Annotated in this window: 88 protein-coding genes and 2 pseudogenes (2 of these 90 cut by a window edge); 80 read left to right on the plus strand and 10 right to left on the minus strand. The window is 47.0% G+C overall.

The annotated features are described in order from the left end of the window. From AC0LWT_RS14885 to AC0LWT_RS14920, 8 genes are all read left to right on the plus strand, one after another. Nucleotides 1–267, plus strand: partial view of an ABC transporter ATP-binding protein gene (locus AC0LWT_RS14885; RefSeq protein ID WP_474682046.1) — the 3' end only. The gene continues 639 nt to the left of window position 1, outside the view; 267 of the gene's 906 nt are visible here — the last part of the coding sequence; its start codon lies off the left edge, out of view; its stop codon occupies nucleotides 265–267. Continuing rightward, a complete protein-coding gene (locus AC0LWT_RS14890) occupies nucleotides 260–1,546 on the plus strand; it encodes an ABC transporter permease (RefSeq protein ID WP_474682047.1) in 1,287 nt (428 codons plus the stop codon). Before AC0LWT_RS14885 ends, AC0LWT_RS14890 begins: the two co-directional genes overlap by 8 nt. A 345-nt stretch (nucleotides 1,547–1,891) precedes the next feature. Next, complete coding sequence (gene xynC / locus AC0LWT_RS14895) at nucleotides 1,892–3,217, plus strand: glucuronoarabinoxylan endo-1,4-beta-xylanase XynC (RefSeq protein ID WP_474682048.1); 1,326 nt, start codon at nucleotides 1,892–1,894, stop codon at nucleotides 3,215–3,217. Nucleotides 3,218–3,451: 234 nt separating this feature from the next. Continuing rightward, nucleotides 3,452–5,011, plus strand: a complete 1,560-nt coding sequence (locus tag AC0LWT_RS14900) for a response regulator transcription factor (RefSeq protein ID WP_474682049.1) — start codon at nucleotides 3,452–3,454, stop codon at nucleotides 5,009–5,011. Between the two features lie 15 nt (nucleotides 5,012–5,026). Beyond that, nucleotides 5,027–6,760: a sensor histidine kinase gene (locus tag AC0LWT_RS14905; protein WP_474682050.1), complete on the plus strand. Its 1,734-nt coding sequence runs from the start codon at nucleotides 5,027–5,029 to the stop codon at nucleotides 6,758–6,760. 128 nt (nucleotides 6,761–6,888) lie between these two features. Further along, nucleotides 6,889–8,580: an ABC transporter substrate-binding protein gene (locus AC0LWT_RS14910; RefSeq protein WP_474682051.1), complete on the plus strand. Its 1,692-nt coding sequence runs from the start codon at nucleotides 6,889–6,891 to the stop codon at nucleotides 8,578–8,580. 51 nt (nucleotides 8,581–8,631) lie between these two features. Then, nucleotides 8,632–9,591, plus strand: a complete 960-nt coding sequence (locus tag AC0LWT_RS14915; RefSeq protein ID WP_474682269.1) for an ABC transporter permease — start codon at nucleotides 8,632–8,634, stop codon at nucleotides 9,589–9,591. A 15-nt stretch (nucleotides 9,592–9,606) separates the two neighbouring features. Beyond that, complete coding sequence (locus AC0LWT_RS14920; RefSeq protein ID WP_474682052.1) at nucleotides 9,607–10,524, plus strand: carbohydrate ABC transporter permease; 918 nt, start codon at nucleotides 9,607–9,609, stop codon at nucleotides 10,522–10,524. 470 nt (nucleotides 10,525–10,994) lie between these two features. On the opposite strand, the gene AC0LWT_RS14925 is transcribed toward AC0LWT_RS14920, so the two are convergent. Beyond that, complete coding sequence (locus tag AC0LWT_RS14925) at nucleotides 10,995–11,174, minus strand: hypothetical protein (RefSeq protein ID WP_474682053.1); 180 nt, start codon at nucleotides 11,172–11,174, stop codon at nucleotides 10,995–10,997. A 131-nt stretch (nucleotides 11,175–11,305) separates the two neighbouring features. On the opposite strand from AC0LWT_RS14925, the gene AC0LWT_RS14930 reads away from it, so the two are divergent. The 10 genes and pseudogenes from AC0LWT_RS14930 (at nucleotide 11,306) to AC0LWT_RS14975 (ending at nucleotide 23,853) form a co-directional block, all read left to right on the plus strand. Continuing rightward, entirely contained in the window at nucleotides 11,306–12,136 is an 831-nt protein-coding gene (locus tag AC0LWT_RS14930) for an amidohydrolase family protein (protein WP_474682054.1), read from the plus strand. Nucleotides 12,137–12,223: 87 nt separating this feature from the next. After that, nucleotides 12,224–12,571 (plus strand): annotated as a pseudogene (locus AC0LWT_RS14935) (aldo/keto reductase); the annotation flags it as partial. Nucleotides 12,572–12,943: 372 nt separating this feature from the next. Next, a complete protein-coding gene (locus AC0LWT_RS14940; RefSeq protein ID WP_474682055.1) occupies nucleotides 12,944–13,921 on the plus strand; it encodes a glycoside hydrolase family 43 protein in 978 nt (325 codons plus the stop codon). Between the two features lie 26 nt (nucleotides 13,922–13,947). Next, on the plus strand, nucleotides 13,948–15,033 hold the full coding sequence (locus tag AC0LWT_RS14945) for an alpha/beta hydrolase (RefSeq protein WP_474682056.1): 1,086 nt from the start codon (nucleotides 13,948–13,950) through the stop codon (nucleotides 15,031–15,033). 109 nt (nucleotides 15,034–15,142) lie between these two features. Next, complete coding sequence (locus tag AC0LWT_RS14950; protein ID WP_474682057.1) at nucleotides 15,143–16,825, plus strand: type 2 periplasmic-binding domain-containing protein; 1,683 nt, start codon at nucleotides 15,143–15,145, stop codon at nucleotides 16,823–16,825. 97 nt (nucleotides 16,826–16,922) lie between these two features. Continuing rightward, nucleotides 16,923–17,912 (plus strand): ABC transporter permease, encoded by a 990-nt coding sequence (locus AC0LWT_RS14955; RefSeq protein ID WP_474682058.1) that lies wholly within the window; start codon nucleotides 16,923–16,925, stop codon nucleotides 17,910–17,912. 10 nt (nucleotides 17,913–17,922) lie between these two features. After that, nucleotides 17,923–18,834, plus strand: coding sequence for a carbohydrate ABC transporter permease (locus AC0LWT_RS14960; protein ID WP_474682059.1), 912 nt, complete (start codon nucleotides 17,923–17,925; stop codon nucleotides 18,832–18,834). A gap of 122 nt (nucleotides 18,835–18,956) precedes the next feature. Continuing rightward, nucleotides 18,957–20,495, plus strand: coding sequence for a response regulator transcription factor (locus AC0LWT_RS14965; RefSeq protein ID WP_474682060.1), 1,539 nt, complete (start codon nucleotides 18,957–18,959; stop codon nucleotides 20,493–20,495). 24 nt (nucleotides 20,496–20,519) lie between these two features. Next, nucleotides 20,520–22,346: a sensor histidine kinase gene (locus AC0LWT_RS14970; protein ID WP_474682061.1), complete on the plus strand. Its 1,827-nt coding sequence runs from the start codon at nucleotides 20,520–20,522 to the stop codon at nucleotides 22,344–22,346. Then, the gene (locus tag AC0LWT_RS14975; protein WP_474682062.1) at nucleotides 22,339–23,853 is read left to right on the plus strand and encodes a response regulator transcription factor; all 1,515 of its coding nucleotides are present in this window, start codon (nucleotides 22,339–22,341) and stop codon (nucleotides 23,851–23,853) included. Before AC0LWT_RS14970 ends, AC0LWT_RS14975 begins: the two co-directional genes overlap by 8 nt. Nucleotides 23,854–24,423: 570 nt before the next feature. On the opposite strand, the gene AC0LWT_RS14980 is transcribed toward AC0LWT_RS14975, so the two are convergent. Beyond that, on the minus strand, nucleotides 24,424–25,920 hold the full coding sequence (locus AC0LWT_RS14980) for an alpha-L-fucosidase (protein WP_474682063.1): 1,497 nt from the start codon (nucleotides 25,918–25,920) through the stop codon (nucleotides 24,424–24,426). A 126-nt stretch (nucleotides 25,921–26,046) separates the two neighbouring features. Between AC0LWT_RS14980 and AC0LWT_RS14985 the strand changes: the two genes are divergently transcribed. From AC0LWT_RS14985 to AC0LWT_RS15015, 7 genes and pseudogenes are all read left to right on the plus strand, one after another. Continuing rightward, on the plus strand, nucleotides 26,047–26,898 hold the full coding sequence (locus AC0LWT_RS14985) for an AraC family transcriptional regulator (RefSeq protein WP_474682064.1): 852 nt from the start codon (nucleotides 26,047–26,049) through the stop codon (nucleotides 26,896–26,898). 302 nt (nucleotides 26,899–27,200) lie between these two features. Continuing rightward, nucleotides 27,201–28,955 (plus strand): cache domain-containing sensor histidine kinase, encoded by a 1,755-nt coding sequence (locus AC0LWT_RS14990; protein ID WP_474682270.1) that lies wholly within the window; start codon nucleotides 27,201–27,203, stop codon nucleotides 28,953–28,955. Next, nucleotides 28,952–30,118 (plus strand): response regulator, encoded by a 1,167-nt coding sequence (locus AC0LWT_RS14995; protein WP_474682065.1) that lies wholly within the window; start codon nucleotides 28,952–28,954, stop codon nucleotides 30,116–30,118. The genes AC0LWT_RS14990 and AC0LWT_RS14995 overlap by 4 nt, the downstream gene beginning before the upstream one ends. Before the next feature lie 151 nt (nucleotides 30,119–30,269). After that, nucleotides 30,270–31,592, plus strand: coding sequence for an ABC transporter substrate-binding protein (locus AC0LWT_RS15000; protein WP_474682066.1), 1,323 nt, complete (start codon nucleotides 30,270–30,272; stop codon nucleotides 31,590–31,592). Between the two features lie 56 nt (nucleotides 31,593–31,648). Next, nucleotides 31,649–32,524 carry a carbohydrate ABC transporter permease gene (locus AC0LWT_RS15005; protein WP_474682067.1) on the plus strand — a complete coding sequence of 292 codons (876 nt, stop codon included), beginning with the start codon at nucleotides 31,649–31,651 and terminating at the stop codon, nucleotides 32,522–32,524. 14 nt (nucleotides 32,525–32,538) lie between these two features. After that, a complete protein-coding gene (locus tag AC0LWT_RS15010) occupies nucleotides 32,539–33,360 on the plus strand; it encodes a carbohydrate ABC transporter permease (protein ID WP_474682068.1) in 822 nt (273 codons plus the stop codon). 776 nt (nucleotides 33,361–34,136) lie between these two features. Then, nucleotides 34,137–34,462 (plus strand): annotated as a pseudogene (locus tag AC0LWT_RS15015) (AraC family transcriptional regulator); the annotation flags it as partial. 145 nt (nucleotides 34,463–34,607) lie between these two features. On the opposite strand, the gene AC0LWT_RS15020 reads toward AC0LWT_RS15015, so the two are convergent. After that, nucleotides 34,608–34,922 (minus strand): hypothetical protein, encoded by a 315-nt coding sequence (locus AC0LWT_RS15020; protein ID WP_474682069.1) that lies wholly within the window; start codon nucleotides 34,920–34,922, stop codon nucleotides 34,608–34,610. A gap of 258 nt (nucleotides 34,923–35,180) precedes the next feature. Here AC0LWT_RS15020 and AC0LWT_RS15025 point away from each other — a divergent pair, with 258 nt between their 5' ends. The 7 genes from AC0LWT_RS15025 (at nucleotide 35,181) to AC0LWT_RS15055 (ending at nucleotide 46,218) form a co-directional block, all read left to right on the plus strand. After that, a complete protein-coding gene (locus AC0LWT_RS15025) occupies nucleotides 35,181–36,920 on the plus strand; it encodes an ABC transporter ATP-binding protein (RefSeq protein WP_474682070.1) in 1,740 nt (579 codons plus the stop codon). Then, entirely contained in the window at nucleotides 36,907–38,727 is a 1,821-nt protein-coding gene (locus AC0LWT_RS15030) for an ABC transporter ATP-binding protein (RefSeq protein ID WP_474682071.1), read from the plus strand. The genes AC0LWT_RS15025 and AC0LWT_RS15030 overlap by 14 nt, the downstream gene beginning before the upstream one ends. A gap of 389 nt (nucleotides 38,728–39,116) precedes the next feature. Beyond that, nucleotides 39,117–40,850 carry an extracellular solute-binding protein gene (locus AC0LWT_RS15035; RefSeq protein ID WP_474682072.1) on the plus strand — a complete coding sequence of 578 codons (1,734 nt, stop codon included), beginning with the start codon at nucleotides 39,117–39,119 and terminating at the stop codon, nucleotides 40,848–40,850. 67 nt (nucleotides 40,851–40,917) lie between these two features. Then, nucleotides 40,918–41,820 carry an ABC transporter permease gene (locus AC0LWT_RS15040; protein WP_474682073.1) on the plus strand — a complete coding sequence of 301 codons (903 nt, stop codon included), beginning with the start codon at nucleotides 40,918–40,920 and terminating at the stop codon, nucleotides 41,818–41,820. Nucleotides 41,821–41,834: 14 nt separating this feature from the next. Beyond that, on the plus strand, nucleotides 41,835–42,755 hold the full coding sequence (locus AC0LWT_RS15045) for a carbohydrate ABC transporter permease (protein ID WP_474682074.1): 921 nt from the start codon (nucleotides 41,835–41,837) through the stop codon (nucleotides 42,753–42,755). A 93-nt stretch (nucleotides 42,756–42,848) separates the two neighbouring features. Continuing rightward, nucleotides 42,849–44,606, plus strand: a complete 1,758-nt coding sequence (locus tag AC0LWT_RS15050; protein WP_474682075.1) for a sensor histidine kinase — start codon at nucleotides 42,849–42,851, stop codon at nucleotides 44,604–44,606. Next, the gene (locus tag AC0LWT_RS15055; protein WP_474682076.1) at nucleotides 44,599–46,218 is read left to right on the plus strand and encodes a response regulator transcription factor; all 1,620 of its coding nucleotides are present in this window, start codon (nucleotides 44,599–44,601) and stop codon (nucleotides 46,216–46,218) included. The genes AC0LWT_RS15050 and AC0LWT_RS15055 overlap by 8 nt, the downstream gene beginning before the upstream one ends. Before the next feature lie 104 nt (nucleotides 46,219–46,322). Here AC0LWT_RS15055 and AC0LWT_RS15060 read toward each other — a convergent pair whose 3' ends face one another. Continuing rightward, entirely contained in the window at nucleotides 46,323–47,216 is an 894-nt protein-coding gene (locus AC0LWT_RS15060) for an alpha/beta hydrolase (protein WP_474682077.1), read from the minus strand. 455 nt (nucleotides 47,217–47,671) lie between these two features. Between AC0LWT_RS15060 and AC0LWT_RS15065 the strand changes: the two genes are divergently transcribed. From AC0LWT_RS15065 to AC0LWT_RS15090, 6 genes are all read left to right on the plus strand, one after another. Next, on the plus strand, nucleotides 47,672–52,072 hold the full coding sequence (locus AC0LWT_RS15065; protein WP_474682078.1) for a carbohydrate binding domain-containing protein: 4,401 nt from the start codon (nucleotides 47,672–47,674) through the stop codon (nucleotides 52,070–52,072). A 365-nt stretch (nucleotides 52,073–52,437) separates the two neighbouring features. Further along, nucleotides 52,438–53,643: an ABC transporter substrate-binding protein gene (locus tag AC0LWT_RS15070; protein WP_474682079.1), complete on the plus strand. Its 1,206-nt coding sequence runs from the start codon at nucleotides 52,438–52,440 to the stop codon at nucleotides 53,641–53,643. A 14-nt stretch (nucleotides 53,644–53,657) separates the two neighbouring features. Next, entirely contained in the window at nucleotides 53,658–54,623 is a 966-nt protein-coding gene (locus AC0LWT_RS15075; RefSeq protein WP_474682080.1) for a carbohydrate ABC transporter permease, read from the plus strand. Continuing rightward, nucleotides 54,623–55,438, plus strand: coding sequence for a carbohydrate ABC transporter permease (locus tag AC0LWT_RS15080; RefSeq protein WP_474682081.1), 816 nt, complete (start codon nucleotides 54,623–54,625; stop codon nucleotides 55,436–55,438). The genes AC0LWT_RS15075 and AC0LWT_RS15080 overlap by 1 nt, the downstream gene beginning before the upstream one ends. Before the next feature lie 36 nt (nucleotides 55,439–55,474). Then, on the plus strand, nucleotides 55,475–55,828 hold the full coding sequence (locus tag AC0LWT_RS15085) for a hypothetical protein (RefSeq protein ID WP_474682082.1): 354 nt from the start codon (nucleotides 55,475–55,477) through the stop codon (nucleotides 55,826–55,828). 26 nt (nucleotides 55,829–55,854) lie between these two features. Further along, nucleotides 55,855–57,198 carry a GH1 family beta-glucosidase gene (locus AC0LWT_RS15090; RefSeq protein WP_474682083.1) on the plus strand — a complete coding sequence of 448 codons (1,344 nt, stop codon included), beginning with the start codon at nucleotides 55,855–55,857 and terminating at the stop codon, nucleotides 57,196–57,198. A gap of 94 nt (nucleotides 57,199–57,292) precedes the next feature. Here AC0LWT_RS15090 and AC0LWT_RS15095 read toward each other — a convergent pair whose 3' ends face one another. Together AC0LWT_RS15095 and AC0LWT_RS15100 are read right to left on the minus strand one after the other, a co-directional pair. Continuing rightward, nucleotides 57,293–58,936, minus strand: a complete 1,644-nt coding sequence (locus AC0LWT_RS15095; RefSeq protein ID WP_474682084.1) for a response regulator — start codon at nucleotides 58,934–58,936, stop codon at nucleotides 57,293–57,295. Then, nucleotides 58,866–60,608, minus strand: coding sequence for a sensor histidine kinase (locus AC0LWT_RS15100; RefSeq protein ID WP_474682085.1), 1,743 nt, complete (start codon nucleotides 60,606–60,608; stop codon nucleotides 58,866–58,868). The genes AC0LWT_RS15095 and AC0LWT_RS15100 overlap by 71 nt, the downstream gene beginning before the upstream one ends. Nucleotides 60,609–60,715: 107 nt before the next feature. Here AC0LWT_RS15100 and AC0LWT_RS15105 point away from each other — a divergent pair, with 107 nt between their 5' ends. From AC0LWT_RS15105 to gtfA, 16 genes are all read left to right on the plus strand, one after another. Then, nucleotides 60,716–62,311 carry an extracellular solute-binding protein gene (locus AC0LWT_RS15105; protein ID WP_474682086.1) on the plus strand — a complete coding sequence of 532 codons (1,596 nt, stop codon included), beginning with the start codon at nucleotides 60,716–60,718 and terminating at the stop codon, nucleotides 62,309–62,311. A gap of 269 nt (nucleotides 62,312–62,580) precedes the next feature. Next, nucleotides 62,581–63,309, plus strand: a complete 729-nt coding sequence (bglS, locus tag AC0LWT_RS15110; RefSeq protein WP_474682087.1) for a beta-glucanase — start codon at nucleotides 62,581–62,583, stop codon at nucleotides 63,307–63,309. A 280-nt stretch (nucleotides 63,310–63,589) separates the two neighbouring features. Then, nucleotides 63,590–64,918: an ABC transporter substrate-binding protein gene (locus AC0LWT_RS15115; protein WP_474682271.1), complete on the plus strand. Its 1,329-nt coding sequence runs from the start codon at nucleotides 63,590–63,592 to the stop codon at nucleotides 64,916–64,918. Nucleotides 64,919–64,931: 13 nt separating this feature from the next. Continuing rightward, nucleotides 64,932–65,813 (plus strand): carbohydrate ABC transporter permease, encoded by an 882-nt coding sequence (locus AC0LWT_RS15120; protein ID WP_474682088.1) that lies wholly within the window; start codon nucleotides 64,932–64,934, stop codon nucleotides 65,811–65,813. Next, the gene (locus tag AC0LWT_RS15125) at nucleotides 65,813–66,637 is read left to right on the plus strand and encodes a carbohydrate ABC transporter permease (protein WP_474682089.1); all 825 of its coding nucleotides are present in this window, start codon (nucleotides 65,813–65,815) and stop codon (nucleotides 66,635–66,637) included. The genes AC0LWT_RS15120 and AC0LWT_RS15125 overlap by 1 nt, the downstream gene beginning before the upstream one ends. A gap of 92 nt (nucleotides 66,638–66,729) precedes the next feature. Beyond that, nucleotides 66,730–67,719 (plus strand): LacI family DNA-binding transcriptional regulator, encoded by a 990-nt coding sequence (locus tag AC0LWT_RS15130; protein ID WP_474682090.1) that lies wholly within the window; start codon nucleotides 66,730–66,732, stop codon nucleotides 67,717–67,719. Nucleotides 67,720–67,756: 37 nt separating this feature from the next. Beyond that, the gene (locus tag AC0LWT_RS15135; RefSeq protein ID WP_474682091.1) at nucleotides 67,757–68,689 is read left to right on the plus strand and encodes an alpha/beta hydrolase; all 933 of its coding nucleotides are present in this window, start codon (nucleotides 67,757–67,759) and stop codon (nucleotides 68,687–68,689) included. 81 nt (nucleotides 68,690–68,770) lie between these two features. Further along, nucleotides 68,771–70,504: a sensor histidine kinase gene (locus AC0LWT_RS15140; protein WP_474682092.1), complete on the plus strand. Its 1,734-nt coding sequence runs from the start codon at nucleotides 68,771–68,773 to the stop codon at nucleotides 70,502–70,504. After that, nucleotides 70,501–72,090: a response regulator transcription factor gene (locus tag AC0LWT_RS15145; RefSeq protein WP_474682093.1), complete on the plus strand. Its 1,590-nt coding sequence runs from the start codon at nucleotides 70,501–70,503 to the stop codon at nucleotides 72,088–72,090. Before AC0LWT_RS15140 ends, AC0LWT_RS15145 begins: the two co-directional genes overlap by 4 nt. Nucleotides 72,091–72,232: 142 nt before the next feature. After that, on the plus strand, nucleotides 72,233–73,786 hold the full coding sequence (locus AC0LWT_RS15150) for an ABC transporter substrate-binding protein (protein WP_474682094.1): 1,554 nt from the start codon (nucleotides 72,233–72,235) through the stop codon (nucleotides 73,784–73,786). Between the two features lies 1 nt (nucleotide 73,787). Next, entirely contained in the window at nucleotides 73,788–74,717 is a 930-nt protein-coding gene (locus tag AC0LWT_RS15155) for an ABC transporter permease (RefSeq protein ID WP_474682095.1), read from the plus strand. A 13-nt stretch (nucleotides 74,718–74,730) separates the two neighbouring features. Next, complete coding sequence (locus AC0LWT_RS15160; RefSeq protein WP_474682096.1) at nucleotides 74,731–75,630, plus strand: carbohydrate ABC transporter permease; 900 nt, start codon at nucleotides 74,731–74,733, stop codon at nucleotides 75,628–75,630. Nucleotides 75,631–75,658: 28 nt separating this feature from the next. Then, nucleotides 75,659–76,465 carry a Nif3-like dinuclear metal center hexameric protein gene (locus AC0LWT_RS15165; protein WP_474682097.1) on the plus strand — a complete coding sequence of 269 codons (807 nt, stop codon included), beginning with the start codon at nucleotides 75,659–75,661 and terminating at the stop codon, nucleotides 76,463–76,465. Between the two features lie 23 nt (nucleotides 76,466–76,488). Then, the gene (locus AC0LWT_RS15170) at nucleotides 76,489–77,190 is read left to right on the plus strand and encodes an alpha/beta hydrolase (RefSeq protein WP_474682098.1); all 702 of its coding nucleotides are present in this window, start codon (nucleotides 76,489–76,491) and stop codon (nucleotides 77,188–77,190) included. 107 nt (nucleotides 77,191–77,297) lie between these two features. Further along, nucleotides 77,298–78,254, plus strand: a complete 957-nt coding sequence (locus AC0LWT_RS15175) for a carbohydrate kinase family protein (RefSeq protein WP_474682272.1) — start codon at nucleotides 77,298–77,300, stop codon at nucleotides 78,252–78,254. Between the two features lie 11 nt (nucleotides 78,255–78,265). After that, nucleotides 78,266–79,735 (plus strand): sucrose phosphorylase, encoded by a 1,470-nt coding sequence (gtfA, locus tag AC0LWT_RS15180; RefSeq protein WP_474682099.1) that lies wholly within the window; start codon nucleotides 78,266–78,268, stop codon nucleotides 79,733–79,735. 153 nt (nucleotides 79,736–79,888) lie between these two features. Here gtfA and AC0LWT_RS15185 read toward each other — a convergent pair whose 3' ends face one another. Beyond that, complete coding sequence (locus AC0LWT_RS15185) at nucleotides 79,889–81,472, minus strand: nucleotidyltransferase family protein (RefSeq protein WP_474682100.1); 1,584 nt, start codon at nucleotides 81,470–81,472, stop codon at nucleotides 79,889–79,891. A 356-nt stretch (nucleotides 81,473–81,828) separates the two neighbouring features. On the opposite strand from AC0LWT_RS15185, the gene AC0LWT_RS15190 reads away from it, so the two are divergent. The 11 genes from AC0LWT_RS15190 to AC0LWT_RS15240 all read left to right on the plus strand — a co-directional run bounded on the left by AC0LWT_RS15190 (nucleotide 81,829) and on the right by AC0LWT_RS15240 (nucleotide 93,648). Continuing rightward, complete coding sequence (locus tag AC0LWT_RS15190; RefSeq protein WP_474682101.1) at nucleotides 81,829–82,620, plus strand: ABC transporter permease; 792 nt, start codon at nucleotides 81,829–81,831, stop codon at nucleotides 82,618–82,620. A 3-nt stretch (nucleotides 82,621–82,623) separates the two neighbouring features. Then, complete coding sequence (locus AC0LWT_RS15195) at nucleotides 82,624–83,427, plus strand: ABC transporter permease (protein WP_474682102.1); 804 nt, start codon at nucleotides 82,624–82,626, stop codon at nucleotides 83,425–83,427. Nucleotides 83,428–83,437: 10 nt separating this feature from the next. After that, nucleotides 83,438–84,421: an ABC transporter ATP-binding protein gene (locus tag AC0LWT_RS15200; RefSeq protein ID WP_474682103.1), complete on the plus strand. Its 984-nt coding sequence runs from the start codon at nucleotides 83,438–83,440 to the stop codon at nucleotides 84,419–84,421. Between the two features lie 200 nt (nucleotides 84,422–84,621). Then, nucleotides 84,622–85,836 carry an aspartate aminotransferase family protein gene (locus AC0LWT_RS15205; protein ID WP_474682273.1) on the plus strand — a complete coding sequence of 405 codons (1,215 nt, stop codon included), beginning with the start codon at nucleotides 84,622–84,624 and terminating at the stop codon, nucleotides 85,834–85,836. A 20-nt stretch (nucleotides 85,837–85,856) separates the two neighbouring features. Beyond that, nucleotides 85,857–87,089: an FAD/NAD(P)-binding protein gene (locus AC0LWT_RS15210; protein WP_474682104.1), complete on the plus strand. Its 1,233-nt coding sequence runs from the start codon at nucleotides 85,857–85,859 to the stop codon at nucleotides 87,087–87,089. Continuing rightward, a complete protein-coding gene (locus AC0LWT_RS15215) occupies nucleotides 87,086–87,766 on the plus strand; it encodes a nucleoside/nucleotide kinase family protein (RefSeq protein WP_474682105.1) in 681 nt (226 codons plus the stop codon). Before AC0LWT_RS15210 ends, AC0LWT_RS15215 begins: the two co-directional genes overlap by 4 nt. Before the next feature lie 9 nt (nucleotides 87,767–87,775). After that, entirely contained in the window at nucleotides 87,776–88,453 is a 678-nt protein-coding gene (locus tag AC0LWT_RS15220) for an HAD family hydrolase (RefSeq protein ID WP_474682106.1), read from the plus strand. A 22-nt stretch (nucleotides 88,454–88,475) separates the two neighbouring features. Continuing rightward, complete coding sequence (locus AC0LWT_RS15225; RefSeq protein ID WP_474682107.1) at nucleotides 88,476–89,705, plus strand: ATP-grasp domain-containing protein; 1,230 nt, start codon at nucleotides 88,476–88,478, stop codon at nucleotides 89,703–89,705. Between the two features lie 34 nt (nucleotides 89,706–89,739). Next, a complete protein-coding gene (locus tag AC0LWT_RS15230) occupies nucleotides 89,740–91,305 on the plus strand; it encodes a class I tRNA ligase family protein (protein WP_474682108.1) in 1,566 nt (521 codons plus the stop codon). Between the two features lie 61 nt (nucleotides 91,306–91,366). After that, nucleotides 91,367–92,242: an ATP-dependent Clp protease adaptor ClpS gene (locus AC0LWT_RS15235; protein ID WP_474682109.1), complete on the plus strand. Its 876-nt coding sequence runs from the start codon at nucleotides 91,367–91,369 to the stop codon at nucleotides 92,240–92,242. A gap of 173 nt (nucleotides 92,243–92,415) precedes the next feature. Then, nucleotides 92,416–93,648, plus strand: coding sequence for an aminopeptidase (locus tag AC0LWT_RS15240; protein WP_474682110.1), 1,233 nt, complete (start codon nucleotides 92,416–92,418; stop codon nucleotides 93,646–93,648). 227 nt (nucleotides 93,649–93,875) lie between these two features. Here the strand turns inward: AC0LWT_RS15240 and AC0LWT_RS15245 are convergent, their stop codons facing one another. Next, nucleotides 93,876–94,184 carry a hypothetical protein gene (locus AC0LWT_RS15245; protein WP_474682111.1) on the minus strand — a complete coding sequence of 103 codons (309 nt, stop codon included), beginning with the start codon at nucleotides 94,182–94,184 and terminating at the stop codon, nucleotides 93,876–93,878. A gap of 159 nt (nucleotides 94,185–94,343) precedes the next feature. On the opposite strand from AC0LWT_RS15245, the gene AC0LWT_RS15250 reads away from it, so the two are divergent. The 6 genes from AC0LWT_RS15250 (at nucleotide 94,344) to AC0LWT_RS15275 (ending at nucleotide 100,765) form a co-directional block, all read left to right on the plus strand. Then, entirely contained in the window at nucleotides 94,344–94,952 is a 609-nt protein-coding gene (locus tag AC0LWT_RS15250; protein ID WP_474682112.1) for a DedA family protein, read from the plus strand. 89 nt (nucleotides 94,953–95,041) lie between these two features. Further along, the gene (locus AC0LWT_RS15255; protein WP_474682113.1) at nucleotides 95,042–96,268 is read left to right on the plus strand and encodes a sensor histidine kinase; all 1,227 of its coding nucleotides are present in this window, start codon (nucleotides 95,042–95,044) and stop codon (nucleotides 96,266–96,268) included. Beyond that, nucleotides 96,265–96,912 carry a response regulator gene (locus AC0LWT_RS15260; RefSeq protein ID WP_474682114.1) on the plus strand — a complete coding sequence of 216 codons (648 nt, stop codon included), beginning with the start codon at nucleotides 96,265–96,267 and terminating at the stop codon, nucleotides 96,910–96,912. Before AC0LWT_RS15255 ends, AC0LWT_RS15260 begins: the two co-directional genes overlap by 4 nt. A 147-nt stretch (nucleotides 96,913–97,059) precedes the next feature. Beyond that, the gene (locus AC0LWT_RS15265) at nucleotides 97,060–100,164 is read left to right on the plus strand and encodes an efflux RND transporter permease subunit (RefSeq protein WP_474682115.1); all 3,105 of its coding nucleotides are present in this window, start codon (nucleotides 97,060–97,062) and stop codon (nucleotides 100,162–100,164) included. Between the two features lie 24 nt (nucleotides 100,165–100,188). Further along, nucleotides 100,189–100,458, plus strand: coding sequence for a hypothetical protein (locus tag AC0LWT_RS15270; RefSeq protein WP_474682116.1), 270 nt, complete (start codon nucleotides 100,189–100,191; stop codon nucleotides 100,456–100,458). Nucleotides 100,459–100,519: 61 nt separating this feature from the next. Further along, complete coding sequence (locus AC0LWT_RS15275; RefSeq protein WP_474682117.1) at nucleotides 100,520–100,765, plus strand: hypothetical protein; 246 nt, start codon at nucleotides 100,520–100,522, stop codon at nucleotides 100,763–100,765. Nucleotides 100,766–100,835: 70 nt separating this feature from the next. Here the strand turns inward: AC0LWT_RS15275 and AC0LWT_RS15280 are convergent, their stop codons facing one another. Then, nucleotides 100,836–102,443 carry a response regulator transcription factor gene (locus AC0LWT_RS15280; protein WP_474682118.1) on the minus strand — a complete coding sequence of 536 codons (1,608 nt, stop codon included), beginning with the start codon at nucleotides 102,441–102,443 and terminating at the stop codon, nucleotides 100,836–100,838. 3 nt (nucleotides 102,444–102,446) lie between these two features. Beyond that, nucleotides 102,447–104,123 (minus strand): sensor histidine kinase, encoded by a 1,677-nt coding sequence (locus AC0LWT_RS15285; RefSeq protein WP_474682119.1) that lies wholly within the window; start codon nucleotides 104,121–104,123, stop codon nucleotides 102,447–102,449. Between the two features lie 189 nt (nucleotides 104,124–104,312). On the opposite strand from AC0LWT_RS15285, the gene AC0LWT_RS15290 reads away from it, so the two are divergent. The 9 genes from AC0LWT_RS15290 to AC0LWT_RS15330 form a co-directional block, all read left to right on the plus strand. Next, nucleotides 104,313–105,959 (plus strand): extracellular solute-binding protein, encoded by a 1,647-nt coding sequence (locus AC0LWT_RS15290; RefSeq protein WP_474682120.1) that lies wholly within the window; start codon nucleotides 104,313–104,315, stop codon nucleotides 105,957–105,959. A gap of 16 nt (nucleotides 105,960–105,975) precedes the next feature. Further along, entirely contained in the window at nucleotides 105,976–107,076 is a 1,101-nt protein-coding gene (locus tag AC0LWT_RS15295; RefSeq protein WP_474682121.1) for a glycoside hydrolase family 5 protein, read from the plus strand. A gap of 79 nt (nucleotides 107,077–107,155) precedes the next feature. Further along, nucleotides 107,156–108,070, plus strand: a complete 915-nt coding sequence (locus AC0LWT_RS15300; protein ID WP_474682122.1) for an ABC transporter permease — start codon at nucleotides 107,156–107,158, stop codon at nucleotides 108,068–108,070. Nucleotides 108,071–108,088: 18 nt separating this feature from the next. Beyond that, nucleotides 108,089–108,964 carry a carbohydrate ABC transporter permease gene (locus tag AC0LWT_RS15305; protein ID WP_474682123.1) on the plus strand — a complete coding sequence of 292 codons (876 nt, stop codon included), beginning with the start codon at nucleotides 108,089–108,091 and terminating at the stop codon, nucleotides 108,962–108,964. 110 nt (nucleotides 108,965–109,074) lie between these two features. Continuing rightward, nucleotides 109,075–110,433, plus strand: a complete 1,359-nt coding sequence (locus tag AC0LWT_RS15310) for an MFS transporter (protein WP_474682124.1) — start codon at nucleotides 109,075–109,077, stop codon at nucleotides 110,431–110,433. A 48-nt stretch (nucleotides 110,434–110,481) separates the two neighbouring features. Beyond that, the gene (locus tag AC0LWT_RS15315) at nucleotides 110,482–111,309 is read left to right on the plus strand and encodes a helix-turn-helix transcriptional regulator (protein WP_474682125.1); all 828 of its coding nucleotides are present in this window, start codon (nucleotides 110,482–110,484) and stop codon (nucleotides 111,307–111,309) included. Between the two features lie 88 nt (nucleotides 111,310–111,397). Beyond that, the gene (locus AC0LWT_RS15320; RefSeq protein WP_474682126.1) at nucleotides 111,398–114,232 is read left to right on the plus strand and encodes an alpha-L-rhamnosidase; all 2,835 of its coding nucleotides are present in this window, start codon (nucleotides 111,398–111,400) and stop codon (nucleotides 114,230–114,232) included. Between the two features lie 30 nt (nucleotides 114,233–114,262). Beyond that, nucleotides 114,263–115,264, plus strand: coding sequence for an alpha/beta hydrolase (locus AC0LWT_RS15325; RefSeq protein WP_474682127.1), 1,002 nt, complete (start codon nucleotides 114,263–114,265; stop codon nucleotides 115,262–115,264). 12 nt (nucleotides 115,265–115,276) lie between these two features. Continuing rightward, nucleotides 115,277–115,343, plus strand: partial view of a glycoside hydrolase family 3 C-terminal domain-containing protein gene (locus AC0LWT_RS15330; protein WP_474682128.1) — the 5' end (the start) only. It continues 2,210 nt past the right edge of the window; 67 of the gene's 2,277 nt are visible here — the first part of the coding sequence; it begins with the start codon at nucleotides 115,277–115,279; the stop codon falls past the right edge of the window.

The following is a 115,343-nucleotide window of genomic DNA, read 5'->3' on the forward strand; positions in this document are numbered from 1 at the left end:
GGCAGCCTGAAACAGATTAAGGCGACCTTTCCGAAAGAAAGGGTGATTCTGGAAACGGAGCGGCCGGTCAAAGGGCTGGAACACATTCCGGGCGTCGTCTCCGTCACGGAACATGTGAACGGCTGCGAGCTGCGCATGATCGATCCTTCGGCAGGTCAGCAAATCCTCCAGCTTGCCCTCAGCCAATCGCCCGTGAACCGCTTCCAGATCATGGAGCCGACGCTGAACGAAATTTTCATCAAAAAGGTGGGGAAAACGCATGAATAGCATGTGGACAGTCGTCAAATTTACGTTCATGTCGCGGTTTCGTTCCAAGTCGTTTCGAGTGATGTGTTTGATTATCGTGCTGCTATTGTCCGTCATGATTCATCTTCCGACGATGATCGATAAGCTGTCCTCGCATGAAGCCGATAAAATCGGCGTGTTCGCCGGGAAGCAAAGCGAAATAGCCGGCAAACTGGCGGACTACTACAGCAAGCAGGGCAGCTCGGATATCGCTATCGTCATGCTGCAAGATACAGGGAGTGCGGCGGGGAACGAAGCTCTGGGCATGCAGCAAATCGCCGACAAGAAGATTAAAGGCTATCTGGAGTTCACGGATGCGATGGAGGCGGGATTTCCGAAAGCCGTCTATAAATCGGAAGGCACGATGGAGTTCAGCCTCAAAAGCAAGCTGCTATCGGCGCTGCAGCTGATCAAGACGGATGTCGTTCTCCGGAACGCCGGTTTGAGCGCAGCGCAAATGAGCAGCATGCAAGCGCCGGTAAGTCTGGAAACGGTGCAAATTTCAGCATCGGATCAGGCGGCGGCAGGCAAAACGGAATCGCAAATGGTCATGGCCTATGCGCTCGTCTATGTGCTCCTGTTTATGCTGTATATGGGCGTCATCGGCTTCGGCAACATGGTAGCTATGGAAATCACGTCGGAAAAAAGCTCGCGCGTGATGGAGGTGCTGATCACCAGCGTTTCGCCGCTTAAGCAAATGTTCGGCAAAATCATCGGCATCTGCCTGCTGGCGCTGCTGCAAATTGCGCTGACCCTGGCGGCCGCGGCGGTCAATCTGGGATTGTCCGGCAACAGCAAGCTGATCCGGGAACTGCATCTCAACTGGTCGGACATTCAAATTTCCATGCTCGTCTATTTCTTGATTTTTTACCTGCTCGGGTTCTTTATTTACGCGACCGTATTCGCTGCCATAGGTTCGCTCGTCAGCCGCACCGAAGAGGTCGGGCAGGCGATCATGCCGGTCACTTTTCTCATCGTCGCCGCATTTATGATCGCCATGTTCGGGCTGAGCAATCCGAACGCCGGTTTTGTCGTGGCGATGTCCTACGTGCCGTTCTTCTCGCCGTTGATTATGTTCCTGCGCATTGGCATGAGCAGCCCGGCCGTCTGGGAAATATGGCTGTCCATCGCCATCCAGCTTGCCGCGATTCTCGGCCTCGCCTGGCTGGCCGCCAAAATTTACCGCACCGGCGTGCTGATGTACGGCAAGCGCCCTTCGTGGAAAGAGCTCCGCAAAGCGATGCGGGCTTACAGGGTGTAGAAGCTGCCTGCGCAATTGCGACATCTTTGTGTTCTATTGTGTCGCTCTTAACGATTCATGAACCTTCTCCTGCCCGATATAATAAATACCAAAACGAGCAGATTCTGGCCAGTTTGATGGCGATCTGCTCGATTATATTTTGAACCGTCAGGTAGTAGCCGATATAATGATTTATATACTTTTTATACTACGAACTAAACTTTCTTGTCTAATCATGAAATTAGTTTACTGATATAATGAATGAAAGCGCCTACAAGGCAAGGTATTGGAGGTGGTCAGAACAGGTTATCTAACAGATGTAAAACGGAAGTTATCAAAATATCAGTTTGTGAGGAGATGAAAGTAATGCTTTCAGGTGTTAAAAAATCAATTCATGTATTATTGGCATGTGCAATTACGCTGCCGCTCATGTTAACCGTGCCGGCGCCTACCAAAGTCTCGGCGGCAAGTGATGTACAAGTTAATTTATCGGCGGAAAAACAAGTGATTCGCGGTTTTGGAGGAATCAATCATCCGGCTTGGATTGGAGATTTGACAGCAGCTCAAAGAGAAACAGCTTTTGGCAATGGAGCTAATCAGTTAGGCTTTTCCGTTTTAAGAATTTATGTCGACGATAATCGAAACAATTGGTACCGGGAATTGCCAACTGCCAAACGTGCAATTGAACAGGGAGCCATCGTTTTTGCTTCGCCATGGAATCCTCCCAGTGACATGGTCGAAACCTTCAATCGTAATGGGGATACAAATGCAAAGCGGCTAAAATACGACAAGTACGCTGCGTATGCTCAGCATCTTAATGATTTCGTTACATATATGAAGAATAATGGTGTGGATCTGTATGCTATTTCTGTCCAAAATGAGCCTGATTATGCACATGATTGGACGTGGTGGACTCCACAAGAAATGCTTCGCTTTATGAAAGAAAATGCCGGATCCATTAATTGCAAGGTAATCGCACCGGAGTCATTTTCTTACCTGAAAAATATGTCAGACCCTATTTTGAACGATCCGCAGGCTCTTGCTAATATGGATATTCTTGGCGCTCACACTTATGGTACCAAGTTCAGTGATTTCGCTTATCCTCTTTTCAAACAAAAAGGAGCGGGAAGAGATCTCTGGATGACGGAAGTATATTATCCAAATAGTGATGCTAACTCGGCGGATCGCTGGCCCGAGGCGTTGGATGTTTCCTATCATATGCACAATGCGATGGTAGAGGGAGATTTTCAGGCATACGTATGGTGGTACATCCGCAGGCAATACGGGCCTATGAAAGAGGACGGTACGATAAGCAAGCGTGGTTATAATATGGCTCATTTCTCGAAGTTTGTTCGTCCCGGATATGTAAGGGTTGATGCAACGAAGAATCCAAATACAGACATTTACACATCTGCATACAAAGGTAAAAACAAGGTGGTTATTGTTGCAATTAACAGAGGCACTTCAGCAGTAAGCCAAAACTTTGTCCTGCAAAATGGGACAACCTCGAAGATATCTTCATGGGTAACGGACAGCAGCAGAAATATGGCAGCCGGATCGGCCATCAATGTGTCGGGCGGTTCCTTTACAGCCCAGCTTCCTGCCCAAAGTGTTACAACTTTTGTAGGTGAATTGGGTGGCAGCACCGTCAGCGGTACCGCTTATGAAGCGGAAACGGGTACAACGCCGTAGTAAAAACCATCAATTCGGCCTAATAGCCACGTAATAGCATGAATATCAAAATTTTTTTAAGAGGCCTCGGCGGATTCTATCTTAACGATGAATCCCTGGGCCTCTATTTTTTACCCAATTTATACGGTCCCCAAAGAATTTCCATTTCTCGTTGGTATTGGCTTCTTTTTGGAATCAATTATATATGATAGAATAATTTTCAATCTGAACAGGATTTCAGAAGGAGGCAAGCTCATGTTCAAGGTGTTGTTAGTGGACGATGAAGTATTTGTTCGTAAAGGGCTGCAAAAGTTGATCCGATGGGAACAATACAAGTTTACCCTCGTTGGCGAGGCGAAAAACGGCGGGGAAGCTCTGGACATGATCAACCGCCTGGAGCCTGATCTGGTCATTACCGACATTATGATGCCGGTGTTGGACGGGCTGGATCTAATCCGCAGCGTAAAGGAAGCAGGGCGAATTGACCCTGAATTCATTATTATCAGCGGCTACAATGATTTTAATTATGCCCAGCAGGCGATCCGTTATGGGGTTCAGGATTATATCCTAAAGCCCATTGATGTGAAGGAACTGGGGGCCTCACTTCAGAAACTGGCAGCAGCGATCGACAGAAAAAGATTGGCGGCGCTTACAGAAGAGAAATATTCGGTCGCTGCTATACTAGAGGCTTTGGTGCAGGAGAATGTTCAAGAGGAAGATGCGGCGCGGTACGCTAAGGTGTTGGGACTGGAGGGAGTATCCGGATTCCTGTATGTACTGGCGGAGATCTCGGTTGCCCCGGGACAACCGCAGATTGGTCTGAAAACGTTCCGGGAAATGATGTGTTCTTGTGGCAAAGCCGGGGGCAGTATCCACGTACTTGAGCAGCAGCCCGGCCTATTCGGAATACTATTTAGCACAGAGCTTCTGAATCGTTGGGGCAGTGTGGTTACGCAGGCTCTGAAGACGATCCGTACTGAGATTTCCACTCTTCTAAACAATAATGTGACCATCTATGCAGGCGACACCGTACATAGCATCGCTCACGTGCGGCAGTCTTTTCTCGGCGCTAATGAAGCACTCAGGCACAAGTATGCCGAGGGCGACAACTATGTTGTTATTTACGGGCAAGTGAAGGACAAGCCTCTTCACATTATCGAGATGGACCCAAGCATGTTCAATCAGTTCATGGTGGAGTTAGAAGAAAACAATAAAGAAGCCTTTGAAGAAATGGTAGACAGCATGTTTCAGATTTTTCATGACCAGCGATTTTCCCCATCGGCTGTTGTCGGCTCGCTTTCCCGTTTCATTACCAGAGTTATGAGGATAATAAAGCAAATGGATGGTAATGATGAAGGGCAGCGGCGGTTGCTGGAAACGGTGGAAAGGGAGTACCACACATGGAGTTTACGGCGGCTGAAGGAGTACTTTATGCTAATGATTACAGAAGCGGCCGAGCATATCGACCAATTGCGCAAAGAGAAGTCCAAAGGGGATATCGCGAGGATTAAGAAATATATCGACACCCATTATAGAGAAAGTATTAACCTGAAAAGCATTGCCGCTCAATTCTATCTGAATTCCGTCTATCTAGGGCAGCTCTTTCGCAAGCACTACGGCGTCTATTTCAATGATTACCTCCTTGAACTGCGAGTGGAGGAAGCCAAAAAATTGCTTCGTCAAACAGACCTGCGGATGTATGAGATTGCGGCAATGGTGGGCATCCAGAATGCAAACTATTTCGTAACCCAGTTTGAAAAGTTGGAAAAATTATCACCAATGGAGTATCGAAACAAACTGGTAAAAAAAGAATAGACAGGTGGTGTTTACGTGAGAAAAATTCATTTGAATAATATGAAGCTGCGTGACAAATTGCTGCTCATGTATGTGCTGTCTGTATTCATTCCCATTGTGATGACAAATGTCGTATTCTATAATGCGACCACTACGAATATCCGCAACCAGAAAATCCGCGATGCCAATTTGGCCTTGGAAAATATCAAAGGATCGCTGAAAGCAGTCGTTGACCAAGCAGCGGGTTTATCCTATTCATTTTATGCCGACCGTACCTTTAACGAAAATCTTGCCCACCGCTATCCACGCGCGATTGACTATGTGGAAGCTTATAATTCTTATCTTAAGGGGACATTTTCCAATTCCGACAAAAATCTTCAAAGTGCCATGCAGTATAAAGTATACACGGATAATCCCACCATCCTGTCCGGCTATATAGAGCCGTTGACCGACGAGATGAAGAGCTCCGATTGGTATACCCAGTTTAAGTCTTTTTCCGCGCCTTTCCCTACCCTCATATGCTCGGATCGGTCTTTCAGCCTGATTCAGAGGCTGGACAACTACTACACGAACGGCTTCAATCAAATTCTCAAGATCGATCTGAACATGAAGACCATCAGCCAATATTTTCACAACAACGGCTTTGACGGTAAGGTGTATCTCGTCGACCCCCAGGGGCGGGTACGGTTCAGCAATGATTCAGATGTCGATTGGGCCCTGCAGACGGTTCTGTACCAAGATATTCCTCTGCCGTCAAAGTCCGAGAGCTTCGAGGCCTCGTATACGGGGATCAATTATTTGGAAGGTTGGGCGCTGCACGGTGTAATGAACAAAGAGATCGTCTTAAATGAAGTCCGGAAGTCGCGTTCTTTCGTCATTTTGCTCGCGTGCATTAATTTCGTCGTTCCCTCCATGATCATTGCCGCCATGTCCCGGTCTTTGCATGTCCGTCTTGTGCGGATTCTAAAGCATATGAAGAAGGTAAAAAACCAAAACTTCCAGACCATCCCGCACGAGGAGGGGAGGGACGAAATCGGCCAGCTAACGAACGAATTCAACCGGATGACAGAACGAATCGACAGTTTAATTACCGACGTTTACCTTGCGGATATCCAGAAGAAGGATCTGGAACTAAAGCAGCAGCAGGCCCAACTCCATGCCTTGCACAGTCAGATTAATCCCCACTTCCTGTTTAACGCCCTGGAATCCATACGTATGAGAAGCGTGATCAAAGGTGAAGACGAGACGGCGGATATTATCCATAACATGGCCAAAATGTTCCGCAAATCGATATCCTGGAGTCGGGATTGGATCACCGTAGGCGAGGAGCTGGAGGTAATTAAAAGCTTCCTTGAAATTCAGAAATACCGATTCGATGACGAGTTGGAATACGACGTTCAGATAGATGAACATGCAGTCGATTGTATGGTTCCGAATATGATTTTCCTGCCCTTCGTGGAGAATGCCAGTATTCATGGGGTCGAATCCGTTCCAGAGAAGGGGATCATTCATATCCGTATCGGCGTTCAGTCCAACGAATTAAAATTTACACTGGAGGATAACGGAATCGGCATGTCCCCGTCCAAGCTGGAAGAAATCCACCGATATCTGGCTAAGGACGATGTCATGGGAGAACGGGTCGGAATCAAAAACACATTCTACCGACTTAGGCTCATCTATCAAGAGCGAATTGCTTTCAACATCCACAGCAAGGAAGGGAAAGGTACGCGCATTGAGATTGTACTGCCTCTGCTCACGGAGAAACTATAGGGATGCGGCATTTCCATATACTTTTCATACTATGAACTAAACTTTCTTGTCTAATTATCAATTGGGTTTGCTGATATAATGAAAGCGTCTACAAGGCATCATCCAATTCGAAAGGGGCAATAAGTCAAATGGTTGTAAAAAAAGTGTTGACTTCGGGGCTGGCGGCTATGCTGATAACGTCTGCAGTGGCAGGGTGCAGCGGTAGCAAGGATAGCGCCTCATCCGCTCCGGCAGGGGGAGCATCAGCAACAGCGGAATCCGAGAATAAAACCTCTGTTACATACTCGTATTATCTCTTTTCGCAGGGCAAAAAGGATGTACTGGCAAGTGAAACAACGATCGGCAAGGAATTGCAAAAGCAAACCGGTGTGGATTTCAAGCTGCAATACCTTGTCGGTGACAGCGCTACCAAAGCGGGGGTCATGATCGCAAGCGGAGATTATCCAGATGTCATCAGTTCCAGCGGCGAGATGGCCAAGTTGATGGATGCGGGAGCTTACATTCCGCTGGATGATCTGATTGAGAAGTACGGACCGAATATCAAGCGCGTGTACGGTCCTTATTTCAATAAAATGAAGGCAAAGGATGGCAAAGTTTATACGCTTCCCTTCACGGCTGACCAAGGATATATGGCAGGGCCGGATATCGGCGGAGGCGCTTTCTGGATTCAGCGTTCTGTACTGAAAGAATTCGGTTATCCGAAAATCACGACCCTTGACGAATACTTTGATCTGATCAAAAAGTACAAGGAAAAATATCCGAAAGTGGATGGCAAGGATACTGTTGGCTTTACTGTGTCGGCAGGTGTAAACAACAATTTCTTCACCCTGCAAAACCCGGCCATGCACTTGGCAGGTTACCCTAACGACGGCGGCGTCATCGTGGATATGAAAACGAATGAAGCAAAGATCGTAGCGGGAACCGAATATCAGAAGCGATGGATCAAGAAGCTGAATGAAATGAGTGCCGTTGGTCTGTTCGATCCGGAGTCTTTCACCATGAACAAGGACCAATATTTGGCGAAGCTGACCTCCGGTCGGGTGCTCGGTTACTTTAACTATGCCTGGCAGGTAGGGGACGCGAACAAAAACCTGAAGGCGGCAGGCATTGACGAGAAGCGCTATGCGCCGCTTCCGATCGTATTCGATAAGGGAATTAAAGATCAATACATCGATCCGCCCGGATTTGTCGGCAACTATGCCATCGGTATTACGGTGAAGGCCAAAGATCCGGTTCGCATTATCAAGTACTTCGATAATATGCTAAAAGAAGAAAATCAGATTCTGCTTTCATGGGGAATTAAGGATCAAACGTACAGTGTGGATGAAAAGGGCCGCTTTTACTACAAGGATGACCAGAGCAAATACCATGAAGATCCGGAGCTGAGCCGCACCTTCGGGTTCACCTATTTCGCCAGCGACTGGCCCAAATACGGCAGCAACTCCGTTCTGAAGGACGGCAACGCTTTTTCGCCGGGCAACCAGCCGGAAGTAGCAACTAAATTGTACACCGATGGAGACAAGAAGATTCTTGAAGCGTACGGTGCAAAGACCTTCAGCGATTATTTCAATAAGCCTGATGAGCGCAAATGGTTCCCTGCCTGGTCCATCAGCATTCCTCAAGGCTCGCCGGAACAAATCTTCACAACCAAATCCGATGATCTTCAAAAGAAATATATGTCGAGGCTGATTCTGGAATCTCCCGATAAATTCGAATCGACATGGAACGAATATATCAACGAGCTGAACAAGCTGGACAAGAAGGTCTATGAGGATACCATCACCAAGGCCGTGAAGGATCGGATAGCCGGCAAGTGGTAAGATCGAATTTTTCTGGATTGCGGAAAGGAGTTTTGCCAGGTGGAGAAACCGATAGAACCTGCGATTTCGTCAGCAGGCGCTGCTTTGGGTAAACAATTAAATCAGTCTTCGTTTTTTAAACGCCTGATTTATCAGCGGTCCCTTGTATTTATGTCCATCCCTTTTGTGATTTGGGCTTTTGTTTTTAAATACGTCCCCCTGTGGGGCTGGACAATGGCCTTCCAAAAATACCGGCCGGCAAAGGGGTTGTTTGCTCAGGAATGGATCGGTTGGAACAATTTTAACTTTCTCTTCCAGGACAATACCTTCTACCGGGTACTAAGGAACACCTTGGTCATGAGCTCCATTAAGCTGGTGTTAGGGTTCGTGACCGCCATTACGCTTGCCATTCTTTTGAATGAATTGAAACATATTTTGTTCAAGCGGGTCGTTCAAACCGTAAGCTATCTGCCCCATTTTATCTCCTGGGTGGTAGCGTCAAGCATTGTATTGACGGTTTTATCGACAGAGGGGATTGTCAATCAGATTTTGACCCAATTTAATCTCATTGACCATCCGGTGCTGTGGCTGGCTAAAGGGGAATATTTCTGGGGCATTCTCGGAGTCTCCGAGGTGTGGAAGGACGTGGGCTGGAATACCATCGTCTACTTGGCGGCCATTACCACCATCGACCCGGCCCAATATGAGGCAGCCGAAATCGATGGCGCAAGCCGGTTCCAGCGGATTCGGCACATTACGCTTCCGGGTCTGAAGCCGGTTATCATTATTTTGTTGATTATGAGTCTGGGGAATATTCTTGAATCGGGATTTGAGCCGCAGTATCTGCTAGGCAACGGAATGAATGCGGACTATTCCGAAAACCTTGATATATTCGTGCTGAAGTACGGTATGGCGATGAGCAATTTTTCGCTGGGAACGGCTGCAGGCATGTTCAAGACCGTCGTCAGCTTCATCTTCCTCTTTTCCGCCAACTTTATCGCCAAGAAAATGGGCGAAAGCAGATTGTTCTAAAGGAGGCTCGCCATCATGCGAAATATGAAATCGTCCCGTTTACGTAATTCCAACTTAAGCGATAAAATATTTGATACCTGCAACATCGTCTTCATGATCTGTCTGATGATCGTCACCTTATATCCTTTCGTCAATATGCTTGCCGTTTCTTTCAATGACGCAAACGATGCCATCAAGGGCGGCGTCTACGTGTGGCCAAGACTGTGGACGCTGGAGAACTACACATATATATTCGGAGAATCCTCTATCTACCATTCCACGTTCATTTCCGTGCTGCGGACCGTCATCGGAACAGCGGTTTCCGTGTTGAGTACGGCTATGCTGGCTTATACCATCAGCCGTCAGGATTACGTGCTGCGCAAGTTCGTAACCATGTTCTTCGTATTTACGATGTATTTTAGCGGTGGCCTGATTCCCGGCTATTTGCTCATCAAAAATCTTGGTCTGATCGATTCGTTTTGGGTGTATATTGTTCCCGGCGTTATCGGCGTGTTCAATATGATTGTGATTCGCTCCTTCATAGAGGGGCTGCCCGAAGGGATTTTGGAATCAGCCCGTATCGACGGTGCGGGCGAATTTACTACCTTTATGCGGGTCGTACTACCGCTGACCATTCCGGCGCTGGCTACCGTATCTCTGTTTGTGGCGGTGGGACAGTGGAACTCCTGGTTCGATGTGTTCCTTTACAATTCATCCAATTTGAAGCTGAGCACGCTGCAGTATGAGCTTATGAAGATTTTGCAAACTTCCAATACTGCAACTTCTCAATCGTCCGGCGACGTCTATGCGCAAAGCGGAAACGTGACCACGGTTACTCCGACCTCCATCCGGGCTACAATGACCATCATCGCCAGCGTTCCGATTCTGCTCGTCTATCCTTTCCTGCAGAAGCACTTCGTACAAGGGATGACCGTGGGCGGAGTGAAGGGTTGATCGGTTCAGCTCGAAGGAGACCGGCGTGATTAAAGCGGTTGTAGAACTGTAAACGAAGCTTTCCACGGTAATTCATAGCAGAATGAAGATGGAGCGGATCGGCAGGGATTGCAGAGGCGCTGCTGCAAAGCCGCCTACTCCAACTATGAAAACAAAATGGGAGCTTCTTCAAAAACTTGAACAGCGGACTTTCCAAGAAATCATGTTGTTTATTTGTGAACAAGTGGTTTGCTTACGGGGGAGATAAGATTTCTCAAGAAGTTAACGATTGGTATCGCAGTCAAAGAGCAAAATAAGTGGAATAAAAAGGGCCGCTCACGCAGCGGTCTCCTTATTTTATATTTTGGAATAATTAATATGAATAGGGATTATTTGTAAAATGTGAGTTAAGCAAGGTGGCTGGCGCTGACACACGCTTTTTCGGACAATCTCAAAGCACGCAAGTGATTCATATCCATCACCAAGCGAGTCTACTTGCAAACAATAGGTTCGATGGCGGAGGGAAATGCGCGGTGGATGGTGTTGCCGGGGATGAGGAATAAATCACCCTGTTCTTTTTCGCAGATGGCATCATCGATAAAAAGACCTTTATAAACCATTTCGAATGGAAAGATCGGATCCAGAAAAAATGGTTTGCGAATCGGTTGCACCCAGATGACCTCCAGTAAGTTATGTTTGGTTCAAATATATCAAAATCGGATATAAATTTGCAATTAACTGATATTTTAAATTCTTATTAATATCGTAAAATAAAATCATGACGAGAGGAGAGGACTTTCCCATGCGTATTGATGCTCACCAACATTATTGGTCGATGTCTCGAACAGATTATGGATGGATTACACCTGAACTACCGGTGTTGTACAGAGACTATCTGCCTGAAGATCTCAAAATTCATTTGAAGAAACATAGCATAGACGGCACCATCACCGTTCAGGCAGCCCCTACGTATCAGGAAACAGAGTATTTGTTTACACTTGCTGATCGTTCGGACTCGATTCTAGGCGTTGTCGGATGGCTGGATTTATTTGATCCATCTCACCGGGAGTATTTCGAACGTTGGCGGAAACATCCGAAATTCGTTGGTTTTCGCATTATGATCCAAGAAATGTCCGATGCAAGCAAGCTGCTCGAGCCCATGTTTGTGGAAGCGCTTCAAGTTTATGCGGAAATGCGCTTTCCCGTGGATCTGCTCGTGACATCGAATCAGTTAAACGAGCTTAATGAATTGCTCGACGCTGTTCCAGGATTGAGAGGTGTAATTGACCACATCGGCAAACCGCGTATCGCGGAGCAGGTGTTTGAGTCATGGGCTGTGCAAATCGAACGTGCGTCTAGACATCAGAATATATTTTGCAAAGTTTCCGGCATGGTGACGGAAGCCGATCATCAAGCATGGGAACCGCAGCATTTTAAACGATATATCGAACATGTTTTGGAAGTTTTCGGACCTGAACGGGTCATTTTCGGAACGGATTGGCCGGTTTGCTTGCTTGCAGCTACCTATGACGAAGTTCTGGAAATTATCGAAAGTGCCATACCGAAGTCGTGGGGAAAACAAGAAAGAGCAAGATTATTTGGAGAAAATGCAAGAGAATTTTACAAGCTATGATGAAGGAGCGATTAAGCTCGAAACACAAACTTTTAGTATCCGAAAAACGAGTAAGGAAATTGCTATTTTCAAGGACGGAGTGATTTTATGAAGTATCGCCCATTAGGAAAAACAGGATTGGAAGTCTCAAAGCTTAGCTTTGGCGCTTCCTCCCTTGGTTCCGTATTTCGCCAAACGGATGACGCGGAAGCCATTCGAATAGTACATGCGGCTATTGACGCCGGTATTAATTATATTGATGTTTCGCCTTATTATGGCGCCACTAAAGTCGAAACGGTATTAGGCAAAGCGATCAGTCAAGCATCTCGCGAGAACTTCTATTTATCTTCAAAAGCCGGCAGATATGGTGTGGATACGTTCGACTTTTCAAGCTAGAGAATTGAATCCAGTTTGGAAGAAAGTCTGCGCAGGCTGAAGACGGATTATGTCGATATTTAGGGAGCGAATTCATCAACATATCGCGCAAAGCACTCATTCCGATCGATTTGGTTCCCGTACTACGGCCTCATGGTCCTGCTTGTCTGGAAATGCAAACGCATGCCAAATTAAGGTGCTATTTTATGCAAGTGTTCTAAAAACGTTATCCCGTATCTTTATTAAAGGGGGGATAGATCTTTAATCTGTTTATTTTGTAATCGCATACAAAGTCTCATAATAAAGGAGCAAGATAAAATCAAATCCATAAGGAGAAGCAAAATGGGGGGGGGAGGCTTACGAAAAAGAAGTTATAGGTATCCATGCCGATTGCATTAGCCGCAATGAAAAGTAAATGAATAACCATAATAAATAAAATAGAGGAGAGCAAGTATGTACAATCTACCGAAACCTCATCACCCGCTTGTCACCCATATCTTCACTGCCGATCCTTCGGCGCACGTATTTGAGGGGAAAATTTTCATCTACCCGTCACACGATCTCGATCATGACGGCGCTGATAATGACAATGGGGATCAATATGCAATGGAAGACTATCATGTTCTATCCATGGATGGCTTCGAGTCCCCCGTTATCGATCATGGCCAAGTCCTTCATTTGAAAGATATTCCCTGGGCTTCCAAACAACTCTGGGCTCCTGATGCTGCTTTTAAGGCCGGCACCTATTACTTGTACTTTCCTGCCCGGGATCTTAATGGAGTTTTTCGAATCGGTGCAGCGACCAGCAAGTCACCGGCCGGTCCTTTTCTTCCTCAACCGTCTTATATCGAGGGAAGCTTTAGTATCGACCCAGCCGTGCTTGTTGATGACGACAATAGGGCATACATATATTTCGGCGGTCTTTGGGGCGGTCAATTGGAAAAATGGCAGACCGGTACTTTCGAGCCGGAAGCGGTGGGGCCGGCGGCGGAGGAGCCTGCGATTGGTCCTCGGGTCGCTCTGCTGAGCGAGGACATGCTTTCATTTCAAACCGCTCCACTAGAAATTTCGATCGTTGACGAAAACGGCGGCCCGATTCTCGCTGGAGACGAGGATAGGCGCTATTTTGAAGGACCATGGGTACACAAATATAACGGCTGGTACTACTTGTCCTACTCCACGGGCACCACCCATAAATTAGTATACGCCGTCAGCCGGAATCCGTTGGGACCGTATACCTTCAAGGGCACGATCTTAACTCCGGTTATCGGCTGGACAACTCATCACTCCATTGTCCAGTTCGAAGACAAATGGTACTTATTTTACCATGACAGTTCTTTGTCCGAAGGCGTTAACCACAAGCGTTGCGTCAAATACACGGAGTTACACTATAACGAAGATGGAACGATTCGGACGATCGATCCTTATTGATTGAAACGAAAGGGTTTGGATGAACCATGAAAAACATGGATGTGACGGCTGTGCCTGCCGGATATAAACGGGCAGTTAAAAAGGAACTTCAAGGTACCGTTCATGAGGTTTCATACACGGTCAGGAACTATATTAACCAGTCGCGGCAGCTTGTTACAGATCAGAACATCGACGCCAGAGAAGCGGGAAGAGAAACCGTTAAGGGAAGCGAAATCATTAAAAAATGCAACATCTATTTGCCTGCAGGTTATAATGAACAGGATACGGATACCAAATACAAAGTATTGTATCTGCTCCACGGAGTAGGCGGAGATCATTACGAATGGTTACGTAGCAACGGCAAAGCTGACGGGAATTATATCATATGCAATATCTTTGATAATCTCATCGCTAACGGCGATATCCATCCGCTTATCGTCGTTTTTCCCAACGGCAGAAGCGCGTTCGACTGGACGGACTGTACGTTCAATTCCTTAGGAACCAATATGCTTGGGTTCTATTATTTCGATTATGAGCTGAGATATGATCTGATCCCCTTTATTGAATCTGAATTCCATACATTCGCCGTTATAAAAAACGCGTCTCCAGAGAGAATCGAATATAATCGCATGCACAGGGCAATTGCAGGCCTTTCGATGGGTGGTATGCAATCCTTGAATATGGTCCTCGGCGGTTACAGATGCGATGCGGTAGCATATACCGGAACAAAGAGCAGTTGGAAAAATGGGCTTGATACGACTGTGCTCGCGCCAGGTATGGAGGATCTATTCGCTTATATCGGTGCCTTTTCAAATGCTCCCACGTCGAGCGACGGCAAGGTTCTGGGCGCCAGTATCGCTTCATGCAGCCACAGGCTTCATTTGCTTTATATGACCTGCGGCGACATGGATGGAGTTGCAGTAGACAACTATTCCAAATCGGTTGAAGGGCTCACGGACACCGCGGGAGAGTTTCTCGGTGATTATTACCAGGTCCTTCTAAAAAATGGTGTTCATGATTTTAATGTATGGAACAACGGTGCATATAATTTTATCCGGTTGTCTTTCCGGGCAGAAAGGACGAATACGCAGAAGCGGACAATCACAAGCAAATTGCTCACCATTAATTTATAGGGGTAAGACCTTTATTTTGTGAATTGGAAGCGCATTCTTGATGGGTATAATTAGAGATATCACCAAGTAAGCGCTAACAGCAGGATACAAAAAGGGAGGAAAAGAAAAAATGGCATTGCAAACTAAACGATCCGCTTTTCGAGTGATCATCCCTGTATTGACACTCGGTGTCTTACTGGCAGGCTGCAGCGGCTCGAGCGGCGGTTCGGCCACATCCAGCGCGGCACCAAGCGATGCTTCAGGAAGCCCTGCGGCTTCCCAAGGAGCGGAAGCGATCAAGCCCATGACGATTTCCATGTTCATCGGAGGTTCCTACCAGCAGCCTACTGCGGACAACCGAATCTACAAGATGATCAAGGATAAAACCGGCGTCAGCCTGAAGATGGAATTTCTGGTCGGCGACCTTCTCCAGAAGATGGGCGTCATGATTGCCGGCGGCGATTATCCGGACGTCATGACAGGCGATGACAAGCTGATCGCCGCAGGCGCATTCATACCTCTGGAGGACTTGATTGAGAAGTATGCGCCGAACCTGAAGAAGCATTACGCGAATGTCTGGAACCAAATCAAGGATCCGGCAAGCGGCCATCTCTATGCATTACCGGCTTTCGGCGTGTTCTCCGGCACGTTCAACGAGACGGATTACAGGGGTCCTGGCTTCTGGCTGCAGAAGGATATTCTGAAGGAGCAGGGCTACCCGACTCCCAAGACCTTGGACGATTACTTCGCTATTATAGAGAAGGCCAAGCAGCAGCATCCGGACAGGATCGGCTTCGAGACGCTGAACTTCGACTGGAGAGTGTTCCCGCTGCAGAACCCGCCGGAGCACTTGGCGGGATATGCGAACGACGGCGGCGTTATCGTGGAGAACGCCAAGGCTTCTATCTTCGCTGACAAGGATATCGCCAAGAACTATTACAAGAAGCTGAACGAAATCAACGATAAGGGACTGATGGATAAAGAGGCTCTTGTACAGAACTATGACCAATATCTGGCCAAGATCGCCAGCGGCCGCGTTATCGGCATGTTCGATCAGCAATGGAATTTCCTGGACGGTGAAAATTCCCTGATCTCCCAAGGTAAGTTCGGCAACACCTACGTACCTTTCCCGCTAGTCTATCCTGGTGCGACGGAGCACTATCGGGATCGTCCTGCTCTGAACATCAACCGCGGTTATGGCATTTCCGTCAAGGCCAAGGATCCGGTTGCCATCATCAAGTTCCTGGATACCCTGATGTCCGAAGAATGGCAGAAGACGCTGCAATGGGGGGAAGAAGGCAAGGACTATCTTGTCAAGGATGGTAAATTTTATCGTACGCCTGAACAGCGGACCCAGCAGGACGACAACACCTGGAAGCTGGCTAACAGGGCGGAGGCCTTTTTACAGAACCTGCCGAAGATGCAGGGTTCATACAGCGACGGTAACGCGACCGATCCGCGTACGCAGCCGCAGGAATTTTACGACAGTCTGAAGCCTGAGGATAAGGAAGTGATGAAAGCTTACAATCACAAGACATGGGCGGAGTTCCTCAAGTCGCCTCCAGAAAATCCGGTCTACTATCCAGCCTGGACTATCGACCTGATTGACGGTTCCCCGGCGAAAGTGGCCCAAACCAAGCTGAACGATTTGCAAGTGAAATATTTGCCGAAGGCGATTTTGGCTAAACCGGCTGACTTCGATAATGTCTGGAAAGAATACACGGACCAAATTGCCAAAGCTAATGTTAAAGCCTACGAAGATCGCATCAACGATCAGATTCAGTGGCGGATCAAGAACTGGAGCAGCAAATAATTCATAGTTCACTTGCCGTGGAGCGGAGGAGTCTCAGGTCTTCTCCGTTTTCCAATGCCGCTACAAACGACAAATTCCGGTTCGGGAGGGACGGACAATGGCCGAAACCATACTGAAACAAGAAGGGAAAGCAGCAGTTGTTAAGAAAAAGAAATGGATCGATCCGGAAATCGGCGTGGAATTCAGCTGGAAAACGATAAAAAGTCAGAAGCAGTTGATCTTCATGTCGGTACCGATTCTGATCTACCTGGTTATTTTCAATTACGTCCCGATTTGGGGCTGGTTAACGGCTTTCCAAAATTATCGCCCGGCTCTGCCGTTTCTCAAGCAGAAATGGGTGGGCTTTGATCAGTTCAAATTTCTGCTGGGTGACGACGTCTTCCTTCAGGTACTCCGCAATACATTAGGCATGAGCCTGATCAATTTGGTACTGGGTTTTGTGACGGCGATCGTGCTGGCGCTGCTTCTTAATGAAATCAGAGTGAAATTTTTCAAACGCACGGTTCAGACCATTTCGTACTTGCCTCACTTCCTGTCCTGGGTCATTGCGGCTGGAATTGTGGCTACCTCACTGTCCGTGGAGGACGGCATCGTCAACGTCATATTAATGAAGCTTCATCTCATCAAGGAGCCCATTATGTGGCTCAGCATCGGCAAATATTTCTGGGGTATAGTCGGCGCCGCGAACGTGTGGAAGGAAGTCGGTTGGAACACCATCATCTACCTGGCCGCGATTACCTCCATCGATCCATCGCTATATGAAGCCGCTTCCATGGATGGAGCCAACCGATACCAGAAGATGCGCTATGTTACCTTGCCGGGCATTAAAGCGACGTTCATTATCCTCTTGATCATGAATGTCGGCCACATTCTGGATGCAGGATTTGAAGTGCAGTATCTGTTGGGGAACGGCTTGGTTGTAGACTGGTCGCAAACGATTGATATTTTCGTGCTGAAATACGGGATCACCCTTGGCAACTATTCACTGGCGACAGCGGCGGGCATCTTCAAGACGGTCGTCAGCATTGCCCTGGTTCTGAGTGCAAATCATATCGCGAAGCGCCTAGGCGAAGAGCGGCTGTTATAAGGGGTTGAATATGAAAATGACTACTATCCAGAAAAATCGTTTGGAACCGATCTTATTCAACACGCTGAACGGGTTCTTCATGCTCTTCCTGGTCATCGTCACCCTGTACCCTTTTCTTCACACGCTGACGGTATCTTTTAACGAAGGCAATGATACGCTGCGGGGAGGCCTCTACTTATGGCCAAGGATTTGGAGCATGCAAAATTACCGGGCCATATTTATCTCGGGAACGATCTATCATGCTGCCTGGATCTCGGTTGCCAGAACCGTAACACTGACAGTGCTAGGCGTGTTTCTCACTACGATGCTGGCCTATACCTTGGCTCAACCTCACTATTTGTTTCGTAAAATCATCGGCGTGTTCTTCGTGTTGACCATGTATTTCAACGCTGGCCTGATCCCGAATTATTTCCTGATCAAGCAACTTGGCTTGCTGAACAGCTTCTGGGTGTACATTCTTCCGGCGATGGTCAGCGCGTTCAATCTGATTGTGATCCGGACCTATATCAAGTCTCTCCCAGGCAGTTTGGTCGAATCCGCCAAGATCGACGGAGCAGGCGATTTCACAATTTTCCTGCGGATCATCTTCCCGCTCTGCATGCCCGCCCTCGCAACCATTGCGTTGTTCATCGCGGTCGGCGCATGGAACTCCTGGTTTGATACCTTCTTGTACGCTTCTTCCGATATCAAGCTGAGTACGCTGCAATATGAAATGATGAAGCTCTTGGGCTCTACCATGAACTCTAATACCGACCCGGCTCTCTTAAACGGGGTTGATACGGGTCAGTCTAAGGCTATGGTTACCCCTGCTTCGATTCGGGCGGCCATCACGATTGTAACTGCTGTGCCGATCCTGTTCGTTTATCCGTTCCTGCAGCGCTACTTTGTGGCAGGTTTGAATCTGGGCAGCGTAAAAGAATAAGGGACTGCAAGTTTCCGGAGATGACCGTTTCAGCATCCGGCTGAGACGGTTTTTCCATTGCTGGGAGCGCGGGCTGCATCTTATAATATCTATTAGGAATAAAGGAAATCAGGTGAAATCGTATGCTAAAAGTGCTATTTGCCGATGATGAGCCGATCATGTTAGAGGGGCTGCGTTTTCTGATGGACTGGAACAAACTGGGATTCGAAGTGTGCGGAGAAGCCCTGGACGGGGAGGATGCCCTGCAGCTCATGGAAGAGTGCCGCCCCCACCTGGTGATTACCGATATCCGGATGCCTGTCATTGACGGTCTGGAACTGATAGAAAGGGCTTACGCTAGCTTCCCCCGTACAAGATTCATCGTATTAAGCGGCTATGCGGATTTCGAGTACGCCAAGAAGGCAATGAAATTCGGCGTTTCCAATTATTTAACGAAGCCCTTGAACGAGACGGAGCTGGAAAACGCTGTGCTTGAAGCAGCGGAGAACATCCGGATGGAGGATGCTCGATATCAATTGCGCCGATCCGCTATGGAACGCATCCGGTCGGAAACGGTTTCGCAGCTTCTCTTAGGAGATGGCAGGCAGGAGTGGTTAGAACAAGCCAGGAGCCTCCTTAGGCTTCATGACGAATCGAGAATCCGGTGCATCCAACTGATCGGCATCGAAGATGAAGCCGGAGAGCAGAAACGGCTCAACCTGTTCCAGCATCTGCTTGAAGCGGCGGAATTGGCGGCCATTGAAGAGATTGCCGTGCATCCATTTAAACTGGGCAAAGACCGGTTCGGCTTTGTTCTGGCGGCGGACCGGAAGGGACCGGCCCTGCTGCCCTCGCTGGTGAACCGGTTCATCCGGTACATCCGTCATACATGCGGGGAGCAGTATTCCTTTTCTGTCAGCAGTGAGGTCCGGGGGGCCGCATCCCTGAATAAGGCGTACAGGGAGACGCTTGTAGCGGAGCTGTGCAAATTTTCCTCCGATCTGACGGGCGTTTATTATTATCAGGATAGAACGCAGGAGGAGAGTTTCCGGATCCCGGAGGAAATCAAGGATTCGTTGCTTCAGGCCATTGTTTGCGGCAACCCGGATGCCGTGCGGGCTCACGCTCGTGATCTTTTTTCAAGCTTAACGGCGCGGAAAGCATTGGAAGCTTGGGTGGAGGCAAGCCTGTCGGCGATCAAGCTGGACATTCTTCAAGCGCTGATCCAACAGGGAGCCGATTCGGAGAGTTGGACCCGGAGATGGTTCGCGGCCCCGCTGCGGCTGGACCCGGGAGGAATGGAAATCCGGGTACTGAAGGATTTCCTGGATGCGGCCGAATGGGTGGCAAGTGAGAAGGGCCCGCGCGTCGATGGTGTCGTATCCACAGCTGCGGGATTCATCAAGCAGCATTATCACGAGAAGCTGCAGCTCCAATATGTAGCCGAGCAACTTCATATGAATCCGGCTTACCTGGGCCAGCGGTTCAAGAAGCAGTTTGGTATGGCGTTCAACGAATACCTGCACACGGTCCGCATCGAAGAGGCAAAAAAGCTGCTTCGCCGGGCTGAATTCAAAATAGCCGATATCGCCTTGAGGGTGGGGTATTCGGATTCGGACCAGTTTGTTGCGAAATTCAAAGCCTTGACCGGTATGATACCTTCCTCATACAAGAAAGGCTAAGACATACCCGACAGGAGACCGACTATGAAGCGGAAATGGAAGCCTTTCAGCCATATCGTCAACGACATTCCGTTAAGATACAAGTTTCTGTTCATCTATCTTTTGTGCGTCCTGCTTCCCATCATGTGTATCAATTCGCTGTTTTACATTCAGAACAGCCGGAACACGGAAGCCCGTGAGCGGGAGAATCTGCAAATATCTTTGGACCGGGCAGGCTACGAGCTGGTGCAGATGGTGAACGAATGCATCTCGATAAGCAACACTGTAGCGGCTGACCGGGCCTTCAACGAACCATTGGAAACCTCCTATGCCGACTTGTCGGCATATTACGAAAAATATGACAGCTACCTGCGCGATAGGCTCCGCCAATATACGAACCAGTACCCGTACATCTCCCGGCTGGGCGTGTACACCTCGAACCCGACGATTGATAGCGGAGGGAGCTATTTTATCCTGAAGGACAGCGATAAACAAAGTGAGTGGTACCGGAAGCTGACCGCTACGAAGGATAAGGTGATCGTTACCTCGTATCTGGATATCAACCCGATGAATCCGCAACAGAAGATGGTGTATGTCAGCGTCATCCGCAAATTGAATAATTTCCCGGATCTAATGAATTACACCAAGTATATGCGGATTGACCTGCAGCTCGACAAGTTGCAGGAGCTATTCAACAAGGAGCGGAGCTACTTGCAGTTCAAGCTGTTGGATGCAGATAAACGGATCGTTCTCGATTCGAACCGTTCCTACATTGCCGAGGATAACCTTCTGTCTCCCATCTCGGCAGACCATCTTGATTCGTCGGGCGGCAATGCGGCAGGTAACTTCATCAGTCCATTGGGAACGGCCAGCTATTTGAGCGGCTGGGAATTGATAGGGATTCCGGAAAGATCCCGAGTGCTCAAGGAACAGAATGCGGTATTGAAGTTCGGCATCGCGTTGGCCTTGATCAGCACGGTGATTCCGACGGTACTCGTCTTTATTATTCTGCATTCCTACAACCTGCGGGTCAGACGGCTCTCCAAACATATGCAGATGGTTAAAAACGAGCGCTTCGAACCCATCAACATGTACGAAGGCCGGGACGAGATTGGAGGTCTTCTTCGAAGCTTCAATCTTATGACGGAAAAAATCCGGAATCTGATCAACGACGTCTACAAGCTAGAACTCCAGAAGAAGGACTTGGAGCTGGAACGGGTGCGGGCGGAGCTTAATATGCTGCAAAGCCAAGTGGATCCGCACTTCCTGTTCAACACGCTCAACGCCATTCTGGTCGTATGCAAGAAGCACCGGTATGAGCATGTGACGGAAACTATCCGCAACCTGTCCCAAATATTAAGAAGGCTGCTTAGCTGGAAGGATGACCTAGTGACGATTGAAGAGGAAATCACCTTTATCGAGATGTATCTGCAGATTGAAAAGTTTCGGTTTCAAGACCGTTTTGAATATGAAATGGACATCGATCCGGGGGTCCTCTCCTGCCGGATTCCCAAGATGAGTATCCAATTCTTGGTGGAGAACTCCTGCAAGCACGGGCTTCAATCGGTGAAAGGGGACCGGAGAATCTGCATCTCGGCCGGGTTGGATGAGCGCCATCTGGTCATGAAGGTCAAGGATAACGGAATCGGTATGGACACCGCCAAGCTGAATGGGATATTCCAAAATTTATATATAGAGGAAACAACAGAGAAAAACATTGGACTGCGGAACGTATACAAACGGCTGAATCTTTATTACAACGACAGATCCTTGTTTACAATAGACAGTAAGGAAAATGAACAGACAACCGTTACGATCCGTGTTCCTCTGAATCTGATTCTGCCTCAGGAGGAGCTGGAAGAGAATGTATAAAGTGCTGTTTGCCGATGACGAGCCGATCGCATTGGAAGGCATCCGGCTAATGGCCGAATGGGAGGAGCTGGGGTTCGAGATATGCGGCATGTGCGCCAACGGGGAAGAAGCTTTGGCGGTTGCAGAGGACTGTAAGCCCGATCTGATCATTACGGATATCCGGATGCCGGTGATCGACGGCTTGGAACTGATCGACCGGATTCGGGGGCTGTCGGAAAACTACTACCCGATCTTCATCATCATGAGCGGGTACGGCGACTTCGAATATGCCAGATCCGCATTGCGGTACGGAGTGCGCCATTATTTGCTCAAGCCGGTCATGGATAAAGAATGGGAAATGATCTTGAAAGATATCATGCAGGAGCTTGCGGTTCGTGCACAGGAGCATAGCAGGCAGGAGCTGGAGTCGTACAGACTCCTGCCGGCGGTGCTTGCCCCCATTCTCCGAGGAGAGATGCAGGAGCCGGATGAGAGCGTATCCGGACAAATCGGAGAGCTGGACCGACAAGCCAAAGCATGGAGATACATTCTGATCGAGGGGTTGAAGGGAGAGAATCTGGAATGCTGCGCGGCATACTCCAGCCCGCCCCGAGTGATGTTTATCGACCTTATGCCCGGCCAGGCCGGTTTGGTGGCAGACGATGCCCTGGATGTCATTGCTTTGGCCCGAAAGGTCTCTGACGGGCTACGGCAGCAAGGAATGGAAATCTGCGTTTCGGTCGGGCCGTCCGTGCCTTCACTTCTAGATTTGACGGTATCCTATTCGGGGGCGAAGGAGGTGTCTGTCCACCACTTTTTCCATGATGATGAAGGTCTCGTCGTTTATGAATCCGCAGCCCGTTTCGAGGTCAGCTACGATCTTCAGGCCATGGCGACAGCGGAGGAGCTGTTTGCCGCAGCGGAGCGGCTTCAGGAGCAGGAGGCGGCAGACATCATGAAGCGTTTATTCGCCTCATTCCAACAGCATAAGACTGCGCCGGAAGTGGTGCGGATGCTTAGCATGGATGTGGTTTTGAAGAGCACGGAGGTGCTGCGGGAGCTGGGGGCGTCGACAGCTGACATGTGGCCGAGGTTCCTCGATCTGCTCCAAAATGGGCCGAAATCGCTGACGGGCTTGGAACACTCCATGCGGGGTTATCTGGACGAATATATGAACCGGTTGAGGAAGCAGAAGGAATTCAACTCTGGACACCCCCTTCATGGGATTGAACGTTACATTCAGGAGAATTACAAGAAGCCGCTTACGATCAAGGAGATCGGGGAACGGTTTTATATGAATCCTGTGTACCTGGGTCAGGCATTCATGAAGAAAAACGGCGTGGGCATCACTGAATATATACATGACCTGCGTATTGAAGAGTCCAAGAAAATGCTTACGGAATCAGACGCTACGATCCGTTCCATCGCGGAGGAGGTCGGATACGTGCATTATCATCATTTTCTGAGAGAGTTCGAGAAGCGGGTTTCCGAGAAGCCGATCGTGTACAGGCAGACGGGTAAATCCTAAAGAATGGGGGGGGAGAACCTTATCATAATGAGGGAGACGGCCTGTAAGAACGGGACATCTAAAGGAGGCTTGCCAAACTATGAACAAGGAAATACCGGCCTTGCACGGGGCTTTCAAAGGATTATTCAGAATCGGCGCCGCCGTTAGTACGCTGATGCCGAAGCCAGCGTTTTGGAGCCTCATCGGGGCTTAATCACGTTTGTGCCTGAGCTGCTGGAGCAGAGCTGCGAGCTCGTGACTGTTAGCCGGCTTTTGGAATTAAGTAAGACGGAGCAGTAAACGTCACGCCGATGGATCAAAGGGGGATCCAATCTACCTTTGAAGAACTCGGCTATTTATTGCTTTTCCTGAGTTTTTACCAGAATCTAACTTGAATTGCATAGGTCATGAATGAAAGCCGAGAAAAATAAACCGCTCCGAAGAGCGGTTTATTTTTCTCGGAGTGAGGGTTGCCCTCTTTTGTCATCTAAGTTTGAAGAAGCAAAATCACAGGTGATATGAAGTGAGTGGTCTTTCTACCCGGAGTTGGCTACCCGATTAATGGGCAGCCTCTTACCGATTGTCGAATACTTACGGCTTGAGTTCGATCGCCAGGCAGTTGACGTACGGCGTCGGCTGCCGGTCCGGCAGCGAAACGATGAGCGCTCCGTACGGCTGTTCGAACGGTACTTCGCCCACGCCAAGCAGCCGAACGGATGCCACTTTGTCTGCCGGCGTCAACGCACGAATGACGGCACGATGATCTTCCGGCCACCGCATCTGGAATGCGTAAAGCGTATTTCCCTTTTGGGTGAAACGGAAGTCGCCGGAGTTCCATTCCACCCTGTCCTCCTTGAAATGATCAATGACCACGCGGGAATGTCCTTCGCCCGATACGCGGAACGGCCGGGTGCCGTACACGCCTTCCCCGCATATCCGGATCCATTTGGCCATCTCCTGCAGGATATACGTGCACTCGTCATCAATCGTACCGTCCGGCTTCTGCGGAATATTGAGGAGCAGATTGCCGTTCTTGGCGATGATGTCGACCAGAATTTCAATGACATGCCCTGGTTTCTTATAGACCGTTTTCACATTATAGAACCAATCCCCGACACACGTATCGGTCTGCCACGGGTCAGGCCTGATGTCCGGCGACTGGCTGCGTTCAATGTCGAGGATGCCGATGCGGTAAACGTCCTGCCTGCGGTCCTTCTGGTTATAGACTGCGCGATTCACGCCGCCATAGGCCGCAGCGCTCGTATTGTACAGATGCGCGACCGCATTCAGTCCGGCTGCGAACGACGGGTCATCCAAGGAGGCGTCCCTTTGATCCCAGGCGCTAGCGAACGGCAGTCCGCCATCGGAGTACAGCAGATCCGGCTGGTACAGATCGATGACTTCCTTGATGATGTCGAACCAGCGCTGATGCCACCAAGGATTGATTGTATACCATGGCGTCGGTTCCATTTGCAGGTTGTCCGGTTGATAATGCTCGCGGTTCGGCAAATACAAATCCTCGTACTCGGGATCGTTTCCGTCATAAGGGATGCCCGCATAAGGGCCCTCCTTATCCTGTCCTTTATTGAAATGAAACCAGCTGAACGTCGCTCCCAGATGCTCGGTCAGCCCGAAAGGCAGTCCCCGGCGGGAAGCGGCGGCTTTCCACAGCGCAACGATATCTTTCTTCGGTCCCATGTTGACCGAATTAAAGCGGTGGATTTTCGAGTCGTAGTTGAAAAAGTTGTCGTGGTGCATCGCCTGTGCGACGAAATATTTGGCACCGGCAGCTACGTACAAGTCCATCAGCGATTCCGGATCGAATTTCTCCGCTTTCCACAGCTGTACGATATCTTTGTAGCCGAATGTTGACGGATGTCCGTAATGGCGGATATGGTACCGGTATTGCTCGGAACCTTCGTAATACATGTTCCTGGCGTACCAGTCCCCGTACATTGGCACCGATTGTGCGCCCCAGTGCGACCATATGCCGAGCTTAGCATCCCGGAACCATTCCGGGCACTCGAATTTCCTGAGCGATTCAAATGTGGGTTCGAAAGGACCCTTGGCGATGTGCGCCTTAACCATGCGGATCAGGCCTCCTATTTTTTTGTTACAGCCTTATCCTAGCAGTATTGTGGTATACTCATGAATATAGAATCCTAACTTCTTGTTGTATAAAATTATCTATCTTTCCATAATCGGTGATTACCCATGGACAATGCCCAACAACAACTGATCCGGCTTTATCTCGATAACCTTCAGGTTCACGTAACCGCAATGGGACATAACCAGGTTTGGTCCGACTGGCGGGATCTCGATTACACGCCGGACTATAACAAATTTTATTTGATTTGCGATGGCGAAGGCTGGTTGAAAATCGGCGATACGGAGTATACGCCTAAACCGGGGCAGTGGTACCTGATGCCGCAAGGAGTGAAGCAATCTTACTCCTATACGGACGGCCCGCGCTTTACGAAATATTGGTGCCATTTTACGGCCAAGGTCGGGGAAAACAACCTGTTCAATCTGCTAAAAATACCCGTATTTCTCGAACCGGGGATGGACGGCGAACCGAAGCAGCTGTTCCGAGAGCTGCTTTCCTGCGAATCCCGTACGTCCCTATCCGCTCCCCTGCTGATTAAAGCGGCCATGCTGAAGTTGATTGCATATTATGTTGAGCATGCAGCTTCCGACGTGGCAGGCGTCGAACTCGCTGCAGTGTCCGAACCCCTTCAAGGTGTCATCGAGCATATCCAACTAAACTATCATCGAAACTTGACGATCGACGAGTTGGCGGAACGCGCCCATCTGCATCCCAACTATTTTATCCGCGTGTTCAAAAGGCGTTTCGGCACATCTCCGATTCAATACGTTAACAGAAAAAGGATAGAAGAAGCGAAGTGGCTATTGACCTCCACGGACCTCATGCTGGCGGAAATCGGCGCTAAAGTTGGCATTCCCGACATCTCCTATCTATCCAAATTATTCAAATCATCCACAGGTTTATCTCCGACTGCGTATCGATTGACTCATCATCCGAATCCGTCTAATTCGACAATATGAACGAAGATATGGAAGGGCAAAAGCCCTTTCTTTTTTTGTGCTCCGAATCGGTATGATCGCGAAAAAAGTCGGCTCCCCGCAAGACGAATATCCTCTTTCAACCGCTCGCGAAGTTTTTGGGGGTAAGGGCGCCTTTTTACGCTCCAACGAACAATTTCTTCAAACATTTCCCCCCCCATGGTACAATAGTGTTGAGATGAGGGCAGCAAGCCGCCTATAATCGCATAGAAATCGTAGAATGTTCTGACATCGTTCAAGCAGGAGTGATTATATCGGTTCGGGAGTGGCGCAGCTTGAAAAACATGTCCATTTTGACGCAATTAATTTTCGCATTCAGTGTGATTATGCTCGCTTTAACCTTGGTTGTCAGCTTTTTTTCCTATCAAAAGTCTTCGGAAATTCTCTATCAGAAATCCACCCAGTTTTTGCTATATTCCATCAATCAAATGAAAGAGCGTATGGACAATACATTAGAAGAATACGATGAATTTTCCAAACAACTTGCTTATAGTCCGGCGGTTTTGGACTACTTGACCCAGATCCACATGAAAATACCCCCCAAGATTCCGAAATACGAGTTGGAGAAAGAGATCGCGCGGCAGAGCCAGACATTTGCCCGTGGCATCATCGTTCAAATTTTGGATGAGAACGAGAATGCTTATACGGCTTTCAATGGGTTCGACTTGGCGTGGAAGAATATAAACGAACTGAAAAGTATGGCCTGGTATCCCCACGTCGCTCAAGCGGAGGGAAGCGTGGTTTGGGCGGGAGGCGAGATGAAAAATACGATTCTTGTTCCGGCCGTAATTGGCAGTCGTATCGTTAATAGTTGGACCGATTTGAAGCCTATTGGGCAAATTCTCGTTACTATCCCTGCTACCGTCATTGAAAACATCAGTCAGGACAAGCAACTGGCGGAGATTGAAAATATTCGGATTGTCGATCGCTACCATCGTATCGTTTATTCCAAACAGAAGTCGGAGATAGGTCAAACGATAGCCGCCGGGGAACAGAGACTTCTCCGACTTCAAGACGCGTCGATCATGACGGAAACGATTGAGGAAGAAGACCGATTTATTATCAAAGCCAACTCGTCGTACAGCCAGTTTACCATACTATCCTACGTCAACAAGCATACGTTGGAACGTGAAATGAAGCAGATGCAATACCGCATCATTACGATTGGATTGATCGCTTTGGCGGGGGCGATACTTTTTGTATTGCTTTTCTCCTGGTCTTTATCCCGGCCACTAAGATTATTAACGCAGAGCTTTCAGAAAATCAGACGAGGTATCCTGCTACCGATTCACGGTCAGTATGCAAATCGGGAAGTAATCACACTGATTCATGGTTTTAACAAAATGGTCGGCGACTTAAACAAGGCGGTAAAAGATTTGGCCGACAAACAGATCAGCGAGGAACAGGCGCAGTTAATTGCACTGAGGGCGCAGTTTCAGCCGCATTTTATGTACAACACGCTGAATACGATCTTCTGGATGCTGTATAACAAGGGCGAGGAACAGACGGCGGAGATGGTGCATTCGTTAAGCGAAATGCTACGATATACGATACAACCCGGTTCGGATTTAGTTCCGTTAAAGGAAGATTTGAAGCAGCTGCAGCGTTATATTACCCTGCAGACTTATCGTTTCGAAGATAAGCTTCAAGTCGATTTGCAAGTGGAAGATGAGATTTTGGATGTCCGCGTCATACGTCTGCTCTTTCAGCCTCTGGTAGAAAATGCGATTATCCATGGGCTGGAACCAATGGATCGAAGTCCAGGACTGATTCGTATCCTGGTGTTTCGCGATGGCGGAGATCTTGTGTTATCTGTCGAGGATAACGGGGTCGGTGTGAGCGAGAACCAATACAGAGACTTGCTGGGGCATCGGGGTTCCCCCAATGATTCCCACACACGTTTGGGCTTGATCAATTTAAATCAAAGAATAAAGCTGATTTATAGGTTGGACAGGGGTATTGAACTGTCCAAAAGCGAATTGGGCGGGTTAAAAGTCACTGTGCGAATTCCTGTTATGGAAGCGGGCGAACGAAGATGATGATTTTGGTGGTTGACGACGAGCGGTTACCCAGAACCTCACTGGCCGGGATGATCAGATCCATCGATCCGAAGCATGTTGTAATGGAAGCCGAGAACACGAACGAAGCTTTGGAATTGTTCACCCTTCATCCCATTGATCTCGTGATCTCGGACATTCGGATGCCGGGCAGAGGCGGATTGGATTTGGTCAAAGAGATCAGGGAGATGAACGAAGAGGCGAATGTCGTGCTGCTATCCGGGTATGCCGATTTTGAATACGCTATAACCGGTATCCGCTTGCGCATATTTGAATACGTTACGAAGCCTGTAAGCAAGCAGCAAGTGACGGAGTTGCTCCGCAAGGTGGAGGATAGGCTCGTGGAGAGGAAATCGAAAAACATGCTGAACCGGTTGCGCGACAAAAATATGCTCGAGAAGCGGATACGCGATTGGTGCCACAACATCCCTATCCCCTATTACGACGAAATGCTCCTGCCGGATTACAGCGAGATCGCTTTGTTTCATATATATGCTTCAAACCTTGTAGAAATGGACCACCGGATACGGTTTTTCTTGAAAAATATTTTCGAAGAAATGTTGTCGGAGATTGGTATTCCGGTGTTTGTTGACGAAATTCGTCAAGTCACGTTAGTGTTCTTCTCCCAAAATGTCCCCGAAGAGTCGTTACTGTTCAAAATCAGGGAAAGTCAGCAGACGGTCGAGCGGCTCATCCGGCAAAATCTGTCCATGGGTTGGGGAGGCATCATCGCCGATTTGGCTGCAATCCCCCGGCTGTATCAGCAAAGTATGGTGACTTTAGGAGCCGAATCGTTGTCCGATTGTCCGATTGTGGAGGCGAGCCATTATTTGGTCAAGAAAGCGATTGAACTCATCCAGCAGCATTATGCAGAGGACATTTCGCTTCTGACGCTTGGAGAGCAGCTTCACGTCAATCCGAATTATTTGGGCCGGTTGTTCAAGAAAGAAATCGACATGAATTTCACCGATTATTTGGTGCGCATCAGAATGGACCAAGCGAAGCGACTGCTTAAGCAAACTACGCTGAAAATATACGAGATCGCGCATGAGGTCGGATACGAAGACAACGCGTATTTCAGCAGATTATTCAAAGCATTGCATGCAATGACGCCGAATGAATACCGCAACTTCGACAAGTCATAACGGCGTAAGGCCCTTTTTCGAGAAACGGAGAAGGGTCGTTTTTTGTCGTTTTAATCCAAGAAAAGTATGTTTGTTCACGTTTCGGAAAAGGTTCAGTCCATTTTATAATTTAGGAGTAATCTATCCAAATACAGAAGGGTTGGTACAGAAGATGAGAACGTTGGCAAATGTGCTGATATCGGTCATTCTCGCAGGATCCATGGTAGCGCTTTCCGCTTGCAGCAACAGCACTGGCGGTAACAAATCGGATCAACAAGACGGCAAACCGGACAAGGTATCCATTCGCATTATGACCAGATGGGCGGATAATACGCCGGGTCCCGTCGCATTCAGAGACCGCATCAAGCAGTTTCAGAAGGAAAACCCGAATATCGAAGTCCTGGATGAGTCGATAACCGACGAATCCGCTTATATGACTAAATTCAAAACGGGTATCGCTTCCGGGGATCTTCCGGCCATCAGCCAGACATGGGGCGGTGAAGCCTTCAAGATTTATGCGGATAACGGAACATTTCTCGACTTATCCGGTGCAATGAATGATGACAAGGGATGGTCGGATCAGCTTCTGCCATTGTTCGAGAACTGGCAGTTTAAGGGCAAAGAAGGCGTCTATGGCATTCCGGCTGAATTTTTCGCTGTAGGCATCTTCTATAACAAAGAGATTTTTAAGAAACTCAATTTACAGCCGCCGCAGACGCTGGAGGAGCTGTTGGAACAGGCGCCAAAGCTGCAAGCGGCTGGATACATCCCAATGGCGTTGGGAGCCAAAGATACATGGCGGGGAGGACACTTCTTTAACAACTTGGTGATGAAGCAGTTCGGTCCGCAAAAAATCGATGATTTGGCCACACGCAAAGCACATTATGATGACCCTGACATGGTTTCCTTATTCAAACTCATCTCGGACTTTAATCAGGCAGGGGTTTTCGGCGACAACGCGGTGAGCGTGGATATGAATCAGGAGAAAGCGTTGTTCCTAAGCGGCCGTTCGGCGATGCATATGGACGGCAGTTGGTTCATCGGCGAGGCTTCTAGCAGTGAAATCAAGGATAAGATCGGCTTTGTTCCGTTTCCTTATTTTAAGGATAAGCCGGAGAATAAAGACAATTGGATGGGCGGCGCCGGCGGCGGTTTCTCCGTTTACGGCAAGCTTAAGGACAAAGAGAAGGGAGCGGCCATCAAACTGTTGAAGTACCTGACATCCGTCGACTATTTCCGGAAACAGGAGGAAGTAAATCAAGGCGGCGTTTACCCAGTTAAAATGTCGCCGAATCCGAATGTGAACAATCCGATCTCCTCGGATTTCGTGAACGCAATCAAGAACGCAAAGGTTTACAAAAATGACGTTCCTTCCTATGATAAACTGCCGCAGTTGCTCGATCGCGTGAGAAATTCAATTCAAGGCTTGTTCGTTAAGAATCCGCCGGAGAAAGTGGCCAAAGAAATTGCCGATGAAATTAAGAAAAGCAATTAACGAAGGGAGTTCAACCGGCAACCTTGTCGGTTGAACCCCTCAATGGAGGACTTCACATGTTTGCACATCGAGCAAAATGGATCGGAATCGGCTTCGTTTTCCCGGCATTGATTCTGTATACCTTACTCCTAATTTATCCCGCCTTCTTTGCTGTTTACATGTCGTTTTTCAATTGGAATCTCATTGCAGAATCAACCATGGAGTTTGTCGGGTTCCATCACTATATGCAGATGCTGGAAGATGCCACATTCTGGAGATCATTGACAAACGCTTGCTGGTTCATTCTAGGCTCATTTCTAGTCCTCATGCCAATCGCGTTCGCTCTGGCCTTGGTTGTGACGGGTGATCGGAAATTCAAGCGGTTTTTCAAGACGGCATTTTTTATGCCGGTCGTTCTTCCGATTACTGCAGTTGGGTTGATGTGGACTTTTATTTTGAACCCTAACTTTGGTGCATTGAACGCTTTGCTCGAAAGCATGGGCTTGGGCTGGTTGGCACACGATTGGCTTGGCGATCCGGATCGTTCCATTTTTACAGTTGTCCTCGTAAACGCGTGGGTGTTCGCCGGGTTAAATATGGTTATCTTTGCAGCAGGTCTCGTTTCCATCCCCAAGGACATTTACCAAGCGGCCGAAATCGATGGTGCAAGCCGTTCTCAACAGATTGCGCTGATCACAATTCCGATGATGAAGGAAACGTTTAAAATTTTTTCGATTCTTGCGATTACCGGCTCTCTCAAGGTGTTCGACATCGTCTATGTCATGACGGGCGGGGGCCCGAATCAGAAGACCGAAGTGCCTGCATCGCTTCTCTTCAACGAAGCCTTCAGATACAACAATTTTGGCTTAGGAAACAGCATCGGGACGTTTATTCTGGTAGCTGGTCTGACGATCAGCCTTATCCTGAATCGCTTCGCCAAACAAGATGCGTAGGAAACGAGGAAACGATGAGAACGAAAAATATCGCAATTTATCTATTCGCAGTTGTATGGGCCGCAATTACGCTATATCCCTTATATTTTACGCTGATTTCCTCTGTGAAGACGAATAATGAAATCTTCGGCATGTCCGCTTTCAAGCTGCCGACCGAATACCATTTCGAGTATTACGTCCGTGTTTTTGTCGAAGCAGGTTTAGGCAAAGCGCTCTTCAATTCATTCTTTATTTCATCTATGAGCACCTTTTTGGTCGTCCTGCTGGCATCGATGGCATCCTTTTACTTGGCCAAAGGGAATGGAAAGCTGCCCGGCTTACTTTACATGTATTTGATCGTAGGCATTATGGTGCCCTTCCATTCGACACTAATACCTTTGGTTAAATTGGTGGCGTTGGTGAACGGGTACAACAGTTACTTGACGATTATTGTCATATATTCGACATTTCATATCCCGTTTGCGGTTTTTCTGATTACCGGGTATATCAGAGGCTTGAACAAGGAAATCGATGAATCCGCTTTGGTGGACGGATGTGGTCCGGTGCGTTATCTATTTTCTTTCGTAATCCCGATTTGCATGCCGATTATTTCCACCACTGCGATTCTGACGTTTTTATTCACTTACAATGAATTGATTTTCGCTGTCTTGTTCTTAACCAAAAAAGAAATGTATACCATCTCGCTCTCCATGCTTTCTTTTGTGGGTGAGAGAAGTGTCGAAATGGGCCCGATTTTTGCCGCCATTGTCATTGCCATCTTGCCGATGATCGCAGTCTACTTGCTGATGCAGGAAAAAGTGATAGGCGGGCTAAGCAGCGGGGCTGTAAAGGGATGAATACGATCGGTTATACGTCGTCTTAGTTCATGAAAAAACGCAGAAAAGTCAGCGGCACAGATAATTAATAGTCCCTCCCCCTCGCGAACCTTTTTTCGCCGTCATGGATCTAGGTGTATAGATATCCGCATGCAGAGGAGCTCGCCGTCCGGCGGATCTGGTTCCCGAGTTCATTGGGGCAGATGTGCTAAGGGGGAGGTCTGATAACCGAGGTACCAGACTTAAACTAGGCCCTTCCTACAGTTCATCGGAAAGCGGAAAGCGTTACGTCCTATCGACCGTTTGAAGGAAATGATTATGCGGGATGGGAATCTGGTCATAAGTACATGTAACAGAGCGGATTTCCGGATACCAACATATAATCAATACGGGGCAGTCCCAAAAGTCATCGATGACAGAGGGAATGCCTCTTTTTTGTGTAATATCATTGTGCCAGAATGCATCCCGATTCATCACATGTCATCATTCGAAAAATTCTATTGATCGACATATAGATTGTACAAATGCGCAGGCCATAATGCTGTTGATTGACGCCGCTTACAGCAACAACGGAGTTGTTCCGTCCGCGACAAGATGTATAATGAATAAATCGAAAGTCTAATGAAGAGCCGGTGAATCGTCATGAGCATCATTCAGCGAATCAGTTTGTCGCGATGGTTCCGCAACCAGCGCATTCGAACGAAAATATTCGCGGTATACATTCCCTTGATTCTAGTCCCTCTCCTCATTCTGGGCTACACCTCCAAGGTTATCTACTCGGAGGCGATCATCGAGAAGACTCGCCGGAAGCGTTTGCACGGGCGTTTAAGAATCTTCATGGGATAATGCCGATATCTGCGCGTGATAAAGGCGTTTCTCTAAAAGCCTATCCACGAATGTCCTTTCATATTTCAATAAAAGGAGATATCGAAATGAATTACCGAATTGAACAAAAAAGGTCTGAGATGTTTGGAGTTTTTGGTCTTGTAAATTCGGGCAGGAAAACAGCATTTTCTGAAGTTCCTGAATTCCGTAAAAAAATGTGATGATGATGGCAGTGTTGTTCTTATGAACGAATTGCTGGGACGCTTTAGCAACACCGTATTGCACGTATGATCAAGCCTGAGAATCCTTCAAATACATGATATGTTATCATTTACCAAAGGGGCTTGAAGTTATTTGACCGAGCAAAATCTCGACAACTTTGTCATTCGAATTGCGGTAGGCATCGCCAAGAACGGTTAGCGCTGCCGTTTGATTCAGTTTCTTCAATCAAGGCTGATGCCTTGTTCCGGCTCCTGAATTTGGATCTGAACCCGAACCAGATAATGCTCGGGTTCAGATAACACCACCTCGTCAAGGATACAATCCTCGTAAGCGTTCCCTTCTATAATCAGCTGATTGCTCTCGATATACTCAAATATTTGCGGGTAAATTTTGTCCGTTTCCCCATAATTCGCTCTGGCATAGCACACCAATTCCATAGTCTGGTATTTGATTTCCTCCTTCTTCTGGCGAAGCAATTCGAGCGTGCTGGAGGCAGTTCGATTTTCTAGATGTGTTTTGATTTTATCCAGAGGCATGCCAAGCTCTTTAAGCGCTTGTCGGCAACAAGAGCAGGCTTAAATAGACCGATGCGATCATAAAAAATGAGCGTTTTCCGAGCAACTTCGGATAGGCTCGCAAATGAGCTGATCGAAAGAAATTCTGATGGATGCATATTTCCCACCGGACCGGATTGACTGTATAGTTACTATACAGTATATAATACCATTTGTTACTCCGAGTATTCAACGAATATGCGCGCTAATTAGCCCCAAATCTATAAAAGGAGATCACTTATGTTAAAACGATTGTTGAAAAGCGTCAGAGAATATAAAAAAGAGACGCTGCTTACCCCGTTGTTTTTGCTGGGAGAGGTGGTGATGGAAGTATTGATTCCGTTATTCATGGCTCGGCTGATCGATCAAGGAATTAGCGGCGGGAACATGAGCATGATCGGGAAATTTGGCCTGATCCTAGTGCTGTTTGCTCTTACATCCCTTTTGTTCGGGGCGCTTGCAGGCAGATATTCTGCAATTGCAATGGCCGGGTTTGGCAAAAACCTGCGTTTTGATCTGTTTCGGAATGTTCAGCGATTGTCCTACTCCAGCCTCGATAAATTTTCCACCGCCAGCATTGTGACACGTCTTACAACGGATATTACGCATGTTCAGAATGCGTTTATGATGATTATTCGGATGGCTTTCCACAGCCCGGTCATGATGATTTTTGCAACGGTGATGACCTTCCAGATCAGCCCTTCCATTGCGATGCTGTTTTTGGTTGCAGTACCACTCTTGGCTATTGGCATGTATCTGATTATGAGATATTCATTTCCTGTTTTTGAACGGGCGTTTGATCAATATGATGAAATGAACAAGGTGGTACAGGAAAACGTAAGAGGCATTCGTGTCGTCAAGTCGTATGTTCGAGAAGAGAAGGAAGTTTCCAAATTCAGAAAGGTTTCAGAACGAATTTTCACGGAAATGGTTAAAGCGGAACGGATACTGGCTCTTGAAATGCCCTTGATGCAAATCGTTCTCTACAGCGTTATGCTTCTGGTTTCATGGATTGGCGCCAAGCTGGTGGTAGGCGGAACAATGACGACGGGCGAATTGACGAGCGTTTTGGCCTACTCGCTGCAAATTTTGATGAGTCTTATGACCTTGGGCATTATATTGGTTGTCATTGCCATTGCTCGCGCTTCAGCGGTGAGAATTGATGCATTGCTGCAGGAGGAACCGGAAATTAAAAGCCCGGCCTCCCCAGTTATGGATGTTGCTTCCGGAGAAGTTGAATTCCGCAATGTTTCCTTCCGCTATTCCAGCAATGCCGAGAAATTTGCCTTATCTGGCGTCAATCTTCATATTCGTTCCGGACAGACCATAGGCATCATTGGCGGGACTGGCAGCGCCAAAACATCGCTTGTGCAACTAATTCCACGCCTTTACGATGTAAGCGAGGGAGAAGTGCTCGTAGGAGGAACCAACGTCAAAAGCTTTGATATTTATGCTTTGCGCAATCAGGTGGCGATGGTTCTGCAAAAAAATGTTCTGTTTGAAGGCACCATTAAAGAAAATTTGCGCTGGGGCAATGAAAACGCCAGTGATGAGGAGCTTATAGAAGCTTGTAAAGCAGCACAGGCCCATGACTTTATCTCCGCTTTCCCCGACGGATACGATACCCGGATCGATCAGGGGGGAACCAATGTTTCCGGCGGTCAAAAGCAGCGCTTGTGTATAGCAAGAGCATTGCTCAAGAAGCCCCAAATTCTGATTCTGGATGATTCAACAAGCGCTGTGGATACCAAAACGGATGCATTAATCCGCAGAATGTTTAAGGAAAACATCCCGAATACGACAAAAATCATTATTGCACAGCGTATATCTTCCGTGGAGGAAGCAGACCAGATTATTGTCATGGACGGCGGTAAAATTACAGACATTGGCTCACATGATGATCTGCTGGTCAGAAGCACCATTTATCAGGAAGTCTGGCACTTGCAAACGAAAGGAGGAAAGCAGCATGCCGAGTACTAACAACTATTGGAAAACCAGTATACGCCTGCTGGCTTACTTTAAACATTACAAACTATTGTCCGGGCTGATCTTGCTCTTTGTGCTGCTGGGCTCTGCCGTATCTGTCGTAACTGCTGTTTTTTTGCGCGTGCTGATTGATGATTTTATTGTGCCGCTGCTCGCAGACCAAAATCCGCTCTTTAACAGCCTGCTGCACGCATTAATCTTGCTCGGCGTCATCTACATGGTCGGCGTAATAAGCACCTTTGTCTATAAGCGGATAATGATAACAATCTCGCAAAAAATAATGAGGAATATTCGGGACGATCTGTTTAGCCAAATGCAGAAGCTTCCGTTGAAATATTTTGATCGGAAAGCGCATGGCGATATTATGAGTCATTATTCCAACGATGTCGATACGCTGAGCATGATGCTTGCAGACGCATTGCCGCAGCTGCTATCTTCAACGGTTACAATTATAGTCGTGTTCTTCTCCATGCTCTATATGGATATTCCGCTTACGCTTCTCGTTTTACTTGGCGTTGCGCTCATGCTATGGATAACGAAGATCGTAGGCAAGAAAGCGACCGGATATTTCTTCCAGCAGCAGGAATCGATAGGAAAAGTAGAAGGCTATATTGAGGAGATTATTAATGGTCAGAAGGTGGTTCAAGTATTTTGCCGCGAAGAAAAGGCCATTGAGCACTTCTCAAAAATAAATAATGAGCTGTTCAATCACGCTTCAACCGCCAACACATATTCCAATATTTTGATGCCGATCACGGCCAATATTGCCACCTTGATTTATGTACTCGTTGCAATTTTAGGCGGGGCTTTGGCCATTTCTGGCTGGGATCCCGGCCTGACTTTAGGCAGCATTGCGGCATTTCTTGGTCTTTCCAGAAACTTTACCATGCCCATTTCAGAAATGTCCTCTCAAATCAGTATGTTTGTCGTCTCACTGGCAGGAGCCCAGCGGATTTTCAACTTGATGGATGAAATGCCTGAAGTCGACGAAGGCAGCGTTACGTTGGAAAAGCATAAGGATGAAAGCGGCTGGTATTGGAAGCTGGAGGATGGCTCACACCTGCCTTTAAAAGGAAAGGTTGAATTAAAACAGGTGTCCTTTTCCTACGATGGCAAGAAGCAGGTTTTGCATGACGTTACACTTTACGCCAATCCGGGACAGAAGCTTGCGTTCGTCGGAGCCACAGGAGCAGGGAAAACAACGATAGCCAACCTGCTGAACCGCTTTTATGATATTGAAGAGGGAGAAATTATTTATGACGGCATTAATATCAAGCGGATTCGCAAGGCTGATCTACGCCGTTCGTTAGGTATTGTTCTGCAGGATACACATCTGTTCACAGGAACAGTTGCTGACAATATCCGATACGGACGTCTCGACGCCACCGATGAAGAAGTCAGGGAGGCGGCCAGACTGTCTTATGCAGACAGCTTTATTGAGCGTTTGCCAGACGGCTATAACACCTGGATCGAAGGAAATGGAGGCGATCTTTCGCAGGGACAGACCCAGTTGCTTGCCATTGCCCGCGCTGCAATTGCCAATCCTCCGGTTATGATTCTAGATGAAGCAACCTCCTCCATAGATACGAGAACAGAAGGAATTGTCCAGATGGGTATGGATAATCTGATGAAAGGACGAACTGTGTTTATAATAGCTCACCGCCTATCCACAGTGCGACATTCAAATGCGATTATGGTGTTGGATAAAGGGCAAATTTTTGAACGCGGAGATCATGAGCAGCTTATCATGCACGGAGGAATCTATTATCAATTATATACCGGGGCTTTTGAACTGGAATAAACAAAGGATACTTCAGGAAATTGTTCGGCTTCTTTTCGATGAGACGCAGGCTTATACATTTCTCGCTATTCTTCAGGCATATGCCGCCGTAACGGTAGAGAATTGAGTAGCAGTTGAGGATGGATGGTGCGATTCTGCGAGTCGCCGCGACAGTACTTTAATCAAATACGCTTTAAGACGGAAGCACAGTCCATTCGCATATGTGAATGAACTGTGTTTTTTGTCTTAAGGATTTCGAAAAAGGATAACGCTTTCATTTTGTCAACGATGGGTAAGCAAAGTAAAGAGATGTACATTGTTTGCCTGCTGGTCCAATCCTATAATAAATGCATACACAACGTCATTGTGTAGAGGTCAAAATAAATAAATTCAATGAATGGGGGAAGGACATGGAAGCGAAAAAACACAAATCGAAGGCATTACTAGTATCCATCATATCGATTGCTGCTTTATTAACGGCGTGCAGCGGGCAGAACAATTCAACAGGTACCGGGCAGGGCAAGGGTTCTAACGTTGAGTCGGGGAATGCAGCGGGTAATGAGGCGAAGGGAGCAAATGAAGATCCGTTAGGGAAATACGATCCGCCGATTGAATTGTCTTTCATCCGGAATCTCAGTGACGTTGTAGAAAACAACGTGCTGGGCGTGCTGAAGGGCGAAACGTTCGAAGACAACCGCTGGACCCGCTTATACAACGATCAACTGGGCATCAAAATCAAAAATAAATGGATTGTCAAAGGAAGCGATACTTCAGAGCAATATTTGCAGAAATTGAATGTAACTCTGGCTTCAGGCGATTTGCCTGACGTTATTGCAGTGAATGCGACTCAATTGAAGCAATTGGCCGACTCCGGCCAGATTGAAGATATGACGGCCTTATATCAGAAATACGCCTCTCCGTTACTCAAAGAGGTCTCGTCACAGGAGGGTTCAAGTCCGTTCGACGCCGCTACGATTGACGGCAAACTGATGGCGGTCCCGCAGGTTGAATCTTCGATCGAACGCGCCATGTTTATCTGGATTCGTACGGACTGGTTAAAGAAGCTGGAACTTCAGCCTCCGAAAACGCTGGCTGATGTGCGGGCGATTTCCAAAGCATTCGCAGAAAAGGATCCGGACGGCAACGGTAAAAAGGATACATACGGCCTTGGCTTGACCAAAGATTTGTGGGGAGGGGCCATGGGGTTGGAAGGGTTTATGGCCGGCTATAAAGCTTATCCGAATTTGTGGAAGACAGACGCTTCCGGCAAATTAGTTTTTGGCGGTATTCAGCCCGAAGTAAAGAAAGCGCTTCAAGATTTGCAGAGTATGTTTAAGAACGGGGAACTGGATCAGGAATTCGGCATTAAAGACGGGGGCAAGGTATCCGAGCAGATCACTGCCGGAAAGATCGGAATGGAATATGGCGAACAATGGAATTCCATCTGGCCGCTTCAGTTGAACCGGAACAATGACCCGAATGCGCAGTGGCGTGCATTTCCAATTGTTTCGGAATCCGGCGAAACGCCTAAAGTGCCTTTAAAATTCAGTACGACAAGGTTTTTTGCAGTTAAAAAGGGAGTTAAGCATCCCGAAGCGGTTATCAAAATGTTCAATCTCCATCTGGAGAAGAACTTTGGCAAGACAGGGGAGTTTGACAAATATTATGCACCGCCTGAAGCGGAAAGCGTATGGCAGTTATCCCCTGTGACGCCTTCGCCGCTAAAGAAAAACGTGGAGGCGTTTAGAGCCATTGACGCAGCCCGCAAAGCCGGCGACTTCTCGACGTTGAAGGGGGAGCCCAAAACGATACAGGGGAAATTAGATGCTTATAATTCAGGGTCTAAGGACGGGTTTGCGCTGTGGGGCTGGGAGCGAATTTACGGTCCGGAAGGTTCCGAGGGAGTTGTTGACCAGTACGATAAAAACGACCAGTTCCTCATGGATAAGTTCGTTGGCGCGCCTACTCCTACTATGGTGGAGCGCAAATCTACTCTGGAAAAGTTGCAGAATGAGACGTATACGAAAATCATTATGGGCGCATCCGTTGATGAATTCGATAAGTTCGTGCAAGATTGGACCAAGCTGGGCGGAGAACAAATAACAAAAGAAGTAAACGATTGGTATGCTTCAAAGAAGAAGTAGTAACAGGCAGGGGTTGGAAGTGCCTTCCTTCCTCTGCTTATTTTGCTTCATATGACGGAGGATGGATATGATAACAAGGAAACGGTTAAATGAGCTTCCCCTGCATCTGATGATATTGCCGGGATTGCTGCTTATTGTCTTATTCTCATATGTCCCCATGGGCGGGATTATCATTGCCTTTCAAAAGTTTATCCCGGCGAAGGGCCTCTTTGGCGATCAGCGGTGGATTGGGTTGGACAATTTCAGGTACGTATGGAATTTGCCGAGTTTTAAACAGGTTCTTTGGAATACCCTCTTTATTTCGGGTCTTAAGCTTATTCTCGGTCTGATCGTACCGATTGTCTGCGCTGTTCTTCTCAATGAATTGAAGAATGAAGTCATAAAAAGAAGCGTTCAGACAACGATCTATTTGCCCTATTTTCTCTCTTGGGTCGTTCTTAGCGGGATCCTGATCGATATTCTGTCTCCGTCGAACGGTATCGTGAACGGGATGCTGGGCGCTCTAGGCATGAAAAAAATATTTTTTCTTGGGGACAATCATTGGTTCCCGTTTACGCTGATATTTTCCGATGTATGGAAGAATTTTGGATACGGGACAATCGTTTATTTGGCGGCCATTACCGGCATTGATCCGGGACTCTATGAATCTGCAACCATAGACGGCGCCAATCGCTGGAACAAAATATGGCATATCACCCTTCCAGGCATGCGCATGGTTATCGTTCTCTTATGCGTTCTAAGCCTGGGACAACTGTTCAATGCGGGGTTTGATCAAGTATTCAATTTGTATAGTCCTCAAGTATATCAAAGCGGCGATATTCTGGATACGTTCGTTTATCGGATCGGTTTGTTAGATGCTCAATACGGCGTGGCAACTGCTGTCGGACTTTTCAAATCGGTCGTATCGCTCATACTGATATCCGGCTCGTACTTTGCCGCCTATCGATTTGCGAATTATAGAATTTTCTAGAAGGAGGGAAACCTGTGGCACATCTATCGGCCAAACTTGTTTCGGATAAGGGGATCAGGGTATCCCGCAAGCGTATCGATTGGTTTTCTGTTGTGAATACTTCCTTTCTCATCTTGATATCCTTCATATGTGTGCTTCCGTTAATCCATATTATCGCCGTTTCGTTCAGCTCAAGCACTGCGGCGTCGGCAGGCTATGTGAAGCTGTGGCCGGTTGATTTCACCTTGGCTTCCTATGCATATACGGCGAGCCGGGAAGCATTCTGGCAATCCATGCTGGTTTCGTTGGAACGTATTGCGATCGGAACGCCGTTAAACCTATTATTAACTATACTGGTCGCTTACCCTTTAGCCAAAGAATCGGGCTCGTTTCGTTTTCGCAACATCTATGCATGGATCTTTTTTATTCCCATGCTTTTTTACGGCGGCTTGATCCCTTGGTATACGACAATCAAGCAGTACAATCTGCTTGACACGATCTGGGCGCTTGTTCTGCCGGGCGCGGTTCCTGTATTCAGTATCGTGCTGCTGCTTAATTTTTTTCGCGAAGTGCCCAAAGAGCTTGCGGAGGCTGCTACCATTGACGGAGCAGGCCACTGGATAACGCTATGGAAAATTTATGTGCCGATATCCATGCCCGCGCTCGCAACACTCGCCTTGTTTTCGATGGTGGAGCATTGGAACAGTTGGTTTGACGGCCTGCTGCTGATGGGGGACCCGCACCATTACCCGCTGCAAAGCTACATCCAGACGATTGTTATCCAACAAAATTTATCGAATATGTCCCGCGACGAAGCGTTGAATTTGGCTCTGATATCGGACAGGACGCTGAAATCTTCGCAAATTTTCCTGGGTTCACTTCCGATTATTATGGCGTACCCATTTCTGCAAAAGTACTTTGTAAAAGGGATTGTTTTGGGAAGCGTGAAGGGTTGACAGCCGAAAGGTACCCCGAGGGCGATTTGTAATCCTTTATGCAAACATGGTTTCAAGTTATAATGAAGGAAAACGTTTGGAGGTTCCCTCTCCTTGCTCAACCGTCAACCGTTCTCTCTGAGAAATACGATTTTCCTGCGGCTGCTCGCTACATTTTTACTGATCATGCTGCCAATTCTTTCGCTTGGCGTCTATTTGTATCACTGGATTGTACAGACGGCAAGCGAAGACATCTCAAAGACTGCTGTCTCCCAGATTACTTTCTATTTGACCGATCTTGAGAACGAGCTGGAACGAATGAAATTGCAGCAGTTCAGTATCCTGGAAGACGAGGACCTCAATGAATTGACGCTAACCTGGAATTCCATGGACGCCTTCAAGCGCACGGAAAAAATCAACACGTTGTGGAAACGGCTTAATGCCATTCAAAACAGCAGTATGTACATCAAAAATGTGAGTGCTGACATCTTTCCGATTTCAAAATCCGTTTCATCCGCAAATGGGACTCGGGATTTGGACCCGCTATCCTACTACGAGAATCGCTCGAAATTTGACGTCAGGAACAACCAGGTCATCGAGTGGAAAGGGAGCTTATACTTAAGAGCAGCCAAACAGAGCGCCACCAAAGGGGATCAGCCCCTATTTATTATCGAAATCGAACTTGACACCGCGAAGCTTCGGGAGGCGCTAAGTCAACTCAATACATACGCCGGCAGCGGCACACTGCTGTTCTCCAAGAAAACCGGGAACATCCTTGTAAGCGTTTCTGAAAATCAATTGCAACAAGATATGGATGCTCTCGTTTCCCAAATCGACATATCGACATTTGCTCAAAAGGGAACCTATAATATGTTAGGCAGCCGTTATTACACTGCGTTTGCAAGTTCCGATTATCTGAATATGTCCATCATCCGATTCATTCCTGAACAAATCATCAAGAAGCCGCTGGGTAAGTTCTATGCATGGGCATGGCTGTTTATTTTCGTTGCCATTGTGATTATTGCCGTGTATGCGTTCTCCACCTATAAATTTATACATAAACCGCTGCTATCGCTTGTTAAGAGCTTTCGGCGCGTGGAAAGCGGCGATCTTCAGTTTGTTATCGCACATGAATCCAAGGACGAGTTCGGATATTTGTACGGCCGATTCAACCAAATGATCGCGAATCTGCGTTCGCTGATAGATCAGGTCTACAAACAAAAAATTATGACTCAGCGTGCCGAACTGAAACAACTTCAATCTCAAATTAATCCGCATTTCCTATACAACAGCTTTTTTATCCTGAATACGATGGCAAAGACGGGCGACGTCGAGCGAATCGAGCAGTTCACGACTCAGCTTGGGGAGTACTTCCAATTTGTGACCCGTAATGCTTCGGATGAAGTATCGTTGAAACAAGAAATTCACCATGCCAGAATGTACACGGAGATCCAGGAGCTTCGCTTTTCACGGCGCATTCGGGTGCAATTCGACTCGCTCCCGCGGGAAGCCGAACAGGTGCCGGTTCCCCGGTTGATTATCCAGCCTATCATTGAAAACGCATTCGAACATAGTTTGGAACGAATGAGGCATAGCGGATTGATTGTCATCCGGTTCGAAGTGGAAGAAAGGGAAATCCGCATCAAAGTCGAAGATAACGGCCAAAGCTTGTCGGACCATGCGTTAGAACGCATTGCAAATTCTTTGGCTGACGATAATGAACATACGGAGACGACAGGTCTTGTGAATATTCACCGCCGTGTAAAGATTACGTTTGGTGATGCGTATGGTTTGCAGGTAAGCAGAAGCGAGCTCGGGGGACTGAAAGTCATCATTTGTTTTTCCTTTAGAGGGGATGAAGCTCATGATTAGATTGCTTATCGTCGATGATGAAGAAATTATTACGGATGGACTATTTGAGGTACTTAAGCAATTGAATCTTGGGCTTGATATGTACAAAGCTTATGCCGGAGAAGAAGCGCTGGATTTGATGAATAGAACGAGAGTGGATATTGTGTTATCCGATATTCGGATGCCCGGCATGGATGGCCTGGAGCTCATGAAAAACATACGGAGTCAATGGCCGCATTGCAAAATCATTTTTTTGACCGGATATAATGACTTTGATTATATATACCAGGCGATCCAAACATCGGGGGTGAGCTATCTCCTTAAAAGCGAAGGATATGACAAGATCATCAAGGCGGTAACCGATGCCATTAAGGAATTGGAGAACAGTCTGAAGTTCCATAATCTGATCAAGCAGTCAAGCGAGAAGCTAACTATGCTTGAAACGCTTGCCCAAGGCAATTATTTCAGGTATCTGCTTCAGGGGGCGAGAGCTGCGGAGGAGCTGGAGGTTGATTTCCGCAAATTGGGCATTGTCCTCGATCCCTACCTCCCGGTTCTCGTGGTGCTTGGCGACCTGCAGCGTACGAACCTGCGCCAGTCGTTTGCCGAAAGCCAGGAGGCTGCATTAGCCGTTAAATTTTTGGCTGAAACCTTCCTTGCGGAGCGGACCGACAGTCTTGGAATCATTGACCGATACGGCGACCTCGTATGGCTTATCCAGCCGGAGCGCGGCAAGCGAATGGAGCCAGGCGAAGCCTATGTCCGCACGGTCAGGTTTTTAGAAGGCCAATTTGAGCTGCTGCAGCAAGCCTGTATGGATTCGCTGGGACTCACTTTTGCCATTACGCTCTGTGCTGAACCGTGTGAATGGAAGCAGCTTTCCATGGCGTATGAACGGGTCAGAAACCAACAGCATAGGAGAGCTGGCGACGGCGCCCAGATGATACAAACCATTTACATGGAAACGATCGAGACTGCGGCTTCTTCGCGATCTTTGAGGGAAAAGGAGGAAGCGTTGGCGATTCATCTCGAAGGGGGCAGCAGAGAGGGGTTTCTGCTACTGCTGCAAGAGTTGACCGAAACGGCTTTCGTTGAGGGCAGAATCGGGGGACCCTTTGTCTTGGAGCTCTATTACACGATAGCACTGCTTCTATTATCCTACATCAATCGTTGGGAGCTGCATGACAAGGTTGAAGCAAGCAGTCTAATGCAGAGAGAAATGCATGCATCCTGGCAGGACAGTTTCGTTTATTTGAAAAAGATTGCGGAGTCTTTGTTCGATCTTCGATTGAGCGGAGAACGCAGCAGGGCGGCTGCAGCGATCGAAAAGGTCCGTTTGTACATTGATGAACATATTGGCGAGGACTTGTCGCTTGCGCGTTTAGCCAGTGTGATTCATTTCAATCCATCTTATTTGTCGCGGCTTTTTAAACAGGAAAGCGGAATCAATCTATCTGAGTACATAGATGAAGTTAGAATAGAAAAAGCGAAAGAATTGCTGAAACAGGACGAGATAAAAATAGCCGAGGTGGGTGTTCGGATAGGGTATGAAACCCCTCATTCATTTACTCGATTTTTCAAAAAGTCATTCGGCTTTACACCGCTGGAATATCGGGAAGGCTTGAGGAAATAAGCGGATCTGCAAAGTTTAAAAGCGGCCAATTGCAGGTCAGCAGATGCGCAAAAAAAAAGCTGGACGGAGAACATCGCGTTTTTTCGTCCAGCTTTCATTATTATTTACTTAAAGATGCGCTGCGAGAATTGGTACAGCCCGCTGCTCCAGACTTTCCCTTCGTGTCCGCCCACATCCAGATACCACATGTGCGGGATGTTCATGCTGTTCAAGCTATTATGGAAATTTTGGCTGACCCACAGCAGACCGTCCGAAGATCCGACGGACAGCCACAGCAGTTTCAGTTGGCTGGCAACCTGAGACGGGTTGGTGATGAGCTGCGATGCCGACTTCGTATTCGGAGCGGACGAGAACGCGCCGATCCAAGAGAACTTGTCCAGATGGGTCAATCCGAAGTTCAGCGTTTGTCCGCCGCCCATCGACAAGCCGGCGAGCGCGCGATGCTGCTTATCCTTGTACACCGGAAAATTAGAGTCGATGTAAGGAACGAGGTCATTGATCAGATCGAACTCAAACTTTTCAAAGGCGGCTACCTTGTCCGGAGCATAAATATCGCCTACCGGACGATCATCCCACATAGCGCGGCCGTTCGGGAATACCACAATCATCGGCTCCAGTTTGTTCTCGGAGTACAGGTTGTCGAGAATATTCCGCGGATTCATATTATTGAGCCATTCATACTGATCCCCGCCAATACCGTGCAGCAAGTAGAGGACGTTATAGGTTTTCGAAGGCGTATAGCCCGGAGGCGTATACACCATTGCGTTCCGCGACTTGCCTACTGTTTTGGAATAATAGCTAATCTGCTGAACGTTCCCGTGCGGAATATTATTGCGGTAAGCATCATACCCCTTCGGAGCCGGGATAACGGGGCCGCTTGCAGCCGCGACTGCAGAGCTGCTCTGCTCCTGTGTCTGGGACGCGGCAGTGGACATCGTCGGCACCAGCAGCGCAGTGGCCAATGCCAGACTTAAAATACGAGTTAAACCTTTCTTCATTTCATCTTCTCCTCCTTGGATTTGTGAATTTTGTTGGCTTTGCCAGCTTGGAGTGAACCCTGATTCACTCTGTTCTGTTACTCGCTCAGAAGCGATCCTCCTTGATGCCGAATTGAAACCCCTTTCAACGCTGAGTAGCATCCCCCCCTCCCGGCTTGCAGCACCCTCGCTCGCGAAGCAAAGCAGTGTGCAGTCATTATTGTAAGCGCATACAAATGGATAATACCATATTTGATATATTTTGTAAATGAATACCTTTCGGAATTTATTGAAAAATTCACGCTGAGACAGAAGAATTCGTCTTCATGTCTTTTCCATGATATTTTGCGGCTCCACATTGAATATTTGTTATTCAGATTAATGATTTGGTATTTCTGGCATCAAGGGGCAAGCCTATAATGGAAACAGTCCGCCGCAGCCAGTTTTACCAACTATCGTTATTAGGAGGAGTCAACGTGTATCGGAAAGTATACTCTACACTTTTAAGCATCAGTCTTGTTGTCCCTTTCTTCTCGCCAACAGCGCCGGCTTTGGCCGCTTCTGCAGAAGCAAAGCCATCGTCTGCGGATGTTAGCTTCGTGGACATGAATGGTCACTGGGCGAATCTTGCTGTTGCGAAATTTGCAAAGGCAGGTGTTGTAACCGGTTACGACAACCAGGAGTTTCATCCGGATGAGCCGGTAACACGCGCTGAATTCGTCACATTCCTTAACCGTGTGTTCCGGTATGAGGGTAATGGACCGTCATCGTTTACGGATGTTAAACCTTCCGATTGGTATATGGATTCCGTGTCCAAAGCTGCACAGGCCGGATTAATCGAAGGGTACCCGGATGGGAGATTTCTTCCGAATGAGCGAATTTTGCGTCAAGATGCCGCACTTTTGCTAGCTCGGGCTTTTCAAATCGGCAGCCATGCCAATGATTCGACATCCCGGTTCCACGATGCTGCGAAAATTGATGATTATGCAAAATCAGCAATGGCCAGTCTAATCTCGGCGGGATATCTGGCAGGGGATGACGGGCAAAATTTGCAGCCCAAACGTGCCGTTACACGTGCTGAAACCGTAGAACTGCTGGGTCGCATAATTGGCTGGATGAGCCCGGATTTTGGCGATGCCAAGACGGGGGAAATTGGCGGAAATGCAATTGTCAATAGGCCCGGAACGACGCTGCAGGATGTGAAAATTGGCGGCAATCTTTATGTTACGGAAGGAGTAGGCGAAGGAGAGGCTGCATTCAGCGGCATTACGGTTGCCGGCGACACCGTTATTAAGGGGGGCGGAACGCATTCCGTCATTTTTAATAAGTCACAGCTGTCCCGAATGGTACTGAGCAAGAAGAATAACCTTGTCAGGGTGGCTTTAAACGACAGTTCTTCGGCTAACATCATCGAGGTCAATCATCCAGCTATTGTGGAATTGTCTTCAGGTTCCAAGGTGAAGGAAGTGCGAATCGGGGAAGCGGCGCGCGGCTCCAAGATCGTGAACAAAGGTACGATTGAGCATCTGAAAGTAGGTGCTGACGGCGTTACGGTTAACGGTCAACCGGTGAGCAAGGGCGATGAGCTTAAATTGCCCGAACACCCTGGAGCGATGCCTGGTTCGTCATCTGGCGCATCCGGTGCATCCAGCACATCCGGCTCTTCCAGCTCTTCCAGCTCTGGCAATTCTTCGCAAGACGATCCTTGGCAATTAGTATGGAACGACGATTTTAACGGCAGTACGGTCGATACGAGCAAATGGAACGTTCAGGACACAGGCACAGTTTACAATAATGAGTTGGAATATTACAGTCCTAACAACGTAAGTATCGGGAAAGACGGCGACAAAAACGTACTTGTTCTAGAGGCAAAAAAAGAATCTCACTCGGGTCGCAACTACACGTCGGGTAAGCTGACATCTCAAATGAAAGGCGATTGGACGTATGGAAAGTTCGAAGTGCGTGCCAAATTACCTGTTCAGCAAGGCATGTGGCCGGCCATCTGGATGATGCCTACGGACGAACATAATCAATATGGACCATGGCCAGGCTCCGGCGAAATGGACATCATGGAGCTCACCGGTCCGGTTGCGACTGATCCCGCTAATGCGGATGTGTACCCGAGGAGGGTCCAAGGCACCATTCACTACGATATTCCGCATGCGCAGCAAGCGGATCACTACGTGCTGCCGCAAGGACAGACGTTTGCCGACGATTATCATGTGTTTTCATTGGAATGGCTGCCCGGGAAAATAAGTTACTTTGTCGATGGTCATAAGTATTTTGAAACGAACGATTGGGGTACAAAAGGGGACGGGCAGGCGGAATATTATACGTATCCTGCGCCGTTTGACAGGCCTTTTTATATGATTTTGAATCTGGCCGTCGGCGGCGATATGCCGGGAAATCCGAAGGACGATTTTGCATCTGATAAAATGTATGTCGATTACGTCCGCGTTTATAAATACAAAGATTTGGACAAATTGCCCGACGTGACCGGCAAGCGTCCTGATTCCTCCGGTAACCATACGCCTCAGCGCGCTCCTATGCCGGACGGAAATCAAATTTGGAACAATAAATTCGATGGGGGTGCCGACAGCAGCGGCGTTCCGCTTATGTGGCAGCTGCTTAAGAACGTCAATGGAGATGGAAATGTCAGTATCGTCGAAGATCCTGTAAAGGGGAAAGCAGCAAAAGTCGAAGTCACGAATGCAGGCGACCAGTTGTATTCGATTCAACTTACGCAAATGCCCCTCATGCTGGAAAAAGGGAAAGCATATGAGGTGACTTTTGATGCCAAGGCAGATGCGCCTCGTTCGATCATGTCCAAGCTGACGCAATATCAGGGAAGTTGGACGGCTTATTCGGGAGAGGTTACCAAACAACTCACCGATCAATGGGATACCTACCGTTACTCCTTCAATATGAAGGGTAAGACCGATAATAACGCCCGTTTTGAATTCAATCTCGGCAAGACATCTACAGCGAGCGTTTATTTTACAAACGTAAAGGTGGTCGAGATTCCGTGGATACCGGAACCGCAAGAGGAAAGGAAGCCTCTTAACGACGGCAATCTGATATTTAACGGCGGATTCGATCAAGGCATGGGCAGAATGGCGTTCTGGAATCTTGCAAACTCTTCGGGAGCAAGTGCAGCGGCTTCAGTCAGCAACGATATTGTGGCTTCAACCTACATGATGGATCGCAAGCTATCGGTCATTACGGCAAATGGCGGCACTTCTCCGGATAGTGTAGTACTGTCGCAAGCGGGACTTGTGCTGTCCAAAGGAGCTGCGTATACGTTAACGTTTGATGCTAAGGCAGATCACAACCGTTCGATTGGGATCGGACTCGATACGGGAGCGAGCGGCGGTGTAACCTTCACGGGCGAGCCGGCCGTGAATCTGACGAATACCATGACTACTTATATCAAGCATTTTACAGTCAATGATACAAACGCTGATTCTACCTTGAAATTTCTGTTAGGCGGCGACAAGGGAACATTTGTATTGGATAATGTACGTTTGATTAAACGTAACAATCCTTCTACAGTGAATGATTATGCTCATATCCCGGCAGACCAGTATTGGGAAATGCAAGGGACAACGTTGATTGCAAGCGGGGAGGGCGGCAAAGAAGTTACAGGAATGTCCCCGGGCAATTATGCGGATTACAAAATCAGCATCGCGCAGCCAGGACGTTACGTGCCTTCGGTGAGGGTCTCAAGCGCCAAAGACAACTCCGTATTGAATTTTACGGTTCTGGACGAGTCCCTGCAAGCAGTAAAAACAGCCACGGTTGCCGTTGGCCATGCTGAAGGCGGACAAGCGTATAAAACGATTTATATCGAACCGTTTGATCTGCAAGCAGGAACCTATTACTTGCGTTTGACCGGGCAGGATTATGACACCGTATGGATCGACTTATCCCGGGAAATGATCCAAAACGGGGATTTCGGCAGTAAGGATACAACTGGATGGGCGCTGCTGAAAAACTCCCCAGACCCGGGCGTGCAAGCTTCCACAATGTCCGCGGCCACCGGGGAATTAAGCGTGAACATCGGAGGACCGGGCGCGAACGATTGGGATGTCCAGGTCAAACAAGCCGTTAACAAAGCGCTTATGAACGGAAAAACATATCGCTTAAGCTTCGACGCTTCAGCCTCAGTTCCGCGGGATATTAAGGGAGTGGCGCAGCTTAACGGAGCGCCGTATACGAATTATATGGAACAAACCGTTAATCTGGCCACCTATAAACAGCATTTCGAGAAAGTATTCACAATGACAGCCGATGATCCGGATTCTGTGTTTCAGTTCAGTTTAGGCAAGCTCGGCGATATTTCTGTCTCTCATTCCGTGTACCTGGACAATATTTCTCTAGTACAGATTATGTCTCAAAAAGCAAATTTGATCCCGAATGGCGATTTCTCCTCCGGTATACCGGGTTGGACAATATTCTCGCAAGATAGCGGTCAGCTTGCCATCTCGAATGACAATGGGGCGCTTAAGGTAGATGTCGGTACTGCCGGAACAGAATCATGGCATCGCCAGGTTTACTACGAGGGAATCGGTTACAAGAATGGCAACCAATACACGCTGACGTTCAAGGCGCATTCGACAATTCCGCGCAAGATGAACATTAGTATCGGTTGGTCTGATGCTGCACACAACTACGAATGGCATGGTTATGGCAGTAAAATTATTGATTTGGGCACGGCCGATCAGACCTATACGTTTACTTTTGTTGATGACAAGGATACTACGGACAAAGGACGGGTAAGCTTCGAGCTTGGCGATATTGCCGGAGGCAATGCCGGTAACTTGAGCGTATTTATCGACGACATTTTCTTAGCCAACGATGGTACGATTGCCCCTTAATTTCGAAGGAAACGCGAGAGAGTCGGAAGGTTGCGCAAATGCTTGTTCATTGCCAATCCGGAGGCTCTCTCCGTTTTTGTTAGAAAATAGTCGGATGTTGTTTTTTTGTTATCGATGCTGTCGATTTGTTATTTAAGGCCTGTTCTTTCAAATCTATAATAAAGATGTAACAACGGTACCGGTTACTTACTACTCACTTATTTAGGGGGATTTCCATGCGTCTGCTTGGTAAAAAAGGATTAACAGTATTGACTGCCTGTTCTATGGCACTTGTTTTCACAGCTTGCGGTGGTAATACGGCAACAACTGACAGTAAATCAAATCAAAGTTCCACCTCTGAAGGAAAAGGGGAAAAACCGATCACGTTGAAACTGGCTACGTGGGAACAGCCGACAAACATTGCGGCTTTGACGAAAGTCAACGAAAAGTTTCATGCGAAATATCCGAATATTACGATCACTTTAGATACATCCAAACCGGACGCCGCCTATCAGACATTACTGCAAACCCGCTTAAATGCCAATGATGCGGATATCATTACGAGCTTCGCGATCAACCCGAAAAAAGATTGGCATAAAGGCGCAGCCGTTCCTCCGCTGCAGCAATACATCGATGCCGGTTTGATTGAGGATTTGACGGGCAAACCGTATTTGAATAATTACTTCCCGGAAGCGCTAAAGAATGCAACCACTTATAAGGATAAAGTTTGGGGCATTGATATTGGGACCGTTACTTACACAGGCGTATTTTACAACAAGGAATTGTTTGAGAAAAACGGTTTGAAAGTACCGACGACTTGGCCGGAGATGATGGACGTCTCTAAGAAGCTGAAAGACAGCGGAGTTGCTCCGTTTACCCTTGCCGGCAAAGATGTATGGCCGCTCGGAATGGTGGCAAACGGATTCATTCAGGCTATTGAGCCTAATGTCGAGCAATTGGACAAGAAGTTATGGTCTGGGGAAGCTAAGTTTACCGATCCGGTATTCTCGGAAGTATTCACCAAATATCAACAAATGTTGAACAACACCGAGAAAGACTTTATGGGCATCGATTATGCTTCGGTCGTCGGACGGTTTGCAACCGGTAAAGCGGCTATGATGCCTGATGGGATCTGGAATTCGGGTGCCATCGAGAAAGCGAATCCGAATCTGAAATTTGGATACTTCCCGATGCCTGCCAGCGATAAAGCGGAGAATAATAAAAATTTCTTCGGTAAATATGACATGTCTCTATTAGTCGCTGCAAAATCGGCCAATAAAGAAGCCGCATTAAAGTATCTCGAATTTATCTCTCAACCGGATATCTATAACGAATTTATTAATACAGTTGGTTTCTTGCCTACTCAGCCAAATGTCAAATTCACGAATTCGTTTATGCAGGAAGTTGCTCCGCTTGCAAGCGGTTTGAAGCTGGCCATGGATGTTATCTGGCAAGCGCCGCAAGGAGCCGGCGATTACACGGGCAGCCCGACGCCTGTTCAGTTTCTGAAGCCGGCAGGCAAGGAAACTCCTGAAGAAGTTATGCAGAAGATGCAAAAAGAGTGGGAAGTCGAAATGAAAAACGCTAAATAATTGAAGACAAAGACTTGGGGGTAGTCCTGCTTATGCGCCTACCCCCATTTTTCACTGGACAGGAGTTGCTGGAGATGTATCCATTCGGTAAAAAGTGGCATAGATGGGCTCCTTACGGATTCCTGTTGCCGGCATTAATCATTTACATTGCATTTTCTTTCGGACCCTCAATGGTTAGCATTTTATATTCATTTACCGATATTTCAGGGGTTGCAGGAGTGAAGTGGCACTTTATCGGTTTTGATAATTATAAGGAGTTTTTTCATTCAGGCAGAACGGCGGCTTATTTGGCTTCGGTCAAGAGAACGATCATTTTTTCTTTGGCTGTCACGATCGTGCAGACAGCTATCGGGCTTCTTCTCGCTAACATTATTAATTCGAAATTGAAAGGCCATTTGTTTTACAGATCGCTGATTTTTATGCCGGTCGTGTTGGGCGTAACCGTCTTCGGATTGATTTGGTCGCTCATGTTTAATCCGATGGATGGCCCGGTTCAGAAGCTGTTGGGGATATTCGGCGGCTCTTCAACTTTTTTGGGCTCCTACGATTTGGCGTTCTACATCGTTATCTTTATACAAATTTGGGGCTCGTTGGGATATACGGTGGTCATCTTTCTTGCCGGCTTGCAGGCAATCCCGGGCGATCTTTATGAAGCGGGTCATATTGATGGCGCCAGAGCATGGCAATCGTTTGTTCATATCACTTGGCCAATGCTGGCTTCGACGGCCACAGTCAATTTACTTTTGGCCATTATTGGATCGCTGCAAACATATGACGTAGTTTTTGTTCTGACTCAAGGCAACTTCAACACAAGTGTACTTGGTTATGAAATATATCGTGCCGCATTCGGAGGTACGCCGGGTGCTTTAGGACTTCGACAAGGATTTGCTTCGGCGGTTGCTGTTATTCAATTCGGCATTGTCCTGGTCATAGCAGTAATTGCTCAATATTATTTACGGCGAAGAGAGGTGCAGTTGTAATGAAGATGCATTTGGTGCCCAGACCTCTCGGCTATCTTATCATGCTGATCATGGTGATACTTTACCTGTATCCCCTTTTATATCTGTTTAATGTTTCCTTTAAGCCGGACGTCGAATTTATTGTGGACCCGGTAGGCATCGTCAAGCAATTTCAACCTGAGAACTATGTGAATGCATGGAAACAGGGCAATTTTAGCACGTACATTTGGAACAGTTTACTTTACACCGGGGTATCGGTCGGGGCGTCGGTTCTGATTTCCGCTCTGGCTGCTTTTCCCGTATCCCGTGGTTATATCAAATGGAGCAGCTTTGTGTACGTATTTTTTATGATCGCGATTTTTTTGCCGAACAATATGATTCCGCAGTGGAACTTGATCCATTGGCTAGGCTTGTATAATACCAGAATCGGGTATATGTTGGTGAACACGGGAATCGGTCTTGGATTTATGCTCATGACGGGCTACATAAAAGCAGTCCCAAGAGAGTTGGATGAAGCGGCCAGCATCGATGGCTGCAGCTACTCCAGATATGTGATGACGATAATTATGCCTCTAATAAAACCCGTATTGGCGACAAGCGCGATTTTGCAGGCAATAGGGGTCTGGAACAACGTGATTGGGGCGACCATATATCTTTCCGATAAGAAGCTATTTCCAATTGTACTGGGCTTATTCAAGTTCTACGGCCAATTCAGCAACCAATGGACTTTATTGGCCGCGGCCCTCGTCATCGTGGCAAGTCCGATGATCATCCTGTATATTTTCTTGCAGCGGTACATTATTGAAGGCGCCATGACGGGAGCAGTTAAATCTTGACGGTCAAACCTTGATTGAAGAAGGACGGTAGTCCCGATGAAAAAGCGCTTCGTTGTACCCTTCGTTCACTTGATTCCCGGATTTATCAAGAAACGTGTCGGCTGGAAATTGGCAGCTATCATTTTTTTTAGTATCGTCATTTTGGTCAGTGTGCTTGGAACGCTTTCCTACAAAGTTTCTGAAAATATTATCAAAGACAAAGTGGCCACGGCTGCCCATCAAACGGTTATTCAAGCGGCTCAAAAGCTTGATTTGCAGGTAACATATCTTTCACGCGAGCAATTCCAGATAAGTGAAAAATTAGTTGTTTATTCGTGCCAAATGGAATTGCTGTCCGGAACGCTGAAAGATGTATTGCAACAATTTAGAATTTCAACTAATAAATCATGATCGATAGAAAGAAAGGAGAATGATCAATGGCACAAATACGATTCCCGCAAAATTTCCATTGGGGAGCGGCGACTGCCGCTTATCAAATAGAAGGAGCCTGGAAGGATGACGGGCGAGGGGCTTCTATATGGGACACATTTTCACATACGGCCGGAAATGTAAAGAATGGCGATAATGGCGATGTCGCATGCGATAGCTACAATCGTTACAAAGAAGATATCGCAATTATGAAAGACTTGGGAACTACGATGTATCGCTTCTCTATTGCGTGGCCCAGGATATTGCCTGATGGCACCGGAGAGCTCAATTTGAAAGGTCTCGAATATTATTCAAATCTGGTTGATGAACTTTTAGCGGCCGGAATCGAGCCCGTTTGTACGTTATATCATTGGGATTTGCCGCAAACGTTGCAGGATCGTGGCGGATGGGAGAACAGAGGTACAATTGATGCGTTTGTTGCCTATTCGGAAATCATTTTCCGCAAATTTGCAGGGAGAATCAAGTACTGGATAACTGTAAACGAACCATGGTGCATTTCATTCCTCTCCAACTATGTGGGTATTCACGCGCCGGGGAATCGGGACTTGCAGCTCGCCGTTACGATTTCACATCATCTCCTGATCGCTCATGGCCGAACCGTGAAACGTTTCAGAGAACTGGGAATCGAAGGCCAAATAGGTTATGCCCCTAATGTGACGTGGTTGGAGCCATATTCCAACCGCAAGGAAGATGCGGATGCATGCCGAAGAGGCGTTGGCTACTTTCTGGAATGGTTTATGGACCCTGTTTTATTAGGAACGTATCCGCAGTTTATGCTCGATTGGTTTGCGGCAAAGGGAGTCAAATTGGAGATCGAGGATGGCGATATGCAGATTATCCGCTATCCGATAGATTTTATAGGCATTAATTATTATACGGGGAACGTAGGCAGATATAAGCAGGACGAAGGTTTATTCGACTATGAGGGTATCGATACCGGGTATGCCAAGACGGATTTTGACTGGTTTATTTATCCCGATGGGTTTTACAATGTGCTGTGTTATATTACGCAAAGGTATGGGGATATCCCGCTACTAATTACAGAAAATGGCGCTTGCTATAACGATGAGGTAGAGGAAGGGCACGTAAACGATACGAGGAGAATTGAATATTTAAAGCAGCATTTGATCCAGGTAAATCGTTGTTTGGAGAGCGGCGTGAATCTGATCGGTTATCTTACCTGGTCATTGCTGGATAATTTTGAATGGGCGGAAGGATACGGCAAACGATTTGGACTCGTACATGTCGATTTTCAAACGTTAACCCGCACGCCAAAGAACAGTTTCTACTGGTATAAGGAAGTTATTCGTCAAAACGGTTTTGATTTGTAGATTAAAGGTTTTCTAGCAAATGCTGGAGTTTATCGTTACAAAAAAAACGCGGAGCGTCTTAACGATGCTCCGTTCTTTGAATTTCCAAAATCGCTCAGTTTGACCGGTCCCTGAACTCCTGGGGAGTCATTTGACTGTATTCTTTGAACAGCTTTATAAAATAGTGTGCAGTCGAGTAACCGAGCATGGATGAAATCTCATAAATTTTAAGCTGGCTATTGGTTAATAAATGTGCTGCTTTTTCCATTTTAACCTGAAACAAATAATCACTGATGCTTTTTCCGGTTTCGGATTTATAAATTTTAGAGAGATAGACAGGATGTAAGTGTACATGGTCTGCAATGGACTGAAGGGAAACATAACCGATATTCTGATCTACAAAGTCATGTACTCCGTTAATAAGAATGGCACGCTGATCCTGATGCTCCAGATCAAAATAGGCTCTTAATTGTCCTACGGCATTCATAGCCCAATTCTTCAGCATATCGGGCGAGTGGAACTTTCTGGCCTCATCCATGATGGAGCCGATGATATCCCCCAGCAACTTGTTATTTTTATGGGCAATATAATAAAATGCCGTTTTCAGATAATGTCTGGTCTCTTCGATATGCTCCTGAGACTGCGTTCCGCTGTTTTTTAACTCATGAAAAACAGTGTGAAGCTTTTCTTCAATGGCATCCCAGCGGTTCGCTTCGAACAAATGAAAGAAGGTCGGAGGTTCATATAGCGATTGCATAATTTGGATGTCCCTATTGCCGGATTGCTGATCCACGGTCAGGAAAACCCCGGTATCTTGTCCGATTCTCCGCCTGATTAAGGAGACCGCAGATTGGTAAAGCCCGCGCATTTCGTATGGAAATTTCCCCCAGTCCGTTGTCGTGATGGAAACGGCGCCTTTAAGATATAAATTAATGTTCTTTTGCAATTGAAAGGCGGTTTGAGTGATGGAATGGGTATGGACATCCGGTAATTTCGGCTTGAGCAAAAAGACCAAATACTCATGTACATCTTTACATGACCAGATGTCGAACTGTTCATGGAACAATTCATTTGCAATGTTGACAATGGCATACTCGAACAGATGGATGCTATTCATGTCCTGCTTTTGAAAATAATCTTCAAGCCGCACGATCATAAGCGCGACGCGTTCATCGATCAGTGGGGGGAGCTGATACTTCTGAATTTGTTCGGCAAGTTGGTCATTCGAGAACCGTCGTCCTTGTAGAAGTTCATTAAGCAGCCGGTCTCGCAGCAAAGGAAGATGCTCTCGAAACGTCTGCATCGTATTCTGGAAGGAAGCTAATGTCTCCCATTCACGTTGAATCTCAAGATGCAATTGCCGAAGCACTTCGATCAATTGCTCATCCCCGATCGGCTTTAGCAAATAAGCGCTTGCTTGGTGCTGGATAGCTTTCTTGGCATATTCAAATTCCGCATAACCGGTAAGCAGCACGCATTTGATATGTTTCCACCCGCTGCGAATTTCTTCGATCAGCTGCAGGCCGGACATCTCGGGCATGCTGATATCCGTGATAACGATATCGATAGGATTGTGTCTAAGGATTTCTAACGCTTCTTGTCCTGAGTAGGCTTTGTGGACTTGTTCAAACTGCAACTCCGCCCAAGGGATTGTGACAGACAAGTCATCTACAACATAAGGTTCATCGTCAACGAGTAGTATTTGTAACATGATTGAGTCCTTTCTTCTGGATGCGAAGTGTGACCTTGACTCCCCCAAGCTGGGAAGGTTCAATGTGCAAACCGGACAAGTCGCCATACTGGTGTTTCAAACGCTGCTGAACGTTCCAAAGCCCGCATCCGCCATCCTCGCGGATTGGCGTGTCTAGTACGGCGTAGAGCTCATCCATTTGGCGGGGATCCATTCCCGCTCCATTGTCTTCGACTGAAATGATCAGTGTGTCATCTTTCGTTTCTCCATAGATGATGATCCGGCCGCCACCCAATTTCTTTTCGATCCCATGGATAATGCTGTTCTCAACGATGGGCTGGATTAACAATTTGGGAATGGGCTCCGCAAGCAAAACGTCCGTGATGCTTATGGAATAATCGATACGTTGTTTGCGCAGATTTTGAATCGATAAATAGTTTTCCACCAGCTTCATTTCTTGTCCGATCGTTGTCAATGAATGATCCATTCGCGTTATGTAGCGATAATACTCGCCAAGGTTAAGCGCCATCGCTTCAACGGAGTCCGTATCGCCTACTCTTGCCTTGCTTTTCATGAAAAAAAGGCAGTTATAAAGAAAATGCGGATTAATTTGTGCTTGCAATTGCTTCAGATAAGCATCCTTGGCCCGTAGTTGTTCGAGATAGACACGTTCGATCAGTTCCTGAACCTTCTGAGCCATTTCGTTAAACCCTTGATTCAACATGGAGAATTCGTTATTTGCCTTCGTCCGGATTCGCGTGGACCAATAACCTTCCTTCATCTTGTTTACCGCTCTGAGCAGAATGCCAATTGGGCGCTGTACCTGACGGAACAAGTTTAGAGAGAACAAAGTGCTGAGGGCAAGCAATACGAAAGAAGCGGTAATAAATGAAAGCCTACTGGTTCTAATTGGATGTAAAATTTGTTCAAGCGGCGAATAATGAACCATATACCATCCTAACGATGATGAACGAATCATACTGACCAGATATTGCTTGCCTTCCAGATAGACGATGGTTGAAAACTGCTGCTCAGCATAAATGTTCTGCAGATTGTCAATAATCCCGGTTGCCAGCTTTGTGTCCAAATTCTGATTTCGTATAAGCCCGAATTTTGGATGGTACAGGAAAGTATCGCCGAAATACTGATATTCCCCGATCATTTTTTGCAAATTGGATACTGGAAAACGGACTTCAATGATCATATTCGACAATTCCGGCGTTTCTGCAAAGTCGACAGGATCCGCGAGCAGCAAGTGAAATCCGCCATCCGCATTTTTCATCTCATAATTCCAGCCTTTGAGCAGTGGCTTCTTAAGCAGAGACTCTTCGAAAACAGCCGAAGCATCTGAAGACAGGGCCTCGCGTTTTTGTATATTGTAAATTGTAATCTGATTCTCCCACGTGCTTGAACTGGTTTGCAGAGCCAACTTTTCCAGAACTGTCAGCGTGGTTTTGTTAGGGTCAATAAGATGATTGAGATCTTGGATATGTTCATATTCGCGAATGGTCGGATCGCGTTGCAAGGTATAAACCAAACCGGCTAACTGATTGATGTTATTGTCCATTTGTTTGGTGAAAAAGTCTAAATGATTCAAATCCGAAGTTTTGATTTGTTCGGTGATGACGTCAACATCCTTTTGGTAGGATAATCCATATAGCAATAATGTTACCGATATGATCGCGAATAGGAATCCAGTTATTTTGACGAAAAGATTAGCGCGCACTCGCAACGGACCCATCCTTTACTTCCCAATTGTTTTTCTTAGTGAAATTATACCATAGTTGACTTTAAAATTTGTGATAAGATACATTTAGTACGAAGCTGTTCGGAAAGGCAGGCCTCCTGATGGGAAAGATATGGGGAAAAATACTGATGGTAATGGTGCTGATCATTTGCTCCGGATGCATGGAAACAAACCATAAAGAACACGCCGGTTCCTCTCTTACGCAAGAGACGGCACATTACGACGCGATACTGGGAAAATATGTCCCCCCGGTAACCATGTACACGGTTGGTTCGATAAACCCCGACATGAAATTTAAAAATGGCGAGAATTTGGAGAAAAATGTACATACCAAATGGGCTGAAGAACGTTTGGGTATCCGAATCCGGTATCTCTGGACGATTCCCGATTCCAACGGGGCTTACGCCAACAAACTGCGAATAGAGCTGGCTAAAGGCAATATGCCGGATATTGTTGCCACAAGGGATCGAGATGTGATACAAGAATTAATCGACTCGGGACAATTCATGGAAACCGGTGATTTATTCGACAAATACGCCTCACCCGTCTGGAAAAGCGCCATGCAGGAGGACCCTTCGGTATGGGATTTCTTTATGCGCGATGGGAAAAAATATGCGATTCCAATCCTTGACTATCGGTATACGACAGATCCGGTACTCTGGATTCGTCAGGATTGGTTAGATAAGCTGCACCTGCCGGTTCCTGGAACGATAGAAGAGCTTGAAAGTGTGATGGGAGCGTTCACGTATAAGGACCCCGACGGAAACGGCAAGGATGATACATTCGGCCTATCGATTGGATTAAGAAACGGCCCCAGCACGTGGATGGCTGATTCCAGCTGGATTTTCGGCGCATTTGGGACAATACCCAAGCAATGGAATCGGGCGGAAGACGGTAATCTAAAGTATGGATCAGTCCAGCCCGGCGCCAAGGATGCATTGCAGTTGTTGAAAAGATGGATCCAACAAGGTTATGTTTCAAAAGAAAGCGAATGGTACAACGAGACGAAAGCGGCGGATTTATTCATTGCCGGCAAGGCGGGCATTATCGCAGGTCCTTATTGGATGTCGGGATGGCCGTTATCCGATCTGCTGAAGAACGACTCCAAAGCTGTGATTAAAGCGATACCCATTCCCAGCGGTCCGAAAGGTTTTGTTGGGAGAAGAGGGACGCTGCCCGTTAACGGGGCCGTGCTTATTAATAAAAAGATGAAAGATCCCGAAATTTTCTTCAAGTACCAAAACTACTTGTTTGATTATTATGCCACTTCAACAGGCGAATTTGCACATGGACTTGCGCAGGACTACGATTGGACGATAGTTGATGGAGTCCCTTCGGCAATGGAGCACGCATTAATCCCGGGAGGAGCCGTTAGAGTGGCATCCTATACGTTGACCTTTGATGGAGCGCGTATTCCGTCCAAAGTCATGGATGCCATTCCAAAGGAAATCGCGCCCGTATTGTTCTCTCCGGCAGAAGCTTCCAAGAAAGAAGCGTTTACAGGGCCGCCTACTCCAACTATGAAAACAAAATGGGAACTTCTTCAAAAGCTTGAACAGCGGACTTTCCAAGAAATTCTGTTCAACGATGCTCCTGAAAGCGACTTTGATTTATTTGTAAACAAGTGGTTCGCTTACGGGGGAGATAAGATTTCTCAAGAAGTTAACGATTGGTATCGCGGTCAAAGAGCAAAATAAATGGAATAAGAAGGGCCGCTTACGCAGCGGTCTCCTTATTTTTGCATTTTGGAATAATTAATTCAATAAGGAAATGTTTTACATATATAGGTTAATATATTGGTATGAATATTGGTTTAATGTTATTTCGGGGCAATTTCATTCATGCTATAGTAACAATAAAGTTGAATGTAAGCGCTTTTATTGGAGTGTCTTACTACTAGAAGGGGGAATGAAGCTCTTAGTGTTCCCGATTCATATTAAATCTAAATTAAGGTGGTGTTTTTTGTATGTGGAAAAAGTTTCTAACCCGATTTGCACTTTCAGTTGTTCCGGTCTTAATCCTCATTCCGGCTGTAAAGGCTGATGCCGGTCAAGTCTTATGGGAACCTCTTGACGGTTATAACCAGTCTATTTGGACGAAGTCGAACGGATACAAAAATGGAGATTCTGTTTTCAATTGCAATTGGCGGGCAGGCAATGTGAATTTTTCCGCTGGTAAGATGGAACTATCGATCACAAATGACGTTCAGGGGGCAAATCCTCCATATGCATGCGGGGAGTACAAGTCGAATAGCTATTATGGCTATGGCCTGTATGAAGTTTCGATGAAACCGGCTGCAGTCTCCGGTGTGATTTCTTCTTTCTTCACTTATACCGGACCGTCTTTCAATGCGCCGTGGGATGAGATTGATATTGAATTTTTGGGGAATAAAACCAATAAAGTGCAGTTTAACTATTATACGAATGGTGTCGGTCATCATGAGATCTTGGCAGACTTGGGATTCGATGCCTCCCAAGGTTTCCACACATACGCTTTCGACTGGCAACCAGGCTATATTAAGTGGTATGTGGACGGTGTCCTTAAAGCAACTGCGACGAACAATATTCCATCCCATCCGGGCAAGATCATGACAAACCTCTGGAATACGAATGGGGTTGACGAATGGGCAGGTCACTACAACGGAAATAGGGCAAAAGCAGTCTATGATTGGATCAAATTTACTCCGTCACAGTAAGAACGATCCCTTCAATCTTCAAGCAGCTCAACAAGTCTTCTAGGATAAAAATGTTATAAAAATAAGCCCTGCGGCTAAAATGAGCGTAGGGTTTATTTATATTTATACCAACATTTTTGATTTTTGTAATTAGATTCAAATAAAAAATGGTCATTATCTCCCCAAGATACATAGATCGGAAAAGTTTGTGACAACCGGTTGACACACGATATGTCAACCGATTATCATAAAAATGATAGCGCATTCAATTACACTTGAGGGGGAAACGGATTTGAAAATTATGAAGAGTGTTGCTGCGGGAATGGGTTCGATCTTGTTGCTTTCCACATTAGCGGCATGTTCCCAGAACAATGCCTCAAGCTCCTCGCCGGGAGCCGGTCAACAGGCAAAAGGCGTCAAGCTTACTTTTTTTAATACTTCAGCAGAAGTAAACAACGTGTTCGAGGACCTTTTTAAAATTTATCACGAGCAGAACCCTAATGTAACCGTTGAATTGATTCCAACGCCAATTGGAGGCGCGCAGTTGGAGAAATTCCAATCCCTGCTGGCATCCGGCAATCCGGCCACAATAGCCAATCTTGACCCGGGAACGATTCTCCAGTATAAGGACAAGTTCATGGATCTAGAGACGGAGAAAGCGAAATATGAGAAACTGACGAAGCCCGGGGCGGTTGACGGCGCTTTGCTGGACGGCAAATTCTTGGGCATTCCATGGACAGCTCAAGGCTATGGCTTATTGTATAACAAACGGGTCGTTGAGGAATCAATCGGGGGGGCCTTCGATCCGGCATCCATCAAAACCCGTAACGATCTGGAGGCGCTGTTCAGGAAAATTGAAGCTGCCGGCAAAGCGCCTGTGATGATTCACGGGGCGGATTGGTCCTTAGGCGCGCATTATTTGGGACTGGCCTATTCTTTGCAATCGCCGAAAGTGGAGGAGAATCGCAAGTTTGTAGAAGATTTGAAAAATGGCAAAGCCAATTTGGCGGACAATCAGCAATTCACCGGCCTGATGGACACATTCGACTTATTAAAGAAATACAATGCCAGAAAAAATGACCCGCTTGTCGCAGATTACAGTAAAGACAGCACAGATTTCGCCAAAGGCAACGCGGCATTTTATTTTATGGGAGATTGGACTTGGGCTGTAATTGGCACTCTTGAAGGAAGGGATAAAGAATTCGGCATCCTTCCGGTACCGGTTAGCAACAATCCGGCCGACTACGGCAACACTCAGGTAGCATATACGGAACCGAAGCTGTTCGCCATTGATAAATCCGGATCCACTCCGGAGCAGCAGGCAGCGGCCAAAGCATTTATCGAATGGATGCTTACAAGTGAGCAGGGACAAAGTGCGATTGTGGCCAAAATGGGCTTATCCATGCCTTATAAGGATGTAAAGGTGAAAAGCACAAACGTAATTTCCGATGCCGTAGCCAAATACGTCGATCAAGGGAAAGTGCTTAATATCGGAGTCATCAATTATTTGCCGCAAGACTGGTGGTCCAAAACCGGGGCTTCCATGCAAAAATATTTGGCAGGAAAGATAGACCGAAAAGGTCTCGCATCAGAGGTTCAGGATTATTGGAAGTCCAATGCAGGGAAGTAAAGGGTGCGGCGATATGAGAAGCAAAATTTATATTAGGAATGCGGGGACTTTTATGCTGTTCGGGGCCCCCGCCGTATTGGCATTTGCTGCAGTTGTCTTGATCCCGTTCCTGGTTGGAGTATACCTGACGTTTACGAATTGGGATGTTCGAACGGCTAACATTTCATTCGTTGGCTTGTCTAATTACTCAAAAGTTGTTCATGATAAAGTTTTTCTCGCCCAATTGTGGTTTACCATTAAATATGTATTGCTTACGGTACTCATCTCCAATGTGGCAGCTTTCTTTATAGCATTGATGTTGACCAGCGGGGCGAAAGGTGAGCAATGGCTTCGAACGGGCTTTTTCACTCCGAACTTAATTGGCGGAATCGTACTGGGATATTTATGGCAGACTCTATTCTCGCAGATCATGCCATATATAGGGAATAAGTACGGATGGGCATTGTTTAAATCGTCGTGGTTAACGGATACGGATACCGCATTTTGGGCGCTCGTCATCGCAACGGCTTGGCAATTAATCGGCTATCTCATGATCATTTATATTGCCGGATTCTCGGGCGTGCCCAACGATGTGTTGGAAGCTGCCAGCATAGACGGGGCGAACGGTTATTCAAGACTTCGCAGAATCATACTGCCGCTTTCCATCCCGGCTATCGTCATATGTATTTTTATTTCCATCTCCCGCTCATTTTTAACTTACGATATCAACCTTGCCTTAACGAAAGGCGGGCCGTTTAATTCGACCGAATTAGCCTCTTATCATATCGTGCAAAAAGCTTTCTTGTCCAATCAATACGGAATCGGACAGGCGGAAGCGGTTGTCTTGTTTGCCGTCGTAGCCCTGGTTGCGCTTACTCAATCTTACCTGCTCAAGAAATTGGAGGTCGAATCGTAATGGCTGTTCGACAGTCCGCAACAATGATCAAATCCGTCATTCTGTATGTGTGTTTATTTGTATTTTTAATTCCCTTTTTGCTGGTCGTCATGAACTCTTTCAAAAAAACGCAGCAGTTTATCGAAGATCCGTTATCGTTTCCCGGCAGTATTCATTTTGAGAACTACACCCATGCATTTAACAACATGAAATTCATGCAAGGGCTCTCTAACTCGCTGTTCATTACGATCGTTGCTGTTTTCATTATTGTTATTTTCTCGTCCATGACCGGATATTTGTTTGTTCGTTATAAGTGGAAACTGAATGCCGTCCTATTTTTCATTATGCTCGGCTCCATGGCGCTTCCGTTCCAGGTGATCATGATTCCTCTGGTCATGCTGTACGGAAAGCTGGATCTGCTGAATATGAAGGCAACGCTGCTGTTTTTGTATTTGGGGTTCGGGGTTCCCTTCGGTGTATTTACCTTTCATGGATTTATCAAAGGGATTCCTTACGAATTGGAAGAATCGGCTTTTATCGAGGGGAGCTCGAGGCTGCGAACTTTTTTCCAGATTGTGCTGCCTTTGTTGAAGCCGGTTTTCGTGACGCTCATTGTCCTGGATGTGCTCTGGATTTGGAATGATTATTTGCTGCCCAGCCTGGTTTTGCTATCGCCGGATCAAAGGACGCTGCCTCTTTCTACGTTTACGTTTTTCTCTTCCTATTCGGTTGATTACGCGCCTTTAATGGCAGGATTAATGATGACGATTATTCCTGTGCTTGTCTTGTATCTTTTTGTGCAAAATCAAATCATCAAAGGGATTACGGAAGGAGCCTTGAAATAAAGGCTGCAGTGCAGGGGACGGTGCGTGCTGCGGCTGAAAAAATTGTAGATTAAGCGTATAATGGTCTTTAAAAAGTCAGGTGGTCACAAGCTATGCCCAAAATCGATGATGTAGCGGAAAAAGCGGGGGTTTCCGTGACTACGGTTTCCCGTGTGCTTAATAACCGGGGATATATCAGTCAGGCGACGTTGGATAAAGTACATGAGGCGATGAAGGAGCTGAATTATCATCCGAATGAAATGGCTCGTTCTTTGTTCAGAAAAAAGTCGAATATGATTGGCCTCATTATTCCTACGGTTGCTCATCCTTTTTTTGGTGAATTGGCTCATTACCTTGAATCTTATGCCGACCAACGCGGGTATAAAATGATTCTGTGCAATTCGAATCGCGATGTGTCGAAAGAACGCAAGTATATCGACATGCTGAAAAAAAATCAAGTGGATGCAATTGTTATGGGCAGCATGGTTTTGGATGTCGAACATTATCGTAATCTGAACCTTCCTATCGTAGCTTTCGATCGGGTTGTCGACGACAATATTCCTGTTGTGACCTCCGATAATTTGCTGGGCGGAAAGCTTGCATCGCGGCTGCTCATCGGCAAAGGCTGCCGAAAGCCGGCTTATATGCAAGGCGGAATTGGCGGCCAGCATCATAATGATTTACTTGCCGGAGGGAGATATCAAGGATTTATCGACGAACTGCACAATACCGGGATCGAACACTTTGCTTTGAATTTGGAAGGACACGACTTGGACAATAGGCCAAGCGAGGAGCGAATTGTCCGTTTTCTGCAGGAGCACCCGGAAGTAGACGGGGTTTTCGCCAGCAGCGATATGATCGCATCCATAGTTATTCAAGCATGTCGCCGATTAGATAAAAGAATTCCGGAAGAGATGAAAATTATCGGATATGACGACGTGAGGGTCGCTTCTTTATTGGCGCCGCGCCTTACAACCATCAGGCAGCCTATTCAAGAGATGAGCGAATTGACGATCGACTTGATTGTCAAACAAATCGAAGGCGAGAAGGTGCCGATGGTAAATTCTTTACCCGTCACATTAATTGAACGAAGCACTACGTAAGTTTTATGGAATAGAGAAATCATGGAGGTTTGCAAGAATGGATTTCAAAAGCAAAGTGCTGCCGGAAATCAGGCAGTCTTTAACGTCACTCCCTCATTTTCAGCTTCCCGATGATTTGGCGGAGGTAAGGCAAAGCCCATTGCCGCAATCATTGAAGTCCGAATATGTTCGAATCGCCGACCGTATGATTTCCGGCGCAGCCGGGCAAGAGATGCTGATCAAAATTTTCGAACCCGTTCAGAGAGATGGGAAGAAGCTGCCCGCTTTACTATGGATTCATGGCGGAGGATATGTGTTAGGCCACCCTAACGGTGAACAAAGTCTCTGCGAATGTTTCGCAACAACCGCCAACTGTGTTGTCGTTTCCCCTGATTATCGGCTTGCTCCCGAACACCCGTTTCCGGCAGCGATTGAAGACTGCTACGCTGCTTTGACGTGGATGACGAACGCCGCGGCTGAGCTCAATATCGATTTGTCGCGGATTGCGATTGGCGGAGGAAGCGCGGGCGGAGGGCTGACCGCTGCATTGGCCCTGCTGGCCCGTGATGAAGGAGGACCTTCGATCTGTTTCCAAATGCCGTTATACCCGATGATCGACGATCGGAATATAACGCCTTCCAGCTACGAGATTACAGATCCTGCTGTTTGGAACAGAGCTAACAATCAGGTGGCTTGGAAGATGTATCTTGGCGAGCATGCCGATGGCGATATTTCCCCGTATGCGGCGCCCAGCCGCGCGACGAACCTGGCCGGTCTTCCTCCGGCGTATACTTGCGTAGGCCAGCTTGATTCGTTTCGCGACGAGACGATCGAGTATGTCACGCGGCTTGCCCAAGCCGGCGTCGACGTGGAATTTCAGCTTTATCCAGGGTGTTATCATGCCTTTGAGCACGTCGTTCCGGAGGCGGAAATCAGTCAACGCGCCCGGCACGGATATGTGAATGCTCTGGCAAGAGCTTTTAAACGTTAAGTTTTATCGGCGGAGGGAGGCTTAAGCCTCTCTTCACTTATTTGTAGAATTGAAAATGTTCTTTTAAAAAGGAAGGTTGCCATGTTTAAGAGGACAAAGCCGATTTCGTTAGTTTACAAATTTTCACTCCAAATTACGTTGATATTGGCGATACTTGTAGCGGTTCTGATCATCAGCAACATATATTCCTTCAATGTAGTGGAAACGAATATAGTGAACAGCTCCAAATATACGATGGGGATTCACATGAACAATATCCAAAATCGCTTGGACAGCGTTTCCAAAGATGTAAACGAAGTGTTCGAAAATCATATAGACGACGTCATGCTCTACTCGAAAAAAGATGAGAGCGGCAAATACTTCGACGCCTTGCGATTAAAAAATATATTGGTCTCGAAAGTGTCAAATAACGAAAGCATCGATGCTTTATTTATTTTGGAGCCTAGTGAGCGCCTCTTTTTGGTGCAGTTCGGTAAAAGCATACTTTCCAATGAAAATCAAACTGTATCCGATTACTTAAAAAGTGAAACCTTCGCGGGAAATACGGCGATCGGGAGAGAGTGGTCCCCGGTTCAGCTGAACGGAATCAGTTATGAAATCATCAGCTTCAAGGTATCGGGCATTATGATCGGCGCGGCGGTAAAAGCCGACTCTCTCATGAATGTCGTGAGAAAGACTTCAGATTCCCAAAACCATTATGTATTAACCGGTAAAAACGGAAGCATGCTTGCCGTATCCGATCCATTCCTTTCTCATGTGAGCTCGCTGCCGGATGTCCGTGAAACTTCGTACAAGCTTGACGGCAAATATTTCGTCATTTCAGAGGATGTGCCGGAGATCGGAAAGCTTTCGAATATGATAGAACGCAAGAGCGTATTGTCCGGTTTGGATTTTATCCAATGGGTGATTGTTTCTCTTGGGGTTGTTGCCTTAGTTATCGTTCCCGCTGTATTATTTTCACTTTCGCGCGAGATTATTAAGCCCGTTCTTGAGCTTGTCAAAGCAACGAAGGAACTGGAAAAGGGAAACTGGGATTACCGGCTGCCGCTGCATCAAACGTCCGTCGAGTTCGCCAAATTGTTTCATTCATTCACATCGATGATCCAAGAAATAAAGCAGTTAAAGATCCATTCATATGAAGAGAAGCTGGAACGGAACAAAGCCGAACTTAAGTATCTTCAAATGCAAATAAAACCCCATTTTTTCTTGAATGTCATCACGACCGTTTCCAGCCTTACGTATCAAAATAAAAGCGAAGAAATTCGCAGGCTGATCGACTATTTGTCGGACTATTTAAGATATATGTTCAAAGGAGGCTTGGTGAACGTAACCATAAGGGAAGAAATCGATCACGTGACCAATTACATTCGCATGCAAGAGATCAAGGTTCCCAATCACATCTTCCACATGATCGATATCGAACCAAACTTGGAGCAGCATGTGCTGCCGCAATTTCTTATACAAACCTTTATTGAGAATACGTTTAAGCATGCGTTAGTTTACGGGGATATTTTGTCGATATTTATTAAAGTGGAAACATATTCTTATCACCAAGAGGATTTTATTAAAATTACGATAGAAGATAACGGGGAAGGGTTTCCTGCGGAGATCATAGATGAAGTGAATGCCGCCGGTACGAGCGACAATGATACGGGGCAGAGAATCGGCATTTCCAATATTAAAAGAACGCTGCGTTTGCTGTATAAAAGGGATGGATTATTAAAACTTTCCAATAACGAACCGTCGGGAGCGAGGGTGGAAATATGGCTTCCTTCTCAGGCATCCGCGGTTCAGGTCCAGGAGGGAAAACATTGAAGTGTCTTTTGATTGATGATGATATTCCGACCGTAGAGGTCATGCGCGACTTTATTGATTGGAGTTCATTTGGAATTGCTGCCATATTTGCTGCGCATAATATTACGGATGCCAAAGTTCTCATTGAAGCCAATAAACCGGATATCATTATTTGCGATATCGAAATGCCAAAGGGTTCGGGACTTGACATGATTAAATGGGTAAGGGAGAGCCGTCATGACTGTGCCTTTATTTTCTTCACTTGTCATGAAAATTTTGAATTCGCATCGACGGCAATTGCCTACAATACGGATGCTTATTTAATCAAGCCTTTTGACAAAAACAAGGTTGAATCGGCTCTCGCCAAAACTGTAAACACGCTGAGGGCGAAGAATCGGCTGCAAGAATACAGCCAATTCGGCGCCAGTTGGCTAAAAAATAAATCAATTGTCGAGCAAAGCTTTTGGAGGGATGTTGTTTTTGCCCAAATTTCCCCTCGCTTGGATTTGATTCAAGGTGAAATTCGGAAGAGAGACCTGTCTCCGGAATTGGAATACGGTTACTTTCTGGTGCTGACGAGCATCGGCAAATCGGATATTGAGGAAAGCTGGGATGAAAGCACCTTCATCTATGCGTTCGCCAATCTGACCTCGGAAACGATGCTGGACAATTTGCATGTTAGCCAAGTGATCAATTATCAGCAAGAGGGCCGTTACTATATGGCGACAATCATTAGCGGAAGCACTGCGCCGGAAGAAATTGCTGCGAGATGCCGCCGGCAAATCCGATATTGCCGGGAATATTTTCATTGCACAGCGACCTGTTATATCAGCAAGAAAGCATCGATTGACTTCCTGCATGCAACGAGAGCCGCATTGGAGGTCTTGGACAGAAATAACATCATTTATAAAGGCGATGTCCATTACCAGGAAGACCGCTTCGACTATGAAACGAATGAGTCTTACACGCTGGATGTGAACGTATTCGAGCAATTATTTATCGAAGGCGAAAAGGTACAAATCGTCAACAAGCTAAAAAAAGATCTCGAAACGTTGGCGGAGGGCAATAAGCTTGATGCCGGCATCCTGCATTCCATCAAACAGGATTTTATGCAGCTTGTATACTCGCTATTGTATAAAAATAAAATACTTGCGCATAAGCTGTTTTCCGATAACGTCTCCGGAATATTGCTGCAGAAATCCGAACATAGTGTCATGGACATGATGAAATGGGCTGCATTCGCAACGAATAAAACAATCGATTATATAAGAGAAGTGAAACAGTCCGAAAGTGTTGTGGAGAAGGCGAAAGCTTTTATACACAATCATTATCATCAGGAACTGAATCGCGAGGATGTCGCTGCCAGCGTCTTTTTGTCGCCCGATTATCTCGCGAAAATTTTTAAAAACGAGACAGGATTATCGATCAAAGAATACCTGAATGAACATCGTATCCTTGTTGCAAAAGAACGGCTTATTCAAGGCGGCGAGAGCATCGGAACGATTGCCGTCGAAATTGGTTTTGACAGTATCTCTTATTTCTCCACGGTTTTCAAAAAAATAACCGGCGAAACTCCGAATGCTTTTAGAGCCAAGTATAAACCGTAATGCAAAGAAGGCCGAAAGGGTCTTCTTCTTTTTGTGAAACCACTGATTTTCGCAAAAACAGCGCTGATTTTTGAAAGATAAACCTACGGATAAGGATTAAACTGTAATCGTATTCACAAATTACTTCTGGAGGCTGCAAAATATGATAAAGACAAAAAGTATCTTAGCATCAGCGATGTCTGTAGCGCTTCTCGGTACCGTGTTGACTGCATGCTCCGGCGGAACCGGCCAATCCTCCGAATCCACCGGCGCGCCGGCGGATGGGAGCAGCGGCAAGGTTGACAAGGTTGTTATAGCCCTGCCGTCATTTAATAAAATTCCCGACGATATGAGCAGTATTAACGACGCGATCAACAAGATTACAACCAAGAAGATTCATGTGCAAGTAGATTTTAAAGTGTACGGACCGGCAGACTACGCGCAAAAAGTAAATTTGGCGCTTCAAAGCGGAGAGCAGTTGGATTTATTCACCAGCCCGGGCCAATTCCCTACCTATGCCGCCAAAAAGCAGCTCTACCCTCTGGACGATTTAATCAATAAATACGGCCAGGAAACAAAGGCAATTCTGGACAAAGACTTCGGCGAAGGATTGCTGAAAGCGACAACGATGAACGGGCATGTGTATGGAATTCCCGCCAATAAAGGGATGTCGGTCCCGCTGAACTTTGTATATAACGCCGATCTGCTGAAAGAGACCGGTTTTACAGCGGACGATATCAAGTCAGTAGGCGATTTGCCGAAAATATTCGACGCTGTTATGAAAAAGCATCCCGATGTCGTTCCTTTTGCTCCCATTAATGTAAATCCAAGCGATACCAATCTGGTCAGACTGTTAAGAGGAATGAATGATATCGATCTTCTAACCGATGAGTCCGGGGTTGGCGTCGTTGTCGGAAATAGCGGCAAAGTGGTCAATCTTTATGAAACGGATGCGTTTAAAACCGGCGTTGCCATGATGAGGGATTGGTACAATAAAGGTTATTTGCAAAAAGATGCGGCTACGACCTCGACCAATTATGCCGATTTAGTTTCGTCGGGACGCGGCTTCTCCACTCTGGGCGGTTACAGCGGCATGGAGGCCGGCAAAGCATTAAGCGCGCAGACCGGCAAGAATGTCGCCATGAAACGAATTGCTCCTTTTTATTTCGATACGCAAGCTGTTGACTTTGTTGTGTGGATGATGTCAAGCACGACGAAAGTGCCTGAGGCTGCCATGAAGCTCTTGAACTTGACTTTTACGGATAAGGACCTGTTAAATACGATGCTTTATGGAATCGAAGGCCGGGATTATGTAAAAGTGGACGATCATCATGTGAAATATCCGGATGGAAAAGATGCGGCAACCGTACCTTATACCGCCCAACTATCCTCCGGCATTCTCGGCTCCGAATCGCTCCAATATCAACTTGAAGGTACGGATTGGAAGGATATCGATCTTAAACTTAAAGAGAACAAAGAAACAAAGAGGTCGCCGTACTTCGGATTCATCTTCGATCCGTCTTCCGTAAAAACCGAGCTGAGCGCGGTAAATAATGTGGTCAACCAATACATTCCCGGATTGATTTGCGGGGCATTGGATCCGGAAACGACCCTGCCCAAGTTTGTGAAAGCACTTAAAGATGCCGGAGCGCAAACCATCGTTCAGAAGAAGCAGGAGCAATTGGACAAATGGCTTGCTGAGCAAAAGGTGAAGTAATATGGAAAAGCCGGTAAAGAAAAACAGGAAGAAAGCCAGCAATACTGTGCCGCTGCTGCTGATTGCGGCTCCCGGTTTGTTATACTTGCTGATCAACAACTACATTCCGATGTTCGGGGTATTTATCGCCTTTAAGGAAATGGATTTTACAAAAGGAATATTCGGAAGCGATTGGGTAGGGCTCAAAAACTTCGAGTTTTTATTCCGGACCTCCGATGCGTGGATGATGACCAGGAATACACTTCTTTACAATGTTGCGTTTATTATTCTGGGTACGATCGCTTCCATATTTATCGCAATTCTGATGTCGGAGCTGTTAAACAAGTTTTACTCAAAGTTTTTTCAATCAGGCCTAGTTCTTCCTAACCTGGTATCTATGGTAATCGTATCTTTTCTTGTATTTGCTTACTTGAACGCCGATAGCGGGTTCATCAACCATTCGATACTGCAGCCGCTCGGCATATCGGCCGTAAACTGGTATTCGGAGCCTAAATACTGGCCTTACATCCTGGTTATCATCCAGCTATGGAAAACGGCGGGATACGGTTCTATCGTCTACTTCGGTTTTATCGCGGGAATCGATAGAAGCATTTATGAAGCCGCCAAGATTGACGGCGCAGGCAAACTCAAACAAATAAGCATGATCACGCTTCCATTGCTGACGCCAACTATAATCATACTTGGATTAATGTCGGTCGGCCGCATATTCAATTCCGATTTCGGACTCTTTTATCAAGTGCCGTTGAATGCGGGAGCCTTGTACAGTACGACGCAAACCATCGATACCTATGTATATCGGGCCCTCATGCAGGTTAACGATATCGGCATGTCGGCGGCGGCCGGTCTATATCAGTCACTCGTAGGCTTTATTCTTGTTATCCTGGCAAATGCCATTGTGAGGAGAATAAATTCCGACAACGCGCTTTTCTAGGAGGAAATGTATAATGACGAGCTTGCAATCCAGAGGAGAACGGGCATTTGCCATATTCTCCGCAGCAGCCATGACCTTGATCACCGTATGCGCTTTTCTGCCTTTTATCTTGATGCTGGTGGCATCGTTCACCGACGAAAAGACGCTGATTAGAGACGGATACAGCTATTTTCCGGCTAAAATGAGCATGGAAGCGTACGTATATTTATTCGGCAATATGTCGACCTTTGTGAGGGCGTATGGGGTTTCCATTTGTGTGACTGTCATCGGAACCGTCGTCAGCCTCGCGATCACGGCAATGCTTGCGTACCCGATGTCAAGGAAGGACTTCAAATATCATAATGCCCTTGCATTTATCGTATTTTTCACCTTGCTGTTTAATGGCGGTATCGTACCTTCTTATATGATGTGGACTAAAGTTTTTTCGATCAAAGATACGTTAGCCGCACTGATTATACCGAATTTGCTGATGAATGGCTTTAACGTTCTGCTGGTAAGGAATTTCTACAAGCATAACGTGCCTGCCGCGCTTATCGAATCGGCCCAAATCGACGGAGCCAGCGAAATACGGACGTTCTACAGCATTATGCTGCCGCTTTCGGTTCCGGTCATGGCGACGGTCGGATTGTTTACGGGACTTGCCTACTGGAACGATTGGATTAATGCGCTTTACTTTGTTACCAAGCCGCAATATTACGGGATTCAAAATTTGTTGATCCGTCTGATGAATAACATCCAATTCTTAAAATCCAGCCAGGCAAGCAGCATGCTGGGGGCCGGCGCGGCCGATCTTCCGACCACGGCGGTACGGATGGCCATGGGCATTATCGGAATTTTGCCGATCTTGGTCATACTGCCATTCCTGCAAAAATATTTGACGAAGGGCGTCGTTGTCGGCGCTGTAAAAGGATAGCACTCTACCATTGAAAGAAGGTCATGAAATGAATGTTGGGCAAGTCATTGAAGCGATTATAACGGATTCTTGCGGCACCTTCAGGCTGGAGAACACGGGCGATAGATTGGTTAGCGGCGGTCCCGATATGGAAGTAACGGGTATTGTAACGACGTTTATGGCAACTATCGATGTGATTCATCAGGCGATTGTTTGCGGAGCCAATATGATTATTACACACGAACCTACCTTTTATACCGGAATTGACGAAACGGTCTGGCTGCAGGACGACCCTGTCTATCAAGCCAAACGAGCATTATTGGAGGATCACCGGATTGCTGTCTGGCGGTACCATGATTACATGCACATGGCAAAGACAGACCGAATTTACGACGGGCTTCTCAAGGAGATCGGCTGGGAAGACCATTTGTTGGACAAGGATTCACCCCATGCATACCGGTTCGAAGAGGTCACTTTGGCGGAACTGGCCGGCTTCTTTAAAGAAAAATTGGGCATGAATGTCATACAAATCGTAGGCGATCCCGGGATGAGGTGTTCCAGGGCGGGAATTTTGGTAGGCGGAGGCAGCTTAGGTCTGGGCCGGGAACAAATGCCGATGGAACTAATGCGCGATAAGAACCTGGATGTGATCGTATGCGGCGAAATCGTGGAATGGACACTTTGCGCTTATGTCAATGATGCCCGTATGCTCGGACTGAACAAAGCGATGATCGTCGTAGGCCATGAACGCAGCGAGGAATGGGGCATGAAATATATGGCCGAATGGCTGAAGCCTTTGGTGAACGGCATACCGGTTTCGTTCGTCGATGCGAAGGAGCCGTTCGTGTACTTGTAATTTCAAAAAAGGAGAATAGAACGATGGCAATGCTGCAAGTGAATTATTATTCCAAAGCTTTACGGAGAGAAGTCACGTTCAATGCACTGATCCCGTTGGACATGATCGAATTCCCCGGGCAAGCCAAATCGGAAAAGAAACCGATGAGAACCTTGTATCTATTGAACGGATACACAGGCAGCTATACGGATTGGATCAGCTTCACAAGAATACGGGAGTTATCCGACAAGCACCGTATCGCGGTTTTTATGCCGGCCGGGGAAAACCATTTTTATGTGGATGATGTCGACAAAGGAGCATTGTACGGGGAATACGTCGGAAATGAACTGGTTGCTTACACCCGCGAAATGTTCCCGATATCCCATCGAAGAGAAGATACCTTCATCGGTGGTTTATCGATGGGGGGTTATGGAGCCATTCGAAACGGCTTCAAATATGCCGAGCATTTTAGCCGGATCATCGCCTTGTCTTCAGCCCTCATTACTTACAAGATTGCCGGCGTGGGCAGCGATTATACCGACGGTGTGGCGGATTATAAATATTTTACGAGGGTATTCGGTGACTTGGATCAGCTTCAAGGGAGCGATAAAGATCCGGAAGCCTTGGTCCTAAGCTTGAAGGGGAAAGGAGCGGCGGTTCCGGAGATCTATATGGCTGGGTTCCGAAGATTTTTTGTTGGACGTCAATCGGCAATTTCGAGATTTTTTAGTTTTGGCACAGGTTGAGAACACGTATATCGAAAGTCCTGGGGGGCATACCTGGGATTTTTGGAATGAATATATCGAAAAAGCTTTTTTATGGGCGATGGAATAAAGTACAGGGGATGACAGATGTGTTTGAATTCGGGGATAGCATACCGTTAAGAGATAAAAAGCATGATATTTTGACTGTTGGCGAGCTTCTTATCGATATGATGACAACGGAATATGACGATAGCGATGAATGTGACACGTACCGCAAGTTGTTTGGAGGCTCTCCTTCCAATATAGCATTGAATGTGAAAAAATTGGGAATCCGCCCGCTTGTAGCTTCTGCAGTCGGAGATGACGGATTGGGCAGGTTTCTCGTTAAACAGCTGCAGCAAGCGGATATCGATACGGATCTGATCCAGCGGGTCGATGATTCAACGAGTATGGTCGTCTTAACTAAGAGTGTATCTACGCCGATTCCGATATTTTATCGAGGTGCGGATTATCAATTAGCTTATACATCAGGGCTGGAGGATATCGTGATCAACTCCAAAATCGTCCACTTCTCCTGTTGGCCCTTATCGAGAGTGCCGTCCCGTTATACGATCGAAAGCGTGATGGATACGGTAAGAAAGCACGGTATTTTGATCGGTTTCGACCCTAACTATCATCCGATGATATGGCAAAAGGGCGAGAATGGAATCGACTATGTAAAATCAATGATCGGTAAAGTTGATATTGTCAAGCCTTCGGAGGATGATGCAGAGAGATTGTTTGGGAAAGCGTCTCCTGAGCGTTATCTCGAACATTTCTTAGAGCTGGGTGCTAAGCTGGTTATTTTGACATTAGGGAAGGAAGGCGCCATCGTTTCTAACGGAAAAGAGACGATTGCATTCGACTCTTTGGCTACTCAGGTTGTGGATACTACGGGAGCTGGCGATGCATTCTGGTCAGGATTTTATGCGGCGCTCGTCAAAGGTTATCCGTTGAAACAAGCTCTTTTCCTGGGATTTGCCGTCAGTGCCTATAAATTGGAGTATACCGGAGCCATCGTGGATTTACCGCATCTCGAGGTTATCAAAGAAAAATACGGATTATAGGGGACTATTGTATGCCAGTAAAAAACCAAGTGCAGCTAATCACGTATCCCGATTCTTTGGGGGGCGATCTAAATGCGCTGAAACAGGTGCTCTTTCAACATTTTTCCGATGTATTTAAGGGGGGCGTTCATATTTTGCCTCCTTTCCCATCTTCCGGAGACAGAGGATTTGCCCCGCTTACCTATCTGGAAATTGAACCGAGCTTCGGCACATGGGATGATATTAGAGCTATTGGAGAACACTTTGATATATTGGTCGATGTGATGGTCAACCATATTTCGAGGCAGTCCGAATATTTCCGGGATTTCCTCAAAAAGGGTCGTCAATCGGCATATGCCGACTTCTTTCTAACTTTGGATAAAATATGGGCGGACGGCAAGCCGGTTCAAGAAGACATTGCCGGCATGTTTCTGCGCAGACCGGTTCCTTATTCGACTTTTACTATTGAAGAAACCGGCGAGGAAGAGAAGGTATGGACGACGTTCGGCAAACAGGACCCATCCGAACAGATTGATCTGGATATCCGTTCGGATCAAGTAAAGCAATTGCTGAGCGATATTTTTAATAATTTCAAGCAGCAGAATGTCAAGATCGTACGTTTGGATGCAGTCGGATACATCATAAAGAAACTGGGAACAAGCTGTTTTTTTGTCGAGCCGGACATCTACGAATTCCTGGATTGGATTATGGATGTTGCGAGATCGTTGGATATCGAATTGCTGCCTGAGGTTCACGCACATTATTCCATTCAGTACAAGCTTGCAGAGCATGGCTGCTGGATTTACGATTTTATACTGCCGTACACCGTACTTGATGCTTTGATCAATAAATCAAATGTGCATCTTTACAGCTATTTGAAGACTCGGCCTGAGAAGCAGTTTACTATGCTGGATTGTCATGATGGTATACCTGTTAAGCCTGACCTGGACGATTTGATCGATACGAAAGAAGCTAGAAAATTGGTTGAGCTGTGCGTGGAAAGAGGCTCGAATCTTAGTCTCATCGTATCTGAAAAACATAAGGCCGCGGACGGCTTCGATGTCCATCAAATCAGATGCTCTTATTATTCTGTGCTCGGTTGTAACGACGATGCCTATTTAGCGGCAAGAGCTATTCAATTTTTCGTGCCGGGAATCCCCCAAGTCTACTATGTCGGCCTGCTGGCGGGAGAAAACGATTTGGAGAGTGTAAACAGAACCGGTGAAGGCAGGGAAATCAACCGCCATAACTTCAGCCTGGAGGAAATCGAGCAGTCTCTTCAAAAAGATGTAGTTCAAAGACTGATCAAACTCATTAGATTTAGAAACGAATATGCTGCTTTCAATGGACAATTCACCGTGTTACCCTCGGCGATAAACGAAATTCGGCTTGCCTGGGAAAAGGATAATCAAAATTGCCGGCTTTCGATCGATCTGAAGACCTATAGGACTATTATTGAATTCACTGGGGAAAGCGGCGAGGCAGTTCAATATGTCGTATAAAAACCAAGGGCCGTGCTCGCGCAGAAATGCCGAGGCCGTTTATCAAAATCGCGACTGACTAAATGAAGCAGCCTGGATAAATCAAAGTCTTGATTTGTCCAGGTTTTTCGCTGTCCACGTATGGTTTAGCGCGGTACCATGGATATATGCCTTTTAAACGATTTCGAGGATCGGAGGATGATTCCAAAACTCTTTTTCGTACGGATTTAATGTGACCCAATGATATACAGAATCGAGAATCTCATGTTTAATAGCAATGCCGTAGCCAACCATACGTGTCCCGTTACTGCAAACCTCAGTTGGCAGCATGTGGAACGGAAAAGCTACTTCGACTTCGTTCGTTTTATGAAATACCCTGATGGACATCCCGCTGTCTTCCTGGACGGCTAAGATCCCGTCAATGCTTTTAAATGCAACATAATATTTAACTAATTGCTCATTGTTGTTAGCATCATTATCTACTAAGAATAATGCAACCTCATGATTGTCGAGTTGAGAATACAAATCTTCTCCGATACGGATTTTAAAAATTAACTGATCTGAAGCGTGTGCAATATTGTAGCTTAAATCATAGTTCTTATTGTTGGGTACAGGCGATGGCGAACCAAATTGTCCGTATTTTACTCGATACGGATCGGTAAAGTTTATGTTCTTAGTGCTGAAACAGCGGCTCCGCGTTATAGAAACAAGTTCTTTCGCTCGTGAATTGTAATCGAGGAAAAGTCTCGTTTTGAAGTCGGTTAGCCAATCAATTCTATATCTCTTGGCGGAGGCAAATTCATCCGAAAATAAGCCGGCAACCTGAGCAAGTGTTTTGCTTTCAAAGATGGCAGACAGGTATTTTAATATAGTTTGAACTTCAACAAACATGTCGTAATGGATTGCCGATTGTTTAACATGTTCCCAGTCGAGTTGAGGATACTTCTCTATAAACAAGAACACGTCGACGCAATTTTTTAAAGACGGTTTATCGGAATACCACTCTTCGGCATCGTCGTAGAGATTTTCACAAAGGCCAAGAAAAGTATGTTCCAGATCAAAGGTTGCACACTCAAAATTATCAAGAACTATGTTTCGAGAGCTTTCAATAAAACTCATTATATGAGGGGAACGCACGGTTTTGTGGAGATACCTTCCTAATTCAACTTCAAGTGTTTTCGTCAGATTACCTGAAGAGATGTTCTTAAAATAACCGTAAAATTCGTGATGGTTATCGTCCTTTAATAAAGGAAAAGGTAAATAGCGGTAGTCGTTATCGTCAACTATTTCCCAGTAATTTTTCAGTCCGCATGCAGGCAGATAACCTAAATTTCTTAAGAGTGCGTCTGCTTTTTCAACATCGGTTTCACGAATAATGAAATCTAAATCTCCAACCTGCCTAGCGTATAGATCATTATAAACCAACTTCGATACTGCAAACCCTTTCTGGAGCACTATTGTTAAGTTCTCTGCTTTAGCCACTTGCGTGATCAAAGATAACTCTTTAAGATAAATGTCTATCTCCTCTTGATGTTTACTGTATTCTACCTGCCACTCTTCAGGAGCTACTTGGCACACAAGATTGTAAACTAGCGGGAATACCTTCTGGTCCTTAGATTCTTGTAAAAGAAGCGCCCAATCAATTCCGCTGAAAGGATCCGCTTTTTTTAAAAAAGCCTCGTTCCGAACATTACAAATGATGTCCAAAAGTAAGACATGTTCTTTCTTTGCAAGGAACTTACGCCCAAATTCTAACATGTTAATTCTCCTCCTATCTATTTATGAAATTCGTAAAAGTGCTTAGTTGTTGACTCCTTATTTAAATGGATTTATTACGTTTTACAATACAATTACCCTGAATGAAATGTCAATATTTGATTTACATGGATTTAAATGCGATTTCATTTAAGTAAGAATATATAATTTTTAGGGATAATTCTATAGTATTGTGGGTTTTAATTGATAACCATTTTTAATACAATTAAAGCGTTTCCAAATGATGGTAATACTTCAAGGGTGAATAATGATTATTTATGATACCGCTTCATTTGGGTTTTAACTGGATTGGGGAAAGTTAAAACTCGGTTTTGAAATTTATAGAGTGAGGTATTGAGATGGCACTGTATATTGAATTTTTCAAGAAGGCTTTTCAAGAACGGTATGCTTTTCGTTTTAATTTTTACATCACAATTTTCGCAAGCATTTTGCTAATGGTGATTCAAATTAACGTATGGACTGCATTGTATGACGATAAGGAAAATATAAACAATATAAACTTTGGTGAAATGGTTAGTTACATCATTATTGCAGCAATCGTTGTAACATTAACGAGATCGGGCGCAGGGAAGAAAATAGCGGAGAGAGTCGAGAACGGTAGCATAATACTGGATTTAATGAAACCTGTTAACTTCAAGAGATACTTATTCTCTGAGGATTTGGGGACGAATGTTTTCCAGACAGTTTTCGTTACAATACCGGCTATAGTGGTTACATGGTTGTTTTTTGATATTTCTCTAACCGGGAGTATCGAGAATACGATATTGTTCCTCGTCAGCCTCATTCTAGGGATAGTTATAGCATTTCATATTCATTACATCTTTGGTCTGTTTGCTTTTTGGCTTGAAACTTCTTGGTATATTCCATTTTTTATAGGCGCTTTGTTCGAGTTGTTCTCAGGATCGGTTGTACCGTTGTGGTTTTATCCGGAGTGGTTATTCAACATTTGCCAGGTGCTGCCGTTTCGGTTCATTTTTTTTGAACCAATATCAATTTTTTTAGGGAAGTATGGGATACATCAAACGTTTACTATTCTTCTTATGCAATTGGGGGTGATAGCGGTCATTACTCTCATCGAGAAATATGTGTGGTTCAAGGTGCAAAAAAAATTAGTAATTCACGGGGGATGACACATGCATTATGCCCAATTATATCTTGAATACATCAAATTAAGGATAATGGGGGTAGCCGAATACCGAAAGGCATTTATTATGGGGGGACTTGCCCAATTTGCATCATATGGGGCGGAATTTCTGATCATTTGGATCTTGGTCGACAAATTCCAATCCATCAATGGTTGGGGGGCATACGAAGTTTTGTTATTGTTTTCCTTAAATTTATGTTCATACTCGCTAGCCGGTTTTTTCTTCTTCAATCCTACAACCCAGTTAAGCAATATGGTAAAAAACGGTTCGTTCGATGAAGTGTTAACAAAGCCGCTGAATAGTTTCGTATATCTGGTGTGTCGGGAGTTCAATAGTGCATATGTTAGTCACTTTATACTCTCCGTCGGTGTGATCATCATCTGTTTCAATAATATGGAGCGTACATTAACGGGAGGAGATTTACTCTTCTTAACCGTTGTTATTTTGAGCGGTGCTTTGATTCAAGGAGCCGGGTTAATTGTAACTTCGGTGCCATCGTTTTGGATTGTCGAGACGCAAGGTTTGCGAGAAGTTCTTTTCTTTCAATTAAAGAATTTTATTCGCTATCCTATCACCATTTACAACAAGACAGTTCAGGTGATTTTAACCTTTATCCTGCCTTACGCATTTATTAATTTTTATCCGGCGCAATACTTTATTTCTAAAGGCGATTATCTTTTTTTTAATCCATACATCCAATATTTATCTCCTATAGTAGGGATTGTATGTTTCGTGCTGGCTTATAAATTTTGGTTTATTGGGGTCAATCATTATAAAAGTACAGGTTCTTAGGGGGAAAATCATGATAGAAGTCAGCAATGTGACAAGGGAATTCAGAGTATTCAAACGTGATAAGGGGTTTGTTTCATCCATAAGATCTATCATATCCAGGAATTATGAAGTGAAGAAGGCTGTAAACAATATTAGCTTTAATATCCAAGAGGGCGAGCTGGTTGGATATATCGGAGCAAACGGTGCGGGAAAATCGACTACGATTAAAATGCTTGCTGGAATTCTCGTTCCTACTTCGGGTTTGGTCAAAGTCAATGGCAAGGAGCCACACCAGAACCGGAAGGAAAACGCAATGAATATCGGGGTCGTTTTTGGCCAACGATCGCAATTATACTGGAATCTCCCAATGGAAGAAACATTCGATCTGTTTGCGAAAATATACAAAATCAATCCGAAAGTGTTCCGGAACAATATTGCGTATTATGTGGATTTACTGGAGATGGAAGAATTCTTAAGAACGCCGGTGCGACAATTGAGTCTTGGTCAAAGAATGCGTGCCGAGCTAGCGGTGGCCTTATTGCACGAACCAAAAGTACTTTATTTAGATGAACCTACGATCGGTTTGGATGTAGCTGTTAAGGCTAAAATTAGAACCTTTATTAGGCAAATCAACAAAACAAAGAAAACGACGGTTATTCTAACCACACACGATATGAAGGATATCGAAGAAGTATGCAACCGAATCATTACGATCAATAAAGGCGAAGTCATATTCGACGGGACTGTCACCGGATTCAAGAATAATTTTAACCCGGGCCATGTGCTTACGGTCGACCTGGACGATCAACGCAATAAGTTGAACGACGATAGACTAAAGCTGCTCCAAGATGAGGGATTAAGGAAAAGTTTCTTGTTCAGTAAAAATGAATTGTCGGTTGCCCAGGCGATCTCGATTATCTCGAGCAGTTACGAAATTAAGGATATGCAACTGAAAGAACCGGACATTGAGGAGGCGGTAAAATTCCTCTATGCTGCAGCAGCCAAAGAAAACTAATTATAAAATCGAATCTTGCTCTCATTAGCGGAAAGAGGTGTGCTTTGTGAGCGAGCGGCACCATATCCAATTCATGCAAAGGGAGGAAACCAATAATGGATACCCATACAATGGAGCTGTTGGAATCTAACGGAGAAGCGGCAGAGAATGGTTTGTTGGAGTTAAACGAGTATTTCTTTACTCCAACCGATGATGTAATTATGGTGGAAGGTCGTGGAATTTATTTAACGGACAATAACGGTAAATCGTATATCGACTGCGCGTCCGCGACATTTAACTTAAGCCTCGGGTACAGCCACCCTGAAGTCATTGAAGCGGTAAAGAATCAGGCTGATAAGTTGATTCATGTGACATCCAGTTACATGACGAAACCTGTCGGTGAGTTAGTAAAAAAATTAATCGATGTTAGTCCGGAGGGATTGACGAAGGTACATTTAAAGGTGTCGGGAGGGTCCACCGCCAATGAGGGCGCGATCAAGATGGCTCAACACTATTCTGGAAAAACAGATGTGATCTCCTTGTTTCGCTCTCATGTAGGGCAAACCATTTATACCATGTATGCATCTGGGAACTCATTCCGGAAAGAGCCTTTTAGGCTGGGTCAACCCGGTATCGTACATGTTCCGCCGGCCTATTGTTATCGTTGCTTTTATAACCAAAGACCGGAAACTTGTGGAATGTTGTGCGTTGAGAGAATTAATGACTTTATTGATTATGCGAGTTCAGGGCAGGTATCTTCCATCATCGTTGAACCGATTTTAGGGAATGGAGACAATATTACACCGCCGCCGGAATATTTCCCAGCGTTGCGCAAGCTGTGCGATGAAAGAGGAATTACTTTAATCTTTGACGAGATTCAAACGGGAATCGGGAGAACGGGGTATATGTTTGCAGCCCAATACTATGGTGTAGTCCCGGATATTATTACTGTAGCGAAAGGTCTTGGCGGGACAGGCTTTCAGGTAGCAGCGATTATCTCGAAACCAGAGTACTCTACAATGGAAGGACACCATCATTCCTTTACTTATGGTTCAAACTTGATATCGGCGACTGCTGCGCTAAAAACTTTAGAAATTATCGATAATGCCGAGTTCCTCCGGAACGTCACCAAGACCGGTGAATATATTATGGGACGCCTCATGAGGTTAAAAGAGAGATATTCCGCTATAGGCGATGTTCGTGGTGTCGGGCTCATGATCGGGATCGAAATCGTCGGCGACGATGGCATTCCTGATGAGAAGCTTACAAATTACCTTAAGAAAAAAGCTTTTCATCATGGATTAATCATGAGAACGTCTAGGTATGGTTTCGGAAACGTATTGAAAATTCGCCCGCCGTTAACAATTACCATGCAAGAAGCGGAAGAGTTGTGCGATCGATTTGAAAGCTGCTTATACGAGGTTCTGGGCACTTAGTAGCCGAAAAGGAGAAGAATATGAATTCGACAATTCCAAATTTCGATCTAGCCATCGTTGGAGGGGGATTTCGGACATCGACATTTCTCGCATCCGCCCCAGAATTATTGAATTACCGTATTTCTATAGTAGAGAAGGAGCGCTCCCTTGGACCAGGTGCATTCGGTAATTATATGGTTACAACTTCTTCAATTGGCGCAAGCCTTTTTAAAGAATTAAGTTACCGGGGACCCTTTAAAGTACTCTCCGATAATTTACAAGTCAGGTCTGTTGCTCAAGCTACGAAACCCGTCAATACGGATGTGTTGGCTGCTGCACTTCATGAGATCGGACGAGTGATTAACGATAGCTTAGGAGGTTCACCCGCTGTTCGACTAGGGACGCTTGTGAAAAAAATCGAAATGGATCAGCTCGATGGCCCCGTAAGATTACACACAGACAGTGGGGAAATACTTGAAGCCTCGCATGTGCTATTGGCGACGGGTAGAACGGAGCGGCCCCATGCAGAACTAGAAACGTGGCGTCATAAAGTTTGGTCCTCAAGCATAGTGATTAGCGCTGCATATCAAGAGAACCTAAGTAAGGTACTGCTGCGTCTGCGCGACGAACCGATTGTTATTGCGGGAAGTTCTCACAGCGCAATGTCTGCGACACGGGTGTTACTAGATCTCGCCATGAAGCTGGAAAATGAGCACAAGGAGTATCGCCGCCCTCCGATTGTTGTCCTGCAACGGAGTTTAGCTCGACTTATGTACCAATCCGTGGAAGAAGCGATCAAAGAACAGGTGTCAGGGCGCGAATACCTTTTTAATTCGTCCAGTGATGTGTGTCCAGTTACCGGAATCGTCTTCAGGGACTCCGGATTACGTCACGGGTCGAAGGAACTGTATTGCGATTTGTGGAACGGCAATATTCCGGGGGCAAGAATCCAGCAAATCAATAAATTAAGCGATGCATCCGACGTACTGGACGGAGCTGGGATCATTGTTCAAGCGCTTGGTTATCATGGTACGGCACCTGATATTTATGTTTCAAACGAATTGGTACGTTCTACGGATTCAGTCAAACGGCTGGAAGCCGATGAAGAGGGGGCAGCCGTAATTGGAGAAAGGAAGTTTGGCAACCTATCTGTGTTGAGAGTTGAACCCACGCCCCGCAACCGTCGCGACAATGCCGCATACGGCAACGGATTGTACAGTCGATTGGCCAATCGTTTAGAGCTAGCCATTCATGACGGGGGGAGTCTTGGGTGATTACCGACAGCCGAAGGAGATTCCTTGGAGAGCTGAGTGATATCATTCGTAAGAATCGGATGCCTGGGAAACCATTGATTGTTGGAATTACGGGCGTTGATACAGCTGGGAAAACTCAACTAGTGAAAGAACTGGCGGAGGTATTGGGGAAGGGACATAAAGTACAAGTTGTACACGTAGACAATTTCCATAATGAAAAGTCCGTTCGTTACAACCCCACTTTATCGGAACCGGAACAATATTTTAGAAACAGTATTGACTTTAAACGTTTGGCTCAAGAAGTGTTAGATCCAATCCGTAGGTTAGGAAGGTTGGAAACGACTTTAATCCATTTGGATCTCCCCACGGATACATGGACGTTGCAATGTAAGTACTCGGTGTCCCCTGATACCATCGTACTCTTGGAAGGGGTATTCCTCTTCCGTCCGGAAACCAGATCGTATATTGATTTTTTTGTATACCTGGACATCCCTGAGGATGTCGTAATGAAGAGGGCACGGTTACGGGATGTACCGGTACAGGGAGAGGAAGTTCTTCGGAAGTATGACAGTAAATACTTTCCGGCTCAACGTTGCTATATAAATAAATATCGTCCTTACGAAAATGCTGATGTGGTTGTCGATAATTCGGATTGGAGAAATCCACGATTCAAGCTCCGGTTAAGAATTGACGATTAGGGGGCTAATATGCAAAACAGACGTATTCATGCCGTTGTGTTTGACTTATGGAAAACCTTAATTCCGCTCCCCGAACCAATTAAAACCTATGCTTTCTTAGAGACTTCGCGAGTTCTTGGCATCGCTCCCGATGTATTCAGCAAAAATTGGGAGGAAACCCGAAATCGGCGCGAGACGGGGGATCTGCTCGAGTATCTTCATTGGCTCAATGAACAAATGGGGGCAAAGTGGAGTAAAGATAAGATCATGGAGGCCATTCGCGTACGAAAACAAGTCCACGGTTTATCGTTTCAAACACCGGATGTCGACGCGTTCACGGTTCTAAGCACATTGCGTTCGCAGGGCGTAAAAACGGCTGTTGTGTCCAACTGCAGCAGTGATGTCAAAGAATTATTAGCCGATTCGAAGTTGGCCCCGTTACTTCATCAAGTGGTATTGTCCGCTGAAATCGGGATTATGAAGCCTGATGTTAAAATTTTCTCGTATGCAGCCAACCGGCTCGGAGTAGAAAATGCCCATTGCATATATATAGGCGATGGGCACGATAAAGAGCTTGAAGGAGCTGCTCGGGCAGGGATGCATCCAATATTGCTGGACAGGAACGACGGGAATCAATGGGACGGTGATCGAATTACATCTTTATTATCGGTACTTGAGATTGTTGATGGAGTCAGAACGAACAACTAAGAAAATTATGAGGTGATGTCCAATGAAATCGATTTTGGTTACTAACACCAGTAATAAAGTCCAATCGGAGGTACTTCTTGCTCGACCGGACCTACAAGTGACATTCGTGACGGAAGGGCGCTTTGTTGATATGTACCCTTCGGGTATTGATGTTGTTGTTGTAGAGGATCTAAACAACCCCTCCGGAACCATGGAAGCTCTCATGAAGCAGAGGGAGTGTTCTCCATATTCTGCCGTAGTTTCTCTTTCTGAACGTGCAGCGCCCGCCGGAGCATATATGCGAACTTATCTTGGGTTGGCAGGACCATCATTTGAAACGGTTCTCAACTGTACGAACAAATATACAATGAAGCGCCGATTTGCTGCGGCCGGATTGCCTACGGCGGATTACTTCCTTGCAAGCACTCCTAGTGGTGTGGCCGAAGCCGGCAAGAAGATTGGTTGGCCGATTATAGTTAAACCGGTAATCGGGGGAGGAGCCGATCAGACGTTCGTTTTTGCAACAGAAGAAGAGCTGTTATCTTCATCCGGACAAGAGTATCTCAATCGGCTACATGCTCCCTCATCGACTTCAGCTAAGAGGTTTCCTGTAATCGTTGAACGTTTTTTGCAGCTTGAGGAAGAGTATCATTGCGATGGATATGTTGAGGATGGCTGCGTAGTATACGTCCAAATATCGCGTTATGTTCGACCGGTTCTTGATTACGCTTCCGAAATTCACGGTTCCTACACGATTGAGAGCAGTGATCCGATGTTTTCTTTTCTCCAAGACATGCATGCACGTACAGTTGCTGCGGTGGGGTTGACGAACGGAGTGACACATTTTGAAGTACTCAAAGCGGCAGATGGGGTATTTGCCGGGGAAATTGCATGTCGTCCCGGCGGCGCCGGAATTCGTAGAATGCTTCAGCTCCATAGCGGATTTGACTCATGGGCGGCACATATCGCTGCTTCTCTCGGCGAGAAGTACACGTGGGAGTCAAACGATCTTCGATATGCCGGAAAGCAAATTGCCGAACTGCTGCTGCCGACCCAATTGGGGACTATAGCATCAATCAGTACGCCGGAAGACTTTGCATCCGTACCCGGATTAATCGAGGTCGACATGAAAGTAAAACCGGGTGATGTGGTAACCGGTTTAATAGATTCTTCTGCCATATGCGGATTAGTGTTTGCTCAGATATCCGGTCAGCAAGATCTTGATCTGGTCATAAAGAAAATAAGTGAGTCCTTTCACATACAAACTTGCTAGAGTTAAATTATGTGAAAGACAGGAGGGGAAATAAGTGAATCGTAACGTATTAATTGTCCCCATGCAGCCGACCCCAAACGGGCGGCTGCATATTGGTCATGGAGCGGGAACGTATTTACGTGCGGATACCCTTGCTCGTTCACTTCGATTGCAAGGGTATAGCGTGCGGGTCATTACCGGAAGCGACGTTTTCGAAAATTGGGTGCTGGCTGAAACCCTTCGAGACGGGAAAGATCCGGATACGGTTTGTGATCTATATCATAAAGGAATTCAGCAAGATCTTAAGCTCTTGAATATTCGGTTAGATACTTGGATCGATCCTCGCGCGGAGTCGCACTTTGCCGGCTATTTGGACACGCACGAGAAGACGCTTCTTACATTGCAGAACACGGGCAATGCCACTCTCGTAAGCGAACGAGTACCATACTCGGCAGAAACGGGAGACGCGATCATCGGGACATGGATTGCAGGGAGTTGTCCTTATTGCAACAAGCCTTGTGGAGGAAGTTCATGCGTGTACTGTGGCGCACACTTCCAACCTGAAGAGATCGTTCAACCAAGATCTAGGTTAGACAATAGTACATTGGAATGGAGAACGATAGAAAGTTGGTTCGTAGCGCCAAATGAGCAAACAAATATCATTGAATCGCTGAAGCGTTCCGGCGTTCGACCGATTTGGATGCAAGCCGCCGAACGTTATCTTTCCCTCAGGAAGGGGCGTATCAGACTAACCGGCCCCGGAACATGGGGAATTCGCAGCAATTTAGTTCCCGAAGGTTTCGTTCTGTCCAATCCGTATTATTTATACAGTGTATACTGCGGGGAAGTTTACAAATTGCTCGAAGGAACGGAGGTAAACCCGTTCATGTCCAATAGCAACGTGACTACGATCGGCGTTTTCGGTAACGATAACTCTACTCCGGGCCTTATCGCCCCGCACGTGATTTCCCAAGGAACAGAAGGTTTGTATAAACCTTTCGATTATACGCTTGTAAATGGAATGCTCTTTCTTGAAGGGGAGAAATGTTCGACGAGTAAACGCCACGGTATTTGGATTAAGGAAATTCTTGATCCTGAAACGGAGATTTCTTCCGATGAAATTCGATATTTTTTGTCGCATACTTCGCTCGATACTGGCGCGGCCGATATTAAAATTACCGATTTTATCGATTCGGTAATGTCATTCCGACAGTGGTGCGTTCACCGTCTCGATGCTGCGCTTGAGACCGTCCGTCATTCTGAATCATTTATGTATAGCGACCGGATTGCGAATGCAGTGGCCGAGCAATCCGAATCACTTTTTCCCGGCAAATTTGATTTAAAAGCAGCAACTGTGATTCTGGATAACTGGATGCAAGACGGAAGCATGGACCGACGCGAATGGCTTCTTGGCTTACCGCTATTAGGAGCCCCCATTATTCCAACCATCTCAAGCCAAGTTTGGAGACAGCTAGGCCTGGACGGGGAGCCGTGTGTTGAAGTGGCCAAGGGGCGAGCGATTCGACTCGAAGCGTCGCGATTGGTAGAATTCCCCGATAAAAAGGAATTAACCGAAACTTCGTTGCGCCCGTTCATCCATCTCGCGGGGATCCATACATAAAGGTGTCTTGTCCGGCGTGATAACTTTTTACAAATAACCATAATTATGTGGGGTGAAGATAATGGCAGTGAACGAGAATAATGGGGACCAATCCGATAGAATTCCCCTTCTTGATAGCGTGTCATTTATTTTGATTAAGCCTGACGGATTAGACAACCCTCTATTACTTGAAGAATTGGAGCTGCAAATTAAAGATGCTGAACTAGAAGCAATTCGAAAATTCGATGTCAAGTTCACGAGAGGCGATTTAGATATGCTTTGGCCTAACTATGCAAATTATCCAATAACAATGCAGTTATTGCATAAGTACCTGGCCGAGAAGCTGCTAACCATGAGAATCCTTATTGGTGCTGATGCAATCCAAAAAACCAAGAAGATTAAAGATATTATCAGAAAAAAGTTTTCGCTTGGTGCCTTTGCAAATTGCATCCATACCCCCGCGGATCTGGAAGAACTTAAATTTCAACTAACGTTCATCGCGCAAAAACCAAACGTAAGCTTGGAGCTGGCCTCGGACATCCTAATCTTCGATCCTCCCAAACAAGAAATCCTACCTGGTCTCTGGGGGCGTATGACAAAGTTAGGCGAAAGTGAATTCGAACGAGTAGTCTTGAGTGTATGGAAAACGATTTCAACAAAGCGTTGGGCGGAAATAGCTGTACCAAGCAATGGTGAGTTTAATGTGATGCTAGTAGACGATGACTGCAATGGTATCGATTACGTTACATCTTGTCTCTGTGAGGTTTTTCCGGAATTGCCTCCCGAGAAGGCGATCGTCACTGTCCTGGAGGTCGATCGAACCGGTGGGGTGACGGTGTATTCAGGCAACAAAGAAGATGCGGATTTTATTGCCGGGAAGTTAAAAGATCATAAGCTTGAGACGAAAATAAGGAGAAACGTGAAAGGGAGCTTCAGGTCGGATGTATTAAACATTTAAATCAAAAATCATTGAGTTAAACAATTTTTTACCACATAAGAATGTTTAAGTTCTTTACAGCACTAAAGCGTGAAGAACAGCCTTCTTATTGGCGAATAAACCTACCTCTAAACGCGGTCGCTCATCTTCGAAAGGCCTCGATAGAGGTTTATCTCATAGAAGGTTGGGTGTATATGTCTGCTTTTTACAATAAATTAAAATCGTATGCGGAAATCGTTATACGTCTAGGGATAAATGTTCAATATGGCCAAAAGGTAGTAATAGATGCGCCAATAGTGGCGGCTGAATTTGTCCGTCTCCTGGTTGAATGCGCATATGATTTCGGTGCCGAATCGGTCGATGTTGAGTGGAGCGATAGCGTGGTCCACCGTACCAAATTGTTGCGTTCCTCTATTGCATCATTGGAAGACTATCCAATTTGGAAATCACAAGGTTATACGGATAGGGCAAGACAGGGGGCGGCCTTTATCACGGTTCAAGCGCCACAACCCGGAATGATGAAGAACGTACCTACTGAGCGAGTCGCTTTATTTCAACGCACGAGCGGTCGCGCTCTTCAGGAATATCGGCACTATCGCATGACCAATAAAGTAAGTTGGGTTGTGGTTGCTTTGCCGACCCAAGAATGGGCGAAGCAGGTATTTCCCGCTTTACCTGAGGAGTTAGGCTTGTCCAAGCTATGGGAAATCGTCTTCCGAGTTACCCGTGCGGATCAAATTGATCCCATAGGGGCTTGGAATGCGCGGATTAAGGAGATCCAGGGGAAATTACTGCAATTGAATAATGCAAAATACCGCCAGTTGCATTTTACCTCACCCGGGACTGATCTTACAATTGAACTGCCGATGGATCATATGTGGATCGGTGGAGGAAGTACGACAGAGAAGGGGAATTACTTTATGCCTAACGTTCCGACGGAGGAATGCTTCACAGCGCCTTTACGTACAGGAGTGAATGGTAAAGTGCGGGGCACGAAAACGCTGTATCATGGCGGCAAACTTATCAAGGATTTCGAGATAACGTTTAAGCAAGGTAAAGTATGCGATTTTCGCGCCAATTATGGAGAGGATACCCTTCAATATCTCTTTCAAACGGATGAGGGTTCGCAATATTTGGGAGAGGTCGCGCTTGTACCCAATAGTACGCTGCTAGCTAAGGAAGGAATTAACTTTTTCAACACACTTTACGATGAAAACTCATCTTGTCACATCGCATTTGGTTCCGCCTATCCTTTTAATCTAAAGGGCGGGGAGAAAATGACAAAGGAGCAATTATCGGAGCGCGGCATAAATCAGAGTATCGTTCACGTTGATTTTATGTTTGGCTCTTCGGAGATGGACGTGAGTGCCGAATTGCCCTCGGGCGGATGGGTGAAGCTAATGAAACAGGGAGAATGGGTAACATGAAATTACGAAAGTGTAGAGGTAGTAGTTGTTAAATATCAAAACGTGATAGTGCCGCGGGATCACGCGAGATAACATAATAAGATATTTCGATTAGTGTGAGGGGGCCATCTTATGGACATGTTGAGGAAATAGATCGCATATTTGAGGCATACCGGCAGGCCTCGTATAAGCTTTTTTGAGGCCATCCCCAATTGCGGGGATGGCCTCATGCTATCGTTTCCGCCGGATTATCCTTCCAGCACATCCGCGTCCAATTCGCCGGCAATCTCCATCACTTTGGGGATGACCGCTTCACTTCCGCCGGACACATAAATATCCCCCTGATAATGCCGGAAAGGGATCTTGCTTTCGCCGCAGCTCCACATGAAAAAATCCCCCTCAATAGACATGGTGGTAGACCCTGTCACCGTAAATACCGAAGTATAGGCAAAGTCGGGTTTGGACGAAAAATACCGTTTGCACTCTTCCAAAGAGATGCCTTGTTCCGGAGTTCCATTTTCCTTAAATTCTCTTGTAATCCGATAACGTTTGCTCATTGAAATCCTCCCATTAGCGAATTTTTTAGTTCCATCATAATGAAAATACTGAGAAGTATCAACAGGTCCGGTATCGAGATATATATTCGGGGTTATGACATTGCGGGTTTTGGAAAAACTAAAAAGAAAAACCACAACCTGAGAAGGAGAAACACTTCCATGTTTCAGCATAAGCTTTTATGGTTCATTGCCCACTATGGCTATATAGGCATTTTCGGTGCCTTGGTGCTTGGTATTATTGGCTTGCCGGTGCCGGACGAGATTTTAATGACGTTTTCGGGATTTTTAATTTCGAAAGGCAAGCTTCATTATGTTCCGACATTGATTGTTTCGGTACTAGGCAGCTTTACCGGCATGTCCGTCAGCTATTTGATTGGATATAAATTCGGGTATCCGCTTTTGGAGAAATATGGGCGTAAAATTCATATCACAAAAGAGAAGTTAGATAAAACACAGCACTGGTTCAAGCGTTTTGGAAAGTTTGCCCTCACCATCGGGTACTTCATTCCAGGAGTCCGTCATTTAACGGCGTACAGCGCTGGAATCAGCAAATGGTCGTATCGAAGCTTTAGTCTTTATGCAGCGCCTGGAGCCATGATCTGGGCTGTCACATTTATCACTTTAGGTACGTATTTAGGCGAGCATTGGCGCACCGTTACCGAAACGATACATCGATATTTAGTAATCGGGTTAGTTGTTTTGATTGCCTCCGCTTTAGTGATCTGGTTCGTAAGAAAGGCGAAAAGAGAAAAAGTAAAATCGACATAAGCGGCTTATGATGTACGAACGGGTATGCACGAAAGTACAATTGAAACGGCCAATTTCTTGTTATAATAATATGCAGAAAGGGGTGCATAATGGATCGCGATAAAAATACTCGTTATATACCAAGCAGTTTCAATCATCAAGATGAGAGTAACGGGTTGCTGGTTTCCAGGGTTCCAATCGTCATATGGGTAGCTTTAGTTTATATTACAACCGTCATATTGCAAACGACTGCAGCATTTATTCCGCTCAAACTTCTTCTTTTTACTGTCATCATTTTCATTCATATTGTCTTGCATTGGTTCTCAAGTTCCATTGTAGCCTTCAGGCCATGGATTTATTTTATCGCGCAGGGGCTGCTGATCTTTGTCAGCGCGTTTGTGATGCCCAACGGCTTTTCTGCTGCTCTAACCGGCTTATTTCCAATTCTGATCGGGCAAAGCGTCGGCGTGTATTATCATTATTTAAAAGTGGGATTCGTTTCACTCTTTCTGTTCGGCTTGCACGATATGGCCTTTGTGCTTTTAAACGTTACAAAAGAATTACTGCTATTTGTGCCGTTATTGATCTTATTTACCATTGCGGTTGTCGCTTATGCGATGCTTTTTTTCAAGCAAATACATGCCAGGATTCGCACGCAAATGTTTCTTAGCGAACTGGAACAGGCTCATCGCCAAGTGGAGGAGTTGACGCTGGTGAACGAACGCCAACGGATGGCGCGCGATTTGCACGATACGTTGGCGCAAGGGCTTGCCGGGCTTATTATGCAGTTGGAAGCAGTGGATGCCCATTTATCAAATGGAAATACGAACAGGGCGCAAGAAATTGTTCTGCAGTCCATGGTTGGAGCGAGAAAAACGCTGTCAGCTGCGCGGCATGCCATTGACGATCTAAGAGCGAAATCGGCGTCAGGGATCGATTTTGCCGATGCGGTCCGCGGTGAAACCTTGCGTTTTACGAATGCGACAGGCATCCAAGTTTCTTTTGATATGGGGATTAGAACTCCGTTATCCGGATTATTAATGGAACATGGGCTGCACATCATTAGCGAATGTTTGACAAATGTGGCCCGTCATGCTCAGGCCGAGCATGTTTCATTAACTGTAAGGGAAGACGCGGATAATCTGCACATTCGGATTAAGGATGACGGGAAGGGTTTTCATACGAATATGATCGGCAAACAATCAGGCCATTACGGTTTGCTCGGCATTTATGAGCGGGTACGTTTAATTGGGGGAAAGGTCCATATTCAAAGCGGCGCTCAGGAAGGAACGAGTATTGACATTGAGGCGCCTTTATTCAAAGGAGATTCGGTATGAGTCATAAAGTGTTGATTGTAGACGATCATTTAGTTGTCAGAGAAGGTCTGAAGCTTATTCTTGAAACCAACGATAAATTTCAAGTCATTGGCGAAGCGGAGAATGGAAAGGTTGCTTTGACTTTGCTAGAAGAGCTTAAGCCTGATGTCATTTTGATGGACTTGAATATGCCTGTTATGAGCGGGATGGAAACCATGAAGCTCATGAAAGAGAGGCGGATTGAAACGCCTGTCATTATTCTTACAACTTATAATGAAGATGATTTGATGATTAAAGGTTTGGCATTGGGAGCGAAGGGGTATCTATTAAAAGATACGGGCCGCGAGCATTTGTTTCGGACAATTGAATCGGCCATAAGAGGAGAGACGCTGCTCCAGCCTGAAATAACGGCAAGAGTGTTCTCCTATAAAGAACATGCCCCCGTTCCGGAGAACCGGCAGGAGAAACCGGTCATGACTGAAAAAGAGCTGATGATTTTACAGGCGATCGCACGCGGTTTTCGAAGTAAAGAAATAGCTTTCGATATGGGAATCTCGGAAAGGACGGTAAAGGCGCATCTGACGAATATTTACAACAAGCTTGGCGTGGATTCCAGATCGGAAGCGGTAGCCGTATCGGTAGAGCGGGGGATTCTCCATCTCTGAACTATGCAGCATATAAAGTCGTATATATGTATTGCCCTATCGTACATGAGGTACATGCCCTTATGTACGATTTTTTTATTTGTCCGGCATACTAAAATTGTACATACAGAACAAAAAGATAAAGAAACATCGAGAAGGGTGTGCAGAATGAATCGATTAACCCATTTTTCCATGAAAAACGTCTCAGCGTTGTTCATCATTATGATTATGCTTTTTGCAGTCGGATTTTATTCAACGTCAAAGCTGCAGGTGGAGAACATGCCGAATGTTTCATTTCCTGTTTTGGCTGTTACTACGACCTACACAGGATCACCTAAAGATGTTATGGATGAAATTACGGATCCGATCGAAAAGAAGCTGGCCAATTTGGCAGATCTGGATTCCATGTCCTCGACATCGAGCGACAATTATTCCACGATTATTCTTAAGTTCAGACAGGGTGTAGACATGGACAAGAAAAAGGTGGATGTCCAGGATCTGCTCGCTGAAGTTTCGCTGCCGCAAACAGCAGGTACGCCCAAAGCCTCTACTTTTGGCGCGGCATCGTCGCCGTCCAACTATTTGGTCGCATATGCGGACAACGGCATGAGCCAGACGGAGCTGGACAAACATTTCAAAGACACGATTAAACCCGGACTTGAAGGGATCAGCGGCATTGATCACATGGATGTTATCGGCGCCCGCGATACGTCGCTCGATATCGAGCTGGATGCGGATGCTCTCAGTGTATATGGCCTTAATCCATCGCAAGTAAGCAATGCGATTAAAGCGGCTACGGCCCAAAGTCCGATCGGCAGCGTCGAGATTAACGGCAACGATAAGATGGCCCATGTAACAGGGAATATTCAGAGCCTTTACGATTTGGAGCATGTTGAAATGACAACCTCCAAAGGGGACATTGTTAATCTCAATCAAGTAGCGAAGGTAAAGGCGATATCGGAATCCAAATTTAACGGCAGACTCGATGGCAAGCCTGCGATCGGGTTGGTTTTATACAAGGCCGGCAGCGCCAATGCGGTAGAATTTTCAAACGCTCTCGAAAAAAAGATTCATGAATGGCAAACCGCACTGCCGAACATTACGTTTAAAAACACGTTTGACAGCTCGGAAGAAATTAAGCATTCGATTACCGGCCTGGTACGCGAAGGCGTCGTTGGCGCACTGCTCGCTGCGCTGATGATTATGATCTTTTTACGCAATGTTCGAATGACACTTATTGTGCTTGTATCGCTGCCGCTCTCCATTCTCATTACGCTCATGCTCATGTACAAATTGGGGATTACGCTTAACGCGATGTCGCTCGGCGGCATATTTATGGCGATCGGGCGCGTAGTCGACGATTCCATTGTCGTCATCGAGAACATTTACGCTTCCCTGGAGAAAGCGCAGGAACGGAAAGAATCGGTCATTGCGCTAGCTACAAGTCAAGTTTCGTCGGCGATCACTTCGTCAACTTTGGCGACAGCCGGTGTGTTTGCTCCCCTGGCTCTGGTATCCGGGTTCATAGGAGAGTTTATCAAACCGTTTGCTATAACGATATCATGTGCGTTGTTAGCCTCATTACTTGTAGCTTTGACCGTCATTCCTATGCTCGCTAAACTATTGGTCTTGCGCGGCAAACAAGGGAAAAAACATCATGACGATTCCGAGCCGACCAAATTGACATCGATGTATGAGCGGGTATTGTCATGGAGTTTAAACAACCGCATAAAAACATTGCTTGTATCCGCCCTGCTCTTGGTCGTCACTATAGCGGTTACGCTTCCTACGTTATCCGTTTCGCTATTGCCCAGTCCCAAAAATTCGCAAACGATGTCTTTTCAACTAAAGCTGCCTTATGAGACTTCCTTCGAATCGACGGACGCCAAGACGAAAGAAATTGAAACCATCTTTTTGAACGAAAAGGATTCCAAGGGTGAACCTGTTTTTAAATTCGTGGAGGCTTTGGCAGGTTATGCAGGCGACGATAAAGAACGGGCTCCCTATGCATCGCAAATCATCGTTGAAGTTAACGACAATGTCGATGTGAGGACAGTGAAAGAACAAGCGAAAACATTTATTCTCTCCGAGCTGCCCCCCGGGTCAACGGTAGAGCCAAAGTCAATCGGCGAAGACATGGCGGCTTTATCCACCGATTTTGCGTACTCCTTGAAAGGAGATGACCAAAGTCAATTGGAGAAAGCGGCGGCCCTTGTGAAAGCCAAGTTAAATACATTCCCTGAACTCACTGAAATTGAAGATAATCTCAGCGACGCCAAGACCGGAATTGAAATTACCGTTGATCAGAAAAAAGCCAGGGCTTTCGGATTAACCCCTTCTTCGGTTCGGGATACGGCGCGTGTCTGGGTTCAAAAAGAGGAATTGGGGGATATGAAATTCGACAACGTCACTTACACGACAACGATTTCCATGAATAAATCGGCTAAAGATACGCTTGAGAAGCTTGGAAATATCCCTTTAGCAAGTTCAAACGGTTCGGCAGTTTTATTGAAAGAGGTTGCCAAAATCAATGAAATCAAGAGCGCAGCTTCGCTTACGCGCGAAGACCAGCAGCAGCTTGTCAAGGTAACCGCCAAGATCATCGGGAACGATAAAAGCGGCGTTAGCGCCAAGGTCGCCGCCGCGCTTAAAAGCATCGAGCTGCCTGATGGCGTCACTACGAAAGCCGGAGGGGTGACGGACGATATCAACGACAGCTTCTCTCAATTATTTGTAGCCATGGCCGCTGCGATACTCATTGTCTACTTGATTATGGTTCTGGCCTTCGGCAACGCAAGCGCGCCGTTTGCCATTCTTTTCTCGCTGCCGCTCGCCGTAATCGGAGGATTGCTTGGATTGTTTTTAACAAAAGAAGCTTTAAATGCAACTTCAATGATCGGCTTCCTTATGCTTATCGGTATTGTCGTTACGAATGCCATCGTTTTGGTAGACCGTGCGCAGCAGTTGAGAGAAGAAGGAAAATCTGTCCGCCATGCCTTAATTGAAGCAGGGAAAGTACGCTTGCGTCCGATTATTATGACAGCCGGAGCAACGATTGCGGCTTTGCTTCCCCTTGCATTGGGAATGTCCGGCGAAGGTCTTTTGATCGGCAAAGGACTCGGGGTAGTCGTTATAGGAGGTCTCATTACCTCGACGGTCTTGACGCTTGTTGTTGTTCCGATTGTGTACGAAATGCTGGAGAATGCGAAAGAACGTTTGAGCAAAAGATTCCGGCGGAAACCGCGCAACGAGTCTAATGCTTTGGAAATTTAAGATTGCGTATAAGGAGACCCGAAGATGATATTCAGAAACCGATCGTTAGCTATTATCGTTTTACTCGCCGCCGCTTCGGTCATGGCCGTTGGCTGCTCAGTTTCGGGAGGAACCGGGGCGGCAACCGTGCAATTGGCGCCAAGGGCGGTTAAAACGGATGTGATTGCGAGGCAAACCATCAGCGCTCCAATCGAACAGGTCGCAGATGTACTTCTATGCAGCAAAAATTTTGGCAAACCGGATTCATTGCTTTGGCGCTCGACACGGAGAGCGGAAGCGCCAAACGGTTGCTGAAAACTTTTAAATAAGAATCGGCATGGCGGGCTAACTTCAATTTAAAGAAGCGAGGGTAAGTATGGATAGTATGAAACAGTCGCTTATCACGGAGCTTATTCGAACGATACAATTGACCAGGAAAATAAAGTGGGAACAAGGAGATGATGAAGCCGATCATGTTGAAATTGCTTTTGCAGACCAAATAAGAGGGTTAGTTGATTTTCTGGGGGAAGAGCAGAGCTACCGGTTGACCTATCTGCTGGATCAGGTGGTCGTGTATTTCAATGATTTGAACGAAGATGAGAATACAATGATCGGCGAATAGGTGCAGGCGAAGCTTGGCGGCTTGGGAATATGTGAAGAAAAGCATCCGCCGGGAGGCGGATGCTTTAGTTTCACGAATCGAACCGATATTCTTGCGGCGTGCATCCATAATGCTTTTTAAAGATCTTGATGAAATGAGGCGGAGCCAGAAAGCCCAGCTTGGAGCTGATGTCGGAAATTTTGAGATCGGTGCTTTTGAGCAAATAGGCTGCTTTTTCCATGCGCAAAGCGTATAAATAATCGCCAATCGTTTCTCCGGTAACGGTTTTATACACTTTGGACAGGTACACAGGGTGGAGACCGATGTGATCGGCAACCAACTGCAGGGAAACACCTTCGGAAAGATGCTCTTGAATATAAGCGCGTACTTTGGCCGTGATGAGATTCTGAGCGCTTTCCATATGAGTGCTTGAGCTCTCTTTCAGATTGCCGATCACTCGTGCTGCCCAATCATACAAACGCTGCTTGGACAGGAAATTGGTTTTCCTCAGAAACCATTCGAAATCATCGCTGAGCTGCTCCTTCAGCTCGCCGCCGTTCTTGAGAATACCGATCGCAAGAGAAGAAGACAGGTACAGGAAGATGCTGTACAACTGATCATAGGTGAATTCGAACTCATGATCGGACAGATGAAGGGTACGTTCCAATTTCATCAGGGCTTCGTCCCAACTGCCGGATTCGAGCAACTGAGGAAGAAGCGGGGGCTCGAACAAGTTGATCGGCGAAGACTCCGATTGACCGTTCGTATCTTCATCGGGGAGCGTAATGAAATAACTTGTATTCGTTCCTACATGACGGTTAATCCATGCCACGGAGCGCTGATACAGTTCAGCGATACTATCGGGGAACGAATGAACGGGACTGAGACAAATGGAAATATTCCCCTTCAGGAAGGTCTGGACATGACTTTGCAGTTTGACCGCGAAAGAATCCGCGAGCTTCATCGCTTCCGCCCGTTTCTTGGCTTTAACGAGAAAGACCAGATATCCCTGCTCGGAAATGCAGTGCCATAATTCAAATACGTCCTGAAATACTTCTTCGGCAATGTTTGTTACGGCATACTCAAGCAGGGAAAGCGAGTGAAGATCATACCCCGAGAAGTCCTCTTCCAAACGTACAAGCATGAGAATAAAAGGGTCGCCGTGATGGAAGGATAACCCTAAAAGAAAAAGACGTTCCTGAAATACGGAAGCAGGCATCGGCTTCTTCTTGAGCAGGTCGCCGAGCAGTTGATCCTTGAGCAAGGGCAAGTTGGACTGAAGTGTATATTGAATACGCTGGTAGGAGCTGACTTCTTGCCATTCCGCCTGAAGGGCCTCTAATGCTTTTTGGACGGAAGCTACCAGTTCTTCGATGACGACAGGCTTCAGCAAATAATTGAATGCGTTCTGCTGCATCGCTGTTTGGGCATATTGAAAATCGTCGTACCCCGATAAAATAATACATTTGATCTTGCGGGACAACTGGTTTATGTTCGCCAGTAATTCGAGTCCGTCCATTTCCGGCATCCGTATGTCGGTAATCAGAACGTCAATCACATGCTCTCCTGCAATTTTCAGCGCCTCCGCAGCGGAATAGGCTTGATATACGGCCTCGATGCCGTAATCGGACCAAGGAATGGTCAGAGCCAGGCTGTCTACAACGGTTCTTTCATCATCCACGATTAATAACTGATACATCTGCTATCCCTCTTTCGTCTCAGACTTGCTCCAAAATAAAGTGACGCACAATCCCCCGAGCGGGCTTTGGCTAAACTCCATGCCCGAGCATGTATGAAAATGAATGCTCAAACGCTGCTGAATATTCCACAGCGCACATCCCATCGCATCGTCAAGCGGTTGTTTCATTTTCAGCTTGATGGTTCTTATCTGTTCCTCCGTCATACCCTGTCCGTCGTCTTCCACGCTGATCCTGTAATCCGTGTGGGTCTCGGCACCGGTGATGATGATCCTGCCGGCCGACTGTTTCTTCTCGATCCCGTGGATGACCGCATTCTCGACTAACGGCTGAATCAACAGTTTCGGAATCGTCAACCGGTTCATGGAGTCAGGAATGCGGATTTCGTAGCGAAGCCTGTCCATCCGCAGCTTTTGGATAGCGAGATATTTGTCAACGACGGACATTTCTTTTTGAACCGTTGTCATGGGTTCTTCCAGCCGGGTCGTATAACGGAAATATTCGGCCAAATTCTGGGTCATCGCCGTAACCGCTTCTTCGTTGCCGAGGCGAACCGAGTTGTTGATGAAAAACAGGCAATTATATAAGAAATGAGGATTGATTTGGGCTTGCAGCTGCTTCAGCAATGCTTCCCTGGATACGATTTTCTCTTTGTATACCTTTTCGATCAGCTCTTCTATTTGCGCAGCCATTTCATTGAAGTTGGCGTATAGACTGTCGAATTCGTTATTGCTGCGGCGCCGGATTCTTGCGGAGAATTCGCCGTTTTTGAGAAGGCGTACTCCTTTCAGCAATTCAAGAATCGGGATTTGAACTTTTCGGTATAAGGAAAATGCTATTGCGATGCCGGCGACGAAGAGGACGGCGCATGCGAGATAGAACCGGTTTTTGGTTGTGATTATAGGCTTCAGGGCCACATCAAGCGGCGTGTAATCGATCATATACATGCCGAGATTTTGCGATTTCATATAATTCACGAGATATTTGTTGTCGTTCAGAACGACGATTTCCGTGCCGGAATCGGCTTTAAGGCGTTCGGATAGAGCCTGCATCAATTGCTCGGATCTAGTGCCGTCGGAGGTTGAATTCAACAGCAGCGGCATTCCCGCTTGATAGAAAAAGGGATCGTTTTTGCCCACATGCTTGGCGCCATCCAAAATTTTCGTCAAATTGTCTGTCGGGAACGTAACTTGTATAGTGAAGCCCTTTCCAGCCATTTCTTTGACAAAAATGTAGGAGGCTGGGTCCAGATTCCACTTCCGGTCAGTTCCGGCAGGGGGCGTCTTCAAAGCGGTTAACGATGTGCCGATCCAGCTATGAATGATGGGAGACCAGATGGCGATTTTGTTGGTCCAGCCGAGCGATAGGCTTTGATAGCTAAGTTTGGACGACAGATCCCTGATAAGCTGAACCCGACCGTAGGAATCCATGATATCCAGCGACGGCAGCAAAGCGACAAGTTTGTCTTGATCAATGGAAACCGCAAGCATATCCAATTGCTCTACACTGCGGTCAAGGTTATTTACGGCAAATTGAACCTGGCTCAAATTGCTGCTTTGGATATCGGATTGGACGACCTGTAGACTTGTATTTATGGAATAGGTATACATACCCAGAATACATAAAGTGGAACATAAGAGCAGCACATTGATCATCATGAATGTTTTATAGTTGTTGAGCATCCGCTTGCTCCTTTCGGTCGGGATAGCCCCATTGTAGTCTTGGCTGGTGGCAATTACAACTTGGAAATGCCGCATATTGCACGTATGTTTGGAATGCGTTATCACAGGTTTGTTTAGAGATATATCGGGGCGTATAGCGCCATTCTATAATAAGGTGAAAAAGTAAAGAGCATGAGAGGGGTTACATGAATGGCGAAAACATTTAGATTCGCGGCATCTTCACTTGCGGTTCTCGTCAGCCTGGGATCGATTACGGCCTGCAGCTCCCAGTCTTCCGAACCGTCGCCGTCCGCTTCTGCACCGGCGAGCGCGTCCGGCTCCAAACTTCATATTGTGAACGGAAAGATTGATCCGCCGGTCACGATTACCACAGTAAGAGGTACCGATCCGACGGCAAGGTTCAAAAGCGGAGAGACTTATGAAAACAACGTCCACACCAAATGGGCGAAGGAAGCGCTCGGGGTGGATATGAAAACGCTTTGGTCTGCCCCGCAGGCTGATGGTTCTTACGATACAAAGCTGAAATTGATGCTCTCTTCCGGAGATAAGCTCCCGGATATTATTTACACTACAAATAAAGATACCCTAAATATGTTTATTGATTCGGGCAAAGTCATGCCGATCGATAGCGTCTTTGACAAGTACGCCGGGAAAGCGTGGAAAGCCGGAGCGGGGGAACAGCCGGACGCATGGCTGCCGTTCGGGCGCGGGAAGCAGAAGATGGCGATCCCAAGGCTCCAACCGACGCTGTCATCCGAGCCGGTTCTTTGGATCCGCAAGGATTGGATGGACAAGCTTGGTCTGCAGGCCCCGAAATCGCTGGCCGATCTGGAGACGATTATGGACGCTTTTGCGAATCGGGATCCGGACGGCAATGGAAAAAAAGATACGATACCGCTTGATTTTGGCATGAAGGATCAAATGATCGGTTATGCGGTCGGGGATATTTCCTGGCTGTTCGGAGCTTACGGCAGCATCCCGGGTCAATGGAACAAAGATGCCGACGGGAAGCTTGCGTTCGGCTCCGTCCAGCCCGGTATCAAGCCCGCTCTTGCCAAGCTCAAGGAATGGAAGGACAAAGGGTATATCACCGAAGATATCGGACTTCACGATTGGAATAAAGTCGTGGAGGACGTCGCCTCCGGCAAGGTGGGAATTGTAGCCGGGCAATACTGGTTCCCGTCATATCCGGGTTCCATGGCATACGCGAAGGATCCGAAAGCCGATTATGAACCGTATGCTCTCCCGCCCGGACCTGACGGTAAAAAAGGGAATGTGGTAAACGAGCCTTTCCTTGGCGGTATTGTGATCAACAAAGATATCTCCCAGGAGGCGTTAGAGGCATTCTTCCACTATATGAATACATTATGGGATGCCGTCGCATCGGGCGATCCGCTCGCGTTGAAAGGATTCCAAGAGCACTATGATTACGAGATTCAAGACGGTCAACAAGTGAATAACGTCGATGATAAAGCTTTTAATACTGAAAAATATACGCTCTTAAGCTGGCTGCCGTATCCGCTGTCTAAAGTTGACGGAGATGCCAAGAAAGACGCCGCCGATCCTAATCCGCTTACAGCCAAGCAAGGGAAAGCAAAATTGATTGCCATCGATCAAAAAGGTTCGGATATGCCCGATCTGTTTACCGGTCCGACGACATCCACGCAAAGCACCCGAGGGGAATTCTTGAGGAAATTGGAGCTTGATACGTTCACGCAAATTATTTACGGAAAAGCTCCGGTCGATGAATTCGATAACTTTGTCAAACAGTGGAAAGCTTCCGGCGGCGACCAGGTCACGAAAGAAGTTAACGATTGGTTCAATTCCGTAAAATAAAATGGGGGGATTTGCTATGACAGTTCTGCATGCCTTTGAGCAAAATAGAAAACTTGGACGCGGCATCAATCTGGGCGATGCGCTTGATACGCCCCAAGAGGGGGTGAACGGGAGCAGGATCGAAGACAGGTATTTCAAAATGATCAAAGAAGCCGGTTTCGATTCCGTCAGGATTCCGGTCAAGTGGTCGAACAAAGCCGAAACCGCAGCCCCTTTCCCGGTCAGTTCTTCGTTTTTCGGACGGGTGGACGAAGTCGTCGACTCCGCTCTTTCTTATGGTCTAAATACCGTCATTAACATTCATCACTATGATGAAATCATGCAGGACGCTGACGGACATCATGACCGCTTCATCGCCTTATGGAAACAGATCGCTGAGCGATATAAGGATCGGCCAAGCTCGCTTTATTTTGAATTGCTGAACGAACCGTTCGGAGCCGTCACCGCAGAGAAGTGGAACCAGCTTCTTGCCGAGGCAATTGCAGAAATCAGAAAGATTGACCCCGTGCACACCCTGATCGTCGGCGGTGTCGACTGGAATATGATTTCCGGCCTCCAAAAGCTGCAATTACCGGCGGGCGAACAAAATCTGATCGCTACATTTCATTATTACAATCCTGCATTCTTCACGCATCAGGGGGCTACCTGGATGCCGCCGGAAGTGAACGGCGCATTCCAGACACTGGGAGTCAGCTGGCCGGGGCCTCCTGAATCTCCCGTAGTCTTGTCGGAAGCTGTGAAGGCATACGACTTTGCCGTACAATTCTTCGAATCGTACAATAACGAACCGTCGGCCGCAAACCCGGCGGGCCCGCATCAAATCGCGAAAGAATTGGAAGCGGCGGCGGCCTGGAGCAAACAGAATAATCGTCCGCTTTGGATGGGAGAGTTTGGCGCGATAGCGCTGGCAGATATGGAATCTCGGGCAAGATGGGCGGCGTTTGTTCGCCAAGAAGCCGAACGGCTGAACATGTCATGGGCCTACTGGGCGTTCGAAGCCGGATTCGGCGTATATAACCGTGAAGCCAATGATTGGCACAAGGGCTTACTGGACGCCCTGATTCCGATATCCTCAACGAGTTTACCGGAATGCATCGGCTCAAAGCTCCCTGGGTAAAACGGTACAATTCGGTTAGTTCAAGGGCGGGACAGGCTCATGCCTGTCCTTCCTCATTAAGCAGGCAGGAGTGAAAGATATGGAAGTCATTCAAAAGGGGACAAGGCGGCGTGACAGATGGCAGTTATATCTGATGCTGCTGCCGGCCGTCATCTTGACGCTGATTTTTGTTTACGTTCCGATGGGCGGAATCGTCATGGCTTTTCAGGACTATAAGCCTTATTCGGGGATATTGCATTCCAGGTGGGTCGGGATGGACAATTTCAAGTTCTTGTTTACCTACCCGGACAGCACGCAGGTCATTTGGAACACGTTCATCATTGCCGTGCTGAAAATCGTCTTCGGTACAATTGCAACATTCTCCTTCGCGCTTTTGTTGAATGAGGCTCGTCATAAATTCATGAGAAATACGATTCAGACGGTCGTTTTTCTTCCGCACTTTTTATCGTGGGTTGTTTTGGGCGGCGTGTTTATGGAAATTTTGGCCCCGAACGGCGGTATAGTGAATCAATTTCTCCAGCATGTATTCGGAATCAAGCCGATTTTCTTCCTCGGCGATAACCAATATTTTCGGGTGACGATGGTAGTTACTGAAATTTGGAAGGAATTCGGATACGGTTCGATTCTGTTTTTAGCAGCGCTTGCGGGCATTAATCCTGCGTTATACGAGGCGGCGGAAATCGATGGCGCGGGACGGTGGAAGCAGACGCTGTACGTTACGATCCCATCGCTCGTACCGACGCTCGTCGTGGTCGTTACGTTGTCGCTCAGCCAAGTCTTGAATGCCGGCTTTGATCAAATCTTCAATTTGTACAATCCGCTCGTTTACCAAACCGGCGATATCATAGATACGTTCGTATACCGAATGGGTCTGATCAGCGGGAACTTTAGTATTTCAACAGCGATGGGTCTGTTCAAATCCGTAGTCGGATTGGCGCTGATTGTAACTTCGTACAGGCTGGCCGGGAAATTTGCGGGCTACAAAATTTTTTAAGAGCGAGGAGGGTCCGCCTTGCAGGCAATAAGCAAAGGCTACCGCATGTTTCTAGGCGTCAACTATGTATGTTTAAGTGTGCTTGCCTTACTTTGTCTCATCCCGATGGTGCATGTCGTTTCCGTTTCCTTCAGTTCCGCGCCGGCGGTTGCCGCACATGATGTAACTTTCTGGCCCATCGGGCCCACTTTGTTTTCCTACAAGAAGGCTCTGGGCAACCCGGAGTTGTACCAATCCTTAATCGTCTCAGTGGAGCGGGTAATCTTCAGTTTTGTGATCGGCTTGAGCGTTACTTGCTCGGCCGCTTATGTGATGTCCAAGGGCGGAGGCCGCGACGGAATCGGAGGGTATCGCTTTTTTGTCGGTTTCTTTGTTGCAGCGATGCTGTTTAACGGCGGCATGATTCCGACTTATCTGGTAGTGACGAAGATCGGGCTCTACGACTCCATCTGGGCTCTGGTGCTCCCGGGAGCCGTCAACATTTTCAACCTGATTCTCATCATGAACTTTTTTAAAGCCTTGCCCAAAGAGCTGGAAGAAGCGGCGTTCATGGACGGGGCCAATCATTGGATCGTATTCAGCAAGATTTTCTTGCCTTTATCGCTTCCCGTATTGGCAACAGTCGGATTGTTCATGATCGTGAACGACTGGAACGCCTGGCTGGACGGCAGCATTTATATGAAATCCAACCATGTGCCGCTGGCTACGTATCTGAAGTCTATCATCGCCATGCCCGATGTGAACTCCAACAATGCCAAGGAACTGGCGCAGACCAATTTCCAAGCGCTCATGTCCGCTCAAATTGTGATCGGAGCACTCCCTATTCTTGTCATTTATCCGGTGCTGCAGCGGTTCTTTACCGCAGGGATCGTTATTGGAGCCGTTAAGGAATAGGAGAAGTTAAGATTCCATTATTCGATCTTTAGATCGAGTTATATAACGCAGCATCAGAGTTTTGTACACTGGGATAGTACAACCTAGAAGGCTTCTATGGAGGAATGACTATGGAAAGAGAACTGTCTAATAAAGCTTTGGCGGGAGATGCATTGGGGCAATTCTCGCTTAATATCGCAACCGGCTTGCTAGGGATGATCACCTATTACTATACGGATGTCGTCGGGGTTTCCGCAGGGCTGGTCGGGACGATCATGCTGTTCACCAAAGCGGCGGACGCCTTGGCCGATATCGGAATGGGTGTTCTCGTGGATCGAACCCGGTCCAGACATGGACAGGCGCGCCCCTGGCTGCTGTGGATGATCGTTCCGTTGTTCGTATCGATTCTGCTTCTGTTCTCGGTGCCTGACGTGGCTCCCGGAGTGAAGGTTGCTTTTGCCGTTGCAACCAATCTCCTGTTTTTCATTGGCGTATTTACGCCGATTTCCATTCCTTATGGGAGCCTGATGGTATTAACCACAAGAAGCCCGGCGGACCGCTCTCTAATGGGCATCTATCGCTCGGGATTCGGATATTTGGCGGGGATGATAGTGGCTATCGGATTCATTCCGATCGTAAACGCGATGGGAGGCGCAAGGCAGGATTGGACGCTGCTGGCTGCGATATTCGGAGCGGCTGCCTCCATCGGCATTTATATCGCTTTCCGTGCGACAAAGGAAAAGTACAATACGGAACAACTGAAGGAACTGGGCGAAGTCAAGAAATCGTTGTCCTTATGGGCAGGCATCAGGTTGTTGTTCACGAACAAATTCTGGGTGATCATTGCTGTTGCCGGCATGTTATCCAGCATCTTGTTTGCAATGGCCGGCACGGCAGGGATGTATTATGCCAAATATGTTTGGAACGATGTCAACCTGGTCAGCATCATGGGCGGCATCGGTCTTATTCCGGTCATTGTCGTTTTCTTGCTCTCCGGACCGGCCATCAAGCGAATCGGCAGACGAAATATGGCGATCCTTGGGCTTATAATAGGGATCTTTGGTTTGCTTTTGCGCATTATCGATCCGGCGAGTATAACGCTCGGCCTCATCGGTTCGCTGATTCAGACATTCGGGATGATTCCGCTTATGATTGTGCTCTCGCCGCTCATGGCCGATACGATCGAATACGGGGAGTGGAAACACGGACAGCGCATCGTAGGACTAACGAACAGCGTGAGCGGCTTCTTCGGCAAAATCGGCACCGCATTAGGGACAGCCTTAGTCGGCTGGCTGCTGGCCTGGGGTCATTACCAGGAAGGAGCGGCGGTTCAGGCGGAGTCGGCCAAGCATATGATCATCATATTTAATATTTATATTCCGCTGGCTATTTATGCGGGTATTGCCATACTGATGTTCTTTTATTCTCTGGAAAAACAATACACGCGTATTTTGGACGACCTGGAACGCCGCAAGGATATCATCGTTTAGCAGAGTCCGCGCTTATGACTTGCCGATTGAAAGGAGGCCGGTGCCGGAATGGATTGGGATTACCCGGTATTTCCCGGAAATTATTTCTTCAAGGATGATGTGCCGATCCATGCGGCATTGACCGAAGAGTCCCCTTATTTGATGAGGCATCAGCATGATTGCATCGAAATCGCTTATGTACAAGAGGGAGAGGGACTGCATTATATCGGAGAAAGCATCCTGCGCGTGTCCGAAGGCGATTTGTTTCTAATCCCGGCATACGTCTCGCACGTATTCCAGCCGCAGGAGCTGACGGGCGAACAGCCGCTCAGGATCATCAATTGCTTGTTCCGCTCGGACATGCTGGAAGCGGCGGAATCCCAAAAGCACCCGCGGGTATACCGCGAACATGACGGCGAATTCAGGCGGCTTCTGGACCGTATATTAGTCGAACAGCAGAAACCGACTGAAGCCCCCGCGGGACTCTTATCTTTATGGAAGCAACTGGTGATGCTGCTTCAATCCAAACCTGAGAAGACAGATGTACAATACGTCGAAAACGATGAAGCGCCGATTCACCAGGCGGTTCAACATATGGGCTTCCGGTTTGTGAACCCGCTTCCTATATCGGAAATCAGCCGGTTCGTGTTCATGAGCACCCGGCATTTTCAACGTTTGTTTAAGTCTCTTACCGGACGTTCCTATGTGCAGATGCTGCAAGAAATTCGCATGCGCCACAGCTGTGGGATGCTTCAATATACGAATTGGAGCGTTCAGGCGATAGCGGAGAAGGTCGGCATATGCGATATGAATTATTTTTACCGCTTGTTCCGTGAGCATTACGGTACGACGCCGGCAGCGTTCCGGCTGCTTTACAACCGCATGGGAGCCTTCTGAAAAATGGCGCGATTCCACATAGTTTTTCGGACTGAGGCTCTGTTATCTTTAGAGGGGAAAAACGTGACTGCATGAGAGGGAGATGACTGTGAGGATCATTCGTTTAAAAACAAACCGTATCGTCAATCCGTTGGGATTCGCGCTGGATAAGCCGAGGTTATCCTACGTCGTGACGGAGACGGACGCGAAAAAACAGACCGCCGCCCGTTACGAGGTCGCCTTGGATGATACATTTACCGGCGTTGTTTACGACAGCGGCAGGAGGGAAGATATCGATAGCCTCGCCTTCGAGCTTCCGATCGAGCTGAAGCCGCGAACCCGCTACTATTGGCGCATGGAGGTGTGGGCGGACAACGGCGACCATGCGGTGAGCGAGCCCGCCTGGTTCGAGACCGCAAAGCTGGACGAGCCGTGGGCCGGCAAATGGATCGTTCCTGACATGGACAAGGACTTTCACCCGGTCCTGAAGAGGACGTTCGAGTTGGACAGGCCGATCGCGTCGGCACGCGCTTATGTTTGCGGTTTGGGATTGTATGAGCTGGAAGTCAATGGCGTGAAAGCCGGCGACGAGTACTTTGCGCCGCATTTTAACGCGTATCAGAAGTGGCTGCAGTACCAGACCTACGATGTGACAGAGCTGCTCGGGCAAGGGGAGAACCGGGTTGAAGTCAGTCTCGGCAACGGGCTGTATAAAGGGCGGTTCGGCTTCGAAGGACATACGGCCGAGATATACGGCAAGGAGTTCGCTCTCTTGTGTGAAATTGCCGTAACGTACGCCGACGGCACGACGGCCGTTATTGCGTCCGACACGGACTGGACAGCTTCCAGAAGTAAGATTATGGACGGTAATCTGTATGACGGAGAAGTGTACGACGCGACCTTTGAGACGCCCGGGACGTTCGCGGTTCGCGAAGGCGAACTCGGCTATGACCGGCTGAAAGCGCGGCTCAGCTTGCCTGTCGTGGTAAAGGAGGAGCGCAAGCCGGTAGAGGTTATTCATACGCCGGCGGGCGAGACGGTGCTCGATATGGGGCAGAACATGGTCGGTTGGATGCGATTCCGGACGAATGCTCCCAAGGGAACCGTCATTTCGCTGTATCATGGCGAAGTGCTTCAGGACGGCAGCTTCTATCGGGACAACCTGCGTACGGCGAAGGCGGAATATCGTTATACAGCTGACGGTTCGGAGGCGATCGTGCGTCCGTATTTCACGTTCTACGGCTTCCGGTATGTGAAGGTCGAAGGCTGGCCGGGCGAGCTGAACCCGGATGATTTCACCGGCTGCGTCCTCTACTCCGACCTTGAGGAAACCGGCAGTTTCGAGACGAGCAACCCGCTCGTAAACCGGCTGTTCCTCAATGCCGTGTGGGGACAGAAGGGCAACTTCCTCGATGTTCCGACAGACTGCCCGCAGCGGGACGAACGCATGGGCTGGACGGGCGATGCGCAGGTATTCTCCGGCGCCGCTTGCTTTAACATGGATTCGTACGCATTCTTCGGCAAGTACGGATATGACATGGGCAAGGAACAGGAAGAGCGCGGCGGTATGGTGCCGATGGTCGTTCCCGCCGCCAATGTGCAGGGCGGCGGCTCCAGCGCCTGGGCGGATGCGGCGACGATTATTCCATGGAACGTGTATCTCCATTACGGCGATAAAGCTATCTTGGAGCAGCAGTTCGAGAGTATGAAGAGCTGGGTCGATTTTATCATCCGTACGGATGAGGAATCGGGCGGACGGCGGCTGTGGACGGTCGGCTTCCACTTCGGCGACTGGCTGGCGCTTGACGGCAGCAACCCCGATTCCCCGATGGGCGGAACGGACACGGATTTTATCGCATCGGCGTATTACCGGTATTCTGCACAGCTGCTGGCGAAGGCCGCGAGGGTGCTCGGGAAGGAAGATTTGGCCGCCTATTACGGACGAATATCGGACGAGGTGAAGGCCGCAATCGAGGATGAATTTTTCTCGAAGAACGGCCGGATTGCGATCGATACGCAAACTGCCTACGCGGTGGCTTTGTTCATGGATTTGGTGCCGGATGCTTACAAGGAAAGAGCGGTAGAGGGACTTCGCAAGCGGCTGAAGATCGACCGCAACCATCTGAAGACCGGCTTCGTCGGCACCCCTTACTTGAATCGGGTGCTTTCGGATAACGGATGCAGCGATCTTGCCTATACGCTGCTGCTCAACGATGATTATCCGAGCTGGCTCTATGCTGTCAAGATGGGGGCGACGACCATATGGGAGCGCTGGAATTCGATTATGCCGGACGGCAGCATGAGCAGCACGGGCATGAACTCGCTCAACCACTATGCGTACGGGGCGATTGCAGAATGGATGTACCGAACGGTTGCGGGAATCAATCCGCTCGAAGAGGCGCCGGGCTTCCGCCGCGTAGAACTGGCGCCGCAGCCGGATTTCCGCCTCAAATGGGCCAAGGCGCAAGTGGATTCGTCGGCCGGAACCTATAAAAGCGAGTGGGCATTCAGCGATGAAGGGCAGCTTACGTTCCATTTCGTCATTCCGTTCAACGCGTCGGCTTCCGTCCGGTTGCCCTATGCGGATGTGAAGGCTTTCAAGGTAAACGGCCAGCTCGTAAGCGAGAGCGGGATCACCGGCGTTCAGCAAGGCGAAGACACGCTGCTGGAACTGTCCAGCGGCAGCTATATCATTCACTATACGCCGACTAAGAGTTATATCAGGCAGTTTAACACCAAGACACCGCTGGTCGAGCTGCTTCGTCATGAAGGTGCCAAAGCGGTTATTCAAAGCATTCTTCCCCCCGGCATGGAGTCGCTCAATCCCGATACGCTTAGCGTTTCGGTCGGGGACGCATCGCTTAGGGATCTGTCCGCCTATTATCCGATGGAAGCCGGTGTGCTGGACCAGTTGGACGAACGGCTGATGGCGGTGCCAGTCTGATAAAGCCTATTACGTTTGCGAGGGGAAAACATGATGAGGACTTTTACCCGGCAGCTTGCCAATGAAAATGTTACGTTAACGGCCTATCTCCTGGATCAGTCGCATGAGATGCCGAACACCCGCATCCGGCCGGCCATTCTTATTTTTCCCGGCGGCGGGTATCGGGGATGTTCGGACAGAGAAGCCGAGCCGGTCGCGATGGCGTTCCTGGCGGAAGGATATCAGGCGTTCGTGCTGAGATACTCTGTCAATCAGAACGCAGCGTTCCCGAAACCGCTCCATGATGCGGAAGAAGCGCTCACGCTGATTCGGGAACACAGCGGGGAGTGGGGAATCGACCCGGACAAGGTTGCGGTGTGCGGCTTCTCGGCAGGAGGGCATTTGGCCGCCGCTTTAGGCACTATGGGAAGAGTAAGGCCTAATGCCATGATACTCGGTTATCCTTGCATCTTGGCGTCGATGGGCGCCATCTTCCCAGCGCCTGTGCCGGGCGTGGACGAAGCCGTCGATGCTTCCACGCCGCCGGCGTTTATTTTTCATACGTTCGCGGATACGCTCGTGCCCGTTAGCAATGCGATCGCTTTCGCGGCGGCGCTGGATCGCGCGAAGGTGCCGTTCGAGCTGCATATTTTTCGCAATGGCGTGCATGGCCTATCCCTTGCGAAGCCGGTCACCTCAGGCGGTCTGCGGTCCATGGCCGATGCCGACGCGGCCCGATGGTTCGGTCTGTGCACGGCTTGGATCGAGAACGTATTCGGCGGCTTTGCGGCGGATCAAGAGGTGTTGTGGAACGAGACAGTCCATGAATACAATGTGGACGTCCGTCTGGGGGCATTATGGAACAATCCGGCTTGCAGACAAGTCATACAGACCGCGCTGCCTATCCTTGCGGAAAGTCCGCAATTGCAGGATGCAATGGGCGTGCCGCTGCGAACCATCATCGAATTCGGCGGCGGGCTGCTGTCGGAAGAGGGTATAGACCGGTTGAATCGGGAACTCCGGGCGATACCGGTCGATCAGATTGTTAGCTGAGGAGAGTGCCAAATGGAAAGAAACATTCATGAATTGATAGCCGCCATGACGCTGGAGGAGAAAGCGGGCCTCTGCTCGG

The organism is Paenibacillus sp. sgz302164 (genome assembly GCF_056120505.1).

What these genes read in the sequence shown, in the direction of transcription:
- AC0LWT_RS15030 (WP_474682071.1), top strand. Translation starts at nt 36,907, where the DNA reads ATGCCGAGTACTAACAACTATTGGAAAACCAGTATACGCCTGCTGGCT.
- AC0LWT_RS14995 (WP_474682065.1), top strand. Translation starts at nt 28,952, where the DNA reads ATGATGATTTTGGTGGTTGACGACGAGCGGTTACCCAGAACCTCACTG.
- AC0LWT_RS14945 (WP_474682056.1), top strand. Translation starts at nt 13,948, where the DNA reads ATGAAAAACATGGATGTGACGGCTGTGCCTGCCGGATATAAACGGGCA.
- gtfA (WP_474682099.1), top strand. Translation starts at nt 78,266, where the DNA reads ATGCCAGTAAAAAACCAAGTGCAGCTAATCACGTATCCCGATTCTTTG.
- AC0LWT_RS14970 (WP_474682061.1), top strand. Translation starts at nt 20,520, where the DNA reads ATGAAGCGGAAATGGAAGCCTTTCAGCCATATCGTCAACGACATTCCG.
- AC0LWT_RS14955 (WP_474682058.1), top strand. Translation starts at nt 16,923, where the DNA reads ATGGCCGAAACCATACTGAAACAAGAAGGGAAAGCAGCAGTTGTTAAG.
- AC0LWT_RS15025 (WP_474682070.1), top strand. Translation starts at nt 35,181, where the DNA reads ATGTTAAAACGATTGTTGAAAAGCGTCAGAGAATATAAAAAAGAGACG.
- AC0LWT_RS15130 (WP_474682090.1), top strand. Translation starts at nt 66,730, where the DNA reads ATGCCCAAAATCGATGATGTAGCGGAAAAAGCGGGGGTTTCCGTGACT.
- AC0LWT_RS15040 (WP_474682073.1), top strand. Translation starts at nt 40,918, where the DNA reads ATGATAACAAGGAAACGGTTAAATGAGCTTCCCCTGCATCTGATGATA.
- AC0LWT_RS15220 (WP_474682106.1), top strand. Translation starts at nt 87,776, where the DNA reads ATGCAAAACAGACGTATTCATGCCGTTGTGTTTGACTTATGGAAAACC.
- AC0LWT_RS15010 (WP_474682068.1), top strand. Translation starts at nt 32,539, where the DNA reads ATGAGAACGAAAAATATCGCAATTTATCTATTCGCAGTTGTATGGGCC.
- AC0LWT_RS15205 (WP_474682273.1), top strand. Translation starts at nt 84,622, where the DNA reads ATGGTGGAAGGTCGTGGAATTTATTTAACGGACAATAACGGTAAATCG.
- AC0LWT_RS15155 (WP_474682095.1), top strand. Translation starts at nt 73,788, where the DNA reads ATGGAAAAGCCGGTAAAGAAAAACAGGAAGAAAGCCAGCAATACTGTG.
- AC0LWT_RS15235 (WP_474682109.1), top strand. Translation starts at nt 91,367, where the DNA reads ATGGCAGTGAACGAGAATAATGGGGACCAATCCGATAGAATTCCCCTT.
- AC0LWT_RS14985 (WP_474682064.1), top strand. Translation starts at nt 26,047, where the DNA reads ATGGACAATGCCCAACAACAACTGATCCGGCTTTATCTCGATAACCTT.
- AC0LWT_RS14990 (WP_474682270.1), top strand. Translation starts at nt 27,201, where the DNA reads ATGTCCATTTTGACGCAATTAATTTTCGCATTCAGTGTGATTATGCTC.
- AC0LWT_RS15300 (WP_474682122.1), top strand. Translation starts at nt 107,156, where the DNA reads ATGGAAGTCATTCAAAAGGGGACAAGGCGGCGTGACAGATGGCAGTTA.
- AC0LWT_RS15105 (WP_474682086.1), top strand. Translation starts at nt 60,716, where the DNA reads ATGGGAAAGATATGGGGAAAAATACTGATGGTAATGGTGCTGATCATT.
- AC0LWT_RS15125 (WP_474682089.1), top strand. Translation starts at nt 65,813, where the DNA reads ATGGCTGTTCGACAGTCCGCAACAATGATCAAATCCGTCATTCTGTAT.
- AC0LWT_RS15285 (WP_474682119.1), bottom strand. Translation starts at nt 104,123, where the DNA reads ATGCTCAACAACTATAAAACATTCATGATGATCAATGTGCTGCTCTTA.
- AC0LWT_RS15005 (WP_474682067.1), top strand. Translation starts at nt 31,649, where the DNA reads ATGTTTGCACATCGAGCAAAATGGATCGGAATCGGCTTCGTTTTCCCG.
- AC0LWT_RS15020 (WP_474682069.1), bottom strand. Translation starts at nt 34,922, where the DNA reads ATGCCTCTGGATAAAATCAAAACACATCTAGAAAATCGAACTGCCTCC.
- AC0LWT_RS15150 (WP_474682094.1), top strand. Translation starts at nt 72,233, where the DNA reads ATGATAAAGACAAAAAGTATCTTAGCATCAGCGATGTCTGTAGCGCTT.
- AC0LWT_RS15210 (WP_474682104.1), top strand. Translation starts at nt 85,857, where the DNA reads ATGAATTCGACAATTCCAAATTTCGATCTAGCCATCGTTGGAGGGGGA.
- AC0LWT_RS14890 (WP_474682047.1), top strand. Translation starts at nt 260, where the DNA reads ATGAATAGCATGTGGACAGTCGTCAAATTTACGTTCATGTCGCGGTTT.
- AC0LWT_RS14910 (WP_474682051.1), top strand. Translation starts at nt 6,889, where the DNA reads ATGGTTGTAAAAAAAGTGTTGACTTCGGGGCTGGCGGCTATGCTGATA.
- AC0LWT_RS15280 (WP_474682118.1), bottom strand. Translation starts at nt 102,443, where the DNA reads ATGTATCAGTTATTAATCGTGGATGATGAAAGAACCGTTGTAGACAGC.
- AC0LWT_RS15295 (WP_474682121.1), top strand. Translation starts at nt 105,976, where the DNA reads ATGACAGTTCTGCATGCCTTTGAGCAAAATAGAAAACTTGGACGCGGC.
- AC0LWT_RS15195 (WP_474682102.1), top strand. Translation starts at nt 82,624, where the DNA reads ATGCATTATGCCCAATTATATCTTGAATACATCAAATTAAGGATAATG.
- AC0LWT_RS15260 (WP_474682114.1), top strand. Translation starts at nt 96,265, where the DNA reads ATGAGTCATAAAGTGTTGATTGTAGACGATCATTTAGTTGTCAGAGAA.
- AC0LWT_RS15185 (WP_474682100.1), bottom strand. Translation starts at nt 81,472, where the DNA reads ATGTTAGAATTTGGGCGTAAGTTCCTTGCAAAGAAAGAACATGTCTTA.
- AC0LWT_RS14950 (WP_474682057.1), top strand. Translation starts at nt 15,143, where the DNA reads ATGGCATTGCAAACTAAACGATCCGCTTTTCGAGTGATCATCCCTGTA.
- AC0LWT_RS14960 (WP_474682059.1), top strand. Translation starts at nt 17,923, where the DNA reads ATGAAAATGACTACTATCCAGAAAAATCGTTTGGAACCGATCTTATTC.
- AC0LWT_RS15225 (WP_474682107.1), top strand. Translation starts at nt 88,476, where the DNA reads ATGAAATCGATTTTGGTTACTAACACCAGTAATAAAGTCCAATCGGAG.
- AC0LWT_RS15250 (WP_474682112.1), top strand. Translation starts at nt 94,344, where the DNA reads ATGTTTCAGCATAAGCTTTTATGGTTCATTGCCCACTATGGCTATATA.
- AC0LWT_RS15085 (WP_474682082.1), top strand. Translation starts at nt 55,475, where the DNA reads ATGAAAAAGCGCTTCGTTGTACCCTTCGTTCACTTGATTCCCGGATTT.
- AC0LWT_RS15140 (WP_474682092.1), top strand. Translation starts at nt 68,771, where the DNA reads ATGTTTAAGAGGACAAAGCCGATTTCGTTAGTTTACAAATTTTCACTC.
- AC0LWT_RS15290 (WP_474682120.1), top strand. Translation starts at nt 104,313, where the DNA reads ATGGCGAAAACATTTAGATTCGCGGCATCTTCACTTGCGGTTCTCGTC.
- AC0LWT_RS15245 (WP_474682111.1), bottom strand. Translation starts at nt 94,184, where the DNA reads ATGAGCAAACGTTATCGGATTACAAGAGAATTTAAGGAAAATGGAACT.
- AC0LWT_RS15190 (WP_474682101.1), top strand. Translation starts at nt 81,829, where the DNA reads ATGGCACTGTATATTGAATTTTTCAAGAAGGCTTTTCAAGAACGGTAT.
- AC0LWT_RS15265 (WP_474682115.1), top strand. Translation starts at nt 97,060, where the DNA reads ATGAATCGATTAACCCATTTTTCCATGAAAAACGTCTCAGCGTTGTTC.
- AC0LWT_RS15325 (WP_474682127.1), top strand. Translation starts at nt 114,263, where the DNA reads ATGATGAGGACTTTTACCCGGCAGCTTGCCAATGAAAATGTTACGTTA.
- AC0LWT_RS14965 (WP_474682060.1), top strand. Translation starts at nt 18,957, where the DNA reads ATGCTAAAAGTGCTATTTGCCGATGATGAGCCGATCATGTTAGAGGGG.
- AC0LWT_RS15060 (WP_474682077.1), bottom strand. Translation starts at nt 47,216, where the DNA reads ATGAAGAAAGGTTTAACTCGTATTTTAAGTCTGGCATTGGCCACTGCG.
- AC0LWT_RS14980 (WP_474682063.1), bottom strand. Translation starts at nt 25,920, where the DNA reads ATGGTTAAGGCGCACATCGCCAAGGGTCCTTTCGAACCCACATTTGAA.
- AC0LWT_RS14940 (WP_474682055.1), top strand. Translation starts at nt 12,944, where the DNA reads ATGTACAATCTACCGAAACCTCATCACCCGCTTGTCACCCATATCTTC.
- bglS (WP_474682087.1), top strand. Translation starts at nt 62,581, where the DNA reads ATGTGGAAAAAGTTTCTAACCCGATTTGCACTTTCAGTTGTTCCGGTC.
- AC0LWT_RS15310 (WP_474682124.1), top strand. Translation starts at nt 109,075, where the DNA reads ATGGAAAGAGAACTGTCTAATAAAGCTTTGGCGGGAGATGCATTGGGG.
- AC0LWT_RS15275 (WP_474682117.1), top strand. Translation starts at nt 100,520, where the DNA reads ATGGATAGTATGAAACAGTCGCTTATCACGGAGCTTATTCGAACGATA.
- AC0LWT_RS15240 (WP_474682110.1), top strand. Translation starts at nt 92,416, where the DNA reads ATGTCTGCTTTTTACAATAAATTAAAATCGTATGCGGAAATCGTTATA.
- AC0LWT_RS15090 (WP_474682083.1), top strand. Translation starts at nt 55,855, where the DNA reads ATGGCACAAATACGATTCCCGCAAAATTTCCATTGGGGAGCGGCGACT.
- AC0LWT_RS15165 (WP_474682097.1), top strand. Translation starts at nt 75,659, where the DNA reads ATGAATGTTGGGCAAGTCATTGAAGCGATTATAACGGATTCTTGCGGC.
- AC0LWT_RS14900 (WP_474682049.1), top strand. Translation starts at nt 3,452, where the DNA reads ATGTTCAAGGTGTTGTTAGTGGACGATGAAGTATTTGTTCGTAAAGGG.
- AC0LWT_RS14975 (WP_474682062.1), top strand. Translation starts at nt 22,339, where the DNA reads ATGTATAAAGTGCTGTTTGCCGATGACGAGCCGATCGCATTGGAAGGC.
- AC0LWT_RS15315 (WP_474682125.1), top strand. Translation starts at nt 110,482, where the DNA reads ATGGATTGGGATTACCCGGTATTTCCCGGAAATTATTTCTTCAAGGAT.
- AC0LWT_RS15170 (WP_474682098.1), top strand. Translation starts at nt 76,489, where the DNA reads ATGGCAATGCTGCAAGTGAATTATTATTCCAAAGCTTTACGGAGAGAA.
- xynC (WP_474682048.1), top strand. Translation starts at nt 1,892, where the DNA reads ATGCTTTCAGGTGTTAAAAAATCAATTCATGTATTATTGGCATGTGCA.
- AC0LWT_RS14920 (WP_474682052.1), top strand. Translation starts at nt 9,607, where the DNA reads ATGCGAAATATGAAATCGTCCCGTTTACGTAATTCCAACTTAAGCGAT.
- AC0LWT_RS15115 (WP_474682271.1), top strand. Translation starts at nt 63,590, where the DNA reads ATGAAGAGTGTTGCTGCGGGAATGGGTTCGATCTTGTTGCTTTCCACA.
- AC0LWT_RS15270 (WP_474682116.1), top strand. Translation starts at nt 100,189, where the DNA reads ATGATATTCAGAAACCGATCGTTAGCTATTATCGTTTTACTCGCCGCC.
- AC0LWT_RS15080 (WP_474682081.1), top strand. Translation starts at nt 54,623, where the DNA reads ATGAAGATGCATTTGGTGCCCAGACCTCTCGGCTATCTTATCATGCTG.
- AC0LWT_RS15255 (WP_474682113.1), top strand. Translation starts at nt 95,042, where the DNA reads ATGGATCGCGATAAAAATACTCGTTATATACCAAGCAGTTTCAATCAT.
- AC0LWT_RS15055 (WP_474682076.1), top strand. Translation starts at nt 44,599, where the DNA reads ATGATTAGATTGCTTATCGTCGATGATGAAGAAATTATTACGGATGGA.
- AC0LWT_RS15000 (WP_474682066.1), top strand. Translation starts at nt 30,270, where the DNA reads ATGAGAACGTTGGCAAATGTGCTGATATCGGTCATTCTCGCAGGATCC.
- AC0LWT_RS15160 (WP_474682096.1), top strand. Translation starts at nt 74,731, where the DNA reads ATGACGAGCTTGCAATCCAGAGGAGAACGGGCATTTGCCATATTCTCC.
- AC0LWT_RS15035 (WP_474682072.1), top strand. Translation starts at nt 39,117, where the DNA reads ATGGAAGCGAAAAAACACAAATCGAAGGCATTACTAGTATCCATCATA.
- AC0LWT_RS14930 (WP_474682054.1), top strand. Translation starts at nt 11,306, where the DNA reads ATGCGTATTGATGCTCACCAACATTATTGGTCGATGTCTCGAACAGAT.
- AC0LWT_RS15200 (WP_474682103.1), top strand. Translation starts at nt 83,438, where the DNA reads ATGATAGAAGTCAGCAATGTGACAAGGGAATTCAGAGTATTCAAACGT.
- AC0LWT_RS15100 (WP_474682085.1), bottom strand. Translation starts at nt 60,608, where the DNA reads ATGGGTCCGTTGCGAGTGCGCGCTAATCTTTTCGTCAAAATAACTGGA.
- AC0LWT_RS15135 (WP_474682091.1), top strand. Translation starts at nt 67,757, where the DNA reads ATGGATTTCAAAAGCAAAGTGCTGCCGGAAATCAGGCAGTCTTTAACG.
- AC0LWT_RS15120 (WP_474682088.1), top strand. Translation starts at nt 64,932, where the DNA reads ATGAGAAGCAAAATTTATATTAGGAATGCGGGGACTTTTATGCTGTTC.